108 protein-coding genes, 1 tRNA gene, 1 other RNA gene and 1 pseudogene (2 of these 111 cut by a window edge) are annotated in these 115343 nt (G+C 61.8%); 31 read left to right on the top strand and 80 right to left on the bottom strand.

The genetic code is table 11. From position 1 onward, the window contains the following. The 6 genes from V1283_RS03460 to V1283_RS03435 form a co-directional block, all read right to left on the bottom strand. On the bottom strand, positions 1–422 hold the 5' portion of the coding sequence (locus tag V1283_RS03460) for a methyltransferase, TIGR04325 family (RefSeq protein ID WP_334385043.1). Its footprint begins 385 nt before the window's first position; 422 of the gene's 807 nt are visible here — the first part of the coding sequence; its start codon is at positions 420–422; the stop codon falls past the left edge of the window. A 181-nt stretch (positions 423–603) separates the two neighbouring features. Further along, positions 604–1725, bottom strand: coding sequence for a GNAT family N-acetyltransferase (locus tag V1283_RS03455; protein WP_334385042.1), 1122 nt, complete (start codon positions 1723–1725; stop codon positions 604–606). Next, a complete protein-coding gene (locus V1283_RS03450) occupies positions 1722–2549 on the bottom strand; it encodes a glycosyltransferase family 2 protein (protein WP_334385041.1) in 828 nt (275 codons plus the stop codon). Before V1283_RS03450 ends, V1283_RS03455 begins: the two co-directional genes overlap by 4 nt. Before the next feature lie 632 nt (positions 2550–3181). Continuing rightward, positions 3182–4117, bottom strand: a complete 936-nt coding sequence (locus V1283_RS03445; protein ID WP_334385040.1) for an alpha/beta fold hydrolase — start codon at positions 4115–4117, stop codon at positions 3182–3184. Continuing rightward, entirely contained in the window at positions 4105–4869 is a 765-nt protein-coding gene (locus V1283_RS03440; RefSeq protein ID WP_334385039.1) for a serine aminopeptidase domain-containing protein, read from the bottom strand. The genes V1283_RS03445 and V1283_RS03440 overlap by 13 nt, the downstream gene beginning before the upstream one ends. Before the next feature lie 12 nt (positions 4870–4881). Beyond that, positions 4882–11301 (bottom strand): amino acid adenylation domain-containing protein, encoded by a 6420-nt coding sequence (locus V1283_RS03435; RefSeq protein ID WP_334385038.1) that lies wholly within the window; start codon positions 11299–11301, stop codon positions 4882–4884. Positions 11302–11635: 334 nt separating this feature from the next. Here V1283_RS03435 and V1283_RS03430 point away from each other — a divergent pair, with 334 nt between their 5' ends. Both V1283_RS03430 and V1283_RS03425 read left to right on the top strand, forming a co-directional pair. Continuing rightward, positions 11636–13087, top strand: coding sequence for an oligosaccharide flippase family protein (locus V1283_RS03430; protein ID WP_334385037.1), 1452 nt, complete (start codon positions 11636–11638; stop codon positions 13085–13087). A 348-nt stretch (positions 13088–13435) separates the two neighbouring features. Beyond that, a complete protein-coding gene (locus V1283_RS03425; RefSeq protein WP_334385036.1) occupies positions 13436–14206 on the top strand; it encodes a sterol desaturase family protein in 771 nt (256 codons plus the stop codon). 103 nt (positions 14207–14309) lie between these two features. Here the strand turns inward: V1283_RS03425 and V1283_RS03420 are convergent, their stop codons facing one another. Next, positions 14310–14513, bottom strand: coding sequence for a hypothetical protein (locus V1283_RS03420; protein ID WP_334385035.1), 204 nt, complete (start codon positions 14511–14513; stop codon positions 14310–14312). A 118-nt stretch (positions 14514–14631) separates the two neighbouring features. Here V1283_RS03420 and V1283_RS03415 point away from each other — a divergent pair, with 118 nt between their 5' ends. Together V1283_RS03415 and V1283_RS03410 are read left to right on the top strand one after the other, a co-directional pair. Beyond that, entirely contained in the window at positions 14632–15018 is a 387-nt protein-coding gene (locus tag V1283_RS03415) for a hypothetical protein (protein ID WP_334385034.1), read from the top strand. 296 nt (positions 15019–15314) lie between these two features. Beyond that, entirely contained in the window at positions 15315–15632 is a 318-nt protein-coding gene (locus tag V1283_RS03410) for a hypothetical protein (protein ID WP_334385033.1), read from the top strand. Between the two features lie 1827 nt (positions 15633–17459). Here the strand turns inward: V1283_RS03410 and acdA are convergent. Continuing rightward, positions 17460–18671, bottom strand: coding sequence for a 3-sulfinopropanoyl-CoA desulfinase (gene acdA, locus V1283_RS03405; RefSeq protein WP_334385032.1), 1212 nt, complete (start codon positions 18669–18671; stop codon positions 17460–17462). Positions 18672–18786: 115 nt separating this feature from the next. On the opposite strand from acdA, the gene V1283_RS03400 reads away from it, so the two are divergent. Beyond that, a complete protein-coding gene (locus V1283_RS03400; RefSeq protein WP_334385031.1) occupies positions 18787–19629 on the top strand; it encodes a nitroreductase family protein in 843 nt (280 codons plus the stop codon). A 39-nt stretch (positions 19630–19668) separates the two neighbouring features. Here the strand turns inward: V1283_RS03400 and V1283_RS03395 are convergent, their stop codons facing one another. After that, the gene (locus V1283_RS03395) at positions 19669–20679 is read right to left on the bottom strand and encodes a YeiH family protein (RefSeq protein ID WP_334385030.1); all 1011 of its coding nucleotides are present in this window, start codon (positions 20677–20679) and stop codon (positions 19669–19671) included. Between the two features lie 136 nt (positions 20680–20815). Here V1283_RS03395 and V1283_RS03390 point away from each other — a divergent pair, with 136 nt between their 5' ends. Further along, entirely contained in the window at positions 20816–21724 is a 909-nt protein-coding gene (locus V1283_RS03390) for a LysR family transcriptional regulator (protein WP_334385029.1), read from the top strand. Here the strand turns inward: V1283_RS03390 and V1283_RS03385 are convergent. The 21 genes from V1283_RS03385 to V1283_RS03285 all read right to left on the bottom strand — a co-directional run bounded on the left by V1283_RS03385 (position 21721) and on the right by V1283_RS03285 (position 41691). Next, on the bottom strand, positions 21721–21939 hold the full coding sequence (locus V1283_RS03385) for a hypothetical protein (RefSeq protein ID WP_334385028.1): 219 nt from the start codon (positions 21937–21939) through the stop codon (positions 21721–21723). The genes V1283_RS03390 and V1283_RS03385 overlap by 4 nt on opposite strands. A 221-nt stretch (positions 21940–22160) precedes the next feature. Then, on the bottom strand, positions 22161–23360 hold the full coding sequence (locus tag V1283_RS03380; protein ID WP_334385027.1) for an adenylate/guanylate cyclase domain-containing protein: 1200 nt from the start codon (positions 23358–23360) through the stop codon (positions 22161–22163). Between the two features lie 208 nt (positions 23361–23568). After that, positions 23569–24522 (bottom strand): carbohydrate kinase family protein, encoded by a 954-nt coding sequence (locus V1283_RS03375; protein ID WP_334385026.1) that lies wholly within the window; start codon positions 24520–24522, stop codon positions 23569–23571. A 4-nt stretch (positions 24523–24526) separates the two neighbouring features. Further along, positions 24527–26191: an FGGY-family carbohydrate kinase gene (locus V1283_RS03370; RefSeq protein WP_334392941.1), complete on the bottom strand. Its 1665-nt coding sequence runs from the start codon at positions 26189–26191 to the stop codon at positions 24527–24529. A gap of 28 nt (positions 26192–26219) precedes the next feature. Next, on the bottom strand, positions 26220–26993 hold the full coding sequence (locus V1283_RS03365) for an SDR family NAD(P)-dependent oxidoreductase (protein ID WP_334385025.1): 774 nt from the start codon (positions 26991–26993) through the stop codon (positions 26220–26222). Between the two features lie 47 nt (positions 26994–27040). Continuing rightward, on the bottom strand, positions 27041–28045 hold the full coding sequence (locus V1283_RS03360) for an ABC transporter ATP-binding protein (RefSeq protein WP_334385024.1): 1005 nt from the start codon (positions 28043–28045) through the stop codon (positions 27041–27043). A 16-nt stretch (positions 28046–28061) separates the two neighbouring features. Next, a complete protein-coding gene (locus V1283_RS03355; RefSeq protein WP_334385023.1) occupies positions 28062–28892 on the bottom strand; it encodes a carbohydrate ABC transporter permease in 831 nt (276 codons plus the stop codon). A gap of 3 nt (positions 28893–28895) precedes the next feature. Continuing rightward, positions 28896–29768, bottom strand: a complete 873-nt coding sequence (locus V1283_RS03350; protein ID WP_334385022.1) for a carbohydrate ABC transporter permease — start codon at positions 29766–29768, stop codon at positions 28896–28898. Between the two features lie 83 nt (positions 29769–29851). Continuing rightward, the gene (locus tag V1283_RS03345) at positions 29852–31165 is read right to left on the bottom strand and encodes an ABC transporter substrate-binding protein (protein WP_334385021.1); all 1314 of its coding nucleotides are present in this window, start codon (positions 31163–31165) and stop codon (positions 29852–29854) included. Positions 31166–31361: 196 nt separating this feature from the next. Next, on the bottom strand, positions 31362–32315 hold the full coding sequence (locus V1283_RS03340; protein ID WP_334385020.1) for a sugar-binding transcriptional regulator: 954 nt from the start codon (positions 32313–32315) through the stop codon (positions 31362–31364). Beyond that, positions 32315–32974 carry an HAD family hydrolase gene (locus V1283_RS03335; RefSeq protein WP_442895695.1) on the bottom strand — a complete coding sequence of 220 codons (660 nt, stop codon included), beginning with the start codon at positions 32972–32974 and terminating at the stop codon, positions 32315–32317. The genes V1283_RS03340 and V1283_RS03335 overlap by 1 nt, the downstream gene beginning before the upstream one ends. A 301-nt stretch (positions 32975–33275) precedes the next feature. Then, a tRNA-Lys gene (locus V1283_RS03330) sits at positions 33276–33351 on the bottom strand. Between the two features lie 180 nt (positions 33352–33531). Further along, on the bottom strand, positions 33532–34125 hold the full coding sequence (locus tag V1283_RS03325; protein ID WP_334385019.1) for a Spy/CpxP family protein refolding chaperone: 594 nt from the start codon (positions 34123–34125) through the stop codon (positions 33532–33534). Between the two features lie 131 nt (positions 34126–34256). Then, a complete protein-coding gene (locus V1283_RS03320; protein WP_334385018.1) occupies positions 34257–35582 on the bottom strand; it encodes a TRAP transporter large permease in 1326 nt (441 codons plus the stop codon). Beyond that, positions 35579–36154, bottom strand: a complete 576-nt coding sequence (locus V1283_RS03315) for a TRAP transporter small permease (RefSeq protein WP_334385017.1) — start codon at positions 36152–36154, stop codon at positions 35579–35581. The genes V1283_RS03320 and V1283_RS03315 overlap by 4 nt, the downstream gene beginning before the upstream one ends. A gap of 153 nt (positions 36155–36307) precedes the next feature. Beyond that, the gene (locus V1283_RS03310; RefSeq protein WP_334385016.1) at positions 36308–37309 is read right to left on the bottom strand and encodes a TRAP transporter substrate-binding protein; all 1002 of its coding nucleotides are present in this window, start codon (positions 37307–37309) and stop codon (positions 36308–36310) included. Between the two features lie 992 nt (positions 37310–38301). Then, positions 38302–38766, bottom strand: coding sequence for a chromate resistance protein ChrB domain-containing protein (locus V1283_RS03305; protein ID WP_334385015.1), 465 nt, complete (start codon positions 38764–38766; stop codon positions 38302–38304). 35 nt (positions 38767–38801) lie between these two features. Continuing rightward, complete coding sequence (locus V1283_RS03300; protein ID WP_334385014.1) at positions 38802–39698, bottom strand: YncE family protein; 897 nt, start codon at positions 39696–39698, stop codon at positions 38802–38804. Positions 39699–39705: 7 nt separating this feature from the next. After that, entirely contained in the window at positions 39706–40452 is a 747-nt protein-coding gene (locus V1283_RS03295) for a sulfite exporter TauE/SafE family protein (RefSeq protein ID WP_334385013.1), read from the bottom strand. A 102-nt stretch (positions 40453–40554) separates the two neighbouring features. Further along, positions 40555–41442 (bottom strand): DUF1259 domain-containing protein, encoded by an 888-nt coding sequence (locus V1283_RS03290; RefSeq protein WP_334385012.1) that lies wholly within the window; start codon positions 41440–41442, stop codon positions 40555–40557. After that, the gene (locus tag V1283_RS03285) at positions 41443–41691 is read right to left on the bottom strand and encodes a hypothetical protein (RefSeq protein ID WP_334385011.1); all 249 of its coding nucleotides are present in this window, start codon (positions 41689–41691) and stop codon (positions 41443–41445) included. A 243-nt stretch (positions 41692–41934) separates the two neighbouring features. On the opposite strand from V1283_RS03285, the gene V1283_RS03280 reads away from it, so the two are divergent. Next, complete coding sequence (locus V1283_RS03280; RefSeq protein WP_334385010.1) at positions 41935–42144, top strand: hypothetical protein; 210 nt, start codon at positions 41935–41937, stop codon at positions 42142–42144. A gap of 244 nt (positions 42145–42388) precedes the next feature. Here V1283_RS03280 and V1283_RS03275 read toward each other — a convergent pair whose 3' ends face one another. After that, complete coding sequence (locus V1283_RS03275) at positions 42389–43276, bottom strand: transglutaminase family protein (protein WP_334385009.1); 888 nt, start codon at positions 43274–43276, stop codon at positions 42389–42391. A 140-nt stretch (positions 43277–43416) separates the two neighbouring features. Between V1283_RS03275 and V1283_RS03270 the strand changes: the two genes are divergently transcribed. From V1283_RS03270 to V1283_RS03260, 3 genes are all read left to right on the top strand, one after another. Beyond that, positions 43417–45246, top strand: coding sequence for an SLC13 family permease (locus tag V1283_RS03270; protein ID WP_334385008.1), 1830 nt, complete (start codon positions 43417–43419; stop codon positions 45244–45246). A 42-nt stretch (positions 45247–45288) separates the two neighbouring features. Further along, the gene (locus V1283_RS03265) at positions 45289–45417 is read left to right on the top strand and encodes a hypothetical protein (protein WP_334385007.1); all 129 of its coding nucleotides are present in this window, start codon (positions 45289–45291) and stop codon (positions 45415–45417) included. A gap of 179 nt (positions 45418–45596) precedes the next feature. Continuing rightward, a complete protein-coding gene (locus tag V1283_RS03260) occupies positions 45597–45740 on the top strand; it encodes a hypothetical protein (RefSeq protein ID WP_334385006.1) in 144 nt (47 codons plus the stop codon). A gap of 107 nt (positions 45741–45847) precedes the next feature. Here V1283_RS03260 and V1283_RS03255 read toward each other — a convergent pair whose 3' ends face one another. Then, complete coding sequence (locus V1283_RS03255; protein ID WP_334385005.1) at positions 45848–47407, bottom strand: 2-isopropylmalate synthase; 1560 nt, start codon at positions 47405–47407, stop codon at positions 45848–45850. A gap of 399 nt (positions 47408–47806) precedes the next feature. Beyond that, the gene (locus tag V1283_RS03250; protein WP_334385004.1) at positions 47807–48379 is read right to left on the bottom strand and encodes a bifunctional transcriptional activator/DNA repair enzyme AdaA; all 573 of its coding nucleotides are present in this window, start codon (positions 48377–48379) and stop codon (positions 47807–47809) included. 132 nt (positions 48380–48511) lie between these two features. On the opposite strand from V1283_RS03250, the gene V1283_RS03245 reads away from it, so the two are divergent. Further along, positions 48512–48937: a nuclear transport factor 2 family protein gene (locus V1283_RS03245; protein ID WP_334385003.1), complete on the top strand. Its 426-nt coding sequence runs from the start codon at positions 48512–48514 to the stop codon at positions 48935–48937. Between the two features lie 444 nt (positions 48938–49381). Next, the gene (locus V1283_RS03240) at positions 49382–49573 is read left to right on the top strand and encodes a hypothetical protein (protein ID WP_334385002.1); all 192 of its coding nucleotides are present in this window, start codon (positions 49382–49384) and stop codon (positions 49571–49573) included. A gap of 153 nt (positions 49574–49726) precedes the next feature. Here the strand turns inward: V1283_RS03240 and V1283_RS03235 are convergent, their stop codons facing one another. The 8 genes from V1283_RS03235 to V1283_RS03200 all read right to left on the bottom strand — a co-directional run bounded on the left by V1283_RS03235 (position 49727) and on the right by V1283_RS03200 (position 57504). Continuing rightward, positions 49727–50650 carry a polyphosphate kinase 2 family protein gene (locus tag V1283_RS03235; protein ID WP_334385001.1) on the bottom strand — a complete coding sequence of 308 codons (924 nt, stop codon included), beginning with the start codon at positions 50648–50650 and terminating at the stop codon, positions 49727–49729. A gap of 126 nt (positions 50651–50776) precedes the next feature. Beyond that, complete coding sequence (locus V1283_RS03230; protein ID WP_334385000.1) at positions 50777–51748, bottom strand: branched-chain amino acid ABC transporter permease; 972 nt, start codon at positions 51746–51748, stop codon at positions 50777–50779. Next, on the bottom strand, positions 51745–52626 hold the full coding sequence (locus tag V1283_RS03225; RefSeq protein ID WP_334384999.1) for a branched-chain amino acid ABC transporter permease: 882 nt from the start codon (positions 52624–52626) through the stop codon (positions 51745–51747). The genes V1283_RS03230 and V1283_RS03225 overlap by 4 nt, the downstream gene beginning before the upstream one ends. 174 nt (positions 52627–52800) lie before the next feature. Continuing rightward, positions 52801–53505, bottom strand: coding sequence for an ABC transporter ATP-binding protein (locus tag V1283_RS03220; protein WP_334384998.1), 705 nt, complete (start codon positions 53503–53505; stop codon positions 52801–52803). Positions 53506–53508: 3 nt separating this feature from the next. After that, a complete protein-coding gene (locus tag V1283_RS03215; protein ID WP_334384997.1) occupies positions 53509–54276 on the bottom strand; it encodes an ABC transporter ATP-binding protein in 768 nt (255 codons plus the stop codon). Positions 54277–54307: 31 nt separating this feature from the next. Continuing rightward, positions 54308–55618: an ABC transporter substrate-binding protein gene (locus V1283_RS03210; protein ID WP_334384996.1), complete on the bottom strand. Its 1311-nt coding sequence runs from the start codon at positions 55616–55618 to the stop codon at positions 54308–54310. A gap of 99 nt (positions 55619–55717) precedes the next feature. Further along, positions 55718–56434, bottom strand: coding sequence for an NUDIX hydrolase (locus V1283_RS03205; RefSeq protein WP_334384995.1), 717 nt, complete (start codon positions 56432–56434; stop codon positions 55718–55720). 41 nt (positions 56435–56475) lie between these two features. Next, positions 56476–57504: an ABC transporter substrate-binding protein gene (locus V1283_RS03200; RefSeq protein ID WP_334384994.1), complete on the bottom strand. Its 1029-nt coding sequence runs from the start codon at positions 57502–57504 to the stop codon at positions 56476–56478. A 232-nt stretch (positions 57505–57736) separates the two neighbouring features. Here V1283_RS03200 and V1283_RS03195 point away from each other — a divergent pair, with 232 nt between their 5' ends. Both V1283_RS03195 and V1283_RS03190 read left to right on the top strand, forming a co-directional pair. Continuing rightward, a complete protein-coding gene (locus V1283_RS03195; RefSeq protein WP_334384993.1) occupies positions 57737–58186 on the top strand; it encodes a cupin domain-containing protein in 450 nt (149 codons plus the stop codon). A gap of 197 nt (positions 58187–58383) precedes the next feature. Further along, a complete protein-coding gene (locus V1283_RS03190; RefSeq protein ID WP_334384992.1) occupies positions 58384–58845 on the top strand; it encodes an OsmC family protein in 462 nt (153 codons plus the stop codon). Between the two features lie 156 nt (positions 58846–59001). Here V1283_RS03190 and V1283_RS03185 read toward each other — a convergent pair whose 3' ends face one another. The 4 genes from V1283_RS03185 to V1283_RS03170 all read right to left on the bottom strand — a co-directional run bounded on the left by V1283_RS03185 (position 59002) and on the right by V1283_RS03170 (position 62646). Further along, positions 59002–60264: an MFS transporter gene (locus V1283_RS03185; RefSeq protein WP_334384991.1), complete on the bottom strand. Its 1263-nt coding sequence runs from the start codon at positions 60262–60264 to the stop codon at positions 59002–59004. 133 nt (positions 60265–60397) lie between these two features. After that, the gene (locus V1283_RS03180) at positions 60398–61183 is read right to left on the bottom strand and encodes an ABC transporter permease (RefSeq protein ID WP_334384990.1); all 786 of its coding nucleotides are present in this window, start codon (positions 61181–61183) and stop codon (positions 60398–60400) included. Positions 61184–61210: 27 nt separating this feature from the next. Then, a complete protein-coding gene (locus V1283_RS03175; RefSeq protein WP_334384989.1) occupies positions 61211–61774 on the bottom strand; it encodes a YbhB/YbcL family Raf kinase inhibitor-like protein in 564 nt (187 codons plus the stop codon). A 56-nt stretch (positions 61775–61830) separates the two neighbouring features. Beyond that, positions 61831–62646, bottom strand: a complete 816-nt coding sequence (locus V1283_RS03170; RefSeq protein WP_334384988.1) for an ABC transporter ATP-binding protein — start codon at positions 62644–62646, stop codon at positions 61831–61833. Positions 62647–62769: 123 nt separating this feature from the next. Here V1283_RS03170 and V1283_RS03165 point away from each other — a divergent pair, with 123 nt between their 5' ends. Both V1283_RS03165 and V1283_RS03160 read left to right on the top strand, forming a co-directional pair. Continuing rightward, positions 62770–63555, top strand: coding sequence for an ATP-binding cassette domain-containing protein (locus V1283_RS03165; protein ID WP_334384987.1), 786 nt, complete (start codon positions 62770–62772; stop codon positions 63553–63555). Continuing rightward, the gene (locus V1283_RS03160) at positions 63552–65111 is read left to right on the top strand and encodes an ABC transporter permease/substrate-binding protein (protein WP_334384986.1); all 1560 of its coding nucleotides are present in this window, start codon (positions 63552–63554) and stop codon (positions 65109–65111) included. Before V1283_RS03165 ends, V1283_RS03160 begins: the two co-directional genes overlap by 4 nt. 179 nt (positions 65112–65290) lie before the next feature. On the opposite strand, the gene V1283_RS03155 is transcribed toward V1283_RS03160, so the two are convergent. The 3 genes from V1283_RS03155 to V1283_RS03145 form a co-directional block, all read right to left on the bottom strand. Further along, on the bottom strand, positions 65291–67039 hold the full coding sequence (locus tag V1283_RS03155) for a sulfatase-like hydrolase/transferase (protein WP_334384985.1): 1749 nt from the start codon (positions 67037–67039) through the stop codon (positions 65291–65293). A 112-nt stretch (positions 67040–67151) separates the two neighbouring features. Next, positions 67152–68861: a sulfatase-like hydrolase/transferase gene (locus V1283_RS03150; RefSeq protein WP_334384984.1), complete on the bottom strand. Its 1710-nt coding sequence runs from the start codon at positions 68859–68861 to the stop codon at positions 67152–67154. 268 nt (positions 68862–69129) lie between these two features. After that, positions 69130–69819 (bottom strand): TetR/AcrR family transcriptional regulator, encoded by a 690-nt coding sequence (locus tag V1283_RS03145; protein WP_334384983.1) that lies wholly within the window; start codon positions 69817–69819, stop codon positions 69130–69132. A 201-nt stretch (positions 69820–70020) separates the two neighbouring features. Here V1283_RS03145 and V1283_RS03140 point away from each other — a divergent pair, with 201 nt between their 5' ends. The 3 genes from V1283_RS03140 to V1283_RS03130 all read left to right on the top strand — a co-directional run bounded on the left by V1283_RS03140 (position 70021) and on the right by V1283_RS03130 (position 71957). Continuing rightward, complete coding sequence (locus V1283_RS03140; RefSeq protein WP_334384982.1) at positions 70021–70638, top strand: hypothetical protein; 618 nt, start codon at positions 70021–70023, stop codon at positions 70636–70638. An 87-nt stretch (positions 70639–70725) separates the two neighbouring features. Next, the gene (locus V1283_RS03135; RefSeq protein ID WP_334384981.1) at positions 70726–71466 is read left to right on the top strand and encodes a winged helix-turn-helix transcriptional regulator; all 741 of its coding nucleotides are present in this window, start codon (positions 70726–70728) and stop codon (positions 71464–71466) included. A 50-nt stretch (positions 71467–71516) separates the two neighbouring features. After that, positions 71517–71957: a YybH family protein gene (locus V1283_RS03130; protein ID WP_334384980.1), complete on the top strand. Its 441-nt coding sequence runs from the start codon at positions 71517–71519 to the stop codon at positions 71955–71957. Between the two features lie 167 nt (positions 71958–72124). Here the strand turns inward: V1283_RS03130 and V1283_RS03125 are convergent, their stop codons facing one another. From V1283_RS03125 to V1283_RS03110, 4 genes are all read right to left on the bottom strand, one after another. Then, on the bottom strand, positions 72125–72373 hold the full coding sequence (locus V1283_RS03125) for a hypothetical protein (protein WP_334384979.1): 249 nt from the start codon (positions 72371–72373) through the stop codon (positions 72125–72127). After that, complete coding sequence (locus tag V1283_RS03120; protein WP_334384978.1) at positions 72370–72741, bottom strand: lysozyme inhibitor LprI family protein; 372 nt, start codon at positions 72739–72741, stop codon at positions 72370–72372. The genes V1283_RS03125 and V1283_RS03120 overlap by 4 nt, the downstream gene beginning before the upstream one ends. A 5-nt stretch (positions 72742–72746) precedes the next feature. After that, a complete protein-coding gene (locus V1283_RS03115; RefSeq protein ID WP_334384977.1) occupies positions 72747–73598 on the bottom strand; it encodes an SDR family oxidoreductase in 852 nt (283 codons plus the stop codon). A gap of 107 nt (positions 73599–73705) precedes the next feature. Beyond that, entirely contained in the window at positions 73706–74959 is a 1254-nt protein-coding gene (locus V1283_RS03110) for an ABC transporter substrate-binding protein (RefSeq protein ID WP_334384976.1), read from the bottom strand. A 394-nt stretch (positions 74960–75353) separates the two neighbouring features. On the opposite strand from V1283_RS03110, the gene V1283_RS03105 reads away from it, so the two are divergent. After that, the gene (locus tag V1283_RS03105; RefSeq protein ID WP_334384975.1) at positions 75354–76439 is read left to right on the top strand and encodes a DUF2336 domain-containing protein; all 1086 of its coding nucleotides are present in this window, start codon (positions 75354–75356) and stop codon (positions 76437–76439) included. Between the two features lie 66 nt (positions 76440–76505). Here V1283_RS03105 and V1283_RS03100 read toward each other — a convergent pair whose 3' ends face one another. After that, complete coding sequence (locus V1283_RS03100) at positions 76506–77342, bottom strand: LysR family transcriptional regulator (protein ID WP_334384974.1); 837 nt, start codon at positions 77340–77342, stop codon at positions 76506–76508. Between the two features lie 99 nt (positions 77343–77441). Between V1283_RS03100 and V1283_RS03095 the strand changes: the two genes are divergently transcribed. Continuing rightward, positions 77442–77873: a PaaI family thioesterase gene (locus V1283_RS03095; protein ID WP_334384973.1), complete on the top strand. Its 432-nt coding sequence runs from the start codon at positions 77442–77444 to the stop codon at positions 77871–77873. A 350-nt stretch (positions 77874–78223) separates the two neighbouring features. Here V1283_RS03095 and ilvC read toward each other — a convergent pair whose 3' ends face one another. From ilvC to miaA, 10 genes are all read right to left on the bottom strand, one after another. Next, a complete protein-coding gene (gene ilvC / locus V1283_RS03090; protein WP_108515348.1) occupies positions 78224–79243 on the bottom strand; it encodes a ketol-acid reductoisomerase in 1020 nt (339 codons plus the stop codon). A 146-nt stretch (positions 79244–79389) separates the two neighbouring features. Further along, positions 79390–79992 carry a LysE family translocator gene (locus tag V1283_RS03085; RefSeq protein WP_334384971.1) on the bottom strand — a complete coding sequence of 201 codons (603 nt, stop codon included), beginning with the start codon at positions 79990–79992 and terminating at the stop codon, positions 79390–79392. Positions 79993–79998: 6 nt separating this feature from the next. Continuing rightward, positions 79999–80889: an EamA family transporter gene (locus V1283_RS03080; protein WP_334384970.1), complete on the bottom strand. Its 891-nt coding sequence runs from the start codon at positions 80887–80889 to the stop codon at positions 79999–80001. 6 nt (positions 80890–80895) lie between these two features. Continuing rightward, complete coding sequence (locus V1283_RS03075) at positions 80896–81591, bottom strand: class I SAM-dependent methyltransferase (protein WP_334384969.1); 696 nt, start codon at positions 81589–81591, stop codon at positions 80896–80898. A gap of 3 nt (positions 81592–81594) precedes the next feature. Beyond that, the gene (gene ilvN, locus V1283_RS03070; RefSeq protein ID WP_247835558.1) at positions 81595–82137 is read right to left on the bottom strand and encodes an acetolactate synthase small subunit; all 543 of its coding nucleotides are present in this window, start codon (positions 82135–82137) and stop codon (positions 81595–81597) included. Between the two features lie 25 nt (positions 82138–82162). Continuing rightward, positions 82163–83149: a threonine dehydratase gene (locus tag V1283_RS03065; protein ID WP_334384967.1), complete on the bottom strand. Its 987-nt coding sequence runs from the start codon at positions 83147–83149 to the stop codon at positions 82163–82165. A gap of 150 nt (positions 83150–83299) precedes the next feature. Further along, on the bottom strand, positions 83300–85075 hold the full coding sequence (locus V1283_RS03060; RefSeq protein ID WP_334384966.1) for an acetolactate synthase 3 large subunit: 1776 nt from the start codon (positions 85073–85075) through the stop codon (positions 83300–83302). A 469-nt stretch (positions 85076–85544) separates the two neighbouring features. Further along, entirely contained in the window at positions 85545–85928 is a 384-nt protein-coding gene (locus tag V1283_RS03055) for a helix-turn-helix domain-containing protein (protein WP_334384965.1), read from the bottom strand. Continuing rightward, positions 85928–86215 carry a type II toxin-antitoxin system HigB family toxin gene (locus tag V1283_RS03050; protein WP_334384964.1) on the bottom strand — a complete coding sequence of 96 codons (288 nt, stop codon included), beginning with the start codon at positions 86213–86215 and terminating at the stop codon, positions 85928–85930. Before V1283_RS03050 ends, V1283_RS03055 begins: the two co-directional genes overlap by 1 nt. A 73-nt stretch (positions 86216–86288) precedes the next feature. Then, positions 86289–87218 (bottom strand): tRNA (adenosine(37)-N6)-dimethylallyltransferase MiaA, encoded by a 930-nt coding sequence (miaA, locus tag V1283_RS03045; RefSeq protein WP_334384963.1) that lies wholly within the window; start codon positions 87216–87218, stop codon positions 86289–86291. Between miaA and serB the strand changes: the two genes are divergently transcribed. The 3 genes from serB (at position 87217) to V1283_RS03030 (ending at position 89579) form a co-directional block, all read left to right on the top strand. Continuing rightward, a complete protein-coding gene (gene serB, locus V1283_RS03040) occupies positions 87217–88122 on the top strand; it encodes a phosphoserine phosphatase SerB (protein WP_334384962.1) in 906 nt (301 codons plus the stop codon). The two genes, miaA and serB, sit on opposite strands and share 2 nt — an antisense overlap. A 155-nt stretch (positions 88123–88277) precedes the next feature. Further along, positions 88278–88616 (top strand): hypothetical protein, encoded by a 339-nt coding sequence (locus V1283_RS03035; protein WP_334384961.1) that lies wholly within the window; start codon positions 88278–88280, stop codon positions 88614–88616. A 192-nt stretch (positions 88617–88808) separates the two neighbouring features. After that, a complete protein-coding gene (locus tag V1283_RS03030; protein WP_334384960.1) occupies positions 88809–89579 on the top strand; it encodes a restriction endonuclease in 771 nt (256 codons plus the stop codon). 15 nt (positions 89580–89594) lie between these two features. Here V1283_RS03030 and V1283_RS03025 read toward each other — a convergent pair. The 11 genes and pseudogenes from V1283_RS03025 to V1283_RS02975 all read right to left on the bottom strand — a co-directional run. Next, positions 89595–90905: pseudogene (locus tag V1283_RS03025) on the bottom strand (IS5 family transposase); the annotation flags it as partial. A gap of 525 nt (positions 90906–91430) precedes the next feature. Further along, positions 91431–92936 carry a Do family serine endopeptidase gene (locus V1283_RS03020; protein WP_334384959.1) on the bottom strand — a complete coding sequence of 502 codons (1506 nt, stop codon included), beginning with the start codon at positions 92934–92936 and terminating at the stop codon, positions 91431–91433. Positions 92937–93216: 280 nt separating this feature from the next. Then, on the bottom strand, positions 93217–93417 hold the full coding sequence (locus V1283_RS03015) for a DUF2065 domain-containing protein (RefSeq protein ID WP_108515372.1): 201 nt from the start codon (positions 93415–93417) through the stop codon (positions 93217–93219). A gap of 111 nt (positions 93418–93528) precedes the next feature. After that, complete coding sequence (gene hflC / locus V1283_RS03010; protein WP_334384958.1) at positions 93529–94428, bottom strand: protease modulator HflC; 900 nt, start codon at positions 94426–94428, stop codon at positions 93529–93531. Further along, positions 94425–95561: an FtsH protease activity modulator HflK gene (hflK, locus tag V1283_RS03005; protein ID WP_334384957.1), complete on the bottom strand. Its 1137-nt coding sequence runs from the start codon at positions 95559–95561 to the stop codon at positions 94425–94427. The genes hflC and hflK overlap by 4 nt, the downstream gene beginning before the upstream one ends. 172 nt (positions 95562–95733) lie before the next feature. Next, on the bottom strand, positions 95734–96246 hold the full coding sequence (locus V1283_RS03000; protein ID WP_334384956.1) for a dihydrofolate reductase: 513 nt from the start codon (positions 96244–96246) through the stop codon (positions 95734–95736). Beyond that, positions 96246–96731, bottom strand: coding sequence for a GNAT family N-acetyltransferase (locus V1283_RS02995; protein ID WP_334384955.1), 486 nt, complete (start codon positions 96729–96731; stop codon positions 96246–96248). The genes V1283_RS03000 and V1283_RS02995 overlap by 1 nt, the downstream gene beginning before the upstream one ends. 19 nt (positions 96732–96750) lie before the next feature. Further along, positions 96751–97545, bottom strand: coding sequence for a thymidylate synthase (locus V1283_RS02990; RefSeq protein WP_334384954.1), 795 nt, complete (start codon positions 97543–97545; stop codon positions 96751–96753). 175 nt (positions 97546–97720) lie between these two features. After that, on the bottom strand, positions 97721–98704 hold the full coding sequence (locus V1283_RS02985) for a tripartite tricarboxylate transporter substrate binding protein BugD (RefSeq protein WP_334384953.1): 984 nt from the start codon (positions 98702–98704) through the stop codon (positions 97721–97723). A gap of 112 nt (positions 98705–98816) precedes the next feature. Then, positions 98817–100382, bottom strand: coding sequence for a tripartite tricarboxylate transporter permease (locus V1283_RS02980; protein WP_334384952.1), 1566 nt, complete (start codon positions 100380–100382; stop codon positions 98817–98819). A 7-nt stretch (positions 100383–100389) separates the two neighbouring features. After that, the gene (locus V1283_RS02975) at positions 100390–100890 is read right to left on the bottom strand and encodes a tripartite tricarboxylate transporter TctB family protein (protein WP_334384951.1); all 501 of its coding nucleotides are present in this window, start codon (positions 100888–100890) and stop codon (positions 100390–100392) included. 388 nt (positions 100891–101278) lie between these two features. On the opposite strand from V1283_RS02975, the gene ssrA reads away from it, so the two are divergent. From ssrA to V1283_RS02950, 5 genes are all read left to right on the top strand, one after another. Further along, positions 101279–101639, top strand: a transfer-messenger RNA (tmRNA) gene (gene ssrA / locus V1283_RS02970). Positions 101640–101783: 144 nt separating this feature from the next. Continuing rightward, positions 101784–102302 carry an SspB family protein gene (locus V1283_RS02965; RefSeq protein ID WP_334384950.1) on the top strand — a complete coding sequence of 173 codons (519 nt, stop codon included), beginning with the start codon at positions 101784–101786 and terminating at the stop codon, positions 102300–102302. 73 nt (positions 102303–102375) lie between these two features. Further along, positions 102376–103791: a class II fumarate hydratase gene (gene fumC, locus V1283_RS02960; RefSeq protein WP_334384949.1), complete on the top strand. Its 1416-nt coding sequence runs from the start codon at positions 102376–102378 to the stop codon at positions 103789–103791. 277 nt (positions 103792–104068) lie between these two features. Then, complete coding sequence (locus V1283_RS02955) at positions 104069–104257, top strand: DUF4169 family protein (protein WP_334384948.1); 189 nt, start codon at positions 104069–104071, stop codon at positions 104255–104257. Beyond that, complete coding sequence (locus tag V1283_RS02950; RefSeq protein WP_334384947.1) at positions 104254–104511, top strand: ribbon-helix-helix domain-containing protein; 258 nt, start codon at positions 104254–104256, stop codon at positions 104509–104511. Before V1283_RS02955 ends, V1283_RS02950 begins: the two co-directional genes overlap by 4 nt. Before the next feature lie 55 nt (positions 104512–104566). On the opposite strand, the gene V1283_RS02945 is transcribed toward V1283_RS02950, so the two are convergent. Continuing rightward, positions 104567–105154, bottom strand: coding sequence for a tetratricopeptide repeat protein (locus V1283_RS02945; protein ID WP_334384946.1), 588 nt, complete (start codon positions 105152–105154; stop codon positions 104567–104569). Between the two features lie 330 nt (positions 105155–105484). On the opposite strand from V1283_RS02945, the gene V1283_RS02940 reads away from it, so the two are divergent. Beyond that, positions 105485–107059 carry an ABC-F family ATP-binding cassette domain-containing protein gene (locus tag V1283_RS02940; RefSeq protein ID WP_334384945.1) on the top strand — a complete coding sequence of 525 codons (1575 nt, stop codon included), beginning with the start codon at positions 105485–105487 and terminating at the stop codon, positions 107057–107059. Positions 107060–107146: 87 nt separating this feature from the next. Here the strand turns inward: V1283_RS02940 and V1283_RS02935 are convergent, their stop codons facing one another. From V1283_RS02935 to V1283_RS02925, 3 genes are all read right to left on the bottom strand, one after another. Continuing rightward, positions 107147–107500 carry a hypothetical protein gene (locus tag V1283_RS02935; RefSeq protein WP_334384944.1) on the bottom strand — a complete coding sequence of 118 codons (354 nt, stop codon included), beginning with the start codon at positions 107498–107500 and terminating at the stop codon, positions 107147–107149. Positions 107501–107696: 196 nt separating this feature from the next. Beyond that, a complete protein-coding gene (locus tag V1283_RS02930; RefSeq protein ID WP_334392939.1) occupies positions 107697–108365 on the bottom strand; it encodes an NAD(P)-dependent oxidoreductase in 669 nt (222 codons plus the stop codon). A 102-nt stretch (positions 108366–108467) separates the two neighbouring features. After that, complete coding sequence (locus tag V1283_RS02925; protein WP_334384943.1) at positions 108468–109337, bottom strand: NmrA/HSCARG family protein; 870 nt, start codon at positions 109335–109337, stop codon at positions 108468–108470. Positions 109338–109434: 97 nt separating this feature from the next. Between V1283_RS02925 and V1283_RS02920 the strand changes: the two genes are divergently transcribed. Beyond that, positions 109435–110328, top strand: a complete 894-nt coding sequence (locus tag V1283_RS02920; RefSeq protein ID WP_334384942.1) for a LysR family transcriptional regulator — start codon at positions 109435–109437, stop codon at positions 110326–110328. Positions 110329–110333: 5 nt separating this feature from the next. Here the strand turns inward: V1283_RS02920 and V1283_RS02915 are convergent, their stop codons facing one another. Further along, the gene (locus V1283_RS02915; RefSeq protein WP_334384941.1) at positions 110334–113969 is read right to left on the bottom strand and encodes an AsmA family protein; all 3636 of its coding nucleotides are present in this window, start codon (positions 113967–113969) and stop codon (positions 110334–110336) included. 180 nt (positions 113970–114149) lie between these two features. Then, positions 114150–115343 carry the 3' portion of a cytochrome P450 gene (locus V1283_RS02910; protein WP_334384940.1) on the bottom strand. Its footprint extends 39 nt past the window's final position, so the window shows 1194 of its 1233 coding nt (coding positions 40–1233); its start codon lies beyond the right edge, outside the window; it ends in the stop codon at positions 114150–114152.

Genomic DNA, 115343 nt, shown 5'->3' with positions numbered 1-115343 from the left:
TCCGCCATCTTGCGCCCGGCTCGAACCATGCTGGGAAGGTCATAAACCACCCATTCGATCCCGCTGTCCAAGTCCAAATAATTGCCGAATGCGCGATATTTTGTTCCCATATGGCCGCCCGCGTCCAAAAGGACCTGCGTCTGTGGCGCCAAACGTCTCAACCAGTATAAAATCGCGTAGTCCTCAGGCTTAACCTGACACATGAGATCGAAATCGCGGAGGAGAATAGCGTCGTTGTCGTAACCGACCGCAACGCCCCGGCGAACGGCGGCAGCAGCTTCTTCATAGGTAGCGAATGCACCGCGGAATCGCAGATGGCGCAAATTGAAGAACAGGCGTAGCCGCCACAAAGTTGTCCGTGTCAGCAAGATCAGTCGGCCAAAAAGACCGGGCCGCCATTCGTCGCGAGGATTCGTGTTCACAATCGATTTTCAACCGTTGAAATTGCGCGCTCCACATTGGCGGAGGGTCGCGCATAGCCACCTTCGATTTGTTGGCTGATTTGGATGCCCGCACCGTTACAGGAATGGTAACGTTTGCAATCTGCCGGGGATTGCGCAGGCGGGCTCGGACAGAACGACGTTAGCTGATCAAGCTGCATAATCACTCAGGGATCGCATCGCGGCGGCGCCGACGTATCCAAAGATCGGCGCGGAGGGCAAGCCTTCCTCGGATCGAAGGCGACGACTGCACAATGTCCTGAAAAGAGATCTCAGTCGGCTTCCACCGCAATTTCGAAAGATCCTTTCCGGTCGATAGATTTATGAAAGCAAATCCATGTTCGATTGCCCATTTAATCGTTTCGACCATAAGCGTGGTCATTACACCATACTTCCGCCATTTGGGATCATAACCCGAGAAATAAAGGTATAACTCTCCGCCCAGCGCGAACGCAATGCGGGTCGCGGCTATTTCGCCGTCAATCTCCAGTTGAAAGACGCGGAGCACGCCCCGCGCTGCCAAGCTGCGGGCTACTTCGCGGAGGAAATCGCGATGTTTTTCTTCCGTAAAGTTGTCACGGTGCGACGTCATCTCGGAAGCCCGCGATCGCGCGGCATGAAGTATAAAAAACCGTTCGATCGCATCGCCCAGCTCGGTATCGCGGTCCGTCACCCGAAGCGAAATCTTATGCCCATCCCGATCGATGAATTCGTAACCCTTCCGCAGGCTTTTCCTTGTGTTGTTGGAAAGCTTCGCGTGGAGTTCCTCCCAACTGCCCGGAAGCGACTTAACGTAGTCGGGCAATATGCGTTCTGTTCTGGTATAACCCAGGCTCGCAAGTTTCTTATGCCCTCCTCCATCGAGACGAATCCCGCTCCATTTGAATAGCTCCCAATCACCGTTGCTGGCCGCGAAATAGTCGATCAGAGCAGCGACCACCTCGCCTTGGCGCTCAACCTCGCAAATCACGCCACGAATCTCGGTAAGACTGGGATCGGTCCCAAAGAACTGCAGCTTGCACAACCGCAGTGGACCGAACGCAGGTTGATGCGTCCTCATTAATGGCGCGACAGCAACGAGCCGGCCGCTATCGCGCACCGCATGAACGAAAAATTCGTCGTTCCGCAGGCCCTCCCGGCGAGCCAAATATTTCCACCAAATCTGATTCCAGGTTGGCGAGGTGAAGGGCGTACGCGGGGTAAGCCGGGCGTCGAGCGCTTCCCATTCGGGCACCAACTTTTCGAACGCGTCGGCGTGCGACAATCTTTCAACGATCAATGTCATACGATTTTCAGGAGGGTTCGAGCAAATAATTTGAGGGCATAAAATTCAAAAGCACCCCACTCTCGCTTATATCTTGCGTTGGTGCGAGATTGCGCTTCCTGGAGTTGCCGAAGGTCCAGTTCAGTAAGAACAGGCGCGTGCATAAGAGAGGGACTACCAATGCGATATTGTAGTCCGACTTGATCGAGAAAATAAACGCCAAAGCGACGCATCGCGCGCGAATAAAAATCGACATCCTCCCGGAGACGAAGTTCCGGATCGAAGCCTCCGAGGTGCACCAAGCAGTCACGGCGAAGCATTCCTGCGCCGCAGACCATGATAGCCCACCGAAACATCAGACACGCCACAAACGCCTTTCTTGAGCCAAGCCGCTGGCAAAAGGAGGCAAGCCGAGCGGCCTTGGCAAAGTATTCGGTTTCGTGCTGCAACTGCTCCTTTGAGCAATTGCCGAATGGCGCGATACGGCAGAACACCACCCCAATATCCGGCTGTTTGATAAACACCGCCTTGACGGCCGCATAGTGGCCCTGTGGTACGATGTCGTCGTCGTCTAGAAAGTGGACGAAATTGCCCCTTGCATGGGGCCAGGCAAGGTTACGAACCTTGCTCGGAAAGCCTCCGGAGGGCTGACCTGCCATATACGTAACGCGCGGGTCTTGAAAACTGCTGACGACCGCTTCAGCCGAGCGTTCGGGACTGTCGTCTGCCACGATGACTTCGACCTCCACCCCGGCCTGGGCAAGCACGCTCGAAATCGCGATGCGCAGTTCCGCTGGCCGGCGGAAGGTAGGCATCACGACCGAGAAGTCGACGGGAGTTTGCATTTAAATCCCCAAACCAGACTTAGCTTTTCGCACTGCGAGGCCCCTCCACTGGATTAAACTTCCTTAACCTACCCTACCTGGATACCTTATCGCGGAATCGAAGCCTGACGCGCGATGATGGAAAATCGGCTCTGAAATTCCATTCTCTGCGTGGCGGTTCTGGCGAATCCGCCGCCTCTCCGAACCAACTGTTCTAACGTGACCGGTCGTTCTCAAGACCAAATTAGAAACGAAGCAAAATTTTTCGCCATGCCTAACGCCCGGCTATCCGGCGTAATCGGGACATATCCCACTCCAAAACAATGATAGAAATTTAACAAGCTAACGCGGCCAAGATGACCAGTTACGATAGACATCGCTAGAAGCGCAAGACCTCCCCAGTCAGACGGTCCTCGAACCCGTGACGTAAGCCAGGTGATCGTCTTGCTGCATTCCCGAACATCGGTGGGCCTACCATGCCTTCTGCCCGAGTTGCCCTCGATCCTCCATTCCTCGATGCCGCGCCTCATGTCGTGCCACCTGATCTGCCGCTCCTTCCGGGCAAACCTGGCAGCAGAATTGAGCCATCTCGCCGACCCGTCATGATCGGATGCTACCATTGGTTGGCTTCAGGGGACGTGGCGGGGTGCGGCTCAGGCAATCCAGGCGTTAATGGTATCGCTGACCGTGGGATTGGGCGATGAACTCGCCGAGGTGGCACGATTGAACTTCGTGGCATGGCCCCATCCCACGACGAGATCATTCAGCTCATCTCTGCATCTTGCGGAACTGAACGTGTGATCGGCATCTTCGAAAAATTCAAGCCGTAAGGTGTCATCGAAAGAAACCGCGTCGAACGCATTGATGAATTGTTCGCGGTAGGTTTGTCGAGGCGCATGATGCAGGCCAGTGCAAATCACCAGAAGCTGCACCCGCGCCTGCGCAGTGGCGTGATAGACCTGCTCGAGAGATGCTCGTGCATCGAGCCCTTGAAAAGTCAGGTGCTGCGGTCCGGTTTCTCTGTAGAGACCGCGCGACAAGCGCTCCAACAAAAGCCGCATGAGTTTGCTCTTGCGGAAATTGAACTGTCTCCAGCTCTTGAGGTCCATGCGCCGAGAGATGTAATCGATGAAGTAGCGGGCGGTCGTCGGAATGTACGGATCGATCAAAACAAGACCGGCTACGCGTGGATCCGAATGTCCGTACAGAATGGCATGATCTGCGCCGGAGCATAGACCGATCAAAATGACCCTCGAAACCTTCAGCGTCGTCTCCAGCCAGTCCAGCGCCGAACGAATGTCTGAAAGGTTGGATCGGAGCAACGGCTGTCCCGATGAATGGGGGGCGCTGTCTCCAAGGCCGGAGAAATCAAAGCGCAGGACGGTGTGGCCGGCTCGTGCCAGTTTCCGCGACATTGACACATACATGCGGTGATGGCCGACACGGTGAATCGTCCCGGTATTCAGGATGACGACCGCCGGTTTATCCCCGTCCGACGTTTCGGCGGGCTGAGCCGTGATTCCGACCAGGCACTTGCCTGGACCGAACTGGACTACGCGCTCCGTGAAATCATCTTTTATCGCAGCCACTCGACAATCCGTTCGTACACCTCGATGGGAAGGGTTTCGGTCCGTTCAGTAGCATCTTTCCATGGCGACGCCGTTTTCAAGACCAGGACTTCGCTGGTGCGCCCTTCGGAGTTCAGAAGTTGGCAATCTGAAGGGGGCTTACAGGTGAAAATGGTCAGTCGGCGCGCTTGCAGCCCCAACTTCTCGGAGCAGAGGTCAATAGCTTTCAATCCGGAGACGAAAGCCGGTGAAACAGAAAGTCCTTCCAGTTCCATATCGTCTGCCATGTCGGATTTGAACTCGGACAGTCTGGCCTTTTGCCCGCCTTGTTCTGCCAGTTCTTCCACGTAGTCCAAGCCACGTACAATCGGATCCCAAAGAATAACTCCGTCAATATCCTCGTGCAGACGAGGTGCCGTCTCCGCTACCAGCGTGGCGCCCAGGCGCAGACCGACAAGAACTACGCGCGGCGCAGCGCTCATGTGCTTGAGTTCACGCGCTGCTGACACGATGTCGTGTCTCCAGCCATCGAGATCGGCCTCGCTCGCTTCACCTCCGGAGTCGCCTGCGCCGAAATAATCAAACCTCAATGTATCGAATCCGGTTGCGCATAGCCGTTTGGCGAGCAGGCGCATCGCCCTATGCCCGTTGAAATACTCCTTCCCCCAGGAATTGCAGAGCAAAGCCGCACGCGCCCCCCCACCGCGCCCGGCCGCAGGCTCGTAGATGCCGAAAAGACGTCGCTGTCTTGATCCGAAAAAAAAAGGCACCATCGTGTCAGTTTCTTATACCCGTTCTTGGATCACGACTTCCGCAATCTGTCGAAGATTTTGAAAATATAGCGTTCTCGGATCCAGGCGCCGTCCTGTCCGCTTCCTGACCATCGCCGCCACTTTCACCGCCAGCAGGGAATGACCGCCCAATTCGAAAAAATTATCATCTGCGCTGACGTTTCTCACCTTAAGCAGATCTCGCCAGATATCCGCGATCAGTTCCTCTATGCCGGGGGCAGGCGCAACATATTCTCCGGTCAGTTGGGTTCGATTTGCGAAAGGATCCGGCAGCGCCTTTGCGTTGATCTTTCCGTTCGGCGTCAAGGGGACTTCGTCGATGGCAACGATGAGGGCAGGAACCATGTAATCGGGAAGGTAAAGCCGAAGATGATTTCGGAGTTCACTGACAGTTGCCTCCTCGCCCGTATACACGACGTAGGCGACCAGGCGACTATCCTCCGGACTTAACTCGCGCGCCACAACGACAGCCTGGGCCACAGAGGGGTGTTGTCGCAGGATCGCCTCGATCTCTCCGACTTCGATACGAAAGCCGCGAACCTTCACTTGGCTGTCAATCCGGCCAAGATGATAAAGTAGACCGTTGGCGCCCCATTTCCCGAGGTCGCCAGTCCTATAAAGGCGCCCGCCCCCGTTTGGCGCAAAGCGGTCGCGTAAGAACCGATCCGCCGTCGCCTCTGGCCGGCCGTGATAGCCGCTCGCTACGCCATCGCCTGCAATCACGATTTCGCCGGGAATCCCGATCGGCGACAACTCGCCTTCATGATCGGTAACGTAGATACGCGTATTTTCAATTGGCCGCCCGATCGAGATTGGGGCCTTGCCCGGCTCAATTCGCGCGGCAGCCGACCAGATCGTGGTCTCCGTCGGCCCATACAAGTTCCAGAGTTCAGCAACGCGGGCGAGCACTGCATCGGAGAGGTCGCGAGAAAGCGCTTCACCACCGCACAAGGCGCGGAGATTGGTGTTCCCCTTCCAGCCGCCCTCTATAAGCATCCGCCAGGTCGCCGGAGTCGCCTGAAGGACTGTCGCTCCACTTCCGTCGAGCAGACGCGAGAGCGCAGCCGCGTTAGAGGCTGTTTCCTTGGACACCAGCTCGATGCGCGCACCGACGCTTAACGGCAAATAGAGCTCCAGGCCCGCAATATCGAACGAGATGGTCGTCACCGCGGCCAGCACGTCCTGGCTACTCAGCCCGGGACTTCGCGACATCGACAGCAGGAAATTCGAAAGCGAGCGATGCTGGACCGCGACCCCCTTCGGCTGACCGGTCGATCCCGATGTGTAGATGATGTACGCAATGTCCGACGGAGAGGCTCCTCCATCGATATTGCCCTGGCTCGACGCGTTTGAGGCCGCCACCAGAGCCGCGGAATCGAATACATGAAGACCGGTCGGCGGCGTCAACAGGTCCTTGGAATCCGCATCGGTCACCAGCGCGCAGACGCTGCTGTCTTCCAGCATATACGAAAGCCGCTTGGCCGGAAAAGACGGGTCAAGGGGGACGTAGTAGGCGCCGGCCTTCTGGATCCCGAGCAGCATCGCGACGAGATCAATCGATCGCTTCACGCAAATCGCAACGCCGGTGTTGGGTCGTACGCCCATTTCACGAAGATTTCGCGCAACTGTGTTGGCAGAAGCATTGAGGGCGGCATAGCTGATCGTCTGATCCTCAAACGATATGGCTGGCGCTTCCGGATGCCGAGCCGCCTGTTGTTCGAACATGCTTACGAACAACGGCCGGTCGATGTCGTCCGTCCGGGTAGCATTCCAGTCGTTCAATAGCAATCGACGCTCGTCTAGCGGTAACATCGGCACCGCTGCGATAGTGAGCGTTGGATCGTCGGCTATGCTTTCCAGGATTTGAAGGTATTGAGCCGCAAAGCGCTCAATGGTTGCTCGCTCGAACAGGTCCGTATTGTACTCGAAGGTTACCGTATTGGACAGCTGAGCGTCCACCGACACACTCAATTCGAACTGCGCGCCGCCCCTGTCAATAACCACCGGCTCCCATTTCAGATCATCGAACGAGACGCCATAAAATGGCGCGTTCAACATGTTGAACATGACCTGTGCAAGCGGCGCTCGGCTGTTGTCGCGCGCCTGCTTGATATCCTGAACCAGCTTGTCGAATGGAACATCCTGGTTCGCGTACGCGTCCAGGGCAGTGGCACGGACGCGCTTCAGAAAATCGAGAAAGCCGGGTTTTCCCGACAAATCGATTCGCAGTGCCAGCGTGTTCACAAAGGTGCCGACCATGTTCTCGACATCGCTCTGGGTACGATTTGCGATCGGCGCGCCGATCGCAAAGTCATCCTGTCCCGTCAAACGATACAGTTGCAGAGCGAAAGCCGCCAGCATCGTCATGAAAAGGGTGCATCCCTCGCGGCGGCTCAATTGGTCGAGCCTGGACAGCAGGGACGGCGTGATCGATGTCAGGTGGCTGGCGCCATTCAATCCCCGCACCCGTGGCCGGGGAAAATCCGTTGGAAACTCCAGCGATGGCAATTCCCTGAGCTTCTCGGTCCAGTACGACAGCTGGTTCTCTGTCCGGCTGTCATTGAGATATCGGCGCTGCCATAACGCATAGTCCCGGTAGTGGATCCTGATTGGTTCCAGGCTGACGGGTTGTCCGGCACGCAGCGCATTGTAGGCAGCAGCCAACTCGCGGCCGAAGATTCCTACCGACCATTGATCGCCTGAAATGTGATGCAGGGTTATCTGGAGAAGATGCTCCTCGGCCGCGATTCGGAGAAGCGATACACGCAGAACCGGCCCGCGTCCCAGGTCAATCGGCGTCCGCGCATCGGCTTTGGCTCTCTGCTGCGCCTCCTTCGATGCGCCGTCACCAAATGATCGCAGATCGGTAACGACCAGTTCCTGAGATCGCCAAGCATTAACCTGCTGCTTCACCTCGCCATCCACTTCGGAGAACGTGCTGCGCAGGTTTTCATGTCGTCGACGCAACTCGTTGAGGGCTTCGGAGAATGCGCGTACATCGAGCGGGCCAAGGAGACGTATCGCGCCGCTCAGGTTGTAGGCAGTGTTGTTCGGATCGAGCGACTGGATAAGCCACATTCGCTGTTGCGAGTAGGAAAGTGCCGGTTCACGTTCATCGGGAACAGGCTCGGTCAGCGGCGCAATCGCGGTTCGTTTATTCCCGCCAGGAGCACTGTCGGCGCGCCGGCGCGGATTCTGCAAGATTCGGTCTTCAATGAGCGGGGCAATGGCGATTGGCGGATTCTTGCTGAGAGCGTCGTCCACCCGCCGGCCCAGGCTCTCCAGAGTTCGCGCGTCGAAGATCACATGCAACGGAAGCTCGAGGCCAAAAGTACGGGATATCCGTGAGGCGACCTGCGTCGCAAGCAGCGAATGCCCGCCAAGATCAAAGAAGTCATCAAATCTGCCGAAATGATCCGCTCTCAAGACTTCGCGCCATATCGCGTGCAAGGCCTGTTCGGTGGCGCCTTGCGGCGATGTATCGACCCCAGCGGCACCCGCGCCTCCGGGCCGACCCATGGCGACCAGAGCCCGTCGATCTGGTTTCCCGTCCGCCGTGAGCGGCATGGCAGCGATGGGCACGAACACCGCCGGGACCATCTGATCGAACAGGGTGAGCGACAATTCCCGTCGAATGACCTCGATATCTGCCGGGGCCTGGTTGCCGGATGGAGCAAGCTTTGGGGCGTCTTCAGTAAAGTAGGCTACCAGTTGCGGCCGGGACTCAGGATCCTCGCATACAACTACTGCCGCTTCTCGTATCCCCGGAATGCGAGTTAGCTTCAGCTCGATCTCATTCAATTCAATGCAAGCGCCCCGGATCTTGACCTGAAGGTCATTGCGACCGAGATATTCTACTGCGCCGTCAGAGCGCCATCGGCCGAGATCCCCGGTCTTGTGGAGTTTCGCGTCCGGATCATCCTGGTTGAACGGCGAGGGAATGAACCTTTGCGCGGTGAGTTCCGGTTGCCGCAGGTACCCACGCGCGAGGCCGACACCCCCGATATGGATTTCGCCAACGGCGCCGACGGGCACCGGCTGCATGAGTGGATCGAGGATATAGATTTGGGTGTTGGCGACTGGTCGTCCGATCGGCGCCCGCCCGGCCGAATCGTCGGGAAGGCAGGTCCAGTGGGTGACGTCGATCGCCACTTCCGTCGGTCCACATAGATTGTAGAGCCGCGTCCCTGGCAGTCGCGCAAGGCATCGACTCGCCAGCGCGGGCGACAGCTCTTCGCCGCTACAGAAAATTCGACGCAAGGATTTGCATTCCTCGATACCCTCGAAATCGAGGAATGCCGGAAGCATGGATGGAAAAAAGTGGATCGTGGTGACGCCGATTTCGAGAATTAGCCGCTTTAGGTAGGCTGGGTCGAGTTGCTCCCGCGGTCGAGCAACGGCCAATCTCGCGCCTGCCATCAAGGGCCAAAGGACCTCCCGCACGGACCCATCAAATCCCAAGGGAGTTTTTTGCAGGACGCAGTCGTCACTCGTTAAGCGGTATTCATCCTGCATCCATTGCAGTCGACTCACAATGCCGCGGTGCTCATGCATCGCGCCTTTTGGGACGCCCGTGAAACTCGACGTATAATCGACATAGGCCAGGCAACGAGGTGTTAGCCCTGGCGCTTCGGCGTCGAGATTCGTCCCGGCAAAACGCGCAATAGCGTCTTCCTCGAGATCGAGCACGATAAGCTTGCTCTGCGTGTCGGGAAGCCGCGCTCGCACCCGATCCTCGGTCAGTATGACCAAGGGGTCAACGTCGCCCAGTATCGACGCAACCCGACCTTTCGGAAGCGCCAGATCGATTGGAACGCAGGCTCCTCCCGCCTTCATGATGCCGAGCAGGGCCACAACCATATTGACCGATATCTCAAGACAAACAGCAACCAGCGTCTCGGGCCCCACGCCGTTGGCCCTCAGGCAACGAGCCAGCTTGTTGGCACGGACGTTCAAATCTGCATATGTCAGCGTCGCCTTGTCGAAATGGACGGCAATCGCTTCCGGATTCGCTTTGACCTGTTCCTCGAACAGTTGATGAATTAATTTGTCCGTCGGATAGTCTTTTCCGACGGCATTGAACTCCACCAATATTTTCGTTCGCTCTGCCGTGGATATAATATCGGCACGGCTGCAAATCGTATCCGGTCTTGCGACGCATTGGCTCAGCAGGGCGGAAAACCGCTGTTGATGCTCCTCCAGTTCATTCGGGGTGTATTTGGCGGCATTTGCGACAATGTCGATGCGATGGCCGCAAGACGCGCTACCCCCATAGTAAACAAATTGAATGTCCTCTACGCGCCAGTTGCCCAAGGGCGAGCGTCGAATAGCAAATTCGGAGAACCTGATGCCCTCGTCCAGCGGTATGTAGTTTGCGAATGCACAGTAGATATCGGGATCATTTGGAGCCAACCCGAAATCGCGCCGCAGGTCTTCCGTCCGATAAAGTTGATGACGGAAAGCGTCGCGCAACTTGCGCGCTGTCCGGCGCAACAGACTATCGAAGCTTTCGTTCGGATCGATCGACAATCGTAGCGGAACAATATTGGCTGCCAATCCGGCTGCGCGCCGTGGACGATCTCCAATTCTGGCGGCGACTTGCATCCCCAACACGAGATCCCGGGCTCCCGTCATCCGGCATAGGTACAGCGCTGCTCCCGCTATTATTACGGCAGCGCCGCTTGAGCCGTAGGTACGCCCGAATGACTCCAAATCGATCGCGCGGGGAATCCAGCCCGAAATTTGAACAACACTCGGACTCGGAGCGACGGCCCGCGTTGATAGCGTTACGGCTTCCGGACGGTCCTTGAGAATGTTCGACCAGTAGTCTCGGTCCCGAAAAAAATGTTCGGATTGACGATAGTTTCGTTCCGCCTCGAGAAGATATTCGTGCGAGGGGACACTTTCAGAATCTGCCAGACGACCGCCTGCCAGGTCACTGTAGAGCTCGGCGACCCGACGAAGCACTATCAGCCACCCAAAACCGTCGTTCACGATGTGATGGTTGACAGCATACCAGAAGTAGCAATCGGCGCTGACCCGAAGAAGCGCGAAACGAAACAGAGGTCCTTCAGCCAGATTAAATGCGCGGGTCATATCCACGCGCATCCACGCCGCGGCCGCTGCGCGAGGATCGGCATCCGCACTCAGATCAAGGAACGGCATGACCCAGTCGTCGTCATCGCCGTAATACTGTCGAGGTCCGTCGTCGGTTTCGAGCACGCGGAGATGCAGGGCGTCCGCTTCCTTCACTGCTCGTCGCAAAGCCTGCTCAAAAAACTTTTCGTCAATCGGCCCGCAAATTTCAATGCATTCGCCGATATTAAACGCCGGGTCATGCGGATCAAGCATCTGAGCGAGCCAAATGCTGATTTGGCCCTGGCTCAAAAGCCGAAGCTCGGAATTGTAATGCAAGATCGACTTCCTGCCCGTTCCGTTGCTATTTCTAGCCGCTAAAGCTTGCAGTTGCGGCCTGATTCCGCGATACCATAATCTTCAAATCAATAAAACGCATTAATGCGCCTATTAATAGATTCGAGCACTCTGGCACGGAACCGGGCGCTCGCCAGTGCAGAGAACACCTTGTGTATATAGCCTTTCGAGAGCTCCCAGATGTGTCGATTTGCCGCCACCGCAAGAGCGATTCTGTTAACCATCGGTAGGTCGCGGACAACAGGGGGACAAGCGTTAACTTTCCCTCAACGCTAGTTGTTCCCGTCCGGACGCACTTGCTATTCGGGAGCTTTAAATGGTCGGCGTGAGGAGGGCCTTCGTATGGGCCACGGCCGGACGCTACGTGGTGATGGTAATCAATCTCTTCGTGACTATCGCGATCGCGCGGCTGATTGCGCCGGCCGCTTTTGGCGTCGCGGTTCTGGGCAGTTCGGTCTACGCGATTGCAGAAGCCTTACGTGAGCTTGGCGGGGGCGCCTATCTTATTCAGCAAAACGAACTGAGCCTTGAAAAAATACGGACAAGCATCACAACCAGCCTGCTTGTCTCGATCATAATCGCGCTTCTACTCTACCTCGGCGCGGGTACCCTCGCACGTTTTTACGGCCTCCCGGAAGTAGAGCATTATATACAGGTCGTCGCCCTCGGATATGTCCTGGGGCCGTTCATTTTCCCGATCTTCGCATTGATGAGTCGTGAGATGGCCTTTGGCTCTCACGCACTGGTAACCGTATCGATGTCGTTTGCTGGCGCACTGACAAGCATTGGGCTCGCGGCACTGGATTTCGGCTACATGTCACTTGCATGGGCAAGCGTGGCATCTGCCATTGTAGGAAGCTGCCTCTGCTTTGCCTTTCGCTCGGACCATTCAATCTATCGCTTGTCGTTGAGCGAATGGCGCGGCGTAATCGGCTTCGGCACTTTCGACAGCGCGACGGCGTTGATCGCCGCTTTAGGTGAGTACGCGCCTTATCTGGTTCTCGGAAAAGTGTTGGATCCTGCCAGTGTCGGGATCGCGCAGCGTGCCGTTCTGCTATCTCTTTTTCCTGAACGCGTAATACTCGCTGGCATAGGCGCGGTTGCTCTGCCCGCATTTGCCCGGAGCGTGCGTGAAAACTCGGACACAAAACGCGTTTATCTGATCGCTATAGAATTCATCACTGCCGTGCAGTGGCCGTGCCTAATCCTGTTGGGCGCGCTCGCTACTCCTCTGGTCAGCGGATTACTTGGACGACAATGGCTTGATGTGGCGCCGCTCGTACGGATCTTGTGCCTTGCCGCGGCTTTCTCATTTCCCTGGGCCCTGCAGTACCCTGTTCTCGTGGCAGTCGGCGCGGTCAAGTTCCTGCCTCGCCTGGTTGCGTCGCAGGCCCTACTGAACACTTTGGCAGTCGGCTTTGCGGCGCAATACGGACTGGTCGCCGTCGCATCGAGCCTGGTTGTAACCGTGCCGCTAAACGCATTTGCGGCCGTTCTACTGGTTCGCCGACACCTTGGGTTCCGCTGGTTCGAATTCATCAAGGCGCTCCGCAAGAGTGCTGGCCTCTCATTCCTGAGTGGCCTCGGCCCAATCGCCGTGATTTTGGTTGCGGGCGGGCCGGGCAATTTGTCGATTAAAGGCGCGTTGATCGCTCTGTTTCTTTCGGCAGTCGGGTGGGGCTGCGGCCTATGGCTCATCCGTCATCCGCTTCGTCATGAGCTGGTTCGCGCGGTCAAGGTGTTGCGGAGGACGCTTGGTGTGGCATGACCTGCTCCTCGACCCTCATTCGGCTGCGATTAAACTCGCGGACAATGTTATGCCGGGCGCAGGGTGAATCACGTTCGATCGGCAAAGCCGTTAGGGTTACGCGGCCAGTTCGGCCCATGGTTCGTGGGACGAGATAGTCCATCGCCTCGGCCGGCGCCGAACTGGATAATGGCTCGCCGGGACTGCACGGGCCTGGTCTGGACCTCGAAAGCAAAAACCAATGCCACGCTATTGCTTTCGTTCTCCCTGCGGCATGATACGATAGCCTTTCCTTTCCCGCTGCCCAGGAAGGGTTTTGATGTTTGCTAGATAATTTTTTGATGCCGCTGGATAATTTTCGAGGCGCCGATGTTCGAATTTCTGCAAAGTGCAACCCTTTCTTTCATTCCAAAGAAGGTCGTATTGGTCAGTCTGATCCTGTTTGGGTTCCGACTGGTCTTGCTGACAGCGCTGGAGAAACGGGACCCGGCGCACTTTGTGCCGTACCGGAAGGTTCTGCCAAAAGACATCCTCGCCATGCTAGTTTTCGCTTTTGGCGTGGTGCCGACCGCAGAATTCATTGACCGTTGGATTATGCATCCGCCAACGCTGCCGCACTGGGTGCTGGAGTGGCCGCTGACGATCCGTATCGCGCTCTATCTCGTGTTGGCTGATCTAGGCCATTATTGGGTGCATAGGCTGCTGCACACACGCCATTTGTGGCGGGCGCACAAGTGGCATCACTCTCCAACTTACATGTACTGGCTGGCCGGCGTGCGCGGTTCCGTCGTCCAAATGACGTTGGCCAACTTGCCCTATATCGCAGCCGGAGCGCTTCTCGAATTTTCTCCGTGGTGGATTTTCTGGGCCATCTTACTGAAAAATACCTTCGAAAATGACTTCATGCATCTCAACACCTGGTGGGGCAATCGATGGCTGGAGTGGATAATCGTAACTCCACGGTATCACCATATTCATCACAGCGATAATCCAGAGCACTACAACAATAATCTCGCTGTACTTTTCCCCATCTGGGACCACCTATTCGGCACCTACATTGACCCCGAGAAGGTCGGCAGGAATCTGGTTTTTGGTATTGGCGAATCTGTTCCTGCGGTCCGTCTTGTCATCGGCCTGTGAAGACAAAACGCGGCGAAGATGCCATCGGAAAACCGCTGGAAATTGCGATGCAGAGAAGCATCTGAAGCCGCTATGACGGGCTGGCGAGATCAGGCTGGCTCGATCAGGCCCCGTGCGGGTGCGGTTGAGTATTCAGCGGTGCTGCAATCCTGGCAGCCAAGTTCTCGATCGCCAGCTGCTCTTCCGAAAGCCGCTTTTCGATGAACCGGCGCTCAAAATCCGCAAGACTGGTTTCCAGCAGCCCGCGGTAGCGTTGAACGTTATTGCGATGGGTTCGTAACCGAACCAAATGTTCCCGAATGATCATTTTATACCTAAAATAATATAACGTTGAGGAAGTCTAAAAACGTAGCGTGTCGCCCCTGTGACCGGCTGTCAATGCCGACGGCAAATTCCTCATTTCGCCTCTGGCGCGGCTACATGCGATGACCAAATTCGATTGGCTGAACCGACCGCCGCCGGAGCGCGTCGATAGTTTCCAGCAGATTGTCCCGACGTGCTCTCAGTTCTCTGGCAAGGGCGGGGTATCCCGGGCGGGCAGGATCGCTGACTCCGGCTTCCTGTTCTCTGGCGGCAATATCTGCGTTAAGGAGATCAACGATCCGGGAGAGATCGGCAATCAAGATGGTTACTTGGGTTGCCTCCCGCACGGCGTTGACACTCCCAAGATGGCGCTGGTGTTTCATATTGTGACGTCCAAATGGTCGAGTTTGGCACACCTTGAAAACTTGGCGGCCTATAGACGGTGCATAGCAATACCCACGCCAAGATCCCGAACCGGAGAAACCAACACCGGACTTTCTCCGGCGTGAGCCGGCGGGCTGTCTCGCTCGTGCCGCACTTCAAGGCCGCCCCCACGCCGTTTGCTTCATGGCTTCGGTGCTTCCAACCCGTGGCTCGTAGTCACCGCCGTCTTCTGCCGGGTCGCCCAGCCATCCAACCCCCTCCCCCTGGTCAATCATGGAATCGAGCCAGCCGATAAGGCGTTCTATTTCGCCCCTGGCGGCCTTGCGGGCCCGTCCCAGCGCTTGAAAGAACTCCTCGGGGAAATCAATCCGAGGGTAGATTGGCTAATCCTGGGGCTCCGCACCGCGCGGGAACATAGGGTGTGTCGATTGTCATGACTGCACCGCAAGGTTTCGGGGCCATGCATAGCGGTCGCAATCGGTCGAGCAAGGCGTCCAGTGTGCCGCTAGCTCTCGAAAGCCAAGCCGAGGAAATCGCCTTCACGCCAAATCAGGCGGCATTTTCGGACGGCGCGAAAATTATCGAAGGTCAGGTCGAAGCTGGTCGGCAGCACGGACAAATCGTGCGTTCGAATTCCTGCGCCACGATTCGTCACATCGGTGACATCGCAGGCGCGGACCCCGAGTTGGCCCTTGAAGAAAAGCAGAGCGCCTTTCTCGATGCGCGTCCGGCCAACTAATCGCCGATCGTTATTAGGACCCGGTGCCATCCCGACCCTGCTGGTTGTCTACAAACTCTTTATACCGCCAGCGACGCCCGTCATGTCGGCGCCACACGCGCCCGCGCACCAGGCGGCCGGCAATTGATCGCCTCGGAATGATCACGGTCCAGAGGTGCCAAAATTCCGCCCCTGCAGGCTTTGAGCTCCACGTCTCCGGGTGATTGTTCACGGTCGTCATGCGATGCCAGTCCTGAAAGAGCACGTTTCGCTGTTCGCCTGATCGGACATCAATGCAGGTATTGAAGTCGCCGAGCATGGAGCGGTGGGATATGCCCCGCGTCCGGCGACTGCAGGTTATTGGCTCAGAGGTCCAGAGCAACGAAATTCGCCCGTTAGTATTGATGCCGCGGCTGGAGGTTAAAGCTGGAACCGCTGGTGGCGGCCACCGCGGGATGACGCGGCACCGGTACATGGGATGTCCGCCCCAGCCTATCCCCCCGCCGGCTGGCGCCGTTGTTTGAGAACGATCCCGAAGGCGTCGCCTTCGAGCAGCCGGTCCGTGGGACGAAACCGTTTTCCGGAGCCGACGAAACCACCCTGAAACAAAGGGCTGGGTATCCTCATCTCCAACAAGCAGGGGATGGCCAAAATGCAGTTTTTCTTCGAATTGATTTGGAACCAGTCACGTAGCAGTTACCTCGCCGCAATGGGTCAGCGGGAGGTCGAGCAATGATGGAGGCAACAGCAGGTATTCTCACGCTCATTAGCGTTGTGATCTTCGCCGCTCACGCGCTGGACGCGTATCGCACCCATTAGTCGCAGGCTAGAGATGGCCCGACGCATCAAGGGAGTAGCATCATGCACAGCCGCCCCGAAATCAGGTCCATTAAAGCAGCAGCCGTGAGCAGAGGCACATGGAAACAGCGCGTTTTGGTAGCCTGCTATCTGACCGCAGCCGCCGTCGCGATGCTCGGCTGGCTCTCCGCGTTCAGCTGGGCCGCAGCTGAGGTTGCGAAACTGGTACTTGCTTGATCAGTTCAGATATTGGACGAACTGCACAGACTTGAATGCTGCGCAGCCAATCATCCCCCAGAGAGCAAAGTTTATTTGTAGTGCGTTCGCCATCGCGTCTGTCCTCTTTTGATTTCTGAGACTCAGGAACGCTGCCCACCAGTCAACGATTGGCGAAGAAGATTGGGGCCGATTTAAGGTTGTGCACTGCATCATCACAGTTATCGAAAAACCCGCCAGCGTCAGAAACGCGCTGCACTCTCGAACTGTTGCCGTGACAGCCCAAAGCAACCGCTCACATGAGCGAGTGATAGCCACCGACATATGATAAGGTCGCCTTAGTGGCGACCCCGGCTATCGCGAACTTCGTAACGCTGGGCTGAAAGCAAGGAAATGCCTCGTTTGCGCCCAAAATGTGCCGCACGGCGAGTCTGCACTTTGCAGGCCTTTTGCGGAGCCGTTGAATGCGTATGAAGTTGAATGCGTATGAAGCAGCCAAGAAACCAGCGTAGCCTCCCGCGGGACCAGCTCTTCCAAAAAATGTCGGAAGTGATTTCTCTGCGAGAGAAGGTAGCGCAAGCCGAACTCGTGGCACGCGTCCTTAGCCCGCCTGTCGTCGAGCGCGAGAAAATGGTAGAGCCGCCGCAAAAGGCGATGCGGCGATAAACAAATCGGCTGCAGAGAGGCCGCCTGATGGCGGTCACAGACGATTGACAAAAATCCTCGCCGTTGGCGGGGACTTTTGATTCAGTGGTGCATGCTTCGCATACCCTCGACGTAACAACCGCTCGATAAACGCCAACCTTGATCGGCGGTGTGAACCGCCGCAAGAGCTTACTTCGCCGCGAGGGACGGAGCCTGAACCGCTTCCAAATATCCGTTGCGGGTCTGCGGGATTTTTGTGTCGAGAATCCTGGATGCCACCAGCGTCCTCAGCACCTGTGCCGTGCCGCCGGCAATTGTGAACATGCGGGCATCCCGAACCATCCGTTCGAGCGGATAGTCCCGCGAGTAGCCCCTGGCGCCGAACAGTTGGAGCGCCTGGTTCGTGACCGTATTGGCCGTCTCGGAAGCGATGATCTTCGCCTGCGCCGCGAGAAGAGGATCCGGAAAAGGATCCGCGCTAAGCGCTGCCTGATGAAGCGACAGCCTCGCCGCATTGAGCGCGACCGCCATGTCGGCCAGCATCCACTGCAGGCCCTGGAATTCGGCGATAGGGCGACCGAACTGCTTGCGTTCTTTCACGAAGGCCATGGCCTTCTCAAACGCACCCTGCGCGAGCCCGAGCGCGACTGTACCGGCCCCGACCCGCTGGCTGTTGTATGCGTCGATAAGGTCCGCAAAGCCGCGCCGAAGCCCGCGCGGCGGCAGCACCAGCATATCGTCCTGAACTTCCAGGTTTTCGAAGATGATCTCTGTTTCAGGGATGCCGCGGAGCCCCATTGCGGGTTCGCGTTTGCCGACGGTCAGGCCGGGCGTCCCCTTGAGTGCGAGGAATCCGCCGATCCCCTGCTCCTCACCTCGCTCATCGAATACCCGGGCGAAGATCAGGTGGAGTTTGGAAACCCCGCCGCCCGTGATCCAGTGCTTCTTGCCTCGGATGACATACGTGTTGCCGTGCTTGTCCGCACGCGTCGTCATCTCGGTCGCGGCCGATCCGGCTTCCGGCTCGGTGATGCAGATCGCCGGCTTGTCGCCCGAAAGAACGAGATCAGCTCCCATCCGCTTCTGCTTCTCGGTGCCATACTGCATGACCGCGGAGATGGCGCCCATGTTGGCTTCAACCGTAATGCGTCCCGTCGCCCCGCATACCCGCGCCATTTCCTCGATGATCAGGGCGGCCTCGAAATAACTTCCTCCCCGACCGCCGTAGGATGTCGGAATTGTATAGCCCATGAAGCCCGCGGCCTTCAGAGCAGCCACGTTGTCGAAAGGGTAGGCTTCGGTTCGATCGATCTCCGCCGCCTTCGGCGCGAATTCGGTTTCGGCCAATTCACGCGCAGCGCTGCGGAGCTTGGTTTGCTCGGGCGTTAGTTTCATATCCATTGCAATCATCCTCCGCCGAAAACGGCGCGATCTTTTCGATCATTCGGCTCCGAAGTGCTCCAAAACGCAACCAAATAATTTATGATCCCGACGTTCAAGTCTGGAGACCTTCGAGATGTCCAATTCGAAAACCCCGCTTGTCGATCGCTTCGGTCCCGACGCTGCGGATGTGGAATTCGGCGGCGACGCCCCACCCCTTCTCCGTCAGTTGGCGGCTCGCGGCTCGGTACGAAAATTCCGGTCCGATATCATTCCGGATCGGACCTTGCGGCGGCTATGTGCGCTGGCGCTATGCGCTCCGACCAAAAGCGATCTCCAGCAGCGCGACATCATCATCATCGACTCGCCGTCCCTGAAATCCCAGATCGGAGCGCTCCTCGCCGACGGCCCGTTAGGCCAGAAATGGCTTGCAGGCGTTCCGAACCTTCTCATCTTCTGCGGCAACAATCGACGACAGCGCCGAATCCACGCATTGCGCGACAGGCATTTCGCCAACGATCACCTCGATGCCTTCTTCAACGCCGCGGTCGATGCGGCGATTGCCTTGTCCGCGTTCGTGATCGCGGCCGAAGCCGAAGGCCTTGGCGTCTGTCCGGTTAGCGCGGTCCGCAATCACTCCGACGCGCTGTCACGGCTCCTGAAACTTCCCGACCATGTTTTCCCGGTAGCCGGCCTCGCCGTGGGATATCCTGCAGAGGCGCCGAAACTCAGCATGCGGCTTCCGCTGTCCGTGACCGTGCATCACAACGCATTTCTCGAAGACGGCCTCGATGATGCCATCGAGGCCTATGATCGGCGCCGCGAGGCGGCCCAGCCTTACGCGGCTCAGCGCTATGTCAGGGAGTTCGGATTGGCCGATACCTATGGCTGGTCGGAAGATAAGGCACGGCAATATGCCCGCCCCGAGCGCGCGGATTTTGGCGCCTATGCGAGGCGCATCGGCTTCAGGCTGGACTGATCGGTTCGAACGATCCCGCGCTGCCAACCGGGCGGACCGTCAGTTGAACAGATGAATCAGCCCGATGCTGATCGCGAGCAGGAGCATCAGCGACAGCGTCACGGCCGCCGTCACTTTGCCGCCGACGGTGGCGAGAACGCGCACGTCGACGCCGAGGCCGAGCGCCGCCATCGACACGACCGTGAGGAAGCCGGTGACCGCAGTCAGCGGGCCGGCCACCGTTGCGGGCACGATATCGAGCGAGCGCAGAACGGAAAGCGCGAGAAAGCCGAGGATGAACCAGGGCACGAGCCGGAAGAAGCCGACCGTTGTCTTGCCGCGCACGCCGCCAGGCAGACGCGGGGCGAGCAACGAAAGCCCCACCACGATCGGTCCCAGCATCAATACGCGCATCAATTTCACCAGCGTGCCGATCTGCGTGCTCACGAGCCCCGCCGGCACCGTTGCGGCAAGCACTTGCGGGACGGCGTAGACCGTGAGGCCGGCAAGAATTCCGTATTGCGTCGCGGATAATTGCAATAGCGGAATCAGCAGCGGCAGCCCCAACACCATCATCACGCCGAGTATCGCGGTAAAGGAGATCGAGGACGCGATGTCGTCGCTATCGGCGCCGATGACCGGCGCGACCGCTGCAATCGCCGAATTGCCGCAGATGGAATTGCCGCAGGCGATCAGGATCGCGAGCCGCGTCGACAGGCCGAGCATGCGGCTGATACCGAAGCTCAGAGCCAAAGTCACGACCACAGTCGCGGCAATCGCGCCGAGCAAGGCAGCGCCGGACGCTGCGATCGCGGCAAAGCTGATGGACGCGCCGAGCAGCATCACGGCCACCTCGAGCAGCTGCTTGGCGCTGAAGGCGATGCCGGCCTGCCAGCGCTCGGGCGGATTCCAGAAGCTGCGCACGGCCATGCCGAGCAGGATCGCCAGTACCAGCGCCTCCACATAGGGATGCGCGAACAGGTGCCGTTCCGCGGCTTCGAGCGCTGCCGAGACGCCGGCGACGACGATGCAAAGCAGCACGCCAGGAATGAGCGCTGCAAGACGGGTCATGCTGGTAGCCGGCCCATTTCCTGGGGCGGAAAATTCCTCGTCCTGCGGCACTAATTTCTCCCGGGGAGAAAAATCTATGCGTCAGATGGCGATAGTTAGGTAATATCTTTTCGATCTGGCTCGATAAAGGGAAGCTATGTCCTTGAACCTGCACTTGCTGCGCCTGTTCACGACGGTGGTGAGAACCGGGAGCTTCTCGCGCGCAGCCGACGCCCTTCATATCAGCCAGCCGGCGATCTCGAAGGGGGTGCGGGATTTCGAGCTTCAGGTCGGCTGCCGCCTGCTCGACCGGACGCCGAAGGGCGTGCGGCCGACACGGGAGGGAAAGGCGCTGGTGCGGCACGCGGAAACGCTGTTTGCGGCCGAGCGCGCGGCGGAGGACGAGTTATTGTCGCTGCGCAATCTCGACAGCGGATCGCTGCGCATCGGCGCATCCACCACGATCGCGACCTACATGATATCGGACTATCTCGGGACGTTTCACCGAAACTATCCCGGGATCGATCTGCATCTCGTGATCGCCAATACCAGGGACATCGCCGACCTCATGCTGGCGCATGACATCGAGATCGCACTGGTCGAAGGTCCGGTCGAAGATGATGAGCTCGAGAGCCATGCCTGGCGCACCGACGTGATGAGCCTGATCGTCGATGCGCGGCACCGCTTCGCGGCGACCGAGCGTGGGATCGACGGCGCGGCGCTTTGCGATGAAGTCCTGATTGTGCGCGAGCCCGGTTCCGGATCCCGCGAGGTGGTGGCGCAGGCGCTGGCCGCCAAGGGCATCGAACCCAGGCGCACACTGGAGATCGGCAGCACCGAGGCAATCAAGCAGGCGGTCGCCGCCGGCCTCGGCGTCGCCATCGTCTCCAGCGCCACGATTTCCGATCAGGTCACGCTTGGCCGGCTGAAGGTCGTGCCAATGCGCGACCTGCAGATCGAGCGCACGCTGTGGCAATTGAAGGTACCCGGGCGAATAGAAATCCCTGCAGCGACCGCGTTCGAGCGGATGATCTGGCAGGACAAGCGCGTTGCGGAAGTGGCCTAGAAGATCGCGGCCTTGACGAGCGCCGCAACGCGGCTGAATTCGTCAAAGACGCCCGGATCGAAGAAGACAGCGCGGGCAATCACGATGGCACCAACCAGCGACCAGAACAGGGCTGTGCCCGTCCACAACAGATATTTGGACGCGCGCGAACGCTGCCCTGCTTCCCCTTCGGGCGCCAGGCGCTCGCCAAACGGCTCGTATCTCAAGCGTTCCATTGCGCGGCCAGTTCCTTGATTTGCAAGGCAAATGTCGTCGTTTCCGACCGACGGGGCAATGGAAGCGATTTGCTTTTTCAAACCATGGAATGGAAGCGTATTTCCGTAGAGAGCGATTACGGAACGGCTTTCTTCTTCAGGCCCGCGAAAGCAGGAGCGGCGTGAAATCGCCGATCACTTGCCCCTTGGGAGCGGCTCTTCACCTGTCGACGGATCGGCATTCAGCCGTGATACGCAAACAACTCGATTGGGTCGTTGAAGCCGCGCACCGGATATTCCCCGACGCGTTCGAGATCGAAATCGCTTTCGACGCACTCGGCGAACGCGCGGGAGAGCAGCACCGTTCTCCCCAATTGTTTGGTGAGGGTTTCGAGACGGGAAGCCATGTTGACCGCAGGACCGATGACGGTGAAGTCGAGCCGGGTGCGCGACCCGATATTGCCGTACATGACGTCTCCGACATGGACGCCGATGCCGTAATTCAGCGGCGCACGTCCGGTTTCACCGTTCTTTTCGTTCAGGGTAGCCACGGCCTGACGGGCTTCGGCCACGGCATGCAGCAGATTTGCGCAGGCCGATGGCTGGCTGAGCGGAAAAATGGCGAGCAGACCGTCGCCGATGAATTTCAGTATTTCCCCGCCATGCCGCGCAATCGGCTCCGACATCGCGTCGAAATAGCCGTTCAGAAGATCGATGACGTCATCGCGCGGCCAGTTGTCGGAGATCCGGGTGAAATCACGCAGATCGCAGATCATGATGGCGGCGCGTACCGTCGTCCCGCTTCCGCGCCTGGTGGCGCCGGCCAGAATGAGCTCGCTGGCGTGCGACCCGACATAGGTTTCGAGCAGCGTTCGCGCCAGCCGGTTCTTCATGCGGATTTCGCTGACCAGTGCGAGAGTCGGCAACAGTTTCAACAGGCCTGCGATATGCGCGTCGTCGAAACCTCCCGGCTGGTCGGTTGCAAAGGTCACGATGTGCCGCTTGCCTAGCGTATGGTACACTGGCCACGCCACATAGTCGGTCAGGCCTTTCGCCCGCATCTCGTCATAGACGGCGTGCTTGCGGCCCAGCGAGGGATCGCGTTCGAGATTCTCGCGCACCTCGGTTGCCCCGTCATGGATTTCATTGGCGGGACTATCGATGTATTCGGATCGCTCCCTGACATCGTAGTCTACCCTCGCAAGCTCGGCCTCGCGCATCCCGTCGGACCACATGATCCGGGCGCCAAGCCATTGCGGATGGTAGATCAGAAGATGAAGCGTCGCCCGCTTGACGGGAATGCCCGCGCGCTGAAGCCGGACGCACAGCTCGGCGAAAATATTGTCAATGAAGCGCTCATCGCGCGTCTCGTTTGTCAGCCAGTGCACGACGTCACTGTCAGAATGCGCGGTGACCGGATCGATTTTTGGCGGCGCGTTCATATCTTGCTCCTGGGCAGTGACCTGGACGGTACAGGATATGTCGTGTCCCCGCTCGACGGCGTCAACCTTCGGACGCCTCTGCACCTCTTTTTGGCCGGCACCACTGCCGCCTGAGCGTCCACAGTGAGGGCTTTGATATCGCTGGATTTCCGCGCCAGCAGGAACCACCTCGAATATTACAAGCTTGCGGAGATTGGTCTTTCCAGGATCATCCGGCAAGAAGACGCGACAATGCCTGGCTGACATCAGGTAGGCGTGGTGGATCGGCCCCAGCGCGCCCGCATGTGACGGCCGCGCAAGTCGCCGCAAACGACAACGCCCGGCCAAGCTCCTCGGAATTCAAATGCGCCAGCGTTCCGCGCCTGATCCGTCCGATCGCTCGCAAAGCGAACAACAGGGCGGCCTGAAAGCTGTCGCCTGCCCCGATCGAATCCACCACGTCGACGACGGGCGCCTCGACCTCGACCAGACCCGCCTCCCGGTGCCACGCCCGAGCTCCCTTGATCCCGCGCGTGACGACGACAAGACTCGTTCCAGCCGCAATGAGCGACCTCGCCCTTTCGCCGTGGTCGCTCCGGCCATAGAGAAATTCAAAATCGACATCCGACATCCGCACGATGTCGGCGGCGGCGGCAAATGCATTCATCTGATCGACGTAGCGCGCCTTGTGGCTGACCAGGTTGGGCCGGCAATTCGGATCGAAGGAGATGGTGGTCGAACCGCCCGCGTCTTCGATCATCGCCAGCGCCTGGGTTGCGCCCGTGTCGTTGGCAAGCGTGGTCGAGCCGACATGGATTGCTTCAATCTGATCGAAGGGGATGGAGCCGCGCTGGTAGCTCCAGTTTCGGGACGCCGTTGCCTCGTCATAGAACGCATAGTGCGGCTCACCGCCGACGTGGCGGACAAACGCGAGAGTCGTCTGATGCGCACTGCGCGTCGCATAGCGAAGGTCGACCTGGGAGGCCGACGCGTGGTCGGCAATCATGCGGCCAAAGAGATCGGTCGAGATACCGCCCACAAACCCCGCCGGCGCACCCAGGCGCGCCATGCCGACAGCGATGTTGAGACAGGAACCCCCGACAACCGGCACCGCCGCGTCACGTCCATCCGCGGACTTGACCGGCAGGAAATCGACCAGGGCATCTCCACAACTCAGCAGCATGGCTCTAGTTCTTCGTATCAAGTCCGGCGATCGATGCGATCTCCTGCATCGCATTGCGGCTGTCTCGTTCGAGCTTTCGCATCATTCCGTGAACTCGCCGCTTTGTCCGATGGAAATCGGTCAATCCCGGTGGCGTCAGTTCGCTCAGCCGGCCAATCGCCGACATTGAAGCCATTGCTTCGCCGATTGATCCGCAAGACTTCGCCGCGACCGCGCCCAGCATGGCAGCCCCGAGCAGCACGGGCTCCTGCGTTTCGGGGACCGCAACGGTCAGGCCGGTCGTATCCGCCATGATCTGGCGAACCAGCGGACTTCGTCCCGCGCCACCGCTGATCACCATCATGTCGCTGTCCACGCCGTGCGATCGAAAAGCCTCGACGACGTCGGCAAGACCGTAGGCAAGCCCGCACAGCCCGGCCACGAACAGCCGCTCCATCGAGCCGATATCGACGTCGAGATCCATGCCTGCAACCACCGCGCGGGAATAGGGATCGGCGAAGGGCGACCGGTTGCCGAGAAACTCCGGCAGAACGTGGATATCGCGGGCCAGCAACGCCGCCTCACCCAGGCTCGGCGCGCATGAGACGATGCGCCGTTCGAGAAATTCAAGAACTTCCATGCCGGCCGAATGCGCGGTCGCGACGGCCTCGTTATAGGCGGGATGGGACCTGATGAGGTGATCGATGGCCGCACCGGCGGCGGACTGTCCGCCCTCGTTGAGCCAGAACCCGGGCACCATGCCCGAATAGTAAGGACCCCAGACGCCCGGGACGAAGCAAGCCTTTGGCGTTGTCGCCATGATGCAGGCCGAGGTTCCCATGATGTAGGCAAGACGACGGCACACATCGACTGACTCATCCGACTTCGCGCGCCCGCCGATCGTGCCTACACCGCCGGCGTGCGCGTCAATCAACGACGCGGCAACCGGCGTGCCTTCGAGGAGGCCGAAATCGTGTGCCGCTGATTTCGTCAGGCCGGCACCCAGCGGCGTGCCGGACGCGACGATCTCCGTTCCGATTTTCGCGTATTGGTCGGAGACCAGGTCGCCAAGACCAACGCGCTCGAAATAACCGCGGCTCCAGCGCCGATCGTGGGCGAGATAATTCCATTTGCAGACGACGGTGCATATCGATCGCGTCGTCGATCCGGTGGCGCGAAACGAGAGATAGTCGGCAAGGTCGAAGAAATGACCCGCCGACCGATAGGTCGACGGCAGGTGCCGCTTCAGCCAAAGCAGTTTTGGAACTTCCATTTCCGGCGAGATCGAGCCGCCGACATAGCGGAGCACCTCGTCCTGCGTCTCGTTCACCTCGCGCGCTTCGACCATCGCGCGATGATCCATCCAGACGATGACGTTCCTTCGCCCGTCGCCGGAGCTGCTTACCGTCAGCGGATGGCCACCAGTGTCGAGCACCACGAGCGAGCAAGTCGCGTCAAAACCCAGGCCCTTGACCGCGGAAGGCGGAATGGATGCCTCCCCCATCGCGGCGCGAACCGAAGCGGCGCATGCTGACCAGATCTCGGACGACGACTGTTCGACGACGCCGCCCGCTTCGTGCCATAGCGTGATCGGATGCCGGGCGGTCGCCAGCAAGGTTCCGTTCTCGTCAAATATTCCGGCGCGAGCGCTCGACGTCCCGACGTCGATGCCGATGAAGGCCTGCTGCATTGCAACCCCACTGCAGATCAGCGCCAGTTCACCAGCACGTATAACCTCCGTCAACAAGAACAACGCTCCCGGTCATCAGGCTGGCGGCGTCGGACGCCAGAAACAGGACGACGGACGCGATTTCGTCGACCTCTCCCATCCGGGCCATCGGCGTACCGCCGATCCAGGCATCGTACATCCGCGGGTTGCTTTTGACGAACGCGTTGAGGGGGGTGGTGATATAAGTCGGCGCCACGGCGTTGACGCGGACGCCGCGCGCCCCCCACTCGGCCGCCAGCGATTTGGTCAGATGGTGCACCGCGGCCTTGGAGGCGTTGTAGTAGCACTGCTCCTGCGGTTTGTTGACGATGAAGCCGGACATCGACCCGATGTTCACGATGGAACCGGACTTCGCGTCCAGCATATGCTTGCCGAAGGCGCGGCAGCACCAGAACGTGCCGTTGAGATTGACGTCGATGACGTTGAGCCAATGTTCGTCGGCTACCTTCTCGGCCGGTGTCTCGCTCCGCGCAATGCCGGCATTGTTGACCAGGATATCGACCCGGCCGAAGCGAGATGTCAGCTGATCGGCGACCTCGGAAACGCGCGTTGGGTCCGTCACATCCATGATCGCGATCTCGGCATCCAGGCCCTTCGCTTTCAGGCTCGCGCATCCGGCAGCGGCAAGCTGGGAATCGCGATCCGCGATGACGACCTTCGCTCCCGCCTCCGCTAGGGCTTCCGCGCAGGCCAGTCCGATTCCCTGACCGCCCCCGGTTACCACGGCTGTCTTCTGGTCCAGTTTGAATTTTTCCAGATACATCTTCTTGTTGGTCCTGTTTTCCTATCGCGGCGCAGCGCGCCGTCCGCTCATGTCCTGATCACCGCGCCGTCCTTGTCGAAACGGTGCAGCCGGGTTGGATCGGGCGAAAGCCATACGCGGTCGCCGGCCTTGAGATTGAATTCTCCGATGCAGCGCGCCGTCAGCAGACCAAGCTTGCCGGCGTCGACATAGAGGAAGGTGTCGCTGCCGAGATGCTCGGCGACCGACACGGTACCGGGCCAGCCCTCTCCCTCCTTGCCGATCTTCAGATGCTCGGGCCTGATGCCGAGGGTAGCGACGCCGGCCTCGCCGGCCGCCTCGCCGGACACAAAATTCATCTTCGGCGAGCCGATGAAACCGGCGACGAAAAGATTCGCCGGCCGCTCGTAGAGCTCCAGCGGCGAGCCGTATTGTTCGATATGGCCGGCGTTCAGCACGACGATCTTGTCGGCCATCGTCATGGCCTCGACCTGGTCATGGGTGACATAGATGGCGGTGGTCGCAAGCTGCTTCTGCAATTTGGTGACTTCCAGCCGCATCTGGACGCGGAGCGCCGCGTCGAGATTCGACAAGGGCTCGTCGAACAGAAACGCCTTCGGCTCGCGCACGATCGCGCGCCCGATCGCGACGCGCTGGCGCTGTCCGCCGGAGAGCTCGCGCGGCTTGCGATCGAGATAGGGAGTAAGATTCAGCGTGGCGGCGGCCGCCTCCACCTTGCGGTCGATATCCGGGCGCGGCAGGCCGGCCATCTTCAGGCCGAACGCGATGTTGCCGCGGACGCTCATATGCGGATAGAGCGCATAGGATTGGAACACCATCGACAGGCCCCGCTTGGCCGGCGGCACATCCACCACGTTCTTGCCATCGATCAGGATTTGCCCGCCGGTGACATCCTCCAGTCCGGCGATCAGGCGCAAGAGCGTCGTCTTCCCGCAGCCGGACGGCCCGACGAACACCACGAAGGAGCCGTCCTCGATATCCAGATTGGCATCCTTGATGATGTTGACCGGCCCGAACGACTTCCGGACTCCCTGCAGCGTGATCTGGCCCATGATCTCTGTTCCCTTGCTATTTGACCGCGCCGAAGGTCAGTCCGCGGACAAGCTGACGCTGCGTGAACCATCCGAGGATGATGATCGGCGCAATGGCGAGCGTCGAGGCGGCCGACAGCTTTGCCCAGAACAGGCCCTCGGGACTCGAATAGGATGCGATGAACGTTGTGAGCGGTGCTGCCTCCAGCGTCGAAAGATTCAGCGTCCAGAACGCCTCGTTCCACGCCAGGATGAAATTAAGCAGCAGCGTCGAGGCGAGGCCTGGGACAGCCATCGGCGTCAGAACATAGACGAGTTCGCGCCCGATGGTCGCCCCATCCATCCGCGCCGCTTCGAGAATGTCTTTCGGGATTTCCTTGAAGTAAGTGAAGAGCATCCAGATCACGATCGGCAGATTGCCGAGACAAAGAATCATCACCAGACCGGCGCGAGTATCGAGCAGCCCAAAATCGCGGAAGATCAGATAGATCGGAACCAGCACACCGACCGACGGCATCATCTTGGTCGAGAGCATCCAGAGCAGGACGTCCTTGGTGCGCTTGGTCGGCGCGAACGCCATCGACCACGCCGCGGGTATTGCGATGATCATCGCAATCAACGTCGAGCCACCGGCAATGATGATCGAATTGAGCGCATGATGCACGTAGTCACTGCGCTCCTGCACCGTGGTGTAGTTCTCGGTGGTCCAGTGAAACAGCAGGAATTTTGGCGGCATCGAGAACGCCTCGAGCTCGGTCTTGAAGCTCGTCAACACCATCCACAGGATCGGCAGGAAAATCAGAAACCCGAACAACCACGCCGCCGCCGTGGACACCCATACGCGTCTCGCCGTCACCTTGCGTGCCATCGCTTACGCCTCCAGATTCCGCCCGACGATCCGCACCAGGAAGAAGGCCACGATATTGGCGATCACGACCGCGACCAGTCCACCAGCCGAGGCGTTGCCGACGTCGTACTGGACCAGCGCCTGTTGGTAGATCAGGAATGCGATATTGGTGGTCGCCAGGCCGGGGCCGCCGCCGGTCGTGACAAATATCTCGGCGAACACGGTCAGCAGGAAGATCGTTTCGATCAGGATGACCACGGTGATCGGCCGCGCGAGATGCGGCAAGGTGAGATAGATGAAGGTCGAAACCGCGCTCGCGCCGTCCATCTCGGCGGCTTCCTTCTGCTCTTCGTCCTGCGACTGCAGCGCCGTCAGCAAGATGAGGGTCGCAAACGGCAGCCATTGCCAGGCCACGATCAGGATCACCGCCAACAAAGGCACATCGTTGAACCAGTCGATCGGCGTTGCGCCCACGAGCGTCGCGATCCAGGCGAACAGTCCGGAGACCGGATGCATCAAGAGGTTCTTCCAGACCAGCGCGCTCACGGTCGGCATCACGAAGAACGGCGCGATCACCATCAAGCGGACGACGCTGCGCCCGACCACCTGCTGATCGAGCAGCAGCGCCAGCGGCGTGCCAAGCAGGATGGTGATGGCGAGCACTGATCCGACCAGCACCAGCGTGTTCCGCAGTGCGGTCAGAAAAGCGGGGTCGGTGAGAAAATATCGAAAGTTCTCCAGCCCCACAAAACTCCAGGTTTCCGCGTCGAGCAGGCTGTAGTGCAGCGTCGAAAAATAGATCGTCATTGCCAGCGGGACGATCATCCAGATGAACAGCAATGCGACGGCCGGCGTCAGCAGAGCCCTACCGAGGACCTGGGTTTGCTCCGTCGCCATCGCCGCCTCCTGCTATCTCTTGAAGGGAGATGTGGCTGCCGTCCGTGCTTCGGCCGGTCGGCAGCCAAGATTGGCGCAGTGCGCTATTTGATATAGCCGGCGCGCTTCATTTCGCGTTCGGTGGCGCTTTGCGCGGCCGCGAGTGCTGCGTCCACCGTCGATGAACCAGCCAACGCTGCCGAGAACTGCTGACCGACGCTGGTGCCGATGCCCTGGAACTCCGGAATCGCCGCGTACTGCACGCCGACATACGGCACCGGCTGCACGGTCGGCTTGTTCGGATCGGCGGCGTCGATCGACGCAAGCGTCAGCTTGGCAAACGGCGCAACCTTCAGATATTCCGGATTCTGGTAGAGCGAGGTTCGGGTGCCGGGTGGCACGTTAGCCCATCCCTCCTTCGAGGCGACGAGCTTGGTGTAGTCCTTGCTCGTGGCCCAGGCGATGAATTTTTCGGCGGCGGCGGTCTTCTTCGAGCCGGCAGGGATGGCGAGATTCCACGCCCACAGCCAGTTGGCGTTCTTGCCAAGCCCCGCATTCGGCGCCAGCGCGAAGCCGACCTTGTCGGCCACCCTGGAATCCTTGGGATTGGTGACCATGGAGGCGGCCACCGTGGCATCGATCCACATTGCGCACTTGCCGGAGTTGAACAGCGCGAGGTTTTCATTGAATCCGTTCGAGCTGGCACCCGGAGGACCTGCGGCCTTCATCAGGTCGACATAGGTCGACAGTGTCTTCTTCCATTCCGGCTTGTCGAATTGCGGCTGCCACTTCTCATCGAACCAGCGCGCACCGAACGAGTTTGACATCGCGGTCAGGAACGCCATGTTTTCGCCCCAGCCCGCCTTGCCCCTCAGGCAGATGCCGTAGACGCCGTCAGATTTGTCGGTGAGCTTCTTGGCCGCTTCGATCACGAAATCCCAGGTCGGTTTTTCCGGCATCGTCAAGCCGGCCTTCTGGAACAGGTCGGTGCGGTACATGACCATCGAACTCTCACCGTAGAACGGCGCGGCGTACAGCTTGCCCGATGCCGAGACGGCGTCACGGATCTTGGGCAGCAGGTCCGCGGTGTCGTAGTCGGGTCCGAGATTGTCGAGCGGAATGAGCCAGTTTTTCTTGGCCCATATCGGCACCTCGTAGGTGCCGATGGTGAGCACGTCGAACTGCCCACCCTTGGTCGCGATGTCGGTTGTAACGCGCTGGCGCAGGACGTTCTCTTCGAGAGTCACCCATTTCACGGTGATGTCGGGATTCTTGGCGGTGAACTCGTTGGTCAGCGCCTGCATCCGGATCATGTCGCTGTTATTCACGGTGGCGATGGTCAGGGTCGTCTGTGCGATGGAAGGGGCTGAGCCCAACAGGGTAGCCGCGCCCAGCAGGGCGCTGAGGACGTGCTTCACGGTAACCTCCCTTATTGACGTTGAGCATATGCCCACGTCTTGCAATTATGTTCACACCGACTCCAGAGGTTGTCAAGGATTGGAATTGCGCTTGTGCACCGATGCGCAGACGGGAGGGCACGGTTCGATGGCCCGCATGCCTGGATTGGCTGGCGGGAACCCCGCGCGTGACGAGGCAGCGAGCCTGGTCAATTAGCTACGACTTGAGGATGGCGCCCGCGGTCGCCTCGTCGGTGATCAGCCCGTTCAGCAGCCGCCCCTTGAGCGCCGCCCTGATGGCCGAAACCTTGGCACGACCGACCGCCGCTCCGATGGTCAGGGCCTCGGCAGGTACCTGCGGTGGAATGCTGGTGAGGCGAAGGTTTGTTCCGCCTTTGATGAGGTGCCCCTCCTCGTCAAATGCCCAGCCGATCAGTTCGCCAACGGCGCCCAACCGCATCATCTCGAGCAGCTCTTCGCGCGAGACGAAACCGTCAATGTGGACTTGCGCCTGCCGGTCCATCTGCCCGACCCCGACAAGCCGCAGGTCGGCCTTGGCGGCGACCGCTCTCACCCTGGCGATCGGATCTATCTTGAGCATCTGGTCGCGCTCGCGCTCGGACGACATCAGAAACGGCAGCGGCATCGGATAGTGGCGCGCCCTGGTCCGGTCGGCGAGACGACCGACGGTGTCGAAGAAGCTGGCAGAGCCGTCGGCCGAAATGTTTCCGACCAGCGACACGATCTGGTGGTTCGGACAGTCGATCGGAGACACGCGCTCGACGGCAGCCCGCACCGCTCTCCCGGTGCCCAGCGCCACGATCGTCGGCTTCTCGGTACGCAACGTCGTTTCGAGGATGTTCGCAGCCCGCTCGGCAATCCCGGCGGCCGAGAGCGGCGCGGCGGGGTCGGTTGGCACCACTTCGCAGTAGACGAGGTGAAACAAGTCCTTCAGCCGCGCCGCCAGCTCCATACAGGCCGTTATCGGGTGCTCCAGCCGGAAGGTAATCAGGCGCTCGGCGAGACAGAGTGAAACCAGGCGCTGGGCCGATGCACGCGATACCTTCAGCATCCTGGCGATTTCGTCCTGGGTGTGACCGGCAATGAAATAAAGCCAGCCTGCCCGCGCGGCTTCGTCGAGACGCGACTTCTCGTTGTCGGATGCCGCCATCAGTCTCCTTGCCGGTCCGTTCGCCAGAAATCCGCCATTCGTCCGAACACCCGATCAGCCCCCGCCTCGCGCAGAATGGCCTTGCCATCACGCGATTGATAGTGGCTGCCTCCGACAAATCCCCAAACCATCATGCCGGCCGCCTTGCCCGCCTTGACGCCGCTAACGCTGTCCTCGATCACGAGGGTGCGACGTGGATCCACCTGCATCCTTTCGGCTGCGTAGAGAAAGAGGTCGGGTGCCGGCTTGCCGCGTTCCACCATTTGCGAGGTATAGAGACGCGCGTCGAAATGCGGCGCGAGGCCGGTCAAGGAGAGCGAGTAGGACACCCGGTCGATATCACTGGACGAGGCGACGCAATGCGGGATCTGCATGTCTTGCAGTACCGCGTTCACCCCTTCGATTGGGCGAAGCGACGAGAGAAACGCAGCTCGAACCCCTGCTCTCAGCTCGGCCGCAAATTGCTCAGGGATCGAGCGTCCCAACGCCTCGTAATGCTGGAAGACCGCTGTCACGCTTCGTCCAAGGAACAGGTCAAGCGCCTGATCGATGTCGAGCTTGATGCCGTATCCCGCAAGCGCATGCGAGAGGCAGCGGCAACTCAGCACCTCACTATCGACCAACACGCCGTCGCAATCGAAAATGATGAGATCGGGCACTATCATCGGAGATTTTTCCGATCCGATAAGAGCATATACCCAGATAGTGGGCAATAACCCGAATTTTCGGCCTAAATGGAGCCTCTCGCGCCGAAGCATGCAGGTGCCATGCTCCTTCGGCGACAATGACCCTGCCGGCGAGCTGCGAATAGCCGACGTCGCGATCAACCTGCTGGTCGAGTTCGTGAACCGGGAGCGCATCGGGCGATCAGCCCGATGAACGACGCGATGTCGCACGCCGTGCGACAAAGCCCCGTGTCGCACGTCCACAGGTCGGTTTCGCCAAGTTTCTTGAAAGGCTTGGTGGGCGCACCAGGGCTCGAACCTGGGACCCGCTGATTAAGAGTCAGCTGCTCTACCAACTGAGCTATGCGCCCGGATGCTTAAGGTCCGGAAAAGCCTTCGCGAGAGGGCGTCGTTTAGCAAAGCGACCTTCGGATGTCCAGCAAGCCGGGACGACTTTTCCCGGGGCTTTGGCAGATCGCCGGAACGGCAAAAAGCCGCTGGATTTCAGCGGCTTCTGCCGATGTTCGGATCAGGCCCCTGGCAGGGGCGCGTCAGAGCCGTTCGGGGCCGCTCCGGTCCGGGCCGCCATCCCGGTCATAGCGGTCGCGGTCGTAGCCGCGCTCGCGGCCGTAGTCGCGATCCATGTCCGTTTCGCGCTCGAACCGGTGATGGCGCCAGCCCTCCCTGCCCCCGAACCGGTCCATGCGGGTCAGAACGGCGAGCCGACGCTTCTGGCCGTCATCGAGTGTCTTGTAGAGCGGATCGGCGGCATCCGCGATCTTCTTCATGGACCCGGCCGTCGCCGCCATATTCTCGGCCCGGTCGCGCAGCCGCGCCACCGGATCGTCCGGCTTCTGCTGGCTGGAATCGTCCTTCGGCGGGTTCATCCGCGCGTTGGCGCGATCGATTCTGAGCTTGGCGAACTCCTTGATCGCGGCCTCGACCGGCGGCCACAGCTTTTCCTGGTCCGCCGTCAATTTGAGGCCGGCATGCACGGCCGCGATCCGGGCGTCGGCATAGGCCGCCCTGTCCTCCGGGTTCATCCGCGAAAAGCCGGGCCCCCCCCAATGGCGGTGCTGGGCGTAGACGGCGGTCGAACCGGCGATGGCAAGAACCGCAACCGCTGCGATAGCGAAATTCCTCATGCGAACCTCCTGTGCAAGGTTGGCTGAAGATGGGCTCGCCTCAGCCGGCCTTCAACTTAAAGGTTGGCAAGGGAGGCCTCCCTTACCAAGATGTAATGTGCCGCCGTTTGATCCCCCGTAAATGCGAACGGCTACAGCATGCCGAGCGCGCGCGGCAGCCACAGCGAGATTTCCGGCACATAGGTGACGACACCGAGGAAGATCAGCATGGTCAAAAGCCACGGCCACACCGCGATCGTCAGCTCCGTGATGCCCATCTTGGCGATGCCGGACGCCACGTAGAGGTTCAGCCCGACCGGCGGATGGCACATGCCGACTTCCATGTTGACGACCATCAGGATGCCGAGATGCACCGGATGGATGCCGAGCTTGACCGCCACCGGAAACAGGATCGGCGCCATGATCAGCACGATCGAGGACGCCTCCATCACGTTGCCCGCGATCAGCAGCAGCACATTGACGATCAGGAGGAAGATGATCCAGTCGACGCCGACCGAGGTGATCCACGCCGCGATCTGCTGGGGAATGTTTTCATTCGCCATCAGGAACGAGAACAGCACCGCGTTGGTGATGATGTAGAGGATCATCGCGCTCATATTGGCCGAGCCGAGCAGCACCCGCGGCACATCCCTTAGCGACATGTCGCGATAGACGAATACGGCGATGACGAAGGCATAGACCGCGCTGATGGCGGCGGCTTCCGTCGGCGTGAACAGGCCGGCATAGATGCCGCCCAGCACGATCAGGATCAGCAGCAATCCCCACACGCATTTGCGGAACGCGGTGAAGCGTTCGGACCAGCTCGCCTTCGGCAGCCGCGGATAATCAAACTTGTATGCGCGATAGAAGGTCGTCAGGCCCAACAGCGTCGCCAGCATCAGGCCCGGGATGACGCCCGCCATGAACATCTGGCCGACGGACGCCGACGACACCCGATGCCCGGCCGGATCGAGCGCGATGCTGCCGCCGGTCGCCACGCAGTAGATCACCATCACGATCGAAGGCGGGATCAGGATACCGAGCGCGCCCGAGGTGGTGATAACGCCGGCGCCGAAGCGTTTTGGAAAACCCTGCTTGACCATGGCGGGCATCATGATCGAGCCGATCGCGATCACGGTCGCCGGCGACGAACCCGACACCGCGGCGAACAGCGCGCAGGCCATCACGCCCGCGAGCCCCAGCCCGCCATACCAATGGCCCACCATAGAAGTCGCGAAATTGATCATGCGGCGCGCGACGCCGCCATGGGTCAGAAAATTTCCGGCGAGAATGAAGAACGGGATCGCCATGATCTCGAAATTGTCGATGCCGGTGAAAAGCTTCAGCGCCACCGACTCGGTCGGCACGTTGGTCATGGTGAAGATGAAGGTCAAAACCGTCATGCCGAGCGCGATCGAGATCGGCATGCCGGTCAGCATCAACGCGATCAGCAGCGAGAAGATGATCAGGCTGCTCATCGGGTGACCTCCGCAGCGCCGACACCGGGCTCCTCGACCTCGACGCCCTCGACATGGGCGTGGTCGTGGTGCGGCAGTTCGCCGGTGCGCCAATAATGATAGGCGACCTGCAGGAAGCGGAAGCACATCAAATACGAACCGAGGGGAATGCAGAGATAGACGAACCAGCTCGGGATCTCGAGATCGGGCGAAACCTGGTCGGTATACATCAGCCCGATCACGAATTTCGCGCCCATGGTGCCGATCACGGCGGTGAAGAAGGCGCCGCAGAACAGCCCGAACAGCACGACCGCATTCCGCCACGGCGATTTGAGCTGGTTGACCACCACGTCGACGCCGACATGGATGCCGGTGCGCACGCCGTAGGCGGCGCCGAACTTGGCCACCCACACGAACATGTAGATGCACAGTTCCTGCGCCCAGGACAGGTTGATCGGAAACAGGATCGGATACAGGAAGGGAATGCCGACGAGATAACGGTGCATGACCGCCAGAAAGATGATCGTCGTCGCCAACGCCATCAGCGTCGCGATCAGTATCTCCTCAAGTCGATCGAGGATGCGTAGAAACATCAATTTCCCCCTGAAAGGCCGGCGCTGTTGTTGCAGCCTGACCTCGAGCCATTCCCGCCGCGTCCATTGCGGACGCTGCTCCCCGGTACAGATAGTATAGTCCAGACAGTAAAGGGCTTCCGTGCCGAAACACGGAAGCCCTTCAACGCTATTCTAGTTGGTCGCGCCCCTCGTCTCCTTGAGGAATTCGTCGATCAGGGGCTGACCGACGCGCTTGGCGACATCCTGGTAAACGGGTTCGAGCGCCTTGCGCATCGCCGCGTCCTGCTGCGGCGTCAGCGACACGATCTCGCTCTTGCCGGTCTTCTTGATCTCGGCCAGCGCGTCCTCGTTTTCCTTCGCCGACTGGCCGTTGCCATACTCGGTCGCTTCCTTCATGGCTTTTTCGCATTGGGCGCGGACATCCGCCGGCAGGCCATCCCAGAACTTCTTGTTGGTGACAACGACGTAACCGATGTAACCGTGGTTGGTTTCGGTGATGTACTTCTGCACCTCATGCATTTTCTGGGTGTAGATGTTGGACCAGGTGTTTTCCTGGCCGTCGACCACGCCGGTCTGCAGCGCCTGATAGACTTCGGAGAACGCCATCACCTGCGGAATCGCGCCGAGCGAACGGAACTGGGCTTCCAGCACCTTGGAGGACTGGATGCGGAACTTGAGGCCCTTGTAGTCCGCCGGTGCGACGAGCTTCTTGTTGGCGCTCATCTGCTTGAAGCCGTTGTCCCAATAGGCGAGGCCGGTCATGCCCTTGGAGTCCAGAAGCTTGAGCAGCTTCGCGCCGAGGGGACCGTCGGTGACTTTGCGCAGCGTCTTCAGGTCGGGGAGGATGTAAGGCAGATCGAACACCTCAAATTCCTTGACCCCGATCGGGCCGAATTTCGAGTTCGACGGCGCCAGCATCTGCACCGCACCGAGCTGCAAAGCTTCCAGCTCCTCCTTGTCCTTGTAGAGCTGCGAGTTCGGATAGACTTCGACCTTGACCTTGCCGGCGGTGTATTTCTCGGCGAGTTCCTTGAACTTCTCGGCCGCCAGCCCCTTTGGCGTATTGGTCGCCACCACGTGGCTGAACTTGATCACAATCGGCGATTGGGCCGCGGCCGGACCGACCAGAGTCACGGCCGCGATCGATGCCGCCGCCAGTATCAATTTACGCATGTTTCCTCCCGCGTATTTTTTTTCGAAGCGCCCGCTCCGAAGCTTGTATGCCAGTCGCACCAATACAGAGAAGCGGTTCGAATTGCCATTGCCCGTTAGCAGGGGCCACGTTGATGGTTTTGCTGCATTGCAAAAATGCGACATTCTGTCCGCTCGGGTTTCCAAGCCTGTTTCGTGGGCAATCCTGGTCGCCTCGCTGGTGACCTCGTCCCTTCGCGGCTTCCTCAGGGTGCGGGCAAGGAGCGACGCCGGCTCTCCTCGTCATTGCTAGCGCAGCGAAGCAGTCCAGCTTGTTGCTCGTAGCCCGGATGAGCGAAGCGATATCCGGGGCGGTGTTAGAGTGGTCCCCGGATGTCGCTGCGCTCATCCGGGCTACGGCTCCTGCGCACGCAATGACGGCTGAACGAGCTTTCGCATTCTCGCGGCGCAGATCGCCCGAGGTTTGCATCTTCGTTTGGCCCTCTTAGAAATAGAGGGCGCAGGGAAGACCGGGTGCTTGCTGCACCCGCGGTCTCGCGTGCGATTTGCGCAAACAAAAGTGCACACGAGCATACAGGGCAGCGGGAGCATTCCGGCCTTCCCTGCGCAATGGCTTTACGGCTTACTTCGCGCTCTCCCCGGTGAACGGCTTTCTTGCCACCGTCGCCACGGGATAAACTTTCGCTTTTCCCGGACTTAGCGCCAGCACCGCGGCGCCCGAACCACACGACTTCGCCGTACGCATCCGGCGCGTACGTCTATCGCGCCATTTGCGTCCATCGCATCTCACCGCACGTTCGTGACGATCGCGAGCGTCCCTCATCTGCCGTGAGACGGGCGGAGTTATGGGACTGATTTGGGTGAGAACGAAAGCGGAATATTTTTGATTCCTGGACTTGACACGATTTCGGAAAATCAGAATTGATTTGCCCGTCGGGTTGTTTTGTCGCAGTTGCTCGCCGAGATAGCGCTTGTGTGCGCAGCAAATCAGTTCGCGGGCTGTCAAGCGAGCATCAACTCATGAAGTCACCGTGCGGCTTGCCGCGCTTTACCATCTCGCGGCAGTACGCATAGAGCGCGTCATACACAATCCACTCCGCCGCGTTTTGTTCGTGGTCGTCCTTGAAGCCGAGATGCCGAAACCCTTCTGCGACAGCTTCGAGGCCAGGACCCTCCGGTTGATTGTACAGCGTGTTGTCGGTGTCGGCGCCGTTGACGATCCGCCCAAGCAACACCAGCGCGGGATCGCCGGTCAGCTTGTACTTTTTCAGGATAGCCTCGAACGAGCATTCCTTGCCGTGATGGCCTAGCTCAACGTCTTTGACGTCGTAAGGAATGGCGTCGAGCCGCTTCGCCTCTGCCATCACCTTCTCGCCCGGCACAAACACGAACTCGGCGTCGTTATCGACGAACTTCTTGATGAGCCAAGGACATGCGACGCGATCGACCTTAACTTTTTCGCGGGTGATCCATTTCATCTTGATTCTCCTTGAGGTGCCTGTGTTGGCGAACATCAGGTGTCCGAGAGGACAAGCACTCCGCCATGTGCTGCTGAAATGACGTAAAGCTGGTCCGGCGCCACCAGCGCCGTGGTATGCGCGCCCGCGCCTGTCACGGTTCGCGTGCTATTTCCGTTGCGCGGATCAATGGAATCGACAAGTCCGGGCTCCCCGATGGCGACATGAACCAGACCGGTTGCCGGATTGAAAAACGTGACATCGGGCGGGCCTCCGATTGGCCAGACGTTGGTGATTTCGCCCGAGGTGCTACTCATCTCGACCAGGGTCGAATCATCGCAGGCGACATAAAGACGTTCTCTGGAATGATCGATGTCGAGACCATGAGCGCCCGATGACGGGACTTTCCATTGCGTAACCGCGCCAAGGTCGGGCAGTCGTGCCACCAGCACCATGGAAGGATCGCGGATACAGAGGAACACCCGTTCGGCGGCTGCATCGGTAACGCACCAGCGTGGCCGTCCCGGCAGATCGATCGACACATGCTTGGGACCGTTCAGTTCGAAGAGCTGAAGCGTCGGAGTTTCCCCATCGCCGCCGATGCATGCTGCAATCCCGAGGCCAGATTGCGCGACGATCACAGCACCATTCGGTCGGCCGCCGGTCCTGTACGTGGCGCGCGTTTCCAAGGTGTTGGCATCAAGCAAGGCAACGCTGGCGCTGCCGCGGTTGGTGACCAGAATCTGCCCATTGTCAGCGACGGCGCCTGCCACGCCCGGAAACCCTGGCAGGGTCGCAAGGTGCGTGCCGGCATCGTGGTCGATCACCTCGACACGATCGCGGGCGGTGTGGGCAATGAACACGCGCCGGCTTCTTGCATCGAAGGCGGCGTGGTCGAACTCGCTACCCACGGCGTCTGGTATGGCGATGGTTCCGATTGTTTTCAGGGGCATGACGACCTCACGAACCACGAACGAACACAGCAGGCACAATCAGCGACAGGCCCGCAAACAGAAGAAGCACCAGCACCGCTTTGCGGAATGTCTCGTCATCAATGGTTCCGTAGAGCTTGAACCCGCTCCACAAGCCGGCGAGCATTAATGGAAAGCCCAGCGCATACAGTTTGAAGGTTTCCGGCGTGATGGCGCCGGTAATGCCCATTGAAATGGAGATAACCACAAAGGCGGCGAACAACACCGGTTGGAACACGGCTCGTTGCAAATCCTTCGTCCAACCGCGCCATTGGCAGGAGATCGTCGACACGACCCCGCCAAGTCCGGTCAGTCCGCCAACGAGCCCGTTGACGATGCCAATGCCGATGTCGGCGCCGACTCCAATTTTCATCGGCTTGATCGCTGGCCGCGCCAAGCCATAAACCGTATAGAGCACGAGCAACACGCCCACGCCGAACCGCAGATAGACCGGATTGAGACGGCTCAGCAGGATCACTCCGATCGGGATGCCGATCGTCGTGCCCAGCGAGAGCGGCCAGATCTTTTGCCAGTCCAGCGCCTGACGCAGTTTCAGGATGCCGTAACCCTGCGTGAGCAGACCGTAGCCGGCGATCAGTGCCGCGGTTTGTATCGGCGTGATGATGTGCAGCCACACGCCCGATACGACGAGGCCCATTGCGAACCCGGAAAAGCCGCTGACGAAACCGCCGGTAAAGGCCGCGATAAGAAAAAGAGTGAGAATCCATTCATCCATAGGTTCGCTCCCCCAAAGCGAGGTAGCGAGCACTTGGATGGACATCCATCTGATGGGGAGGCCGCGGTCCCCAATTGGCAGCTTGATCGAGTTCCTCTCGTCCTAGCTTTTTGTGCTCGCAGTTTTGTCGAGCGCAGCGCGAAGTCCTCGGGCAAGTTTCAGCGCGTCGTCATTAGCCCAGAAGTGAAGGAAGAACAGCCGCGGTTGTTCGTCCAGCATGTGGCTGTGGACGGCGGTTACGTCGATGCCGTTCGCTCGCAATGCTCGGATCACCGGATTCACCTCGTCGCCGGAGAGAACGAAATCCCCGGTGATGGCAGCCTTGCCGCCACCAGTGGGCTGAAAACCGATCGCTATCGCCACGCCCATCGGCCCAACCGGGCTGATCTGCATGCCATCTTCCGTGACCGGATCGCGGCGCGGCACGGCGAATTGGTAGACGCCGCCGTTGGCTTGCCCTTTTACGCCTATGATCTGATCAAGCTGTGCGGTATCGAGCTCGACGGCTGGCGGAGGCGCCGCGGCCGGTGTCGCGGGCGGGGTCTTGCTCGCCGCCAGGGCATCCCGAATAACGGTAGCCATCTTTGCGGGATCACCATGGCCTCCGACATGCATGTAGAACGTGGCGGGACTGGCGCGCAGCAGGTGATTGTGGACGGCCGTGATCTCAAGCCCGCCTTCGATCATCTTGAGCATGACCGGATTGATTTCGGTCTCGAGTAGCACGAGGTCGCCCATGATCATGGCCTCGCCGTGCATCGGCTTGAACGCCACCCATCCGCCGAGCGCCAGAGCCGGCTTGATGGTGACGCCGTCAAGAGTCACGGTCAGATCGGTCCGGGGGAAACCGTAGCGATGCACATCGCCCGTAACCGCAGGCTTTCTTCCAAACGTGTCATCGACCTTCTTCCAGTCGATTTCCTGCGCGGTCGCGGTCGTCGTGAACGAGGCCGCAAGGATCGAAGCCACAAGCCAAAGTTTGATACCCATTTAGCTATCCTCCGGGTTTGAGGTGGTGGGAGACTGCGCAACAAGATCTGGGAGCAGAATTTCGTCGAAGCCCATCGCCCGTAACGCAATGGCGAAGCCTTCGCTGACTTCCCCCGCACTGCAGAAATAAACGACTGACGAGCCTTGAACGACTGAAGAGCCTTGGCTGACAGAATCGATCAGCGCCGCGTCAGCGTCGGTTTTTCCACAAGGAGCACTTTGCGAAATTGGAGGTTTTCGATCGTCCATGCGCAATCTCCTCGACACGTCGAGTGTTGCGCAGAGCTTGGACGGAACCCGTCTAATGGGGAGTCTGCATTTCCCCGCAAAGGCAAACTAGTTCGAAAGGGCCGGGCTTGCAAGGTGTTTGCGAGGCCGGCCGTCCATCGGAACCGCGGCTCAACTATCTTGGAACGCCGGAGCCTGCACGAGGTTAGATAGTTTGCGCAGCATCGCGGCTGCGCTGACGGGGCGTTGCATTGGAGGCGGCGCATGAAGGTTATTGTCGACGAAGCCGGCGAAATCATCGCCAAAGCAACGGATGACCATACCCTACTCGGCGGCCACCATCGCCTCTCGCTGGCGGCCAGCCTCGGTAAGAGATTTTTTTGGCGAGATACCGGCGAACCCGTGAAGCTTGATCTCTTCTTCAAGCATCATGGAAGTCCGCATCATGGAAGTTCTCTTCGGCATACAGCCTGAGCCGCTCGCCGAGCGTATCGTTGTTTCGGGTACATCGCGCCGGTCGCCATCGCGGTCGCGCTGCTGGCGTGATCGTTGACCGGAAGCGACGCGAGAGCGGACCAAATGTGCTCAAAGCGAGTTCTTCGGATTTTGAACCCACTAGCGGACGTTCGGTCTCATGGCTTGGCGCCAGGCAGACCTTCGAGGCCCGTTACAGAAGGGTGGGCAAAGCGCAGGCGTGCCCACCATCAAGACGCGTGATCTAAAGTATCGGTACAGCGTGGACCGTTACATCCACATGCAGTCCGGTCGGATCATCCGCATTGCCGACGAAGCCGCCTGATATCGGGATCGCCTGTTCCGCCTCCCTGGTCACACCCACGCGGATCAGGTTGGCGCCGGCAATCAAACCATTGGTCGGATCGTATTCGACCCAGCCCGCACCGGGCAGATAGACGCTGCACCAGGCGTGGGTGCTGCCGCCGCCCACGGTCGTGCCCGAGGAATCGTCGTACAAATAGCCGGTGACAAAACGCGTGGCGAGGCCGAAGCTGCGCAGCGCTTCCATCATAAGCACCGCAAAGTCGCGGCAGGTGCCGGAGCCCAACGCCAGTGTCCGGGCGGCCGTCTGCGTGCCCTCCTCGTAGCGGGCGCGATAATCGAACTCCTGCTTGATGGCGTGTGTCATCGCTTCCAGTACCCCTAGCGTCTGCTTGCCTTCCACTTCCGACACGACACGGCGGGCCCAGACGTCGACCTTTCGCTCGGGGTCCGGCATCTGGCGTTCGGCGAGGCGCGCCAGGTCGGGAATCTCATGAGCTGCGTAGGAACACGGAAACTGCTCGGCAGTTGCGTCGAGGCTGTAGACCGGCAGCGGCTGACCCTCGGGGTGATGTGTCATATCAAGCGTCGATACGATGCTGAGCCGTTCGGTCCTGAGCGCTTCCGGCCATTCGAGGTAGCAGATGGAATTGTTGAAGACGTCATGCTTCCAGTAGATCGCATTCGGCTCCGGTTCGACCTTCAGCATCGCGCTGTGCAGGCGAAGGTCGTGGCTCTCGTCCGGCCGCACCATCAGCTTATGGCGCAGCAGGCCTACCGGGTTGCGGTAGGTGTATTCGGTGGTGTGCACGATACCGATCTTCGCCATACGAGCCTCCTCCGATTGGATTGACTCCACGAGACCGAGCGGGCTCGATTTACCGGGCGCCGCACACCCGCTACGGTGGACGACGGTAGCCATCTTACAGATCAGTGGCCAGGTGTCGCCACCGATGGAAAGAGGTCTTGATGACCCTCGATCTCGCCCTCATCCTGCTGATGCTCGCGGCCGCAATCGTGATGTTCGTCATCAACCGGCCCCGCATGGACGCAGTCGCGCTCCTCGTGATGGTTTCGATGCCCTTCACCGGCATCATCACCATGAACGAAGCGCTGGCGGGGTTTGCCGATCCATCGATCATACTGATCGCCGCGCTGTTCGTCATCGGCGAAGGCCTGGTGAGGACCGGCGTCGCACGACGGCTCGGCGATTGGCTCGACGCCAAGGCCGGCACCAGCGAGGGCCGTTTGCTCGTTCTGCTGATGGCGGCCGTAGGCGGCCTGGGCTCCTTGATGAGCTCAACGGCCGTTGTCGCCATTTTCATCCCGGTGGTGCTGCGCATCTCGCAAAATCGCGGCATGGCGCCAAGCCGGCTCATGATGCCCCTGAGTTTTGCCGCGCTGATCAGCGGGATGCTGACACTGGTGGCAACGGCACCCAATCTGGTCGTAAACGCCGAACTGATCCGGCAGGGTGCGCAGGGATTCAATTTTTTCAGCTTTACCCCTTTCGGGCTGCCGCTGCTCGCACTCGGCATCGTTTATATGCTTTTCGCGCGCGGCCTGCTCTCCAGCAAGAAGCCGCCCGCCGTGGCGGACCGCCGCCCCAGGCTTGCGCGGTGGATCGAGCAATACGGCCTCGCTGATCGCGAAAAGCGCGGCCGCATAAACGCCGGCTCGTCGCTCGTCGGAAAGCGCCTCGACGAACTGTCGTTCCGCGCCGCGGGCGTAAACCTTCTCGCCATCGAACGTGGGACGGGATTTGCGGCCAAGGCGCTCCGTCCAGCCGCACAGACCGAGCTGCGGGCCGGCGATGTATTGCTCGCCGATGTCGACATCTCGAACGACGGCGCCAGCAAGCTGTGGCAGTCGCTCAATCTCGAGCCGCGGCCGCTCAGCGAGATCGGAAATTACTTTACCGACGTCTCTCAGGAGATCGGCGCTGCGGAGGTCATCCTGCCGGCTGAATCCACCCTGATCGGCCAGACCGTGCTCGAAGCCCGGATTCGCTCCGAATACGGCCTCACCGTCATCGGGTTGCGGCACGGCAACAAAGTAGTGATGCCCAACCTGCTGGAGGAAAGGCTGAAGATCGGAGATACCCTCCTGCTGGTCGGCTTCTGGTCCGACATTCGGGATCTTCAGTCCCACACTGAGGACGTGGTCGTCCTGAACATGCCGGTCGAACTGGAGGAAGTTCTTCCCGCGGCACCGCGGGCGCCGCACGCACTGGCCGTGCTCGGGCTGGTGGTCGTGCTGATGGTCAGCGGGTTGATACCGAACGTCCAGGCCGCGTTGATCGGCTGCCTGCTGATGGGGCTTCTGGGCTGCGTCGATTTCAACAGCGCCTATCGCTCCATCAACTGGAAGACCCTCGTCCTGATCGTTGGCATGCTGCCGTTCTCGCTGGCCCTGCAGCGGACGGGAGGCGTCGACCTCGCTGCCGACGCGGTCGTCGGCCTGGTTGGAACCGCCGCACCGCGGTTCGTATTGGCGACCTTGTTCGTCATCACCGCGACGCTGGGCTTGTTCATCTCCAATACGGCCACGGCCGTACTGATGGCGCCCGTGGCACTGGCCATCGCCAAGGACCTCGGCGCCTCGCCCTATCCGTTCGCAATGATCGTAGCCCTGGCCGCATCCGCGGCTTTCATGACGCCGATCTCCTCGCCGGTAAACACGCTGGTCGTGGGACCCGGACAGTATAGTTTCGGCGATTTCGTGAAGGTGGGTGTGCCGTTCACCGTTATTGCTGCAATCGTGTGCGTGCTGCTCGTTCCGATTGCTCTTCCGTTTTGAGCTGGCAGCAGGTCCACATTTGCTTTTGGCGCGGATCAAGCAATGTCTCACGCGGAGAGGATCGACAAGATCGATCGCAAGCCGATCGCGACCGTGGAGGCGACGCTGTCGGCAACCGCAGAGACCCTCTCGAGGCGCATGGGGGGCGGCGCGCCGCGCCGCAGCAATTAACGATTCGGTAATCTCGGTTTCGTGCAGGGGCCGCGACGAAATATTTCACCCGACGGATGAAGCCATTTTTGGGTTTCCTCGAAAACGTCCTGAAATCGACATCCGGCAACCTGACAGGCTCGTGATTTCCCTGCGTCTCGCCAGACCAGCGGCGGGACCATCGCAGAACTGGAGATGCCATGCTTGCCGAAAAGTACATGCTGCTTTTGGAAACGATCCGGAGCCTGACCGAGCGCGGCCCGGCCTACGCCGATGGCAGCCCGAGGGTCATCAGCACCTCGCCGCACGTTCCCGTCCAATTGCCCGGCGCGAGCCGGAAGTAGAGGCGGAGTAGCTTCAACCTACGCCGTCATTCCGGGGCGATGCGAAGCATCGAACCCGGAATCTGGAGATTCCGGGTTCGCTTCGCGCCCCGGAATGACGGCAAGCCTCAGCTCGCCGCCTGTGCCGGCATATCGCGCTGGTGCTTCATGACGATCTTGTTGAGCGCGCCGAGATAGGCTTTGGCGGATGCCACCAGCGTATCCGGATCGGCCCCCTTCGCCGTCATCGAGCGGCCTTCATGGGCGAGCCGCACCGACACTTCGGCTTGCGCGTCGGTACCCTCGGTCACGGCGTGGACCTGATACAGCTCCAGCTTGGCCTCGTGCGGCACCAGCGCCTTGATGCAGTTGAAGACCGCATCGACCGGACCGTTGCCTTCGGCTTCCTCGATTCTGGTCTGGCCTTCGACGTCGAGCTTCATGGTGGCGCGCTGCGGCCCATGGGTGCCGGCGATGACCGTCAGCGAAACCAGCTTGATTCGGTCATGCGAAGCCGCGATCTCCTGATCGACCAGCGCCTCGATGTCCTCGTCATAGATATCCTTCTTGCGATCGGCCAGCGCCTTCATGCGCACGAAGGCGTCTTCCAGCTGGTTGGCGCCGAGCTTGTAGCCCATCTCCTCCAGCTTGTGCACGAAGGCGTGGCGGCCGGAATGCTTGCCGAGCACCAGCGATGACTTCTTCAGGCCGATCATCTCGGGGCGCATGATCTCGTAGGTCGAAGCGTCCTTCAGCACGCCGTCCTGATGGATGCCGCTTTCATGCGCGAACGCGTTGCGGCCGACGATCGCCTTGTTGTACTGCACCGGGAACGAGGTCGCCGCCGATACCAGCTTTGAGGCCCGCGTCAGCATGGTGGTGTCGATCTTGTTCCACCACGGAAACACGTCGTTCCTCACATTGATCGCCATCACGACTTCTTCCAGCGCGGCATTGCCTGCCCGCTCGCCGATGCCGTTGACGGTGCATTCGATCTGCCGCGCGCCGCCGGCGATGCCGGCCAGCGAATTCGCCACCGCCATGCCGAGGTCGTTATGGCAGTGCACGGAGAACACTGCCTTGTCGGAATTCGGCACCCGCTCGATCAGGGTGCGCATGAACTTGGTGTATTCCTCCGGCACGGTGTAGCCGACGGTATCAGGGATGTTGACCGTGGTGGCGCCCGCCTTGATGACGGCCTCGACGATACGGCAGAGGAAATCCATCTCGCTGCGGGTGCCGTCCTCGGCCGACCATTCGACGTCGTCGACCTGGTTGCGCGCGCGGGTGACGTTGGCGATCGAGAGCTCCACCACCTGCTCCGGCGTCATGTTCAGCTTGACGCGCATGTGCAGCGGCGAGGTCGCGATCACGGTGTGGACGCGGCCGCGCTTTGCGAACTTCACCGCTTCGGCGCAGCGGTCGATGTCCTTCGGATGCGCGCGCGACAGGCCGGCGATGACGGCGTTCTTGGAGCGGCGGGCGATCTCGCTGACCGCCTGGAAGTCGCCTTCCGAGGTGATCGGAAAACCGGCCTCGATGACGTCGACGCCCATGTCGTCGAGCATTTCGGCGATCTCGAGCTTTTCCTCGAACGTCATGGTCGCGCCCGGGCACTGCTCGCCGTCACGCAGGGTGGTGTCGAATACGATGACGCGGTCCTTCTCGGACTTGTTGGCGGTGGTCATTTCTGAAGTTCCTTTTGGGTCGTGCGCCGGTTCAATGGGCGCTGAAGGGTCTGGTGATCTCGTGCGAACCCCTGAGTGCCCAGGCGCAAACGCCCAGACGGCCCTCAGGGGCCGATAAGAAGCAGAAGCCCGCCAAGAAGGAGGGTGGGCGCGGTCGCAGCCGGAATCGCGGGGGCAGTCATGGAGGCAGCCTTGGCCGCTCCACCCCGAACTCCGTACTTTTCGCTGCGAATCAGCATTGCCAGACCCTTTGGACGGCCAAATCCTCAGCCAAAACCATTGACGGTTCGTTGCCGGGACGGCGTTCCGGGCCTGTTCTAGACGAGAAATATGGCCGGCCGCAATGCCAAAAGATGGTCAGGAGAGATGACCTAATTGGACTGCCCCGGATGGCCTCCCTCACCTCCTCCGCCCGCGCGACGTCGCACGCAGGCTCGATGGTGAGCGGCCGTAGAGATCGGAGAACGCCGCGTTGAAGCGGCGGACGCTGCCGAAGCCCGCGCGGAAGGCGATCTCGGTCATCGTGTCGTCGGTAGTGTCGAGCAGCCGCTTGGCGCGCTGGACGCGGCGGGTGGTTGCGACCTGTTGCGGGCTTGCGCCGACATGGCGCTCGAACAGACGGGCGAGATGGCGCGAGGTGATCCCGAGTTTCTCCGCCAATGCGGCGACCGATCCGCGCTCCAGCACGCCGCCGTCGATCAGTTTCAGCGCGCGCGCAACCGTCGAGCGCGTGCCGTTCCAGGCCGGGCAGAACGGAGCGGTCTCCGGGCGGCAGCGCAGGCACGGCCGATATCCCGCAGCCTCGGCGGCGGCTGCCGTCGGGTAATAGGTGACGTTACGCGTCAACGGGTGCTTCACCGGGCAGACCGGGCGGCAATAGATCCGCGTGGTTCGAACCGCCGTGAAGAAGCGACCGTCGTACCGGGCGTCACGCCGCAGCCGTGCGGAGTTGCAAACGTCAAAGCTCAGCATGGTCGGATTCTAGCGCATCGTGTGGTCGAGGAAAGTGGCCGCTGGTGATGAGGTCCGATTCCGACCAGCGCGAACGGCGCAGCTGGCCTAGATGAGGAACGATTGATTTCACTCCTCACCGAAGGCCAAACCATGGATCATCCGACAGCCAAGGACGTCGTCCTCAACGCCTGGAAGACATTTTCGACACGCGACGCCGGCCAGATCGCATCCCTCTTCACGCCGGACGCCGAGTGGATCGCGCCGGCCCGCAACGCCACGGCGGTCGCGCTTGCGCATACCGATCACATGATCGGCCCCGACCAGATCGCGCGCTTCATCGCCACCGAGATGCACCGCCTGTTCTCCGCGATCGACATCTCGTTCCGCGCCGTCCATGCCGACGGCGACACCGTGATCATCGAGGAGCGGATGCGGGCGACACTTCCGGAAGGCCGGCCGTATGACAACGACTATTGTTTCGTCTTTGTCGTCGCAGGCGGCCGCGTCAAGCAGGTTCGCGAGTACATGGACACGCGAAAAGGCTGGCAGATGGTTTTCGGGGAAGCCGCAGAGTGAGCGGCGTGAGCGCGGACATAAAGAACCGAAGGCAAATCATGGCCACCAAGATCTACGGGACGGGACGACGTGCCTCATCTTCCCGAGCTGACGCTGTCACGCCCGTTTCAATTGTGTAGGGTTGCAAAGCGCAGCGTGCCCAGCATTTCGCCCGGGTATCCGGCATGGTGGTCGTTCGTGAGTCATGGTGAAGCATGGCGGGCAAAAATGCCGCAGTGACGGCCAATAATTATTTCTCGGGCCGAAAAGCCGGATTTGGTTGACCACTGTGGCCGGCCGACTCGCTATGATTCGCGTGTCGCGGGGATCGGGGAACGTGATCCCTAGGACAGCTTTTATTTCTCGCGGTCGCAGCAGGGGCGACGATCGTGAAAGCCGATGAGGGGGCCAGGATGTCCGCTGCGGGCCGTGCCTGCAGCGGCAGCTTGGGCCAAGGGGGGCATCATGCCATCGATCAGTTTCACAGCCATCGACATCCGGAAGCTTGCATTGAACCGGCGCACGGCCAGGCCAACCACCTGGCATCTGCGGCGGGTCATCATGCCGAGACGCAGCATTACCGGCCGGCTGGTGCGCGGACAGGTCTGGCGGCGCCACGACGGCCGTCGCTGGTTGTACAAAAAATTCGTCGCATAGCGGGCGCAGTCGGCGGTGACGACCTCGCCGGGACGAATGGTCGAGCAAGTAGCGGGCCTTGTAGCCCGGATGAGCGAAGCGACATCCGGGGCCGGTGCCAGATGGACGTGACGCTCCCGCATGTCGCTCCGCTCATGCGGGCTACGCACCGGGTCACTTCGCCTTGCCGCCCTTCCCCTCCGCCAGCAATGCCTCGCGGACCTGCTTGAACTCGCTGCGGTCGGCCTTTTCGACATCGGGGAAATGCAGGTCGAGTCTGTCCAGCGCGCTGACGATGGCCGAGCCGATCACCACGCGGGCGAACCATTTGTGGTCGGCCGGCACGATGTGCCATGGCGCATGCTTCGTCGAGGTGTGGCGGATCAGATCCTGGTAGGCGGCCTGATATTTGTCCCACAGCCTGCGCTCGCCGATATCGGCCATTGAGAATTTCCAGTTCTTGGCGGGCTCTTCCAGCCGCTCAAGGAAGCGTTCGCGCTGCTCTTCCTTCGAGACGTTGAGAAAGAATTTCAGGATCACGGTGCCGTTGCGCGCGAGGTAGCGCTCCATGGCGGAGATGTCCTCGAAGCGATCCTTCCAGATGTCCTTGGTGACCAACTGCTGCGGGATCTTCTGTTTGGCGAGGATTTCCGGGTGCACCCGCACTACCAGGCATTCCTCGTAATAGGACCGGTTGAAGATACCGATCCGGCCGCGCTCCGGCAGCGCGATCATGCTGCGCCAGAGGAAATCGTGGTCGAGCTCTTTCGTCGACGGCTGCTTGAACGAGGTGACCTCGCAGCCCTGCGGGTTGACGCCCTCGAACACGCTCTTGATCGCGGAATCCTTGCCGGCGGCATCCATGCCCTGAAAAATCAGCAGCAGCGACCAGCGGTCCTGCGCGTAGAGTTTTTCCTGGAAATCGTTCAGCCGCTCGCGGTTGGCCTCGATGATTTTGGTCGCACCCTCCTTGTCGAGGCCGCCCTTCTCATTGGTCTTGTGCGACTTCAGGTGAAACTCGCCCGACCCGTCGTAACGGAACGGGGCGACATAGGGTTTCAGCTCGTTCGCCAGCGGTTGCGAGGATTTCTTGCTCATCTATCTCCTCCTCGTCATGCCCGGGCTTGACCCGGGCATCCACGTACTTGACCCATATCCGCAAGAAGAACGTGGATGGTCGGGACAAGCCCGGCCATGACGGAGAGAGTGTGCATCTGGGTTCCTTCACGCCTTCTTCGGTTGCGTCTTCAATCTGTCGAGGACGCTACCAAGAATGCCCTTGGGAAGGAATATGATGAAGACGACCAGCAGCACGCCGTAAACGAGATTGTCCCAGCCCACCGCCTTGGTGCCGAAGCCGATGCGCAGCACTTCCGCGAGCATGATGGTGATGATGGCGCCGACGGTGGGGCCGAGCGAGACGTAGAGGCCGCCGACGATGACGGCAAACACCATCTGCAGCGACACTGCGATGCCGCTCACCGTGTCGGGCGAGATGAACATCTGGTACTGGCAGTACAGCGCGCCGGCGAGCGCGGTCATCAGCGCCGAGATCAGCGTGATCTTGAGCTTTTCGGCTGTCACGTTGACGCCGGCAGCGGCGGCGGCGTCCTCGTCCTCCGAGATCGCCTCCATGGCGTAGCGGCTCATGCTGCGGTCGACCCAGCGCCAGACCAGGAGGCCGAGCACCCAGACGCCGAGCGCGATCAGGTACCAGGTCGTCTTGTCGTCGAACTGCAGCGCCATCAGGCCAGAGCCGCTGCGGGCGCGGTTCGGCGTGTAGCCGAGCGAGCCGCCGGTGTAGTCGCGCGTCGCGGTGATGACCTGAAGCACGATGCCCGACAGCGCCAGCGTCACCAGCACAAAATAATGCCCGGTGATGCGGAAGCGAAAACAGGGATAGGCGACGATAAGCGCCAGTACGCCTGCCGCCACCATGCTGATGGGAATGCCGATCCACGGCGACACGTCGAGATGGTTCCACAACAGCGCGGTGACATAGGCGCCGACGCCCATGAAGCCGCCATGGCCGAGCGAGACCAGCCCGAAGCGGCCCATGATCGACCACGCGGTGTAGGCGAACGACCAGATCAGGATCAGCACCAGGATGTGCAGGTGATAGGGCTCGCGATAGACGAAGGGCAGCGCGATCAGCGCGGCGAGGCCAACGCCCCAGGCGGCATGACGGGGATTCACGAGCGCCTCGCAAAAAGGCCCGCGGGCCGGATGAACATCATGACGATGAAGAAGGCGAACGCCAGCACGTAACCCCATTCAAGATCGGAAAACAGGCCGCCCAGCGAAATGATCTGGGCGAACACGAATGCCGCGATGAAGCCGCCAACGAAATTGCCCAAGCCCCCGAGCACGCAGATCAGAAAGGTGATCGGCCCGAAAGACAGCCCGACGAAGGGATGCACGTCATATTGCAGCACCAGGAGACAGGCGGCGAGGCCGGCGAGCGCGCCGCCGAGCGCCGAGGTGATGAGATAGATGCGCTTGGTATCGACCCCCATCAGCGACATGATCTGGCGGTCCTGCGCGACGGCGCGGATCGCCGTGCCGGTATAGGTGCGCTTCATGAAGAAGTAGATAGCCAGCATGCCGACCAAAGCCGCGACGAAGGCGAGCAGCCGCGCATAGCTGAAATGCATCTCGCCGATCGCCAGCACTGGCAGGCGGATGCCGAGATTGCGGAAATCGATACCGAAGGCGACGGTGGCAAAACTCTGCAGGATGAACAGCACGCCGCCGGTGGCGAGCAACTGGTTGATCGGCGGCGCGGTGAGCAGCGGCGCGATGACGATGTAATGCAGCGCCGCTCCAAGAGCCGCGACCAGCAGGATCGCAAACGGCGCCGCGACCCAGTACGGCAGGCCGAACACCTGGACCATGTAATACATGCCGTACATGCCGATCATGACCAGTTCGGCGTAGCAGATCCAGGTGACGTCGATGACGCCGAAGATCAGATTGAGCCCGAGCGCCAGCAGCGCCAGCACGCCGCCGAGCAGGATGCCGTTGACCACGGCTTCCAGCAGATAGATGTCGAAGATGTCGAGGAATGCCTGCATCGCCTACCCCAATCCGTGATGACTTTTGGCTAAGTCAGCCGTCATCCTGAGGTGCGCGCTCTTGCGCGCCTCGAAGGATGAGCACGGCCCGTGGCCCATCCTTCGAGGCTCGCTGCGCTCGCTCCTCAGGATGACGGTTGGCTCCGCGGATACGCGATCTGGTCTCATCATGCCCTACACGCCCAAATAAGCCTGCTTGATCGTATCGGTCTTCATCATCTCTTCCGACGTGCCGGAGGCGCGGATGGTGCCGGCTTCGAGCAGATAGGCGCGATCGACCACCTTCAGCACCTGCTGCACATTCTGTTCGACGATCAGAACCGTCAGCCCGCTGGCGCGGATACGCTTCACCAGTTCGAACACCTGCTGCACCACGACCGGGGCGAGACCCGCCGACGGTTCGTCGAGCAGGAGCAATTTCGGGTCCGACATCAGCGCGCGGCCGATCGCACACATCTGCTGCTCGCCGCCCGACATGGTGCCGGCCATCTGGCTGCGCCGTTCCTTCATGCGCGGAAAAAGATCGAACACGACTTCGAGCCGCTCGGCATATTTGGGGCGCGCGCCGGGCATATAGGCGCCCATCTTCAGATTGTCGTCGACGGTGAGGCGCGGAAACAGCCGGCGGTTCTCCGGCACATGGGCGATGCCGAGATCGACGATGCGATGCGCCGGCGTCGCCAGCACGTCGTGGCCTTCCATCGAGATCGCGCCCCTGGTGGGACGGATCAGGCCGGAGATTACGCGCATCAGCGTGGTCTTGCCGGCGCCGTTGGGACCGATCACGCCGACCGCCTCGCCCGCCCTGACGTCAAGGTTGATGCCGAACAATGCCTGGAAGGTGCCGTAACCCGCGTCGACCGACTTCAATTCGAGCATGCGTCAGACCCCCGCCTTGCGGCGCGCTTCCGCCGCCGCGACCTGGCTCGAATCCGCATCCGTGCCGAGATAGACCTCGATCACCCTGGGATCGCCGGCCACCGCGCTCGGCAAGCCCTCCGAAATCTTCTCGCCGTGATCGAGCACCATCACGCGGTCGACCACCCGCATCAACACGCCCATGATGTGCTCGACCCAGATGATGGTGATGCCGAGTTCGTCGCGGATCTTGCGAAGCATGTCGGCGGCCTGGTCCATCTCGTGCTCGTCGAGCCCGCCGAGGCTTTCATCGGCGAGCAGGAGTTTGGGCCCCGTGGCGAGCGCCTTGGCGAGTTCGAGCTTCTTCAACCCGGCGGCGCCGAGGCCATCGACGCTGGCGTGCCGATCCGTGGGCAAGCCGACCATACGAAGCGCGCGCTCGGCCGCCTCATCCGCCTTGGCGCGGCTGTGGCGGCCCTGGCCGTAATAGCCGGCCAGCGCCACGTTCTCGAAAATGCTGAGCCGGTGAAACGGCCGCGGGATCTGGAAGGTGCGGCCGATGCCGCTGTTGATGATGCGGTGCGGAGCCACGCCCGCGATCTCCGCGCCGTCGAACAGGATCGATCCCGCCGTCGGCACCAGCGTGCCCGACAGCATGTTGAAGATCGTGCTCTTGCCGGAGCCGTTCGGGCCGATCAGGCCGAGAATCTCGCCCTGCTCGACCCGGAACGACACGTTGTTGACAGCGGTGAAGCCGCCAAAACGCTTCACCAACCCTTCTACCGTCAGCACGCCAGAACCTCCGCTTACTCGTTTGCTGGCTTTACTGGTTGCTGAACGTGGTTCCCTTCGGCAGCGGCAGCACGGCCTCGCGCTGCGCCTGGCTCTTCGGCCACACCACATACGACTTGTCGTCGACATACTGGATGACCACCGGGAACGAGCGCTCATTCTGGCCGGCCATCTGCGTGCCCTCGCCGTGGAACTTGACGCCGAAGCCCAGCATGGTGCCGCCTTCGGGAATGTCGACTTCGAGCGCCGCCCTGCGCAGCGCATCGGGATCGACGCCTCCGTATTTCTTGATGGCGCGCGGCAATACTTCCGTCAGGAAGACGTAGGTGTTCGACGCCGCCATGCCGACATGCGCTGAACGGATCGCAACGCCAGGCTTGGCCTTGTCGAACTCCTCGCCGACCATCTTGATCACGGGCGGCAGCTTCGGATCCATGCTCTTTTGGTTCGCGAGCCAGATCGAAATCGGATCGGTGTTGAAGACGTAATTGACGTCGGCGCCGAGACCTTCCTTCAGCTTCTCGTACACCCCATAGCCCGCGCCGTGGCCGACGAGTGCCGCGAACTTCAGGCCCTGCTCACGCGCCTGACGTCCGAACAGGGTGATGTCGGGGTTATAGCCGGTGTGGAAGATAACGTCGGGCCGCGCGCGCTTCAGTTTTGTCACCAGCGCGGAGAGATCGGGCGCGGTGGCTGAATAGCCTTCCTTCATCACGACGTTGAAGCCGGCCTTCTTGGCGCCGGCCTCGTTGCCCTTGGAGACGTCGACGCCATAGGCGCCGTCCTCGTGGATGATGGCGACGCGCAGGTCCTTCGGCTCCTTGCCGAACTTTTCCTTGGAGTTCTGTGCGATGAAATCCATCGTCATCAGGCCGAACTGATCGCCTGAAGCCTGCGGGCGGAACACGTATTTGAAGTTCTTGTCGGCAAGCACGGCGGAAGAAATGCAGGTGGTAATCCACATGAAGTTCTTGAGCTGCTCGACGCGCGCGGCCACCGGCACGCATTGCGCCGACGAGAAGAAGCCGAGCAGCATGTTGACCTTTTCCTGCTCGATCAGCCGGACGGCCTCGTTGATCGCGACGTCAGGCTTGCTCTGGGCGTCGGCGTAGACAGCTTCGACCTTGTAACCCTCGACGCCGGTTTTGGCGTACTGGTCGAGCATGATCTTGGCGCCGATATATTGCAGTTCCGAACCACCGCCCGCGAGCGGGCCGGTGAGGTCGTAGATCACGCCGATCTTGATTTTCTTTTCCTGAGCCTCGGCGGCAACCGCCATCCCCAGTACCGCCATGGCGGCAGACAGCCCAATGAGCAGGCGTGCAGCTTTTCGCCCCGGCATGGAATCCTCCCTTGGATATTTTTTGTGCACTGCGTCTTTTATTATTTGTTGGCGCCTATCACATTGGTAGCGCGACCAGATGTCAAGCGCATTGCTTGGTCAGGGCTGGGAAGCGAGCTGTGCCTCGATGAATGCCGTGACAAAACGCGGCATTGCCGCATTGAGATCGCGCGCGTCGCGCACGAGGTGGATGGCGGACAATTCCGGCTGACGCTGCGCGGCGAGATTGCGCTCGATCCGGTCGCGCACGACGTCGCCCGGCAGATCGACCCGCAGCATGCGGATCATCGCAACCGCATGTTCGGTGCAGACGCAGTGCCAATGCGGCTCGCTCTCGTATTCGCCGGGCGTCAGCCCGGTCTCTTCCTCGAGTTCGCGCGTGACGCTGCCGGATATGTCGACCGTGCCGTCCCTGATGTCGTCGAGGTCGGGGGTGCCGGACGGAAAATAGATGCGTCCGGCGGTCGACGTGTGCTGGCCCATCTCGCCAAGCACGAAAGCGCCGTCGGCGCAGCGGAGCGCGCCCATGCCGAAACCGTTGAACACGCTTGGATCAGGAAAACCCCAGTCGCGCCAGGCCAGAAAACTTGCGAAATCGGTTTCGAAATAGCTGGCGCTGAAGCGGTCTCCGGCAAACACCGGGTTGCGCCCGAGCAGGACCCGGCCGTTCCACAGCGCGGGCTTTTCGCGCTGCTTGTCGGCGAAATGCGCATCGATCTCCGCGCGGCGCGCCTCGGCAAATGGCCACGCCCACGCTTCGACAACGAAGTCGAGCGCGCTGACGCGATAAATGACCGGCGGTTTCGTGTCACTCATCGGCTGACTTCGCTTGCTTTCACGCCGATCCCGCCCAGACCTTACTTCGTGCTCGCGCCGGTCGTCTTCTTGACCTGCTCGACATATTTGTTGGTCCAGGTCTTGGTCACGTCGATATTGGCTTTCGCGACCTCCGGCGAACCCTCGCTGAACACGGCGAGCACCGCGTCGGCGCCCTTGGGGTCCATCATGCCGGTCAGCGAATACATCGGGATCGTGTTCTTCAGCGCGGCGAGATAAAGCTCCTTGTTCTTGCCGACGATTTCGTCGGGCATCTTCGCCATGATCTCTTCTGGCGAATGCGAATGAATCCAGGTGAGCGTGTTGACGATCGCATTAGTCAGCGCCTGCACTTCCTTGTCATGCGACTTGATCCACGCCGTGGTGGTGTAGAGCGCGCCGCCCGGATACTCGCCGCCGAACAGCGCGAGCGTGTCCTTCTGCGTGCGGGTGTCGGCCAGGATCTTCAAATCCGGGTAGCTGCCCTGCAGGACGGTGACGGAGGGATCGAGCATCACGGCTGCGTCGATCTGCCCCTGCTGCATCGCCGCCACAGCAGTCGCCCCCAGACCGACGCCGATCACCGCGGCGCTGGTCGGATCGAGGCCGTTCTTCTTCAACAGATATTTCAGGAAGAAATCGGTCGAGGAGCCCGGCGCGCTGACGCCGACCTTCTTGCCGGCCAGATCCTTGATCGACTTGATCTCATTGGTGTGCGCGGGCGACACCACCAGCACCAGGCCGGGATAGCGGTCATAGACCACGAAAGACTGCAGCTCCTGCTTCTTGGCGGCCAGATTGACGCAATGATCGAAATAACCCGAGACCACGTCGGCGCTGCCGCCGAGCACGGCTTTGAGCGCGTCCGAACCGCCCTTGAGATCGACCAGTTCGACTGATAGCCCCGCCTTTTCGTATTCACCGAGTTGCTTGGCCAGCACGGTGGGCAGATAGCACAGGCAGGAGCCACCGCCGACGGCTATGGTGACCTTGCTTTGCGCTGCGGCAAAACCCGTCGACAGCGCCAGCGCCAGCAGTGCTCCAGCCAGCCGGGCAAACAGATTTCTCATGATTTTCCTCCAGGAATTTGGCCGGCACGATAGTGCAGCGCGGCGCGCTTGAGAAGGCGACTTTGGTGCCAAAGCGCGGCTTGCAACGCTGGCGTTCCGACCATGCAGGCCGCAGTTTATTCCGCGATGGACACCCGATCTTTTCGCGAGTTGCGCGGCATCGCGCGCTGGTCAGGCGGATTTCCGCGGCATAGCATCCCCGCCACAAGAAACGCTTTAGGGAGGATTTTCCATGAATCGCCTAGTTGCCGCGCTGTCGTTGACTGCCGCCTTTGCCGCCGGTTGCGGCGTCACGCATTTCCTGCGTCCTGCGTTGGCTGCAGAAAACATCACCGCGCAGATCATCCACACCGGAGAGCTGGAAGGCGACACGCTCTCGCCGGCCAACGCCGGCGGCATGCGCAACAAGACGTTCGTCTCGGTGGATGGCGCCACCATCTCGATCCAGGACGGCAGCCCACCAAAGCATCTGCACGCCAACGCGAACGAGATTCAGTACATCCTCGAAGGCACGGGAACGATCTGGCTCGGCGATAAGGAAGTGACGGTAAAGCCCGGCGATCTCGTCGTGATCCCCAAGGGCACCCCGCATGGTGGCACCAAGCCCGTCGGCCGGACCATCAAGGCGATCGCGATCAAGACGCCGCCGCAGGCGCCGGATGATACGAAGCTGCTGAATTGACGGTTGGCCGTTTCCACCGTCATTGCGAGCCAACGGGTCGGGCGAATGCCCGCCCGACGACGGGCCCCGCGAAGCAATCCATGTCGCCACGCGCGGATACATGGATTGCTTCGTCGCTACGCTCTCTTGCGCAAACGCTTCGCGTTTGTCGCAGGCAATGACGGGAGAGCTCCAACGAGGTCATCCTGGAGGATCACGTGGAAACAAGGAAAACATACAAGACCTTTCAGTACAGAAACAACCTGGTCTGGGACACCGCTCGCCGCGGCCGATCTTCCGCACCCGGCAAGCCCAACATCGAGATCGGCAGTCCTCCCGAATTCAAGGGAGAGGCGGGCGTCTGGGCGCCCGAAGAAATGCTGGTCGCCGCGCTGAATGCCTGCATGATGCTGACGTTTGTATCGTTCGCCCAAAGCAAGCGGCTGGCGTTTGTGGCCTATGAAAGCACCGCAGAAGGCTTGCTGGAAAATGTCGACGGCAAATACCGGATTGTTGAAGTCAGTGTTCGGCCGACGCTGGTCTTGAGAACGGACGCCGACATCGCGACTGCCCGAACGATCATGGCCGAGGTGAAGGAAAACTGCTTCATCTCCAACTCGATCACCGCGGACGTGAAATTGGCTCCGCAATTTCGAATGGCGTCCGATGTCGTCAGTTAGTGTGGCCTTCGGCAGCCGGCCGCCAATCGTTCTCCGCCGTCATTGCGAGCGAAGCGAAGCAATCCGTTCTTTCTTTCCGCAGAGAAATGGATTGCTTCGTCGCTGCGCTCCCTTGCGCAAACGCTTTGCGTTTGTCGCAGGCAATGACGGCGGGGCTTACCCGCTGCCCTCCGGCGTCGCCTGCCAGATCAGAAATCCCGGGCGGGCCACGATCGCCGCGGCGACAAGCTCCAGCACGATGCAAACCAGCAGGGCGGCGTCATAGTCGCTGCTCCACCCCCTGATGATGCCGATCAATCCGGGACCCAGCGCGCCGACGGTGCCACTGATCGCAGTCGACAGGCCCATGACGACGACAAAGCTGGCGGCGCTGAATTCGCGATGAATGATCAGCGGCGGCAGGGTAATGAGATTGCCGACCGAAAAACCGAAGACGGCGCAAGCGGCCAGGATGATCGGCACGGTATCGGTCTGGCGGATGACCAGGAGCGCCGCCGCCTGGCTGACGATCGAGACGGCGGCGACGAGCCGCGGATCGAACCGATCGACGACCATGCCGAGACCGAAGCGTCCCGCGATCGACATGAAGGTCATGATGGAAACCGCGAGCCCCGCGCTGCTGCGGCCGACCTTCGGTTCAAGCAGCGCGATCTGGTGCACGATGAAGCTGATCTGGGCGACCAAAGCGAGCGCAAAGGGAAGCGAGATTGTCCAGAACGCCAGGCTGCGTATCAGTTTTGCGCGCGATATGTCGGCCGTTGCGAGCGGCGGTTGAGATTGCGATGGATCGCCAGTCTCCCCGGCCCCGGCCGGCGATCGCGGGCCGATCCAGGCGAGCGCGACGGGCACGAGAACGACAACCGTGACCGCTGCCGCAGTCAGCATCGCGGCTGCAAAGCCTGTTCGCTCGACGAGAAGCACGAGCAAGGGCGTGGCGACGACCCCGCCGAAACTCGCACCGGTGTAGGCCAGACTGATGGCGAGCCCGCGACGGCGCACGAACCACAGACTTACGACGGTCGCGATCACGACGGTGCCCATACCGATCCACCCCAACGACATCAGGATGAAGGCGGCATAGAGCTGCCAAACCGTGGTCGCCGACGCGAGCATCGCCATGGACGCAGCAAGCGCTGCAATTCCGAGCAGGACGAGCCGCTTCGCGCCCAAACGGTCCACGAACTCGCTGGTGAAGGTCGCAAGGATGTTGCTGAGCAGGAAAGAAAGCGTGCTGGCCCCCGAGATCAGCGCGGGCGGCCAGCCATTCAGGCGCTGCAGTTCGACCAGGTAGATACCCTGGCCGTAAAGAGCAAAGCCGAACAGAAACAGCGCCATGAGGAAACAGGCAAGCACGGCGCGCCAGCCTGCATAGCGCAGCCGCGTCTCATCAGGGGAGCTTGTGTCCTGCGCGGGGATCATCTGCCTTCGGGCTGTTGCACGGCGCGAAGCCGCTTCCGGCACGGCCCGGCTTCACCATGCGCGTTCAGATCGCCGAAGGCGAATAACAATTAAGCCGGCGGCTGTAACAAAGACAGCCAGCCTGATGCGCCGATCAATCCCGCCCGGCGGCCACCGGCCGCCATACCAAGAGCCTGCGCTCGACCACCGTCACGCCCATGTCGATCAGGATGACGAAGGCGGACAGCACGAACATGCCGGCGAACACGGCGGCGACGTCGAACACGCCCTCGGCCTGCTGGATCAGATAGCCGAGGCCCGCCGCCGATCCCAGATATTCGCCGACAACCGCGCCGACCACGGCAAAGCCGACCGCCGTGTGCAGCGAAGAAAACATCCACGACAGCGCCGACGGCCAGTAGACGTGGCGCGTCAACTGCCGCTCGTTCATGCCGAGCATGCGGCCGTTATCGAGTACCGTGGTCGAGACTTCCTTGACGCCCTGATAGACGTTGAAGAACACGATGAAGAACACCAGCGTGACGCCGAGCGCGACCTTGGACCAGATGCCGAGCCCCAGCCACAGCGCGAAGATCGGCGCCAGCACCACGCGCGGCAGCGCGTTGATCATCTTGACGTAGGGGTCGAACACCGCGGCAACGAGGGGCTTGCGCGCAAACCAGAACCCGACCAGGACGCCGCCGACCGAGCCGATCACGAAAGCAAGGATCGATTCCCACAGCGTGATGAAAAGGTGCTTCCAGATCACGCCTGTCGTGAACCACTTCACAACCTGGCTGCCGACATCGATCGGGTTGGCGAAGAAGAACGGCGGCAACAATATCCGGCCGAACAACGGGACAGTGGTAAGGACGTGCCACATCGCCAGCGCAACGACGGCGACCAACAATTGCAGTGAGAGGAGCCCGATCCTAGACACGTTCACGCTCCTCTCATTTCTGCGCCGTCACTGCTTGGAGAAGATGCCGACCAGGCTGGTCGCACCCTTGGCGTGGCCGTCCAGCGCCTTGATGAGTTCGTCGCGCGTCATACCCTCTTTCAAGGCGGTCGGCTCGAGATCGGTCGCCATCAGGGTGAAAAGATAGTGATGCGGCGGACCGGGGGGCGTACAGGGCCCGAAATAGTTCGCCAGCTTCATCAGGCTCTGGCCGCCGACATATTTGTCGCTCGGCTTGGAAACTTCGCCCTCGGCGAAACCGGTGACGGAGGCCGGAATGCCATAGGCTACCCAATGCGAGACCCCGCCGGGCGGCCGGCCATCGATATCGAACATCAGGATGGCATAGCTCTTGGTGCCTTCCGGCGGGTTAGCCCAGGAGAGCGCCGGGGAAATGTTCTCGCCCACGCAATTCGGATTGGATTTGTTGTTGCCGGCGAATTTCGTCGCCAGCCGTTCGCCGTCCTTGAAGCCGGTCGAGGACAGCGTAAACACCCCTTGCGCATGGGCGGCCTGGACGCCCCCGAAGGCGAACAGCGCAAGCGCGCCCGCGAGAATTGAAGTCCTTATCATGACGTCTCCCCTATGATCTTGTTGCGTGACCATTCTAACCGCGACAGCGCCGCAAGCTACCCTGCGGCCGATAGCGCGTAGCCCTTCAACACCTCGTCCTTCAAAACACTCCATATCTCACGATGAAGTGAGTGGAAATCCTTCTCCATGCGGACCTCCGAAATGTCGCGCGGGCGTGGCAGCTTCACCCGCCAGTCGCCGATGATGCGCGCCGAGGGACCTGCCGACATGATGACGACGCGGTCGGCGAGCGCGATCGCCTCTTCAAGATCGTGGGTGACGAACAGCACCGCCTTGCGGTCGGCAGTCCATAGTTCCAGCAGCAGGTTGCCCATGATCTGCCGGGTCTGCGCATCGAGCGGGCCGAACGGCTCGTCCATCAAAAGGATTTTTGGATCGCGGATCAGCACTTGCGCCAACCCCACCCGTTTGCGCTGTCCGCCGGACAGCATGTGCGGGTAACGGTTGGCGAAGGCGCCGAGCCCCACGGAAGTGAGCCAGCCCTGCGCCCGCTGCAGCGCCTGCTCGCGCGGCGCGCCCTTGATGTCGAGGCCGATGGCGACGTTATCGATCGCGGTCTTCCAGGGAAACAGCGCGTCGGCCTGAAACAGATAGCCGGCATCCCGGTTCAGGCCGGTCAGCGGCTGGCCGAAAATCCTCACAGAACCAGCTGCGGGCTTCAGGAGCCCGGCGGCGACATTGAGCAGCGTCGATTTTCCGCATCCGGTGGGGCCGACGATGGCGACGAACTCGCCGTCGGCGACGGACAGGCTGGCCTGTTCCACCGCCGTATAGACGCGATCCCCGGCCACGCGAAAGGCCACCGTCGCGTCGTCGAGTACGACCGCGGCCGGCTGTGCGGTATCCGCCATGTTTCTCCCCAAAAGTTTGGAGTGATGCCTTAGCGGTTACCAAGGATAAGTTCAACGCGGCATCCCGACGTGGTAGTTGATCTTTTACCTTCCCCTCCAGGGGCGGGTAAGATTTGAGATCGCATGGCCGCTCCCCTGATCGCCTATACCAATGTCGGCAAGACCTTTGACGCCGGCCGCGTGGTGGCCGTCGACGACGTCTCGCTTGACGTCGCCGAGGGGGAGTTTTTGGCCATCGTCGGCGGCTCCGGCTCGGGCAAGACCACGCTGCTGCGGCTTGCCAACCGGCTGATCGAAGCGGACTCCGGCTCGATCACGGTCGAAGGCGAGGAGGTGCGCAACGTCGATCCGATCCTGCTGCGGCGGCGGATCGGCTATGTGTTCCAGAGCGGCGGGCTGTTTCCGCATCTGACCGTCGCCGACAATATCGGCATCACGCCGAAGCTATTGGGCACAGCGCCCGCCGAGATTTCCGCGCGAGTGGACGAACTGCTCGACCTGGTGCGGCTCGACCGCGCGCAATACCGCGACCGCCTGCCGCACGAACTTTCGGGCGGCCAGCGCCAGCGCGTCGGTGTGGCGCGCGCGCTTGCCGCACGGCCGCGCATCGTGCTGATGGACGAGCCGTTCGGCGCGCTCGATCCTTTCACCCGCGACGCGCTCGGCGACGATTTTCGCGAGCTGCATCGCACGCTCGGCCTGACCACGGTCATGATCACCCATGACATGACGGAGGCGATCCTGCTCGCCGACCGGATCGCGGTGATGGGGGGCGGTCGGCTGCTGGCGCAGGGCACGCCATCAAAACTTTCCGAAAGCGGCGACGCTTATGTCGGCGAACTGCTGCGCACGCCGCGGCGGCAGGCCGAACGGCTCGGCGCCCTGCTGCCGCGGGACGGCGCCGCATGAGCCTCTTCACCGATCCGCGCTGGGCGGAAGCGCTGAGCCACCTGCCCGACTATCTCGGCAATCATGTCCGCGTCAGCGTCACCGCGCTGGCGCTGGGACTTCTGGTCAGCCTGCCCCTCGCGATTGCGGTACGCAATCGTCGAGTAGCGCGTGGCGCGCTGCTCGGGCTTGCCAGCATCGTGCAGACCGTGCCGGGACTGGCGCTGCTGGCGCTGTTCTATCCGCTGCTGCTGGCGCTCGCGGCGCTGTCGCTGTCGTGGTTCGGCTTTGGCTTCTCCGCGTTCGGATTTTTGCCCGCGGTGCTGGCGCTCGCGCTCTATTCGATGCTGCCGGTGCTGCGCAATACCATCACCGGCCTGCAGGGCGTGGAGCCTGCGATCCTCGAAGCGGCGCAGGGCGTCGGCATGACGCCGCGGCAATCGCTGTTCACAGTGGAATTGCCGCTCGCGCTGCCTGTCATGATGGCGGGCATCCGCACCGCCGCAGTCTGGGTGATCGGCACCGCGACGCTGTCGACGCCGATCGGCCAGACCAGTCTCGGCAATTACATTTTTGCAGGACTGCAGACCCAGAACTGGGTGTTCGTGCTGTTCGGCTGCCTTGCCGCAGCGGTGCTGGCGCTGCTGGTCGATCAGCTGCTGGCGCTGATCGAAAGCGGCCTGCGCAACCGCAGCCGCCTGCGCGCAACGCTTGGCGGCGTCGGCATCGCGGCGCTGGTCGCGGCCACGCTGGTGCCGACCATGATGCGCGCGCAGACGAGTTACATCGTCGGCGCCAAGACCTTCACCGAACAATATGTGTTGTCGGCATTGATCGCACAGCGGCTGAAAGCCGCCGGCCTCTCCGCCTCTTCGCGCGAAGGCCTCGGCTCCAACGTGATCTTCGAGGCGCTGGCGAGCAACGATATCGACGTCTATGTCGACTATTCCGGCACGCTGTGGCTGAATCAGTTCCACCGCAACGACATCAGGCCGCGACAGGAGTTGCTGGCCGAGCTGAAGACAATGCTGGCGAAGCAGAACATCACGCTGTTGGGCGAACTCGGCTTCGAGAACGCCTATGCGCTGGTGATGCCGCGCAAACGCGCCGAGCAGCTCGGCATCCGCACCATCGCCGACCTCGCCTCGCGCGCGGCGAGCATGTCGATTGCCGGCGACTACGAATTCTTCTCGCGGCCCGAATGGACCGCGCTGCGCAAGACCTACGGCCTGTCGTTCCGCGCGCAGCGGCAGATGCAGCCGGACTTCATGTATGCCGCCGTCGCCTCCGGCGAAGTCGACGTCATTGCGGGCTACACCAGCGACGGGCTGATCGCAAAATACGACCTGGTGACGCTGGGTGACGTCAGGCGTGCGATCCCGCCTTACGACGCGATGGTGCTGCTGGCGCCGAAGCGCGCCAATGATGAGGCGCTGCGCAAGACGCTTGCCCCGCTGCTCGGCAAGATCGACATCGCCACGATGCGCGAAGCCAATCTCCGCGCCGCCGGCAACGACGCCACAAGCTCGCCAGATGCGGTGGCGCAGTGGCTGTGGGAGAAAATGGGGAAGAAGTAGGAGGCTGTCGTTTGTCGCGGCCCTATCCCCGTCATTGCGAGCGCAGCGAAGCAATCCATCTCACGGCGAGCGGAGACATGGATTGCTTCGTCGCTTCGCTCCCTTGCGCAAACGCTTCGCGTTTGTCGCAGGCAATGACGTGGATAGGCCGCGGCAGTCCGGCTACACCTGAGAAATAGTCAAAGCCCCTTGATCATCCCGGCGTCGATCAGCAGGCGATTGAACCTTCGCGCTTCCGCGCCTTTCCTGCAGGCGTAGAATGTGCCCTTGCAGCGGAGCATGATGCTCTTCTGTTCTGCAAACGACGTATCCAGCGGAATACCGGCGGCTTCCTGGAGCACGATCGGGATATACGCAGCATCGAGAGTTTCAAGCGCCGATGACAGGTCGGGCCGGTAATTGATGGCGTCAACCGCATAGTAGGTGGAGAAGTACCGCGGATCTGATGTCATCAACCGCTTCCCCAGCGACGCCTGATCGATCCCGGGCTCGAGCAGCTTTTGCGAGATGGCCGGCTGATGATCACCGAAACGCAGCACCAGAAACGACTGATCCGGATAGTCGCGCTTCAGCCGCTCGGTAAACTCGCGATAGTCAATTGCCGTCATGGTCTGACGGCGAATGTATTCGTCGGTCTCCGCTGTATTTCCCAGTGGGGTCCAGTTCGGCGTCAGTTCGGGCCGGTAGACGTTCCACCAGGGAAAATGATTGGCCGTGAGGTAGACGAGCATGAAAACCGGCGACTGCTGCGGCAGTTTGCGCTCAAACACCTTCAATGCCTGGTCGAAATAGAACTTGTCCGGCTGCATGTCCTCATGCACGCCCATCTCGGCCATGTCGATGAACTGGTCAACGCCGGTGCCCTTCTGGAAGGCGCGCGCGCTGAGGAAGTCGCCATAGGTCGGATAGAGCGAGACGGTCTTGTAGCCGCAGCGCTGCAGGGCTCGCGGCAGTCCGCGCGTCACGCGGCCGGCGGCGATCCGCGTGACGTAGAATTTCAGATCGCCGAACGAGCGGGCCGACAGGCCGGTCAGCACGTTGAACTCGGTGTACCAGGTCGGGCCGCCGGTCGACTCCGCGATCATGGTCCGCTGCTTGCCGTCGCTCGACTTGAAATAATCGGTGTAGCCGGCCGGCACCTTGATGCCGGGTGCCGAGGTAATGTCGAAGCTCGACTCATCGAGCAGCATGATGATGTGCGGCCGCTTGGCCGTGGCGTCGCAGGTCTCGCCTGACGGCAGCGCGGGCAGACCGGCAGCGCGGGCATCCCGCGCGAGGCTGAGCGGGCCGTTCGCCGGCGGATCGGCCTCGATCCATCCCGTCGAAGCCAGCCGCGACACCGCCACCACACCCGAGCGGGCCAGATTGGAGATATGATTGACGCCCTGGAACGGCTCCCATGCCAGCTCGGGCGATGCGACCGACATCACCGCGATCAGCGCGGCGCTCGCCGCCACGCCCGTCAGTGCAATGCGGCGGCGCACGCGGAACGGATCGAAACGCCAGACCAACCACAACAGCGGAACCGCAACCAGCCCCGCCACCATCAACTGCATCTGCAATCGCGGAAACACCGAGAGCAGAAACGAAAACGTATCGCGGTCGATGATCAGGAAGTCGAGGAACGTCAGCGTCAGCTGCAGAATCCCGAACTTGAAGTGCGACAGCGCGATCAGGATCACGGTGACGGCCAGCGACAGCGCTGCGCAGACGGCGGGCCGCTGCAGCGCGACCAGCAGGAAACAGTTCACGAAGACCCACGCCAGCACGGACAGCGTGATCGCAAACGGCCCGTATTCGGTGGTCAGGAGAACCACGAGCCCCGCCAGATGCACGGCAACGATCAGGCCGGCCAGCGCAAAGAACCGGACGCCGCGCGATTCCGCGCGGATGCTTTCGCTTACTCCGGATTCTGCAACCGCAGACATGTCGGCGTCCTCTCGATCATGATGCGATCATAAGGATCGCATCATGATCTCAACTCTTTGTTTTGGGCATGATCTCTTCGGAAAACCGGTTTCCACTTTTCCGGATCATGCCCTAAAGCCCCTTGATGAAACCTGCCTCGATCAATAACCGGTTGAACCTGCGCGCCTCGGCGCCGTCCTTGCAAGCGTAGAATACCCCCTTGCAACGGAGCATGATGTTCTTCTGTTCCTCGAAAGATGGGTCGAGCGGAATGCCGGCGGCTTCCTGGATCACCAGCGGCAGATAGGGCGCGTCGATCCTGTCCATGACGGCGGGGCTCTTCACCGGCTCGAAATTGATGGCGTCGATCGCGTAATAGGTAGTGAAGTAGCGCGGGTCGTAGGTGTCGAACTTGCGCACGACCTTGGCTTCGTCCAGGCCAGGATCGAGCAGGTTCGAGGAGAACTCCGGCTGATGGTCGCCGTAGCGAACGATCAGGAACGGCTGCGCCGGGAACTTCTTCTTCAGGCTGGCGATGAAGCCCGCATAGTCGCCGGCGCTCATGGTCTGGCGGCGCAGATATTCGTCGACCACCGGCGCATTGCCGGGCTTGCGCCAGGACGGCAGCAGGTCGGGGCGGAATTTGGTTTCCCAGGGGAAATGGTTGGCCGCGAGATAGACGAAGGTGAACAGCGGCGTATTGGCCGGCTGTTCGGCGATCAGATTGACGGCCTTGTCGTAGAAGAAGCTGTCCGGCTCGATGCCCTTGGCGCCGAGCGCGCGTGCGTCGTAGAAGTGCTGGATACCCGTGGAGGTCTGGAAGCCGCGCGCGCCCATGAAGGCGCCATAGGCCGGATAGAGCGAGAGGGTGTTGTAACCGCAGCGGCGCAGCGCCAGCGGCAATCCGCGCTCGACCCGCCCCGACGCGATGCGGGTGACGAAATAGGAGAAGCGGCCGAACGAGCGCGACGACAGGCCGGCCAGCACGTTGTACTCGGCCATCCAGCTGGCGCCGCCGCTGCTTTCGGCCATGAACTTGCGCTCGCGGCCGTCAAAGGACTTGAAGTGGCTGCCATAGCCCGGCGGCACCTTGACGCCGTCGGCCTGACGGATGTCGAAGCTCGACTCGTCATGGATCATGATGATGTGCGGGCGGCGGCCAGCGACATGGCAGGAATCCTCCAGCGGCATCTTCAGCCGCTCGGCGGTCACCGCTTCCGATTCCATGAAGCCGTAATTGGCGAAGTCGGCAACCGCCGTCACGCCCGAACGGGCGAATTTGGAGAGGTAGCCGTCGTCGTAATAGCCGCGCCAGGCTTCGTCCGGCCAGGCGATGGCCTGCCCGGTCAGCGCGGCAAGACATGCCAGGAGGCCGGCGGCCGCCGGCAGGCGGCGGATGCGGAACGGATCGAGCCACCACAGCGCGTACATCAGCGGGAGGATGACCAGCGCTGCGCCGACCACGTTCCAGCGCAAGTTCGGAAAGATCGTGAACAGGTAGGCCGCGGTGTCGCGATCGATCACCATCAGGTCGACGAAGTTCGCGGTCATCTGGACGACGTCGTGCTTGAGCCGCGACAGCAGCACCAACAGCACGACCAGCGTCAGCGACAGCGCGCCCGACAGCGCCGGGCGCCGCAGCAGCGCGATAAAGGAGAAGTTCAGGATGCCCCACGCCAGCGCAAAACCCATGCGGCCGCCGAAATCGGCTTCGGTCTCCAGCATGATCGCCAGCGCGGCCATGTGCGGTGCAGCAACGGCCGAAAGCCGCCAGAAGCCGATGGCGGCAAGGCCGGCGACAAGGGTGGTGGCGGAGGGCCCTGGATTTGGCGCGGGCGCCATGGGAGGCAACGCAACATGACCCGGCGCAATACAAAGCCTTGGCTGGCGACGGACCAGGAGACGCGCGACCAGCCGGAACCTGTGTCGCGTCATAAAAACGTAGTGTAATCGTCATGAACGCGCAATGAATTTGCCGCTGCGCGACGCGGCTTGGTAAATTTCACGCAGTCATTCCGGGGCGTGCGAAGCACGAACTACGGTGCGCGATTGCGCACCGGAGAATCTCGAGATTCCGGGTTCGCTTCGCGCCCCGGAATGACGGCATGAGTTAGGGCCGCTTGGCGATTCCCTCGATGAAGAGGTCGAGGATCGCCTCGGCGGTCTGCTCCGCCTCGGGGCCTGCGACGCCCCAGCGCGGAAAATGGCCGTCGATATTCATCCGGGCAAAGCCATAGACCAGCGCCCGGCCGGCGATCTGGACCCGCTTGAGATCCGCCGATCGGAGCTGGCCTGCCGCAAAGGCTTCCGCAAGTGTCCGCTCGGTCAGCTCGATCAGTTCGGCATTGTCGCTGCTAATGGCGACCGCCCGGCCGTGATCGAAGAACCGGCGGCTGGAAATGATCTCGAAATGGGTCGGGTTGCGCATCGCCCAGCGCAGGTAGGCGAGCCCGAGGCAGCGAAAGCGGCCGAGCGGATCGCCGGCCGGCGCCTCGGCCAGCGCCGCCTCGATCGCGGCCCGGAAGCGCCGCTGCGCCTCCCCGGCCACCGCCTGCATCAGGGCGTCGCGGCTCGGAAAATGCCGGAACGGCGCCCCCGGCGACACGCCGGCGCGGCGGGCGGCCTCCCGGACGCTGACCGCCTCCGCCCCGCCCTCGCCGACCAATTGCAGCGCGGCGTCGATCAGGACGCGCCGGAGATCGCCATGGTGATACGGCTTTGGCGCGGGCGCGCGGGAGACACGCCGACGCGGTTTGGCGGCGGGGGTTTTGGCAGCGGTTGATTTGGCCGAGGGGCGCATGCCCTCTCCTACCATCACCGCCTTGTGAATGTAAGCACCGATTACACGGATTGACCTGATTCGCAGCGCATATGTAACTGGCGATTACATTATGCATCCGCGTCATTGCGAGCGAAGCGAAGCAATCCAGCTTTCTTGGCGCGGCGATATGGATTGCTTCGCTTCGCTCGCAATGACGGCACAAGCGATAGGGAGCGAAACATGCTGACGCGTCAAAACTGGTTCGATGGCTGGCGGCTGTTCACCCTGCTCGCGCTGACCCTGCTTTCGCTCAGCATCTGGATCGCCGGCATGCGGGGTTTTGAGGTCGACGGCGCGCGGATGGTGATCCGCTTCACCGCGCGGACCTCGCTGGTGCTGTTCTGCCTCGCCTTCTCGGCCACAGCATTGGCGCTGATGTGGCCGAACACGTGGAGCCGATGGCTGCGCCGCAACCGCCGCTATCTCGGCGTCAGCTTCGCGGCCTCGCACGCCATCCACGCGGTTGCGATTGCCTGCTTCGCTGTGATGGATCCGGCGGGCTATGCCGCGGCGACCTCGATCGCGTCCTACATCTTCGGCGGCATCGGTTACGCCTTCATCATCGCGATGACCGCCACCTCGTTCGACCGCACCGCGGCCGCGATCGGCGCACGCGCCTGGCGCCGGCTACATCTGGCCGGCGGCTATTACCTGCTGTTCCAGTTCATGGTGTCGTTCGGCAAGCGGATTCCCGACATGCCGCTCTACGCGCTGTTCCTGATCCCGCTATTGACCGTATTCGCGCTGCGGATGATCGCGATGGCGCCGCGGGCACAAAGGACCGTGCGGACGGGGTGAGCTAGTGAGAGCCTCGATACCGACGTGCCTGCGATTAGTTCAGAAACTGGACTACCTTGCTGACCCTCGTGATGCTAAAATTCTCGCATGAAAGGCTATGGATCATTTTGCCCCGTAGCCAAGGCTGCGGAAATTCTCACGGAGCGGTGGACTCCGCTCGTGCTCCGCGAGCTGTTGCTAGGTTCCTACCACTTCAACCAGCTTCGCCGCGGCATCCCACAGATGTCCCCGACCCTCCTCTCCAAGCGCCTGCAAACGCTAGAAGAAGCAGGGCTAATCTCACGCCAATCAGGCGATAATGGGCATTGGGAGTACCATCCAACCCAGGCGGCCAGGGAAGCCTGGCCAGTTATCGATGCAATGGGCTATTGGGGCCACAAATGGGCGCGCAGCCAGCTCACACCCAACGAACTCCACGCAGGCCGGCTCATGTGGAATATGCGCCGTTCGTTCGATCTGAAGCACATTCCATGCGACTTTGTGCTGTACATCGAGATTGCGGACGCCCGGCAAAGGCGCTGGTGGCTTGTTGTGAAGAAGGAGGAAGCCGATCTCTGCTGGAATGATCCCGGCTTCGAGGTCGATATCAGCCTCTATGCGAGCCTGCTGACGCTTGTGCAGATTTTCATAGGCGACCAGCCGCTGCTACGGGCGTGTGAGCTCGGCAAGATCGAGATCGACGGTCCTAACCATCTTGTGAAGAGCATGCCGGCTTGGTTCCCACGCAGCAAATATGCCATGAGGCGCCTGAGGGCCGCAGATCAAAGCCTTAGCCAGCTGAGAACACTCTCGTCAGTCCACTTTTTGGACTACCGCTTCCCCCAGTAGTAGCTGCGAATGTGCTCACGCGCAAAGCATCTCAGCTAAAGGAGGCAAAGATGACTCGCATTTCACTCGTTTCATTCGCCCTTATTCTGATCGTCAGCCATGCCAGTCAAGCATCGGCGGATCCGCTCGCAGATAAGGTGACGTCGATGAACGCCCAATGGGATGCCGCCATTAACAACGCAGAATTCGATGCCCTATTACCATTGTATACCGCTGACGGCAGATTGATGCCGCCTGGCGCGCAGCCCGTCACTGGCCCTTTGGCAATCCGCGATTTCTTTGCTGGGCGGGGAAGAAGCGTCAGAAATCACAAGGTTGAGCTGGTGGATGTGCTACCCATCGGAAACTACGCCTATACTACGTCCCATTTCACGGCCACGTTAATGGTGAATGAGAAGGCGGCGCCAATTTCCGGCAGCACTGTGAGACTCCTTGAACGCCAACCCGACGGACAGTGGAAGATAAAGTCTCATATCTTTGTTAGAGAATAAATTCGCGGCTGCCACAGCCATCCAGTCAGACACCCACAAACCTGACACGGGTCGCAGGTGATAGATGGTCATGCGCCTATTGGCCCAAAGCGCCATTTCGCTGCCGCGCAACAACCACGCCGCTCTAGGAGCAAAGCGGACCTGACCTAAATTTATGAGTACGCGCTCTAGTCATCCCCGAGCAGATGGTATTTCCGGCCAAGCCGGCGGTGCACCGAAATGACGGCCCGGTCGACATCGCTGATCAGGCTGTCGCCGAGGATGACGTTGGGGATTTCCCAGTTCCGCCCTTCGACGATGTTGGGAAGCCCGCGCACGGCGGGTACCGACGCCGTTTCGCATCCCGGCTGGCTACGAAGCGCCTCGTTGGCGATCACAGTCAATTCCGCACTCGTCTTGCCGGTCGTCGCTGTCACTGGTGGCCGACGCCTTCGAGTTCTTTGGTGGCGCGCGCTTCCGTCATGCTGCGCATGCATTCGCCGGCGTCGAGCCGCGCGATGGTGCCCTCGCCCAGGCCGTAATAGAGGCAATTGGCGTCACGGTACTGGACCCACAGCCGCTGCGTCGCGCGCAACTGATCGCGCTGAGCGGGCACTGCATCCTGCAGCGCCTTCTGATAGGCGACATTCAGCCGCTTGTCCCATTGCGCGGTCTTTTCCTTCAGGCATTCGACCATCTGGTATGTGCTGCCATCGCAGGATTGTTCGGGATCGCCCTGGTCGCCGGCATGGGCGATTGAGACCAGCGCGAGCATCGCAATGGCACCAGGCATCATTCGTACCATCATGTTCATCCCTGCGGCATCAGCCCGAGGCGCTTGGCGATGATCCTGTCGAGGGTGCGCTTGGGCAACACCGCCGCCATGAACTGCCGCATCGGATCCGGCGCGATCACGTAGCGCACCTTGGGGTTCGGCAGCGTCAGTGCCCCGAACACCTTCTCGGCAATTGTCTCGGCCGGCAATCCGGTCGCGCCAAGGCTCAGCATGAAGGCGCGGACCTTTTCCAGCGCCGGGAAATACGGCGAGTTCTTGTAGACGGAGATATCGACCTCCTCGGCCTTGCTCCAGATCGGGGTCTTCACCGCCCCCGGCGCCACCACGATGACGTCGATCCCGAACAGCATCAGTTCGCGGCGCAAACTCTCCGACAATCCCTCGATCGCGTGTTTCGACGCAGCATAGGCTGAGGTGAGCGGGTTGCCGTTCTTGCCGGCGACCGAGGAGATCATCACGATCCGCCCCTTCGGTCCATTCAGGGTCGGATCGGATCCGAGCAGCGGCCCGAAAGCCTGGGTCGCGATAACAGGGCCGATGAAGTTGACGTCCATCTGGCGGCGGAATTCGTCGGCGGCGAGTTCGAGCACGGGGCCCGCGACCGCGATGCCGGCATTGTTGACGAGGCCGGCAAGCGTTTCGCCATTGAGGGCATTACGCACCTCGCGCGCGGCGGCCAGCACCGCCGCCTCATCGGTGACGTCAAAGATCAGCGGCGTGAAGTTCGCGCCGAACTCATCCTTGAGGCGGTCGGCGTCGGCCTGCTTGCGCACGCTGCCGAACACGCGGAAACCGCGGTCGAGCAGCAGCTTCGAACTGGCCCAGCCGATGCCGGTCGACGCGCCGGTGATGACGACAGATCTCATGTTGGGTACCGCCCCTTTTGGTGATGCGGGGTTGATGTAATGCAGATGGCGAGAAGCGCAATACGGCAGCCCGCTCACCCTCTCCCTCACGAGAGAGGGTGATTACCCTACTCGGCGTGGCCGTCGATGATCGGACCGAACAATTCCCATTTCTCACCGGTGAATTTCATCATCTGGACCTGCTCGATCGGATAGAAATCCGTCGGCGAGGTTTTGATGCGGATTCCCGGGATATAGGTGTTGATCTCGAAATCCATGTTCGCGACCACCTTCATGACATTCGCGCGCGTGAGATTGTCACCGCAACGCTTGAGCACCTCGACCAGCGCGGTCGAGGTGTTGTAGGCCGTGAGCGGCCCGCTCTCGGAGCGGTCGGCTTCCGGATAATACTTCGTCATGAAGGCGCGGTATTTCTGCATCCCCGGATGGGAATCCCACTGCGGATCGGTGACGTCCATCTGGTAGCCGGCGCTGAGGATGCCCTTTGAATTGTCGAGACCGGCGGGACGCAAAACCGCACCGACGGAAGCCGACACATTGGTCATGATGTGGATTGGATGCCAGCCGAGTTCGGCGAGTTTCTTGATCGCCTGCGCCGCGAATTTCGGCGTGCCGATATTGACGAAGATTTCGGGATTGGCAGTCTTGATCGCCACCACCTGCGAATCCACCGTCGGCATACTGATCTCGTAGGGAACGCTGGCGACCACCATGCTGTCGTATTTGTCGCGCAGCACGTCCTTCAAGCCCAGCACGTAATCCTTGCCGAAATCGTCATTCTGGTAGAGCACGCCGATCCTGGCGTTGGGATGATGCTGCAGGATATAGGTCGCATAGATGCGCGCTTCGGCCCGGTAATTCGGCTGCCAGCCGATGGTCCAGGGGAAATGTTCGGGATCGCCCCAGCGCGAGGCTCCGGTAGCGACGAAGAGTTGCGGCACCTTCATCGTGTTCATGTATTTCTGGATCGCCGCGTTCGACGCGGTGCCGAGCGGCGCGAAGATCAGAAACACCTCATCGCTCTCGACCAACCTGCGCGCCTGCTCCACCGTCTTCGGCGGGCTGTAGGCGTCGTCATAGCTGATGAAATTGATCTTGCGACCGTTAACGCCGCCATTGTCGTTGATCATCCGCATATAGGCGCTCATCGTCTTGCCGATGATGCCATAAGCCGACGCCGGCCCCGAATACGGCATGATGTTGCCGATCTTGATCTCGGTGTCGGTGACGCCCTTGTCGTATTTCTTCTGCGCGACCGCGGACACGGTGGCCGCCGCAATGATCAGGCCGGAAAGTCCAACAGCCTTGAGGACAGTTTTAATGAAGTTCGTCGTGAAAAAATCCTTAAGCAATCGCTTCATGGGTTTCCTCCTCGGTGCGGGCCAGGCTTGACGGCTTCTTGTTGGACAGTTTCCTCTTCGAGATTTTTCTGAAACGGTTTGGATACGATAGCAGCCGGACGGAAACACCGAAAGCGGCGGCCAGTTCATGAACTGCAGCAGATAAAGGCTATTTCGTGCAGGGAACCGCCACGTACAGCGCAGCACGCTTGGTAAAGCAATTCGAAAAGCCAACCGCGCAATGCGAGACGAGCTCCCCGCCGGCACGTCGCACGATGATCACTGCTGATGATTGCCTGTTCCAAGTGCAGCCAATCTGTATTTCTACCCGATCCGGTCTTTAACGCAGGTGTAAGGCTCGGCCCGCCATTGTCGGCGCGAACCCATTCAACATCCAACAAAAAGACTGCCCACCATGGTGCAACAGCCGGCTCACTCGATCATCGCCGAACTCGAAGACGCCGTCAGAGGTGGTTCATCCGCCAAGCGGGTGGAAACCCTGCGGCAGGTCACCGATCTCTTCCTCCATGACGGAGAACGCCTGAACGACGACCAGGTCAAGGTCTTCGACGACGTGCTCTGCCTCCTGATCGCGCGCGTCGAGACGCGGGCGAAGGCCGAACTTTCCAAGCGGCTGGCGCCGCTCGACTACGCCCCGTTCGAGGTCATCCAGCATCTCGCCTGGGACGACGAGATCGATGTCGCCGGCGGCGTGCTGGCCAATTCCAGCCGGCTCGGGACCGAGGTGCTGGTCGAGATCGCCAGCAAAAAGGGACAGGATCACCTGCTCGCCATTTCCGGCCGGCCCAACCTGCCCGCCGCAGTGACCGACGTCATCGTCGATCGCGGCGGGGACAAGGTGATCCGAAAGCTCGCCAACAACGCTGGCGCCAAGTTTTCCGACCAGGGCTTTTCCACTATCGTTGCCCGCGCCGGCGCGGACGACGAACTGGTCGAAATCCTCGGCCTTCGCGCCGATTTCCCGGCAAAGTTCATGGCCGACCTGTTGCGCCGCGCCAAGGAAGCGGTTCGCGCCCGGCTTTTGGCCATCGCGCCGCCGGCGGTCCAGGAAGAGATCAAACGGGTCTTGAACGAGATCACCCGCGAAACATCGCCCCCGGGGCGGAGCTTCGGCGTCGCCGAGGAGTTCGTGAAGCTGATGAAAGGGTTGAACGAGCTGGATGATGCAGCCGTTTATAATTTCGCCGAATCGAAAAAGTTCGACGAGGTCACGGTTGCAGTCGCGGTTCTCAATGAGATGCCAATCGAAATGGTGGCCCGGCTGATGGAAGGCCCCCGCGCCGACCTCCTCCTCATTCCCTGCCGGTCGGCCCGCCTGAACTGGCCGACAGTCGAGTCGATCCTGCGCAACCGGCCGGTAATGCCTTCGGTCAACCAGCAGACGCTGGAGATCGCGGAGCGCGATTACCGGAAACTGTCGATGGAGACAGCCCAGCGTACCGTGCGCTTCTGGCAGTTGCACAACAGGATCGAGAAGTAACCGATCACCCGGACGAATTGAGTCTTGCATGCGCCGTGATCGCGGCGCGCGCAAGGTCCGGACCGCTCACAGCCCATCCAGCGCGCGATCCAGCCAACCATCACCGCCGCCCTTGACCCATTCAAAACCGAGCCGCCGGGGCAGCTCGACTCCCTCAGGGCGAAGCATTCGCACCTCGGGGTGTTCGAAGCTGTCCGGCATCAGGCAGAACCCGAGGCCTGCCGCCACCATCGCCAGCGCACGCGCATCGCTGTCGGTCTGTGCGACGACCCTGGGCCGTACCTTCCAGGCATCGAGAATCCGCGATGCCGACTGCAATTGCTCGCAGTGCACGCGCACGATCAGGGGCTGGCCCGCCAGGATCTCCGGGGAGACCGGCCCGCGGGGAAACGCGCGGGCGGAAACGGCCAGCGCCTGCCGGTCTGCCGCCAGCTCCGATTGCCGATGGCCGCGTGCCGCCGATCCCAACGCCGTCAACACGACATCGTAGCGGCCGTTGGCAAGCCGCTGCTGGAGCTTGGCAAAAGGTGCATCCTCGCTCCGCCAAAACCGCCCCGGCTCGATCGCCCGCAACCGATCAATGCATTGCGCCACGAAGGGCGGCGGAATCGTCGGCAGAATTCCAAGCCGCAGCGGCCTGCCCGGCGGCTTGCCGCCGGACGTCGCCTTGAGCTGTTCGGCTTGGCGCAGGATCGACCGCGAGGTCTCCAGCACCTCTTCGCCCCTCGGCGTGAGCCGCACGCCGCGCGCATGACGCTCCAGCAATGCGAACCCCAGCTCGGCTTCGAAGGCGGCTATCGCAGCCGACAGCGTCGGCTGCGTGACGAACGCCCGGCGCGCGCCGGCACTGAAGCCGCCCGCTTCGGCGACGGCCACGAAATACCTGATCTGCTTGAAGTCCATCCATAGAAGATATCTATGGCTTGATATCGGAGCAATTGCGATTGCCTAAGCCTCTTTGCGGTCCGAGCATGACGCCGGTCAAACAGCCGGGAGGGAGCCATGGCGCACGACGCGATCCGCGAACTGGTCGAACGGGTCACCTATGCCCCCGGCTATACCAAAGCCGTCGGCACCAGGGTCGAGAGCGCGGAACCCGGCTATATCGTGATGTCGCTCGCCAAAACCGACGATCTCTTGCAGGTGAACGGCTTCTTTCATGGCGGCGTCATCGCCGGGCTGGCGGACCATGCCGCCGGCGGGGCGGTCACCACCGCCATGCCGCCCGGCCGGTTCGCGGTGACCGCCAACCTGCAGGTCAGCTTCCTCGCCCCGGCGAAAGGCACCTTGCTGATCGCGCGCGCCCGCGCGCTTCAGGTTGGAGGCACGATCGGTGTGGCACGTGTTGACGTGGTGTCGATAGCCGACGGGGCGGAGACCGCGTGCGCGTTGGCGATCGTGACGCTTCGCGGCGTCGACTTCCCGGCCAAATAAAAGCCGCGCAACAACTGCCGAGCTCGTTTTGCGGACGAGAATGCAGATTAAGCAACCGAGCTTTGACTCGGTAAACGCTGACTTTTCCGTCGCTAATGTATTGTTGAATTTGCTTCGCACCGAGCACGTGCATGAAGCGTCAGTTCTTCGTTTCGGCTCGGGCTGCGCACTCGGCGCGGCGCGTTGAAAGAATATGGATGAGCCAATAATTCTTCGAAGAAACGGCGAGACCGCGTTCGCGATCTCGCCGGATAATGTCGACCAACGTTTAAGATTTGGTGTGCGGTTACCGCTGACTTCGTAGGGTGGTCACGCTGCGCTTTGACCACCCTACGAAGATCGAGCCAGCCTCAGTTCTTGGTCTTGTCGACCAGCGCACCCTTCTTGATCCACGGCATCATGTCGCGCAGCTTGGCGCCGACTTCTTCGATCGGGTGCTCGGCGAGCTTGGCGCGGGTCGCCTTGAACGAGGTCTGGTTGACCTTGTTCTCCAGCATCCAGTCGCGGGCGAACTTGCCGCCCTGGATGTCGGCGAGGACGCGCTTCATCTCGGCCTTGGTCTCAGCGGTCACGATGCGCGGGCCGGTGACATATTCGCCATATTCGGCGGTGTTGGAGATCGAGTAGTTCATGTTGGCGATGCCGCCTTCATAGATCAGGTCGACGATCAGCTTCACCTCGTGCAGGCACTCGAAATAGGCCATCTCGGGGGCGTAGCCGGCTTCGACCAGCGTCTCGTAGCCACCCTTGATCAGTTCGACCAGGCCGCCGCACAGCACGACCTGCTCGCCGAACAGGTCGGTCTCGCACTCTTCCTTGAAGGTGGTCTCGATGATGCCGGCGCGGCCGCCGCCGATCGCCGAGGCGTAGCTGAGGCCGAGGTCATGGGCATTGCCCGAAATGTCCTTGGCGATCGCGATCAGGCAAGGCACGCCGCCGCCGCGCTGGTATTCGGAGCGCACGGTGTGGCCGGGGCCCTTCGGCGCGATCATCAGCACGTCGAGGTCGGCGCGCGGGTCGAGCAGGTTGAAATGCACGTTGAGGCCGTGGGCGAAGACCAGCGCCGCGCCCTTCTTCATGTTGTCGTGCAGGTGCTCACGATAGATGTCGCCCTGCAGTTCGTCCGGGGTCAGCATCATGACGAGGTCGGCCCATTTGGCGGCTTCGGCGACTTCCATCACCTTGAAGCCGGCGGCTTCCGCCTTCTTGGCCGAGGCCGAGCCCTTGCGGAGCGCAATGGCGACTTCCTTGACGCCGGAGTCCTTCAGGTTCAGCGCATGGGCGTGGCCTTGGCTGCCATAGCCGACGATGACGACCTTCTTGCCCTTGATCAGGTTCAGGTCGGCGTCGCGATCGTAATAAACACGCATGGGTCGTTTCCTTAATCGATGGCCAAATCGGCCGGTTAATCAGGCATTTGGGTGGATGGGAGCGCCGGTCGCCCGCGAATTTCCGGCGTTGTCTAGAGCATTTTCCGCGTCAAAGGAAACCCGTTTATGCATGGCGCGGTGCGGCATCATGCGTCCATGAAGACCGGGTAGAGCGAGGCCAGCAGCAGCACCGCCATGACGATGTTGAAGGCCCGCACCGCCCGCCGGGAGGTCAGGACCGGCCGCAGCGCAGTGCCGAACAGGGCCCAGGCCGTGCAGGACAGGATCCCCAAAAGCAGGCTCAAGCCGACCTGAATCGCGATGTTCCAGGGATAGGCGGCAATCGCCGCATAGGCGGTGATGGTGCCGATCACCATGACCCAGCCCTTGGCGTTGACCCATTGGAACATGGCCGCGCCCCAGAACGTCATCGGCCTGCGGCTGTTGTCCTGCTCCGCCGAGGGCGGCTCGGACATCGCGATATGCGCGGCCAGATAGACCAGGTAGGCCACGCCGGCATATTTCAGGATGGTCTGCAAAATCGGATAGGCGATGAAGATGGTCCCAAGCCCCAGCCCGACGGCGCCGACCATGAAGGCGAAGCCAACCGTGATGCCCATGATGTGCGGGATGGTCAGGCGGAAGCCGTAGGTCAGCCCCGACGACAGCAGCATGATGTTGTTCGGCCCCGGCGTGAAGAACATCACGGTGGCGAACATGACGAAGGCGATCAAAAGCGATTGCGACATGGGGCCTCACGCGATCTTTGGCAGAACTTGTTTTTCTGAAGCCTGGGTACGTTTCGACAGCAGCATGACGGCGATACCGCCGACCACCGTGATCATGCCAGCGAGCCGAAGCGGTCCAAAGGCTTCGCCGAACACCACGCTCGAGGCAGCGGAACCGACGAACGGCACCAGCAGCGCGAACGGCACCACCTGCGCCGCCGGGTAATCCCGCAGCAGCCTCCCCCACAGCCAGTAGGCGATGCTGGTGGAGACGCAGCCGAGACCGATCATGCAAAGCAGGCCGGTCAGCGACATATGGGTCAGCGCATGCCAGGTCGGCTGCGGACCGTTGCTGACCAGCGTCAGCGCCAGCAACGGCACCGCAGCGACCAGGCACAGCCACGCGAACAAGTCGAACATCGGCACATCCGGCGCGCGCCGGAGCAGAAGATTGCCGGCCGCGAAGCTGAGCGGAGAAATCATCAGGATGGCGAAGGCGCCGACGCTGAAATCATAACCGACGGTGCCGCAGATCATCAGCAGGCCAACCGTGGCGACGCCGATGCCGACGGTCTGCCACGCACCCGGCCGTTCGTGGAACAGCAGCGCGGCGAAGCCGATGGTGAACAGCGCCTGGCTCTGCACGATCACACTGGAGAGGCCGACGGGAACGCCATGCGCAATGGCAAAGGCCTGGGCGAGAAACTGCCCGAGGAACAGCGTGAAGCTGATCGAGGCCAGCACTGTCCATGAAACCTTCGGCCGCGCCACGAACAGGCACGGCAAGGCGGCGATCGAAAAGCGCAGCGTCGTCATCAGTTCCGGCGAAAATTCGTTCAGCGCAATGCGGCTCGCCACGAAGGCAAGGCCCCAGATCACCGCTACCAGCACGGCGATGCAGACATCGGCCGGTTTCATTTTTTTCTAGCTCTGTTGGTCCGGCTTTGGTTTGCGCAGGAGGTAGGTGCCGTGGAGAGGGGCGTGATAGTCGACCGATTGCAGCGTGAAGCCGACATCGGTCAGCATGCGCTCGATCACCCAGCCGAAGGTCGAGTACTCGTCGCGCATATGGGTGACCACGCCTTCGCGCTGGAAATCGTGGTTCTTGATGGTGAAATCAGCCCATTGCTCGACATCGCGCTCCGTGCCGTCGGGCATGCTGACGAACACGATGTCGCGCAGGTAGAAATTGGCGCCGGGCTTCAGCGCCGCGTAGATTCTTGCGAGCGCCACAGCTTTCCAGAAATCCGGCAGATGATGCAGCGTGAATTCGCTGACGATCAGGTCATAGGAATCCGGCTGGTAGGCGAAGCTCAGCATGCCAGCCGGCTGGGTGCGGATCGCCACCTTGCGGTCGCGGGCCTGGATATTGGCGAGCGCCAGCATCGCCGGCGAGATATCGATCGCGTCGACTTCGGCGCCCATCAGCGCCGCCTCGCAGGCCAGTACGCCGTTGCCACAGCCGATATCGGCCAGCCGCCAGCCCTTCTGCACGCCAAGCATGGTCAGCGCCGCGCGGGCGCGAAGGTCGCTGTCGTCATGCCGGTCGTAGATCGAGGCGACCGCGGAATCGAGGCCGAGCTGCCGCCTTTGATTATAATACCAGTCCCGCGCCAGCATGTTTCACATCCCCTCAGGCCCACGCCCGATCGCGGCAACGCCGGTGCGCGACACTTCGACAAGGCCGAGCGGGCGCATCAGATCGATGAATTGACTGATTTTGGAAGAATTGCCTGTGATCTCGAACACAAAACTCTCTGTCGTGGCGTCGATCACGCGGGCGCGGAACGCATCCGCCAGCCGCAGCGCCTCGACCCGGCTGTCACCGCGGCCACACACCTTCACCATGGCGAGTTCCCGCTCGATCGAGCGGCCGGTGATCGTCATGTCGACGACGCGGTACACCGGAACCATGCGGTCGAGCTGATGCTTGATCTGCTCGATCACCATCGGCGTGCCCGTGGTAACGATGGTGATGCGCGAGAGATGTTTCTGGCTCTCGGTTTCCGACACTGTGAGACTCTCGATGTTGTAGCCGCGGCCGGAGAACAGGCCGATCACGCGCGCGAGCACGCCCGGCTCGTTCTGCACCAGCACCGAGAGCGTGTGCGTCTCATTGGGATCGTGGCGCTCTTCCAGGAAGTAGGCGGATGCGGGCTGGTTCATTGTCGTCCCCTCAAATGTCCTCTCGTCACGCCATCGCCCGTTGGGCGGTAGCAGTGATGTCCGTCCCGATCCATTTTCGGAACAGATCGAAATCGATATTGCCGCCGCTCAGGATCAGGCCGACGCGCTTGCCGGTGAGTTTTGCCTTCTCCTGTAGCGCGGCGGCGAGCGCAGCCGCGCCGGCGCCTTCGGCGAGATTGTGCGTGTCGGTCCAGTAGGCGCACACCGCCGCGGCGACTTCGTCGTCCGTGACCTGCACGATGCGCGAGGCGCCGTTGCGAATGATCGCGAGCGCCTCGGGAACGGGAACGCGGGTGGCCATGCCGTCGGCCAGCGTGTTGCTGGTCTCTGTCGTCACGACCGTGCCCGCCGCAAACGAAAGTGCGTAGGATGGCGCTTCGGTCGACTGCACGCCGACGATTTCGGTTCTGCGCCCAAGCAGATCGCGCGCCATGATGCAGCCGCAGATGCCGGAGCCCTGCCCGATCGGCACATAGAGCACGTCGAGATCAGGTGCGGCGCGCAGCAATTCGAGCGCATAGGTCGCAACGCCAAGCACGAGATCGGGATGGAACGACGGCACCATATGAAGGCCGGCAAACTGGGCGTGGCGCTGGGCTTCTTCGGCTGCCGCCTGAAAGTCCTCGCCATGCTCGACCAGTTCAGCGCCGAACGCGCGCATGGCGCGGTTCTTCTCCACCGAATTGCCCTGCGGCACATAAATCACGGCCGGAACGCCGTGGCGGCCGGCCGCGAAGGCGAGGCTCTGCCCGTGATTGCCGCGCGTGGCGGAAATGATCCCGGGCGTGTTCGGCCGCTCCCGCTTCAGCCGGTCGAGATAGACCAGCCCGCCGCGCACCTTGAAGGCGCCGATCGGCGTGTGGTTCTCATGCTTGACCACAACGCTCGCCCCGAGCCGCTCGCTTAGCAGCGGCCAGGCATGCGCCGGCGTCGGCGGCACTGCCTGTCCCACGATCTGATGCGCGCGTTCGAGCTCCCTGAGGTCAAACATTTTGACTTCTCGATCCTCTCACATGCTCGTCATCCCCGCGAAGGCGGGGATCCAGTATTCCAGAGACGTCCGAGCACGACCGAGGCGCCGCGGCGTACTGGATCGCCCGGTCAAGCCGGGCGATGACAGCGGAATATGTGGCTGGCGTCCTCACACCAGCGCCTTGCCGCCGGCAAACGCCGCGGCGGTGGCTTCGTCGGTGGCCTCCACCGGCAGCAGCATTTCGTTGTGCGCCTTGCCGGACGGAATCATCGGGAAGCAATTTTCCAGCGCGGCGACGCGGCAATCGAACAGCACCGGGCGCTTGACCTTGATCATCTCCTTGAGCGCGCCGTCGAGATCACCGGGCTTGATCGCCTGCAGGCCGACGCAGCCGAAGGCGTCCGCCAGCTTGACGAAATCCGGCAGCGCTTCGGAATAGGAATGCGACAGCCGGTTGCCATGCAGGAGCTGCTGCCACTGCCGCACCATGCCCATGTACTGGTTGTTCAGGATGAAGATCTTGATCGGCAGCTCATACTGAACCGCAGTCGACATCTCCTGCATTGTCATCTGCACCGAGGCATCGCCCGCGATATCGATCACGAGGCTGTCGGGATGCGCGACCTGCACGCCGAGCGCGGCCGGCAGGCCGTAGCCCATGGTGCCGAGACCGCCCGACGTCATCCAGCGGTGCGGCTCCTCGAACCCGAAGAACTGCGCCGCCCACATCTGGTGCTGACCGACTTCGGTCGTGATGTAGGTGTCATGGCCGCGCGTCACCTCGAACAGCTTCTGGATGGCATGCTGCGGCAGGATGACGTCGTTGCTCTTCTTGTAGGCGAGCGAATTGCGCGCGCGCCAGGTGGCAATCTCCTGCCACCAAGCCTTGATGTCGGGCTTCTTCGCCTCCGCCTTGAACACCTGCAGCAGGTCGCCCAGCACATTGCCGGCGTCGCCGATGATCGGCACATCGACATGAATGTTCTTGTTGATCGAGGACGGATCGATGTCGATGTGGATCTTCTTCGAGCCCGGCGAGAACGCATCGACGCGCCCGGTGATGCGGTCGTCGAAGCGCGCACCGACACACAACATGACGTCGCAACCATGCATCGTCATGTTGGCCTCGTAGGTGCCGTGCATGCCGAGCATGCCGAGCCAGTTCTTGCCCGTCGCCGGATAGGCCCCGAGGCCCATCAGGGTCGAGGTGATCGGGAATCCCGTGACCTCGACCAGCTCGCGCAACAGCTTTGACGCCTCCGGCCCGGCATTGATGACGCCGCCGCCGGAATAGATCACCGGCCGCTTCGCGGAAGCCAACAGCGCCACGGCTTTTCGGATCTGCGCGGCATCGCCCTTCACCCGCGGCGTGTAGGAAACGTGCACGTCGTCCTTGCGCGGCGGATGATAGGTGCCGACCGCGAACTGCACGTCTTTGGGCACGTCGACCAGCACGGGTCCGGGACGGCCCGTGGTCGCGACATAGAACGCCTCGTGCAGCACTTTTGCGAGATCATTGACGTCGCGCACCAGCCAGTTGTGCTTGGTGCAGGGACGGGTGATGCCGACCGTGTCGCATTCCTGGAACGCATCATTGCCGATCAAGTGCGTCGGCACCTGCCCGGTGATGCAGACTAGCGGAATCGAATCCATCAGCGCGTCCGTCAGCGGCGTCACCATGTTGGTGGCGCCGGGACCCGACGTCACCAGCACCACGCCCGGCTTGCCGGTCGAGCGCGCATAGCCTTCGGCGGCATGGCCGGCGCCCTGCTCGTGGCGCACCAGGATGTGCTCGACCTCGCTCTGCTGGAAAATTTCGTCATAGATCGGAAGCACCGCGCCGCCGGGATAGCCGAACAGGTGCTCGACGCCATGATCGATGAGCGCACGCACGATCATCGCGGCGCCGGTCATCTGGTTCGGATCGTGGCTGTTGTCGGTCATGGTCTGCTCCGGATGCGCTGTTTGGCGCGACTTTCTTCGGTTTCGAGTTTCAGAGCGAGATGACGTTTCTTCGAAGCGTCATCTCGCTCTATCTTCTTGTTTGAGCATGATCTTTTCGGAAAACCGGTTCCCACTTTTCCGGATCATGCTCTGGGAATAAAAAAAGGGCCCGAGAGGCCCCATGCACACCGCCTGAATTTGGGATGGCCTCAGCCACCCCCGGCGGTGCGCCTGGGTACGACTACGATAAGGAGTTTGGTAATAATATTACGCATTTTGCGGCTCTGACTTCCCAAAGGTTGCGCGGTTATACCGCCCGGCCCCCGGAAGTCAAGGGAAGGACGCCGTTCGCGCGATTTTGGCAGTGTAACGGTGTTCCGGCGGTTCGGCGAGGGGGAATTTGATACGTGCAGCCATGCGGGGGAGGCTGCGTGCCGTCCCTGAGAGCGAACCACTGGCGCACCCGAAACTAAGCGTAGGTCGGGGCCAAATCATACCGAGCTGCCAAGGCCTCGATTGGAAGATTCCATTCCTGGCTAATGGCGCGGATCATATCCAGTGTTAAGGGGCGGACGCGATTCAATATTTCGGATGCGCGATTTCGGCCAATCAAGCCCGCCAATTCCGCTTGCGACCTGCCCATGGATTCGATCGCAAAATGCAGAACGTCGACGGGATCGCCATGCTTCGTTGCGAAGTGCTTGTCTTCGTACGCCTTGATGAGGGTAGATAGAACCTCGAAACGATCGCCATCGGCAGTGCCGGGCTCGGGTTCGGATTCGAAATAACGGGATACTTCGCTGATCGCCCAGTCGTAATCCCGTTCATTGTGGAGAGGCTTTACATCCATCATCACACCGCCGCATCTATGCCGTCATACTCTTCATGCGTACCGACAAACTTGATGAGGGCGGTTTTGAACTTGTAGGAAAAATGGACGACAAGGCGATACTTGTTCCCGCCGATATCGAAGATGGCCCTGTTGTCTCCGACAAAGTCCACATTATTTCCGAACGCTCTCTTCAGGTCTGCCGGCCCACTCCACTCGCCTTTGGAAACGATTTGATACCAGGTGCCGAGCGGTATCTCGGCCTGAGGGTATCGCTTCCAAAAGACCTGAAGTGCCTTGTTCATAGCCATAGCATGTTCCCGCCATGGGATCAATCAAGATTCCCGCCATGGGAACAGATTAGAACAATTCGCGCCTTTAGCCTCATGGAACGCTACCCTCCACCCACCCCCTCGTCGCTTGCGGCTTCACCCACTCGAACTCGGGCAGTTGGTGCCGGAACCAGGTGAATTGCCGCTTGGCGTAATGGCGGGTATCGGCGCGGCCGATTTCGGCGGCCTCTTCACGCGTGATCTCGCCGCGGAGGTAGCGGATCAAGGCGGGCACGCCATGGGCCTTCATCGCCGGCAGCAGGGAATCGAGTTTTCGCGCGGCCAGCGCCGCGACCTCCTCCAGCGCACCTGAATCCAGCATCGCGTCGAACCGCGCATCGATCCGCGCGTAAAGCTGGTCGCGTTCAGGCGCGAGAAACAACGCGGTGAATTCGCTCCGAGGCAGCAGCGGCGGCAGGCCTTCGCGATGCCAGTCCGGCAACGCGCGGCCGGTGGCCTTCACGACCTCCAGCGCACGGGCGATGCGCGTGCGGTCGCGCGGCTTCAGGCGTTCGGCTGACACGGGATCGCACCGCATCAATTCGGCATGCAAGGCTTCGACACCGTCGCTTTCCAGCCGCGCGCGAACGGCATCGCGCACCTCGGCCGGGATCGGCGGCACCGCAGAAAGGCCGCGCGTCAATGCCTTGAAGTACAGGCCGGACCCGCCGATGAAGATCGGCAGACGCTTTTCCGCGCGCGCCTCCGCCAGCACGCTGGCAGCGTCCGACACCCAGGCGCCGGCCGAGAAATTGACCGATGCATCCACATGCCCATAGAGCCGGTGCGGAACCAACGCCTCCTCCGCCACCGTCGGCCGCGCCGTGATGATGCGGAGATCGCGATAGACCTGCATGGAATCGGTATTGATGACGACCCCGCCGGTCTTTTGCGCCAACTCGAGCGCCAGGGCCGACTTGCCGCTGGCGGTCGGCCCTGCGATAAGCACGGTCTTGCTCAAATCTAGCTGATACGCCTGCATGTCCCTCGTCGCCACCTTGATCTGCAACCCGGCCAATCCCGCGCTCGACACCACCATCGTCGACGGTGCGCTGGCCGTTCTCCCCTCGCCCGGATCAGCGCAATGGCTGTTCGACGAGGTCGCAGTCGACATTCCCTTCGACTATCAGGTCAAGAGCCCGGATGACATCAAGGCGATCGAAACCCGCCTGCAAGCGGCGCGCGGCGATTTCCCGATCGACATTGTCGTGCAGCCTGTCGCTTTCAGGCGCAAGAAGCTTTTTCTGGCCGACATGGACTCCACCATGATCGGCCAGGAGTGCATCGACGAGCTGGCCGATTTTGCCGGGCTGAAGGCGCATGTTGCTGGAATCACCGAACGGGCCATGCGCGGCGAAATCGAATTCGAGCCGGCGCTGCGCGAGCGCGTCGCGCTCTTGAAGGATCTGCCGGTCAGCGTGGTCGACGAGGTGCTGGCCAAACGCATCACGCCGACGCCGGGAGGCCGCGAGCTGGTCATGACCATGCGCGCCAACGGTGCTTACACCTGCCTTATCTCGGGCGGCTTCACGCTGTTCACCAATGCGGTCGCCGCGATGATCGGCTTCCAGGAGAACCGCGCCAACCAGCTCAGGGTCGAGAACGGCAAGCTGACCGGCGAAGTCGTCGAGCCGATCGTCGGCCGCGCCGCCAAGCTTTCCACCCTGATCGAGCTCACGGAAAGTTTCGACCTCGACGACATCGATACGCTGGTGACCGGTGACGGCGCCAACGACCTCGGCATGATCCAGGCTGCGGGGCTCGGCGTCGCCTATCACGCCAAGCCGGCGGTCGCGGCGGCTGCCGCGGCGCGGATCGACCATGGCGACCTCACCGCGCTGCTGTACGCGCAGGGGTATCGGCGCGAGGAGTTTGTGGGAGGATAGCGGCGGCGCGAGCCCGCATTTTTGTCATCCCCCGGCGGTTCACCCAGCTTAAGCTGGGGTAAAATGGCAGCTCGGGAGATGAACAATGAAGCTTTCGCGATTGATGGTCGTCCTCACCGCCGTCAATCTGGCGATCCTGCTGTTTGCAGCGGTGCGTGCTGCCGAAGATCGATGAGACAGCGCCGGTGTTGCGGGGACGCGCGCTGCAGATCGTCGACGAACAGGGATACGTGCGCGCCTCCATCAGCGTGCTGCCGGCGCAGACCCAGCCGAACGGCGAGACATATCCCGAAACGGTGCTGTTGCGGTTGATCACCGAACGCGGGCGCCCGTCGGTCAAGATCAGTGCGTCCGAAGAGACCGCGGGCGCGACCTTCGCCGGCCCTTCGGACACGACGAGCACCTACACGATCTTGCAGGCGAAGCGGACCGCGAGTTCGCTGAAGCTGAGGGACGAAGACGGCGGCGAGACGCTCATCAGGCCGGCCAGGTGATGGCCGGCGGCCGCTGCCATCGCACGGATCGATGACGCGAACGTACCGCATTGCCGTACGTGCGGGGCTATCGGCGCGAGGAATTCGCGGGCTAATTGAAACGGGTTCGTTGCTCACGCCAGCAACGTGACCCTATTGCGACGATGAGCAACCTTAAGTAGCTTGCGCGAATGAGCATCTCAAGAGGTCGCAATGAGCCAACCTAAGACGGTTGATCGTGGCGTTTCATTTATCAAATTCGTACTCGGACTTCTAAGGGCTCACCCCGACGGCATGCGCCCACGCGACATCTACGCAGAGATCGAATCAAAGCAGCCCCTGGATGATTTCGACAAGGAGACGATGAAGGGCTCTGGGCTGCCCCGGTGGCGAGCCACCCTGCATTTCCATTCTGTTGCGGCGACGAAGGCTGGATTGCTGGTCAAGTCGGACGGACGATGGCGGGTGACCGACGAAGGCCAGAGGTTCGTGACCCTGACGGATTACGAACTCAAGCGGCTGATGCGGTCCCGCTACCGCGAATGGCGTTGGAGCCACCAGAAGGGCAAGCCGGACGCCGGAATTGCAAACGCCGTCGACGAAACGGCGCCACTCGACACTTCGGTTTTGTTCGAGGATGCCAAGGAGAAGGCTCGCGAAGAAATCGACACCTATCTCGACACCCTCTCGGGCTACGAATTTCAGAACCTGGTGGCGGCGCTGCTTGAAGGGATGGGATACGCCACAAGCACCGTTTCAAAACCGGGCTCGGATGGCGGGACGGATATCCTTGCCTATACCGATCCGCTGGGCGCGCAGACGCCGCATATCCGGGTTCAGGTGAAGCATCGGGACCAGACCGCTTCGCGTGAAGACGTCGCGGCACTTCGCGGCATCATCCGCGGCGACCGGGAAATCGGACTGTTTGTTTCTTCCGGCGGCTTCGTCGGCCGTGAAGAATCCTGGATTTTCAGGCTGGATTGACCCGGGGAAGGTGGCGATGATTTGCCACAACAAGAGCCTGAGCCAGCAGATCAGGCGGCGGAAGTTATAGCCGACGGCGGCGAGGACGGCGTTGATGGCGTCGCCTTCACGATGCCAGAGGTAGTTGCGGCCCATGCGGTGCTCGGATTTGAGGTGGCCGATGACCGGCTCGACGGCGGAACGCCGTCGCAGCTGGCGCTTGATCTGTGGCGTCACCCGCCGCTTCTGTCCTGAGATGAACACCCTGAACTTGTAATCGGGCGGAGCGTTGTGGCCGCGATAGCCCTTGTCGAGGAGCGCGCGCTCGATGGTGTTGCCGATCAGCGCCTCCATCTCGGGGATGACGGTTGCAAGTGTGTGGCCGTCATAGGGGTTGCCGGGCAGCGCCTTCACATGGCTCACGAACTGCCCGCCCTTGGCGTGCGCCAGCGTAGTGGCGACCGAGACCTTGACGCCGAACTCGTAAGGCCGGTGCGCCTTGCCCTTGCCGATGCATTCCACCTCCGGCGCGTGCAGCGAGTAGAGCTTCGGGCCACGCTGGCGCTGCTTCTGCTCGAGCACTTGTCGCGCCCGCGCCAGCATGCGCTCCAACACGACCCCCCCGAGCAAGTCGGCGTTGCCGCCGAGTTTGCGGCCTATGTCGCGGATGATGCGGCCGAGATAGATTTTGAGCTTCTTCAAGGCTCTGTTGGCGCGCTTGAACTGCTTGGCGTGGGCATAACGCTGGTGCTTGATCAGCGCGAACTTGCCCACCCTGGCATAGGACTGGCGCAGCTTGACACCATATCGCTTCGCCAGCCGGACCAGGATCTCGCGGGCGCGGTTCAGCAGCCTGGCATCGGTCGGGAACATCACGTTCTTGGGCTGCACCGTCGTATCAATGATGACCCGATTAAGATCGGCCGGTTTGATCGCCTCGGTCTTGCTGGCCACCGCAAGGCTCTCCTGCAGCAAGGCCTGCAACTTCTCCTCGCCCATCCGCTGTCGCCAGCGCGTCAGCGAAGAGCGATCGAACACCAACCGGTGCTGGAAGAACTCCTCGCCGCAGAAGAACTGGTAATAGGGGTTCTCCACCCAGCGCTCGCACAACACCTCATCAGAGAGGTCGTAGGTGTGCTTGAGGATCGCGAGTCCCGCCATCAGGCGGGTCGGCAATGGCGGCCGGCCCGGCTTGTCCTCATAGACCGCCCCGAACCGCTGCTCCAGGAACGACCAGTCGATCGTCTGTGCCAGCTTCACCAGCGGGTGGCCCATGTCGATGATCGCGTCCAGCCGCGAGCGCAGAAGATCGGCTTGTCCCGTCTCTCGTCGTTCCCTTGGTCGCATCGCTCCCTCCGATGCGATGACGGAATCACGGCTCGCGATTCGACGGAATCCTCAAAAATGAAATTGCAAGCTTTTGGGCAGTCAAAGCCCCAAAGCTTGCAATCTCAAAGCCAATCTCGCCCGGAAAATCGATTCTTGATCAACCGCTTGGATGGTTCTTCACGGACGACGGCTTCTCAAGGGAGGCGCGTCGCGAAGCCGGCCATGGCGCCGTTCACATCGAGCTGGTCGACCTCGACCGTTTTCTCGAACTCTGGCTGCAGCACTACAGCAAGATACCTGAAGTCAAACGATCCAAGCTTCGCCTTGAACCCATCCACTTTCTGGCGGTGGTCTCGCTCACGTGAGGCATTCGACTCTACGTCGTCCCTGCGAACGCAGGGACCCATACGCCGCGGCGGATGTTGTCTTGGAAGCTCGACGGCTTTCTCTCAACAACGTAGATTTGTGGTTATGGGTCCCTGCGTTCGCAGGGACGACAGCATCATTCGGAGCAGCTAGCAAAGTCACGTCGACGTTAGCGCCCTACTGCACGCTCAGCGCCACGAACCGCAACTCGCCCTCGCCGTTCGAGACCAGCAGCAGCACCGACTTCTTGCCGTCCTTCTTGAGCTGATCGACGCGCTTCTTGATGTCGGCCGCGTTGGCGACGGCTTCCTGCGCCACCTCGACGATGACGTCGCCGGCGGAGAGCCGCTTTTCGGCGGCGTCGGAGTTGCCATCGACACCGGTGACGATCACGCCCTTGACGCTGTCCTTGATCTTGTACTTGGTGCGCAGGTCCTTGCTCAGCGCGGCAAGATCGAGGCCAAGCGCCTTTTGCGTCACCGGCTTCTCGGCAGGATCTTCCTTGGTCTTGGCGGCGGCCTGCTGCACCTTTTCGGTATCCTCGAGGCGGCCGAGCGTGACCTTGCGGTTTTCCTCCTTGCCCTTGCGGATGACTACCACGTCGACTTCCTTGCCGACCGCGGTGTCGGCGACGACGCGGGAGAGATCCTTCGGGTCCTTGACGTCCTTGCCGTCGAACTTGACGACGACGTCGCCGGGCTCGATGCCGGCGGGCTTGGCCGGGCCCTTGTCGTCGACGCCGGCGACCAGTGCGCCGCGCGCCGGCTTGATGTTGAGGCTTTCAGCGATCTCGTCGGTGACCTGCTGAATGCGGACGCCGAGCCAGCCGCGGCGCAGTTCGCCGAACTGCCGGAGCTGATCGACCACGCCCGCCACCGTCTTCGAGGGCACCGCGAAGCCGAGGCCGATCGAACCGCCGGTCGGCGAAATGATCAGCGTGTTGACGCCGACAACCTCGCCTTCGAGGTTGAACAGCGGTCCGCCGGAATTGCCGCGGTTGATGGAGGCGTCGGTCTGGATGTAGTTGTCGTACGGTCCCTGGCTGATGTCGCGGTTGCGCGCCGAGACGATGCCGGCCGTGACCGAGCCGCCGAGGCTGAACGGGTTGCCGATCGCGATCACCCATTCGCCGAGCCGCAGCTTGTCGGAATCACCGAACTTCACCGCGACCAGCGGCTTCACCGGCTTGAACTTCAACACCGCGATGTCGGTCTTCTTGTCGACGCCGACCAGTTCGGCCTTGATCTTGGTGCCGTCGTTCATGATCACGTTGATCTCGTCGGCATCGGCGACGACGTGATTGTTGGTGACGACGACGCCCTCGGCATCGATGATGAAGCCGGAGCCGAGCGAATTGGTTTTGCGCGGCGGCTGCATCTCGCTCCGCTCGCCGCCCTTAGGGCTTCCGCCGCGGCGGTTCTTGAAGAAGTCGTCGAAGAACTCCTCGAACGGCGAGCCCGGCGGCAATTGCGGCATCGCTTCCTTGCCGCCGCCCTTGGCCTCCACGCTCTGCGAGGTCGAGATATTGACGACGGAATCGATCACCTTCTCGGCGATGTCGGCGATGCCGTCCGGCCCGCGCGCGCTGGCCGGCACCGTGGCCAGCAAGCTGGCGGCACTGAGCGAGATCGCAATCCCCATCAGGCGCAGGCGGCGGCTCAAGGCGGGTTTAGCACCGGTCATGTCGGCTTGTCTCCAAATGGTCGAATTCGCCTCCACAGTGCGCCCGAACGGGTCCGAGGCGCAAGCATCCGCGCCGGATATTCCGGCGAAAAACCGGCCCCCGGCGGCTCACGATTGCGTTGACGCCACAGCTAGTTGCGGCCGTTTATTGCCGTAATTCCGGCGCGCGAAGCGAACTACCGTGTGCACTTGCCCACGGGAGAATCTTTGGATTCCCCAGTCTACACGTGCACACCTGAGGTCCGGTCCTTCGGACCATCGCGGAAATGACGGTGAATACCTACCGCCGCACGAACCAGATCAGGACCAGACCTACGACCGCCGAAACGATGCCGACGATCCGCAGGACATTGTCGGGTGTTGCCAGCGCGCTCTTCATCGCCCGGCGCATCCAGGCCGGGCTGGCGGCGAACATCAGGCCTTCGAGCACAAAGAGGATGCCCACACCGATGAGGAAGTCGGTGAACGCTATGGACCTCATCGGATAACACCCCCCCGCTATCAATCGCTTTTTGCTTTTATGCCGGCGAAGCGGGTCCCAATGTGCAATTGCACATTGTGCTTCGCCGTAACGCGTGTATCCGGCCGGAGTTTACGGCTTCGGCGCTGCGGCCGCCGGCGCATGGCCGGACGGATTGGCGAAGAAGCGGAAGAACTCGGAGTCCGGCCGCAGCAGGAAGCGGGTGTCGCTGGAACGAAGCCCGGTCTCGTAGGCCGACATCGAACGGTAGAAGGCGAAGAACTCCGGATCCCTGCCATAGGCCTCGGCGAACAGCCGGTTGCGTTCGGCGTCGCCGACGCCGCGGGTCTGCTCGGCGGTCGAATTGGCATCGGCGATGATGACGGTCGCTTCGCGATCGGCCTTGGAGCGGATCTCCTGTGCCTTCTGGCCGCCCTGGGCGCGGAACTCCTGAGCCTCGCGCTCACGTTCGGTCTGCATGCGCTTGTAGACCGCCAGGCTGTTCTGCTCCGGCAGGTCGGCGCGGCGGATACGCACGTCGACCACCTGAATGCCGTACTGATCGGCCTCCCGGTCGAGCTGCTCGCGGATGCGCGTCATCAGGTTCTCGCGTTCGTCGCGCACCACATTGATGAAGGTGACCTCGCCCAGCACGCGGCGCAGCGACGCGTTCAATAGCGTGGTGAGCTGGATGTTGGCGGCCTGGATCGAGCCGATGCTCTGATAGAAGCGCAGCGGGTTCTTGATCCGGTAGCGGGCGAAGGCGTCGACGACGAGCCGCTTCTGGTCGGAAGCGATGACTTCCTGCGACGGATTTTCCAGATCGAGGATCCGCTTGTCGATGCTGATGACGGTGTCGATGAACGGCGCCTTGAAGTTCAGGCCCGGTTCCGACACGACGTCAACCGGCCGGCCGAGCCGGACCACGAGCGCCTGTTCGGTCTGCGACACCGTGAAGATCGAACTGTAGAACACGATCGCCACGACAAACAGCGCGACCAGGGTGACAATACCTGCAACCGGAGACCTCATCGGGTGCCTCCCTGCTGCTGACCAGTCGTCGGCGGCGGCCGGCGCGGCGTCAATTCGCTGAGCGGCAGATACGGCACGATGCTCTGTGCGGAGTTGCCGCCGTCATAGACCAGTTTCTCGGACCCGCCGAGAATCTTTTCCATCGTCTCGAGATAAATTCGCTGCCGCGTCACGTCGGGCGCCTTCTTGTATTCGTCGTAAACCTTCTGGAAGCGCGCGCTCTGGCCCTTGGCCTCGGCGACCGCCTGTTCCTTGTAGCCTTCGGCCACCTGCAGGATCTGCGCGGCGCGCCCGCGTGCGTCGGGAACGACGCGGTTGGCATAGGTCTGCGCCTCGTTCTGCAGCCGCTCGAAATCGGCGCGCGCGGCCTGCACGTCGCGGAACGCGTCGATGACCTGCGTGGGCGGGTCGACCTTCTGCATCTGCACCTGCGTGATCTGAACGCCGGAGCCGTAATTATCCAGCGTCTTCTGCATCAACTCCTGGACGGCCTGCTCGGTCGTATTGCGGGCGCCGGTGAGGATCGGCTGGATCATGGAACGCCCGATCACCTCGCGCATCGCGCTTTCGGCCACCGCCTTCACGGTGCCTTCGGGATTCTGGATGTTGAACAGGAAATTGCCGACGCCGTTCGGCTTGATCCGCCACAGCACGGTGAAGTCGACGTCGACGATGTTTTCGTCGCCGGTCAGCATCAGGCTTTCTTCCGGCACGTCCCGCATGGTGCGGCCGCGCCGCGCCGGATCGTCGATCAGCGTCATGCCAATCGAGATGGTGGAAACGCGCAGCGCCTTCGGCAGCAGCACGCTTTCGATCGGATAGGGCAGATGATAGTTCAGGCCGGGGTCAACGGTGCGCACGTGCTTGCCGAAGCGCAGCACGACGCCGAGTTCTTCCGACTGCACGCGGAAGAATCCGGACAATCCCCAGATCGCCAGCGCGCCCACCAGCACCAGCGCGATGCCCATGCCGCTGAAATGGCCGCCCGGCAGAAGCTGCTGCAGCTTGTCCTGGCCGCGCCGCAGAAGGTCCTCCAGATCGGGGGGCCTTGGCCCGACCGATTGCGGACCGCCGCCCCATGGTCCCTTGGGACCCTGGCCCCATGGGCCTCCGCCTTGATTCTTCCACGGCATATAAACTCTCCTCTGCGGGGGGCCCGGGTCCGCCTGTGGGGCAGGATGCCTTAAGCCTCGCATATCCGCCCGGCTTTATAGGGGACCGCTAGGCCCCTTACAACGCAAGCTTACCGCTCGAAGCAGCTATGCCTGACGCCATAATTGTCAATGCAAACATTGGTTAGCGAGGTTAATGCTGCTTACGCCGGCGAAATGTCACATAGGAGAAATCGGCGCTGTCGTCGGGGCCAGCCGGATTCCGCACCCGCGCCACCTCCTCCCAAGCCATCACATCGATTGCGGCGAAATGCGTATCGCCCTCGGGCCGGGCATGTACTTCCGTGATTTCCAGGCGGTCGGCCACGGCCATCCACTGTGCATAGACCTTCGCGCCGCCAAGCACGGCAATCTCAGTGGCGAAACGCCGCAGTGCGTCACCATGCGCGATCGCACGGGCATCTTCGAACGACGTCGTGACGACGGCGCCGTTGGCTCGGTAGCTCGGATCACGCGTGACGACGATGTTGGTCCGGCCCGGAAGCGGCCGGCGCAGCGATTCGAAGGTCTTGCGTCCCATCACCACGGGCTTGTTCAAGGTAATCGCCTTCAAGCGCTGCTGATCGGATTTCAGGCGCCAGGGAATTGTATTGTCGTGCCCGATGACGCCATTCTCGGCGACCGCCACGATGAGAACGATTTCCATTACCGCCCTCCTTTCGCGAGTGCCGTCAGCGCCGGACCGCCGACACGGCAAACCGTCCACTCGTCCATCAGTTCGGCGCCGAGCGATTTATAGAACTCGATCGACGGCGTGTTCCAGTCGAGCACCGACCATTGCAAGCGCGACCAGCCGTTCGTCACGCATTCTTTTGCAAGATGCACCAGGAGCGCCTTGCCGATGCCCTTGCCGCGCAACGCGGGACGGACAAACAGATCTTCCAGATAGATCCCGGAGCGGCCGCTGAAGGTCGAGAAATTGAGAAACCAGACCGCGAAGCCGACCGGCTCGCCGTCCCACTCGGCGATCTCGCAGAACAATCGCGGATTGGCGCCGAACAGCGCCGCACCGATGTCGATCTCCGTCACCTCCATTTCGTGCAACAGCTTTTCGTATTCGGCGAGTTCGCGAACAAAGGACAGGACAAGTCCTGCTTCGCCGGACCGCGCACGGCGGATCAGAAGGGACATCAGATGCTCACACCGCTACTCATACAGCAACTGCGGCCTTGATGTGCGGGTGCGGATCGTAGCCTTCGAGCGCAAAATCCTCGTAACGGAACGCGAAGATATCCTTCACATCAGGATTGATCTTCATGACTGGCAACGGTCGCGTCGGCCGCGTCAGTTGCAGCCGCGCCTGTTCGAGATGGTTGGAGTACAGATGTGCGTCGCCGAGCGAGTGCACGAAATCGCCGGGCTTCAATCCGGTCACCTGCGCGACCATCATGGTCAGCAACGCATAGGACGCGATGTTGAAGGGCACGCCGAGGAACACATCGGCGGAACGCTGATAGAGCTGGCAAGAGAGCTTGCCGTTGGCGACGTAGAACTGAAACAGGCAGTGACAGGGCGGCAGCGCCATCTTGTCGACGTCGGCCGGATTCCACGCGCTCACGATCAGCCGCCGCGAATCCGGGTTGCGCTTGATCATGTCGACGACGTTGGAGATCTGATCAATGCTGCGCCCGTCCGGCGCCGGCCACGAGCGCCACTGCGATCCGTAGACCGGGCCCAGATCGCCGTTGGCGTCGGCCCATTCATCCCAGATCGAAACGCCGTTATCCTTGAGATATTTGATGTTGGTGTCGCCGGCGAGAAACCACAGCAATTCGTGCACGATCGCCTTCAGCGGCAACCGCTTGGTGGTCAGCATCGGAAACCCGGCCGACAGGTTGAACCGCATCTGGTGACCGAAGATCGACAGCGTGCCGGTGCCGGTACGGTCGTGCTTTTCCGCGCCGTCGGAGAGGATACGTTCGAGCAGGTCGTGATACTGGTTCATCGCTGGTGCTTCAGGCCTTTTATCAGAACGGCGAATTTAGCGGCCGGGACATCCGATCGACACGCCGATTCGGCTTCACACACCGATTATACCCGGAAAAATGATGATTCCGGCCGCAAACGACAAGGAGCGGAACCTGCGTCCCACCCCTCGTCCATCGCCTTGATTATGTGGGTTAATTCACCGGCTTGAGCACCGGCGTCCACTTCGCGATTTCGTTCTTCACCAGGGTTCCCAATGCGGCCGGCGTACGATCGGCCGGAGCCGGGATGACGCTGCCGAGATCGAGCAGGCGCTTGCGCACGCCCTCGTCATCGAGCGCCTTGACGACCGCGGCGTTCAATTTGGCGACGACATCCGCAGGCGTTCCCTTCGGCGCGAAGATCGCGTTCCACGCCTGGGCCTGGAAGGCCGGCAGGCCGGCCTCGGCGGTGGTGGGAACATTTGGCAAAGACGGGTTGCGCTCGGGCGTCGCCACGGCATAGGCCTTGATGGTGCCGCCGTTGATCTGCGGCACGGCGTTGACGATCTGGTCGCACATGTAGTCGACCTGCCCGGCCACCAGCGCGTTCATCGCAGGTCCCGTGCCGTTGAAGGGGACGCCGATCGGCTTGACGCCGAGGACCGAGTTCAGCAGCTCGCATGATACGTTCGAGACCGAGCCGACGCCGGCATGCGCCGCGTTGACCTTGGTCTCGTTCGCTTTGACGTAGGCGATGAATTCCCTGAGGTCCTTTGGCGGCAGGTCCTTGCGCGCCAGGATCAGGATCGGCGTGCCGGCGAGCAGCCCGACCGGCTCGAAATCCTTCTCCGGGTGATAGGCGAGCTTGGGATAAAGCGGCACCGAGGCCGCATGCGTGCCCATATGCCCGGTGATCAGCGTATAGCCGTCATTGGCGGCGCGCGCCGCGCGCGCAGTGGCGGTGGTGCCGCCGGCGCCGACCACGTTCTCGATGATGATGGTTTGACCGAGCGTCTGCGCCATGTGGCCGGTGACGATGCGAGCGATGACATCGGTCGGACCGCCTGCCGCGAACGGCACGATCATGGTGATGCTGCGCGTCGGATAGGTCTGAGCCTGCGCCGGCGCAGATAGCAATGCCAGCCCGGCAAGCGCAGCCAGACAACCGCCCGCAAGCGAGCGTCCATGCCAGTTCATGTTGAAAATCCTTGAGCCCGTAAACAAATGCCGGCTCTCCCAAGCCGGCATTTGCTCTTTAGCATTTCGCCCGGGGCCGAACAGACCCCGGCCTGCGGCCCACCGCCGCAGGCTAGTTCTCGGACTCGACGAAAACCTCGTCGCGCTTCTTGCGCAGCGTTGGCAGGACGGCCAGCACGAGCAGGGTAGCGGCGGTTGCCATCAGCACCGCCGACAACGGCCGGGTCAGGAACACTGACCAGTCACCGCGTGAGATCAGAAGTGCCCGCCGCAGGTTCTCTTCCATCAACGGCCCGAGCACCATGCCGAGCAGCAGCGGCGCCGGCTCGAAATCGTGCTTGACCAGCCAGTAGCCGACCAGCCCGAACGCACCGGCGAGGACGACATCGACCGGGGCGTTGTTCACCGAGTAGATGCCGATGGAACAGAAGATCACGATGGCCGGGAACATCAGGCGATACGGCACCCGCAAGAGCCGCACCCAGATGCCGACCAGCGGCAGGTTGATGACGAGCAGCATCAAATTGCCGACCCACATCGAGGCGATCATGCCCCAGACGAGCTCCGGCTGCTTCTGCATCACCTGAGGACCGGGCACGATGCCGTGAATGGTCATCGCGCCGACCATCAGCGCCATCACCGCGTTCGGCGGAATGCCGAGCGTCAGCAGCGGGATGAACGAGGTCTGCGCCGCGGCATTGTTGGCGCTTTCAGGCGCCGCAACGCCCTGGATCGCGCCGCGGCCGAACTTCTGCGGTGTTTTCGAAACCTTCTTTTCGAGCGTGTAGGCCGCGAACGATGCGATCACGGCGCCGCCGCCCGGCAGAATGCCGAGGATCGATCCAAGCACGGTGCCGCGCAGGATCGCCGGCGTGGAATCGATCATGTCCTTCTTGGTCGGCATCAGGCCCGTGACCTTTTGCTGAACCAGTTCGCGATCGCTTTCGCCGCCGACATCGAGATTGCGGATGATCTCCGCAAAACCGAACAGCCCCATCGCCACCGTGGCGAAGCCGAGACCGTCGGCCAGTTCGGGAATGTTGAAGGCCATGCGCGACGCGCCGGTTTCGATGTCGGATCCCACCATCGAAAGCAGCAAACCCAGTACGATCATCGCGATTGCCTTCAGCACCGAACCCTTCGCAAGCACGACCGCGAAGATCAGGCCGAGCACCATCAGCGAGAAATATTCGGCAGGTCCAAAGGCCAGCGCGAGCTTGGTGAGCGGCGCGCCCAGCACGGCGATCAGAACGGTCGAGACGCAGCCGGCGAAGAACGAGCCGATCGCAGCGATCGCCAGCGCCGGACCGGCGCGGCCCTGTTTGGCCATCTGGAAGCCGTCAAGCGCGGTGACCACAGACCCGGCCTCACCGGGAATGTTGACCAGGATCGACGTGGTGGAGCCGCCATACTGCGCACCATAATAGATGCCGGCCAGCATGATCAGCGCCCCCACCGGCGGCAGACCAAAGGTGATCGGAAGCAGCATGGCCACGGTGGCGATGGTGCCGATGCCCGGCAGCACGCCGACCAGCGTGCCGACCAGCGCGCCGATCAGGCACAGCAGAATGTTGACGGGGATCGGAATCGAAGCCCCGCCAAGAAAGGCAGGCGTCCACTGTACGAGCTGGAAAACGACGCCGAAGCCGAGCCCAAGATTTGAAAAGAGATCTCCCATCGGGCCCTCAACGGATCATGAAAGTCGGCAGGAGCTGCAAAGGCAGACCGAGCGCGTAAGGAAACAAAAGAGCGCAAAACGCCGTCAGGCAGGCCCCGACGATCAGCGTTTCTATCCACCGCGTCTCCGCCGTTCCGCAAGCCGAGACTAGAAAGCTTGTCATGGCCGCGAAGATCATTCCCATCGGCCGGATCGTGATGGCAAACGACAGAATCGCCAGCGACACGAACAGCGGACCTCGCCAGTGGTATTTTGCAAGATGCGCGCCTTCGCTCAGAACGCCGACGAGGGTGACGGCGGCGCCGAGGCCCAGCAGCAGAAATCCGAACATCCGCGGCGCGGTGCCGGCGCCGAACGAGAATCCGCGCATGCCCTGCAGGTCGCTCGACGCCCAAAGGGCGAACAAGGCGATAGCCATCAGGGCTATTCCCCCGATGAAGTCCTGCGGGCCGCGAACCCACTTTGGCATGACAGATTTTACCGGCGCTTGGCCCGGCGTAGCGTCCATGGATACTCCTCCCCCAAAGCGGGCTTCGCCCGTTGATTGGATAACAGGTATGCTTGTCCCGGAAACTGCGTAGCGAGTTTCCTCAGACAACGCCAGCAAAACCCAAAACGCCTCCGAGCCGAATGGCAAATGAAATCGTAAAATTCAATCAGGCCTATCAAGAGGGCTGCAGATCGCAACCTTTGCGATTGCGTACCGCAGCACCCCGGAGCGCTTGGCGACCAGCAGCGCGATCCGCGCGGCCGACTGCCGAAAATTCGTGCGGCGCCGGGACGTAGCCCGCGCCCGTCGCATTTCGGGAATGCTCGAATCCGTGGCGAAACCGCAACTGAGCGACACCAAACCGAAAGTCCGGCGGACCGCGTTCCCTTCCTGTTCAGTGCGTTCGGCCCTATTTTTCTCCAAACTTGCACCTTATATTGGGGGTGCCGGTTCGCCGGCTATGGAAATAAATGACCGTCGCAATAAACCATTCGGACCCGGGGGCAGTACCCGGCGCCTCCACCCAAGCCCACCCCTTCCCGGGGATGGGTTTCGGCGGGGGCGAACCAGGATCGACGAGGGCGTAAAGGGCGAGTTTTTTCTCGGTATGGTTCCGCCGTTATCGGGCTATGCAATAGTTGCAAACGACAACTATGCTCCGGTTGCTCAGGCTGCGTAACGCAGTTTGAAAGACCAAGTCTAAAGTCCTAGTGGGTTAAGCTCCGCTAGGCGGGGTTCGGAGGCACCTGGCAACAGAAGCCTCCACTTTATTCTTTCCATTTCCGCCCGATGACGCCGTTCTGCCGCAAATTCGCTCCGTCACGCCTGCTGACCTGCGGCTCCCGCCGGAGTAGCATGGGGCAAAGGGGCGAGTCGGGGGACCGGCAGCCATTCAACGTAACAGGACGACCATGGCGACCGATCACATCCGTTATGACGTGCTGGCGCGCGACGCGTTGCGCGGGGTGCTGCGCCGCGTGCTGACCGACGCCGCCGAACACGGCCTTCCGGGCGAGCACCATTTCTTCATCACCTTCCTGTCCACCGCCGACGGCGTGAAGCTGTCGCCGCGGCTCTTGGCGCAATATCCGGAAGAGATGACGATCATCCTGCAGCATCAGTTCTGGGACCTGGTGGTGACAGAGGATCGTTTCGAGGTCGGCCTGTCGTTCGGCGGCATCCCCGAGCGACTGGTGGTGCCGTTCGCGGCGATCAAGAGCTTCCTCGATCCTTCGGTGCAGTTCGGACTGCAATTCGAGCCGTCAGAGGCGACGGCCGAGGCACCAGCAGCGAAGCTGCCGACAGTTCCGGCGCCGTCCGCCGCCCTGCCCGTTGCCGCGCCGGAGCCCGCCGCGGAAAGCAAGGACGAGCCGGCGAAGGGTGGCGAAGGCGCGGAAGTGGTTCGGCTGGATCGTTTCCGCAAGAAATAATCTGCGCGCGAGAAAATTCGCTAAGCTGTAGTGTGCACGTTACGCCATTTTCACGGCGCAACGGACATTACGCATGGCTCGATCAGAAACATCCGGAAACAAATCCACCCGCAGCGAGACCGACAGCTTCGGTCCGATCGACGTTCCCGCCGATCGCTATTGGGGCGCGCAAACCGAACGCTCGCGACAGAATTTCAAAATCGGCCAGGATCGCATGCCGATGGCGATCGTCCATGCCCTCGGTATCGTCAAGCTCGCCTCTGCTCAAACCAATCGTGAGCTCGGATTGCTCGATGCGCGGCGCGCCGGCGCCATCACCCGCGCCGCACGCGAGGTAATCGAAGGCAAGCTCGACGACCACTTTCCTCTCGTCGTCTGGCAGACCGGCTCCGGCACCCAGAGCAACATGAACCTCAACGAGGTGATCGCCAACCGGGCCAACGAGTTGCTAGGCGGCAAACTCGGCGCCAAGGAGCCGGTTCACCCCAACGACCACGTCAATATGAGCCAGTCGTCGAACGATTCATTTCCGACCGCGATGCATATCGCCGCGGCAGATCGCATCATCGCCGACCTGATTCCGGCGCTCACTGAGCTGCATCGCGAATTGCGCAGGAAGGAAAAGGCCTTCGCAAAAATCGTCAAGATCGGACGAACCCACACCCAGGATGCGACGCCGCTAACGCTCGGACAGGAATTCTCCGGTTATGCCGCCCAGGTCGAAAGCGGCATCGCGCGGCTGCGCGTCGCGGTGAAAGATCTGTTCCCGCTGGCGCAGGGCGGAACTGCTGTCGGCACCGGCCTCAACTCGAAACCGGGATTTGCAAAGCTGTTTGCCAGCCACGTCGCGAAAATCACAAAGCTGCCCTTCACCAGCGCGCCGAACAAATTCGAGGCGCTGGCTTCCAACGACGCCTATGTCATGGTGCATGGCGCGATCAATTCGGTGGCGACCGGCCTGTTCAAGATCGCCAACGACATTCGCCTGTTGGGCTCGGGCCCGCGTTCCGGTCTCGGCGAATTGATCCTGCCGGAAAACGAACCGGGCTCATCGATCATGCCCGGCAAGGTCAATCCGACCCAGTGCGAAGCGATGACCATGGTCTGCTGTCAGGTGTTCGGCAACCAGACAACTGTCACCGTCGCCGGGAGTCAGGGACATTTCGAATTGAATGTTTACAAGCCCGTACTGGCATATTGTATGATACATTCCATTCAACTGCTGTCGGACGCGGCGCGTTCGTTCACCGAACATTGCGTGGTGGGCATACGCGCCGACGAAAAGCGAATCCGCGATTTGATGGAGCGCTCGCTGATGCTGGTCACCGCGCTGGCACCGAAGATCGGATACGACAACGCGGCGAAGGTCGCCAAATCGGCGCACGCGCGCGGAACAACATTGAAGGAAGAGGCTGTACGCCTCGGATTTGTCGACGCCGCCGAATTCGAACGCCTGGTGCAGCCGGACAAAATGACACACCCGGGCTGATCGCCGCCGCGACGCCCCCGGGAAACTACGGGAGAGAGATATAAATTATGGATCATTGCTGAAGAATGAGGTTGATCATCTATCGCGGTTACGTCGACGCATGGTAGGAGCAAAGCATTATTCGGTTTTCGCAGAGCGAAATATATTTTTTGGTGCTATCAGTAAGCGCTACACGGGGATTCTGAATGACGATCCAATTTGCTTGCGCACGATGTGAAGACGTTTTTCCAGCCAATGAATTATCATGCCTTCGAGTCGCCGGATAATGGAGGCGAACATGGCTGACGTGATCAACCTGAAGCGATTTAAGAAGCGTAGCGAGAAGGAACAATCGGCAAGGCAGGCCGACGCCAACCGTGCACGGTTTGGCCGGACCAAAGCCGAACGTACTCTCGATGAACGTCGCAAGGATCGCGCCGGCGATCTTTTGGACCAGCACAAGCTCGATGACGGAGACGCGTCATGAAGTCACCAGTCGTCAAGCGCTCGATCGTGGTCGCCGGCCACAAGACCAGCGTCAGCCTCGAAGAGGCTTTCTGGAACGGCATGAAGGAAATCTCGGGGCTGCGGAACATGACCTTGTCCGAGCTGGTCGGCGAGATCGACAGCAACCGCCAGCAGGGCAATCTGTCCTCAGCGATCCGTCTTTTCGTGCTCGATTATTTCCGCACCCGCGCCATACCGGCTGCCGCGGCGGACGCGCCGCGGCCGCAGGCTTAGGCTTCGGTCAGGGCGAGCGCGCCGCAAGCGCGCCCGCTTTGCTCCATCGCAACGCTCAATAAACGAGTCCGGTGCCCGGCGGCTTTTCGAGCGCCGCAGCCAACGACCGATATTCGTCGCAGCCCGTGCCGCAAATCGCTGCGATCCGGCTCAGATGATACGATGCCTGGTCGCGATTGCCCTGCTCGATCTGCCACAGCCCGTAATACTGCCACGTCAACACATGGTTCGGGTCCGCCTTCAATGCGCGCTCGTACCAGATCTGCGACAGCTTGTAGTCGCCGAGCTTGCGATAGGAATAGCCGATCAGGTTGGCGACGCCGGCGTTGTCGTCGTGGCCGAGCGCCTTGAGCTGCTCGATGGCGGCAGCATAATCGTTGCGCTCATAGATCGTCGCGTGCGCGGCGCGATATCCCTGCCGGAAGACGGCATCGTCGGCGCTCGACTGTTTGGTGGGCTTCTTCTTGGATTTGGCGCTCGACCTCGGAGCGGATCTGTTGCCCGGCGGCGGTGGCGATGGCGGGTTGGCCGAAGGTGGATCGCCGCCGCCTCCCGCGGCAAAAGCGGGAACGGACGGCGGCGAAGCGATCAGCGCCACCGAGAACATTGCCAGCGTTGCGAGCTTGATTGCCGATTTTAACATGCGAACCTCCGGTTTTCCTGCGTGAGTGAATCCACGGTCCAGCCGCAGGTACAGACCCCGCCGGGCGTCAAGTATTCCCGCCAGAGCACGCCGAAGTGTTGCGCGTTGCGGCAGGCTGGACGAATGACGGGCAAATGCGTATCTAATTGATGGTCGTTGCAGTTCCCCGCAGAATGCGGCGGGCGGAACCCGACGAAGACCGGCGAAAGAGACCGGCTGAAGACGAAGACTGACGGAAAAGACCCGTCACAGAGAAAGCCTGGAGAGAAAAATGGACATCGCAAAGCTGACCGCGCCTCGCGACATCAGTCCATTTTCGGAAGCCCCTCCATGCCTGCCTTTCTCGTTCTGGATTCCATCTCCCTCGCCACGCCTGACGGACGCCCGCTTTTCGATCGATTGACGCTCGCGATCGGGCGCGAGCGCACCGGCCTTGTCGGCCGCAACGGCTGCGGCAAATCCACATTGCTTCGCCTGATCGCAGGCGAGATCGAAGCAGCAGGCGGATCGCTGCAACGCATCGGCTCGATCGGCATGCTCGCGCAACTGAGCGATGAACGGCTGATGGTCGACGAGGCGCTCGGCGTCGCCGGCGATCTTGCCCGGCTGCGCCGGCTCGAACGCGGCGAAGGATCGCTTGAAGACGCCGCGGACGCGGATTGGACGCTGGAAGCGCGGATCGAGGCGGCGCTGGCCGAAGCCGGACTGCCGTCGCTATCGCTGCATCGCCCGATCATCTCCCTGAGCGGTGGCGAGCGAACGCGCCTCGCGCTGGCGCGTCTCCTGATCGAGGCGCCCGATGTGCTGCTGCTCGACGAGCCCACCAACAATCTCGACGCCGAGGGCCGGCAGGCCGTGGCGCAGTTGCTCGAACGCTGGCAGGGCGGCGTCCTCGTCGCCAGCCACGACCGCGCGCTGCTGGAACGCGTCGACCGCATCGTCGAGCTGACGCCGATCGGCATCAGCATATTCGGCGGCGCGTGGTCGGCCTTTGCCGAAGCGCGCGAGGCCGCCCGCGCCCGCGCCGCTGATGACCTCGACCGCGCCTCGGATGCCTTACGCAACACCGAGCGCGCTCTGCAGAAGGCGCGGGAAAAGAAGGCGCGCCGCGACAAGGCCGGCCGGGCTTGGCGCGCCAAGGGCATCGAGGACAAGATGTTCATGGACCGCGAGAAGGAGCGCGCCGAGAACAGCGCCGCGCGCGAAAGCCAGCTCGCCGGCCGCCTGCTCGGGGAGCGCACCGAGGCGCTGGAAATGGCCAGGGCGCAAGTCGAGATCCTGACGCCGCTTTCGATCGACCTGCCGCGCACTCATCTGCCCGGCGGGCGAGAACTTATCGCGTTGAAGGACGTGGTGATGGCCTTCGGAGAACGCCATCTGCTCGGACCACTGTCATTCGAGGTTCGCGGACCCGAGCGGATCGCCATCCGCGGCGCCAACGGTAGTGGCAAGACCACCCTGTTCCGCCTGCTCACCGGCGAGCTGAAACCTGCGGGCGGCGAGGTCGGCCGCCGCACCGACCGCATTGCCGTACTCGATCAGCACATCGGCCTGCTCGATCCCGGGCTGAGCATTCTCGACAATCTGCGCCGCCTCAATCCGGAGCTCTCGGCCAACGAAGCGCACGCTGCGCTCGCGCGGTTTGCGTTCCGTAACCGGGCCGCGCTGCAGATGGCGGCCACGCTCTCAGGCGGCGAACGGCTGCGCGCGGGCCTCGCCTGCGTCTTCGCACGCCCGCAGCCGCCGTTCCTCCTGCTGCTGGACGAGCCGACCAACCATCTCGATCTCGCCTCGATCGAGGAACTGGAAAATGCGCTGAAGGGATTCGACGGCGCGCTGATCGCGGTCAGCCACGACGAGGCATTTTTGCGGACGATCGGGATCGAAAGGGAGATCGTGCTTTAGGCCAGCGCGGGTGCACATACGACGCAGAAATAGTGCATTCACGCGGCAGGCGAACTCGCCACCTCCTGTTTGACGCACGCGCAGCAATCAGACGGGGGGCTTGGAGTGCGTCCCGCCTGTCACCGGCTCAGCCATGCGCAGGAATTCGTCGAACGCGACGGCGCCTTCCGCGACAGCGTAACAAGCTCGACTGTCGATGAAGAGTTGCGCGTCATGGTCAAAGATATCCACGATGAAAAGCGGCTGCTTCACGGCGCCGGTCGGCGGAGCAGCGTGCATACGAATTTCATAGTCCCCGATCCACGCCAGAGAAATCGCTGCCGCGTCGCCTTCAGGGCGGGACAGCAGGCTGACATAAGCCCGGGAAACTCTCAGCGTTGTCAGGTTGTATTCCAACGCACGGCCCACGGAAAACCTCGCGCTTTGATTGGTCGGCCGCATGATTGACAACTCCGCCATTACGAGACGCTGGCGGGGAAATTAATGTTTCGAAAGACGGGGCCGGGTTTCGAGCGCACCAGGCACTGGCTTTGGACCCCAGAACACAAAATATCGAAAACAACCCCATGCAAAGTAGAATTGGCCGCGGCTCGCAGCGCCCTGCCGCACGCTCGCATGGAACGGCGATCGGAACGCTTCACCATGTGACCAACGGAGAGCGATGCAGCCATGCGTCGGTGTGCAATTGGTCCAGAACAAACCTCCCAACGTTTTCTCGCGATATGGTTCCACCATGGAAGCCGGACATATCCGTGAGCGCCCGGATCGAATCGCGGCCAGGCTTGTCGTTCAACATGGACGGGCGAACGAGAACCCAGTCGAGGCCGCTTTCTCTGACGATCGCTTCCTGCCGGTTCTTGTCGGCGTACACGTTGCGCAGGAGGAGCGGGAAAATCAGGTTGTCGAACAGGAAGCCGCCATGCCCGGCACTGTCGCCGGCGCCAATCCCGGTGATGCAAATCAAGCGGGAGACTTGCTCTGCCTTCATCGCGCTCACGAGTGCGCGCGTTGCGGCCGACAGAAATGTCACCTCGCGGAGCGGGCTGGCCGGTGTGCCGAGCGCACTGATGACGGCGTCCCGGCCTTCGAGCGCTTGACGCAAGACGATCTCGTCGCGCGCGTCTCCGACGATGAGTTTCGCTCCCTCAAGACCGCTCGCTTTTTCGACGGACCGCGTCAGCACGGTGACGTCGTACTTTCGCGCTATCGCCTGGCTGACGATCAGCCGGCCGGTGCCGCCGGTCGCCCCAAGAACCAATATCTTCGGTTGAGCCGTCCGGAAGGTATCGGTTACGGAATTATGCATGATAGTTGCCTCGGAAAGCGGGACGCCCCGAGAGACAGTCCCGTCGGTTGTGTTTCGATGATGATTGGAGCCTGCCATCGCGGCTGTGCGTGGCCTGTGTCGTCAGGTCGAGGCGACGATCTCGGAAGCAAAGTCGCGATAGGAGCGCAGAGGACGGCCCAGAAGCGCTGTCAGGCGCGCAGCGTCGCCGGGCTCGGAGATCATTCCCTCCGTGATGAAACGCTCGCTCATCAGCCGCATGTCGAACGCCATCCAGTTCGGCATGAACTGCCGCAGGTTCTTCTCGAAGCCGGCGGTGTCGTCGCCGGGATAAGCGATCGGGCGGCCGAGCACCTCCGACCAGATGCCGGCGACATCCGCGCCGGTCAGCAGATCTGGACCCACAAGATTGATCCGGTCGAGCGGCAGCGGCGTGGCGGACTGCTCGCGGCGGATGAGCTCGATGGCTGCGATCTCGCCAATGTCGCGCGCGTCGATCATGGCGAGCCCTTTGCTGCCGATCGGCATCGGGTACGCGCCATATCCGATCACCACGTCCTTGATCGTGAGATCGTTGTTCATGAAGTAGGCCGGGCGCAAGATGGTGGCGTTAAAACCCATCTTCTCGATCATCCGTTCGACAGCGAACTTGCCGGCGAAGTGCGGCACGTTCACGTAGAGATCGCTGTGGATCACCGACAAATAGACGATGCGCTCGACGCCGGCCTGCCGGGCGAGGTTGAGTGCTATCAGCGCCTGCGTGAATTCATCCGGTGCGACGGCGTTGAGCAGGAACAGGGTGGAGACACCTGAGAACGCACTGCGCAGCGCGTCGACGTCGAGCAGGTCGCCCTGCGCGACCGCGACGCCGGCCGGGAAGCTGGCCTTGGCAGGATCGCGGACGAGAGCGCGCACATCGGCGCCGCGCTTGACGAGCTGTTCGATCACTTGGCGGCCGACTGTGCCGGTTGCGCCCGTAACGAGGATGGTCATGGGGGTCACTCCGGGTTTGAGACAACCCCGAAGTTAACGATCCACATTTGGACCGATAGACGCTATATTTGAACAGATCGTCTCACTGGTGGAACATATGGATTTGATCGCCCTCGCTGACTTCAACCTGGTTGCCCGGCACGGAGGTTTCGGACGGGCCGCGCGCGCCGCTGGACGCCCGAAGGCGACCCTGTCCCGCCGGGTTGCGGAACTGGAGAGCAGCCTCGACCTGCGCTTGTTCGAGCGTGGCGCGCGCGCGTTGAAGCTCACACAGGAAGGGCGGGCACTCTACGAGAGAACCGGGGCATTGCTGACCGAGCTCGACGAAGCCGCGGCGGCAATCGCTTCGGGTGGGGACAAGCCGCGGGGTAGATTGAGAATTAGCGCGCCTTTGCTCTTCTCGCAGACCGCGATGGGAAATCTCGCCGCCAAATTCGCATTGAAATATCCGGAGGTCAGGCTTGAGATCACGACCGAGGACCGAGCCGTCGATATGATCGAGGAAGGTTACGACGTGGTGATCCGGGTCAATCCGGATCCGGACGAAAGCCTGGTCGGACGAATCTTCCTGCGCGACCGGCTCGTCGTCGTGGCGAGCCCGGACCTGAAGCGACCGACGGTTGGTTCGCGTATTCCCGCTGTCGTGCGCGGGACGGCCGACCAGGCTGTCGTTTGGGAGGTAACCTCGCCAACCGGAAGATCGCGCATCGCGATCGATCCGGTCCTTCGCCTGTCTTCGCTCATCATGGTGCGCGATGCGGTGCGAGCAGGGGTCGGCGCCGGACGTCTCCCGGTGTCGCTGGTGAGTCACGACCTGGCCGCCGGCACGCTGGTGCATTGGGGTGACGTAGACGGACCAGACATCAACCTATGGACGCTCTACCCGTCGCGGCGGCTGTTGAGCGCCCGCGTATCCGCGTTCCTCGACTATCTAAAGGAAGCTTTTCCGAAGGGTACGCCTGACGAGTTGGCGTCCTACATCGGGGGATGACAATCCTAATTCGAGCGCGGCGGCGGATTGGCGACCTGCGGCGTCAGCGCCAGCGGCGGACGCGGTTTCGGCTTGGCGGCGGAGCCCGGCGCGGGCCGCACGTCGATCGGCGGCGGCAGCGGCGCAACCTGCGGCGCGCCAGCAACGGGTGCGGGCGGCGCATTGACGACGGGTGGACGCGGCGCCGTCGCCTTCTTCGCCGGAGGTCGCCGGTCGCGGCCGCCCTTTGGGGCCACTGGCGCGCTCGGCACCGCCTCCTGGATCGGCGCTTGTCCATCCGCGGGCAGCACGATCGGCGGCGGCGCCGGCGGCGGCGGCTCGCCACGCTCGATGGCATCGAGCCTTCGGGTTTCGTGATCGATCGCGCGCACCGCCAGCCACGAAGACAATGGGGCGACGTCGACGCTGCGGCTGAGCGCGTCGGGCGTGCCCACGGCAAGCAGTTGAATTTCCGGACGCCCGGTCGTCATCGTGAGGGAAAGCGCGGCGCGGATATCGGCCTGATCGGCGGCGATATCGTATCCGCCGGAGACGGTGGCCCGCACGCCGTTGCCGTCCAGCGTCGTGGCCCCCACGCGAAGCCGGCCGTCCCTGATGGTAAACGGGATCTGCGCGGAAGGCACCGCAAGCGCGCCGGCCGGCAACGCAGATTCGACGATCTGCTTCAGTCGGACATCGTCCTTGGCCTGCCCGCTGTCATTGGCGCGGACCGCCACTTCGAAAGCGCGCGGATCGAGGCCCGAAATCCTCGCTGCCTCCAGAGTCAATGTGCCGCTGCCGGACAGCGCGCCCGCCAGCGCCGAGGCGCTGCGGCCCTGACTCGTCAGCGTCATCTGCATCGACGCACGGCCTGCGGGCATCGCGAGATTGCGATAGCGCAACGCCGTGCCGTCGACGCCGGAGAACTGGACACTTGCGTTCAAGGCAATGCCGTTCGCGCCTTGTTTGGCATCCATACTGGCGGTGACTTCGCCGCCGCCGATCTTGCCTTTGATGGAGTCGAAGCTCAGCGACTGGCCATCGCTCTTGATTACGCCGCTCACCGGCTGCAATTCGCTTCCACCCGGCAGCAGCCCGCGCAGTGCCTGAAACGCGATTCTGCCGCGCCAGCCCTTTGCGAGCCCCGTGCCGAGCGGCTCGGCGGCATCGTGTCCGGCGGCGCCGAGCGCGAGCGCAAAGGCCGGCGCCAGCGCAATCTGCTCAGCGCCGATTTCGCCCTCGATCTCCTTCTCCTCGCCGAGCGTCACCGCCAGGCTGCCGCGCAGGCGCGAGCCGCCGACGCTGCTGTCAAGGTCGTCGAAGGTCAGCTTGCTGCCGGTGAGCTGCACGCGCGAAGACAGGCCGATGTTCTGCGCCAGCGTATCCGCCGGCTTGAGATCGAGCAGCGGCCCGAAATCGGCGCGGCTGACTTTCAGAGAGAGATCGGCCTTGGCCTCCTGGGCCCATGGTTCGGCGGAGCCTTCCGCTTCGGCCGCGAGCCCCGTCCCCGAGATCTTTGCCTTGAGCCGCAACGGCCCGCCCCACGCGCCTGTCGCGCTGCCTTCGAATTGCGCCGGGCCGTCGCCCGCCGCAACGACCCGATCGAGGCCGAGCAAGACAAGCAGAGCGCGGCCCTGCTCGGACGACAATTTCGACTCGATCCCGACCTCGCTGCTCCGGAGCGCGGCGAGATCGATGCCCTGGATGGCCGCGACGGTCGGCCTCGCGGTGATCGTGGTGACGCCCTTGAGCAGCAGCGAGTCGAGGTCGGCCGTGGCGCGCGCGTGGACGCGATCGGACTGTCCGGCACTCCTGGTGAGGTCGAGCGCCAGCTTCAGCCGCGCTGCGCCCGGGCTGGTCCCCATCGCATTGAGCCGCGCGGCCAGCGCCGGTGAAAAGGGAACGATCAGGTTGGTCAACTGGCCGAGCGAGGCGGCGCTCGAATTGAGCGCGAACCATCCGGTCGCGTTGACGCGGTCGAAATTGCCCGCGCCGTCCAGCGTCACGCTTTCAAGCTGGCCGATCTTCAACTGCTCGATCGATATTTTTGTTGGCGAATAGGCCAGTCTGGCGAGCAGCGGACTGAGCTCCTGCCCGGCGGAGATAGCGCGGCCGACGTCGAGCGAAAGCTTTCCCTCCTCCGGCCACTCGCCTTGCGGTCCCGCCAGCGACCGCGCGACGGCCGTGGCGGCATCGAGATCGAGACGCTCCGCCTTCAGTTCCGCCTCGACCCGAGAGCTGTGAATCGCCTGCCGGTGCGACACCAGCACCCGCCCCTCCAACGTGCCGCCTTCGATGTCGGCCCTCATGGCGTCGATGGCAAAGCCCTCGGGCGCGACGGTCACATCGCCGCGCAGCCGAAGCGGCTTCTGGCTGCGATAGGCGGTGTCGCCGCGGCCCTGCAGCCAGGTCAACAATGCCTCGGGATCGGACGATTCGACGCTGAGCGCGACCTTGAAACGGTCCGGCGGAACGTTCTTCGCGCCGGCCTCGCTGAGAGAAACCCTGGTTGCGCCGGGCGCGCGAAACTCCAGTCGCCGCAGGCTCCAGGATTTGTCGTCGCCACGCACCTCGGCAGAAATATCCTGCAACGGGCGTCCGCCCAGCATGACCTGCTCGGATGTCAGCTCGATCTGCGCCGGAATCGGTAGATGCGGAACGAGCGTGGCGAGCGCCTGCAACGCCGGCAGCGCGCGAACCGGCTCAGCGGCATTGTCCTTGGTGAAGAACCTGTCGGCATCGAGCTGGCGCGCCGACAGCGCCGCGCGCAACAGCGGCGCCGCACCAAAACGGATGTCGCCGCTGCCTGAAAGTTTCAGCGCGCGCTCCTCGGGGCCAAAGCTCGCCTCGATTTGTTCGAGCCGCGCCGCCACGTAATCGGTTTTGACCTTCGCCGCAATTCGCCACGGTGGATCATTGCCCTTACCCTTCTGGCCGGGAGGCGCGACGAGCGTCATCGCGCCTTCGAAGCGCGGCGCGCGGGCATCGAAATTCAAGACGCCGTCGAGATCGATCGCGAGCGCGCGCTGGCCCGGGTCGATATTGAGATGCACGCGGGTGCCGTTGCCGTCGGGGCCCTGCCCCGACGAGACGCGAAACGGATAGCGTATGCCCGACAGCATGAAATTGCCGTCACCGCGGATCGAGCCCGCCAGCGAACGCACGTCGCCGCTGAAGGCGATGTCGTTCAGTTCGAGCGTAGAGCGGCTGGCCGCGTCATGCAGGGCGATGCGGCCGGTGAGATTGAGCCGGTCGATCGCCAGCGAGCCCAGATTGACCATCCCGGTCGATGCCGGCCAATCGATACGCCCCTTGGCGTCGAGCCCGAGGTCGAGCGACAGGCCGTTGATCGTCAATTGGGTGGCGCGCACCTCGCCGCGCATCAGCGAGCCCAGGCTGAATTCCACGTCGAGCTTGTCGGCGCGAACCTTGCCGAGATCGTTGGCGCCGCCGACCACGACCGAGTGCAGCTGCAGCGACGGCGCCGGCAACAGCCGCGCGTCGAGCTTGCCGCCGACGCGGACCGGTGTGCCGATGATTCGCGTCGCCTCGGCCTCGAATTGCGGCCGGAACTGGTTCCAGTCGATGAAATACGGCCCGACAAGCGCGGCAATCAACGCAATGATGAAGGCAATTGCCAAGCCGAGCAGCGTCGTCTGCACGGTGTCTCCCCTTGAACCGCCCCGGCGTGCAGGCCGCGCTACGCCGAACCCGGCCCCGGAGCAAGCCCGGAATATAGAGAGAAGTGTGGCGGAGTCACAGCGGCATACTGACAGGCACCAACCGGCTCCGGCTGGAGCCCTTATAACCGGAGCCAGGGACTCAAAACCACCGCCAGGGCGTTACCAGCTCGCCGGCAGGCGCTTCAGACCACGCAAGACGAAGGTCGGCCGCCATTCCGGATTGACAGCGTCATCCAGCCGCAGGTCCGGGATCCGCCGAAGCAGGGTCGAAATCGCGACTTCGGCCTCGATCCGCGCCAACTGGGCGCCGAGGCAGAAATGGATGCCGCCGCCAAAGGACAGCGGCCTGACATTGGGCCTGGCGATATCGAGGCGTTCCGGGTGGTCGGGATAGACCGCGGGGTCGTGATTGGCCGAGCCGAGCAGGCACAGCACGCTCTCGCCCTTCGGGATGCGTTTTCCGCCGAGATCGTCGATGTCTTCCAGCGCCACCCGGCCGGTCAGCTGCACCGATGAATCGTAGCGCAGGAATTCCTCGATGGCGTTGGTGATGAGCTCGGGCCTGGCCTTGAGCAGCGCCAGCTGGTCGGGATTGCGATACAGCGCCAGCAGGCCGTTGCCGATCAGGTTGACGGTAGTCTCGTGGCCCGCGCCGAACAACAGAATGATATTGGCGGTCAGCTCCTCATTGGTGAGCTTGCTGCCGTCTTCCTCAGCATGCACCAATTGCGTCGTCAGGTCATCGCCCGGGTTCTTGCGCCGCAGCTCGAACAACTGCTGGAAATACATCGCCGCCATCGCATTGCCGGCGTTGCCCTGCTTGATCTCTTCCGGCGACAGCGGCACCGGATCGAGTATCCGGCCGCCGTCGCGCGAACCGGCGTAAAACGCCTCGCGATGCTCCTCAGGGATTCCGAGCATGTCGCAGATGATGGTGACCGGCAGGCGGAACGCGAAATCCTCGATCAGGTCCATCTTGCCCTGCGGGATGATGCGGTCGAGCGTCTCGTCGACGATCTGCTGGATGCGCGGACGCATGTCCTCGACCCGGCGCGCGGTGAAGGCCTTCACCACCAGCCCGCGCAGGCGGGTGTGGTCCGGCGGATCCTGCTGCAGCATCCAGTGGCTCATGCTGCGGAACACCGGCTCGTCCATGATCTTCGGGCCGTAGCGGCGGATCGTTCGCTCGACATAGTCCTTGCCGAACCGCTTGTCGCGCACCACGAGGCTGACCTCGGCGTGGCGGCTGGCGACATATACGCCGAGCGGCGTCAGGTGCACCGGATCGGTGCTGCGCATCCGCTCGTAATGGGGATAGGGGTTGCGGATGAATTCCGGGTCCAGCGGGTTGAA

It is taken from the genome of Bradyrhizobium sp. AZCC 2262 (genome assembly GCF_036924535.1).
Classification (GTDB): Bacteria; Pseudomonadota; Alphaproteobacteria; order Rhizobiales; family Xanthobacteraceae; genus Bradyrhizobium.
The sequence above is the reverse complement of the archived record's forward strand: the minus strand, read 5'-3'. Positions and strand labels throughout refer to the sequence as shown.

Bases quoted from the DNA above. Each gene is read 5' to 3' on its own strand.
- V1283_RS03170 (WP_334384988.1), bottom strand. From the start codon at position 62,646: ATGGCGGATACCGCACAGCCGGCCGCGGTCGTACTCGACGACGCGACG.
- V1283_RS03395 (WP_334385030.1), bottom strand. From the start codon at position 20,679: ATGACCCGTCTTGCAGCGCTCATTCCTGGCGTGCTGCTTTGCATCGTC.
- V1283_RS03135 (WP_334384981.1), top strand. From the start codon at position 70,726: ATGAAAGGCTATGGATCATTTTGCCCCGTAGCCAAGGCTGCGGAAATT.
- V1283_RS03275 (WP_334385009.1), bottom strand. From the start codon at position 43,276: ATGGCGAAGATCGGTATCGTGCACACCACCGAATACACCTACCGCAAC.
- fumC (WP_334384949.1), top strand. From the start codon at position 102,376: ATGGCTCGATCAGAAACATCCGGAAACAAATCCACCCGCAGCGAGACC.
- V1283_RS03220 (WP_334384998.1), bottom strand. From the start codon at position 53,505: ATGCTCGAATTGAAGTCGGTCGACGCGGGTTACGGCACCTTCCAGGCA.
- V1283_RS02930 (WP_334392939.1), bottom strand. From the start codon at position 108,365: ATGCATAATTCCGTAACCGATACCTTCCGGACGGCTCAACCGAAGATA.
- V1283_RS03120 (WP_334384978.1), bottom strand. From the start codon at position 72,741: ATGGTACGAATGATGCCTGGTGCCATTGCGATGCTCGCGCTGGTCTCA.
- V1283_RS03240 (WP_334385002.1), top strand. From the start codon at position 49,382: ATGCCATCGATCAGTTTCACAGCCATCGACATCCGGAAGCTTGCATTG.
- V1283_RS03110 (WP_334384976.1), bottom strand. From the start codon at position 74,959: ATGAAGCGATTGCTTAAGGATTTTTTCACGACGAACTTCATTAAAACT.
- V1283_RS03060 (WP_334384966.1), bottom strand. From the start codon at position 85,075: ATGACCGACAACAGCCACGATCCGAACCAGATGACCGGCGCCGCGATG.
- V1283_RS03150 (WP_334384984.1), bottom strand. From the start codon at position 68,861: ATGGCGCCCGCGCCAAATCCAGGGCCCTCCGCCACCACCCTTGTCGCC.
- V1283_RS03265 (WP_334385007.1), top strand. From the start codon at position 45,289: ATGTCTCACGCGGAGAGGATCGACAAGATCGATCGCAAGCCGATCGCG.
- V1283_RS03200 (WP_334384994.1), bottom strand. From the start codon at position 57,504: ATGAGAAATCTGTTTGCCCGGCTGGCTGGAGCACTGCTGGCGCTGGCG.
- V1283_RS03260 (WP_334385006.1), top strand. From the start codon at position 45,597: ATGCTTGCCGAAAAGTACATGCTGCTTTTGGAAACGATCCGGAGCCTG.
- V1283_RS03385 (WP_334385028.1), bottom strand. From the start codon at position 21,939: ATGGAACGCTTGAGATACGAGCCGTTTGGCGAGCGCCTGGCGCCCGAA.
- V1283_RS03080 (WP_334384970.1), bottom strand. From the start codon at position 80,889: ATGAAACCGGCCGATGTCTGCATCGCCGTGCTGGTAGCGGTGATCTGG.
- V1283_RS03185 (WP_334384991.1), bottom strand. From the start codon at position 60,264: ATGATCCCCGCGCAGGACACAAGCTCCCCTGATGAGACGCGGCTGCGC.
- V1283_RS03315 (WP_334385017.1), bottom strand. From the start codon at position 36,154: ATGTTTCTACGCATCCTCGATCGACTTGAGGAGATACTGATCGCGACG.
- V1283_RS03430 (WP_334385037.1), top strand. From the start codon at position 11,636: ATGGTCGGCGTGAGGAGGGCCTTCGTATGGGCCACGGCCGGACGCTAC.
- V1283_RS03145 (WP_334384983.1), bottom strand. From the start codon at position 69,819: ATGCGCCCCTCGGCCAAATCAACCGCTGCCAAAACCCCCGCCGCCAAA.
- V1283_RS03225 (WP_334384999.1), bottom strand. From the start codon at position 52,626: ATGCAGGCATTCCTCGACATCTTCGACATCTATCTGCTGGAAGCCGTG.
- V1283_RS03285 (WP_334385011.1), bottom strand. From the start codon at position 41,691: ATGGACGATCGAAAACCTCCAATTTCGCAAAGTGCTCCTTGTGGAAAA.
- V1283_RS03375 (WP_334385026.1), bottom strand. From the start codon at position 24,522: ATGCTGCTGAGTTGTGGAGATGCCCTGGTCGATTTCCTGCCGGTCAAG.
- V1283_RS02925 (WP_334384943.1), bottom strand. From the start codon at position 109,337: ATGACCATCCTCGTTACGGGCGCAACCGGCACAGTCGGCCGCCAAGTG.
- V1283_RS03300 (WP_334385014.1), bottom strand. From the start codon at position 39,698: ATGCCCCTGAAAACAATCGGAACCATCGCCATACCAGACGCCGTGGGT.
- V1283_RS03140 (WP_334384982.1), top strand. From the start codon at position 70,021: ATGCTGACGCGTCAAAACTGGTTCGATGGCTGGCGGCTGTTCACCCTG.
- V1283_RS03205 (WP_334384995.1), bottom strand. From the start codon at position 56,434: ATGAGTGACACGAAACCGCCGGTCATTTATCGCGTCAGCGCGCTCGAC.
- V1283_RS03390 (WP_334385029.1), top strand. From the start codon at position 20,816: ATGTCCTTGAACCTGCACTTGCTGCGCCTGTTCACGACGGTGGTGAGA.
- V1283_RS03130 (WP_334384980.1), top strand. From the start codon at position 71,517: ATGACTCGCATTTCACTCGTTTCATTCGCCCTTATTCTGATCGTCAGC.
- V1283_RS03050 (WP_334384964.1), bottom strand. From the start codon at position 86,215: ATGGCTATGAACAAGGCACTTCAGGTCTTTTGGAAGCGATACCCTCAG.
- ilvC (WP_108515348.1), bottom strand. From the start codon at position 79,243: ATGCGTGTTTATTACGATCGCGACGCCGACCTGAACCTGATCAAGGGC.
- V1283_RS03440 (WP_334385039.1), bottom strand. From the start codon at position 4,869: ATGGTGCCTTTTTTTTTCGGATCAAGACAGCGACGTCTTTTCGGCATC.
- V1283_RS03370 (WP_334392941.1), bottom strand. From the start codon at position 26,191: ATGCAGCAGGCCTTCATCGGCATCGACGTCGGGACGTCGAGCGCTCGC.
- V1283_RS03065 (WP_334384967.1), bottom strand. From the start codon at position 83,149: ATGTTTGACCTCAGGGAGCTCGAACGCGCGCATCAGATCGTGGGACAG.
- V1283_RS02950 (WP_334384947.1), top strand. From the start codon at position 104,254: ATGAAGTCACCAGTCGTCAAGCGCTCGATCGTGGTCGCCGGCCACAAG.
- V1283_RS03355 (WP_334385023.1), bottom strand. From the start codon at position 28,892: ATGGCACGCAAGGTGACGGCGAGACGCGTATGGGTGTCCACGGCGGCG.
- acdA (WP_334385032.1), bottom strand. From the start codon at position 18,671: ATGGATATGAAACTAACGCCCGAGCAAACCAAGCTCCGCAGCGCTGCG.
- V1283_RS03350 (WP_334385022.1), bottom strand. From the start codon at position 29,768: ATGGCGACGGAGCAAACCCAGGTCCTCGGTAGGGCTCTGCTGACGCCG.
- hflK (WP_334384957.1), bottom strand. From the start codon at position 95,561: ATGCCGTGGAAGAATCAAGGCGGAGGCCCATGGGGCCAGGGTCCCAAG.
- V1283_RS03280 (WP_334385010.1), top strand. From the start codon at position 41,935: ATGAAGGTTATTGTCGACGAAGCCGGCGAAATCATCGCCAAAGCAACG.
- serB (WP_334384962.1), top strand. From the start codon at position 87,217: ATGTCCCTCGTCGCCACCTTGATCTGCAACCCGGCCAATCCCGCGCTC.
- V1283_RS03295 (WP_334385013.1), bottom strand. From the start codon at position 40,452: ATGGATGAATGGATTCTCACTCTTTTTCTTATCGCGGCCTTTACCGGC.
- V1283_RS03305 (WP_334385015.1), bottom strand. From the start codon at position 38,766: ATGAAATGGATCACCCGCGAAAAAGTTAAGGTCGATCGCGTCGCATGT.
- V1283_RS03030 (WP_334384960.1), top strand. From the start codon at position 88,809: ATGAGCCAACCTAAGACGGTTGATCGTGGCGTTTCATTTATCAAATTC.
- V1283_RS03210 (WP_334384996.1), bottom strand. From the start codon at position 55,618: ATGCCGGGGCGAAAAGCTGCACGCCTGCTCATTGGGCTGTCTGCCGCC.
- V1283_RS03380 (WP_334385027.1), bottom strand. From the start codon at position 23,360: ATGAACGCGCCGCCAAAAATCGATCCGGTCACCGCGCATTCTGACAGT.
- hflC (WP_334384958.1), bottom strand. From the start codon at position 94,428: ATGAGGTCTCCGGTTGCAGGTATTGTCACCCTGGTCGCGCTGTTTGTC.
- V1283_RS03270 (WP_334385008.1), top strand. From the start codon at position 43,417: ATGACCCTCGATCTCGCCCTCATCCTGCTGATGCTCGCGGCCGCAATC.
- V1283_RS03400 (WP_334385031.1), top strand. From the start codon at position 18,787: ATGTCCAATTCGAAAACCCCGCTTGTCGATCGCTTCGGTCCCGACGCT.
- V1283_RS03255 (WP_334385005.1), bottom strand. From the start codon at position 47,407: ATGACCACCGCCAACAAGTCCGAGAAGGACCGCGTCATCGTATTCGAC.
- V1283_RS03015 (WP_108515372.1), bottom strand. From the start codon at position 93,417: ATGAGGTCCATAGCGTTCACCGACTTCCTCATCGGTGTGGGCATCCTC.
- V1283_RS03085 (WP_334384971.1), bottom strand. From the start codon at position 79,992: ATGTCGCAATCGCTTTTGATCGCCTTCGTCATGTTCGCCACCGTGATG.
- V1283_RS03165 (WP_334384987.1), top strand. From the start codon at position 62,770: ATGGCCGCTCCCCTGATCGCCTATACCAATGTCGGCAAGACCTTTGAC.
- V1283_RS03105 (WP_334384975.1), top strand. From the start codon at position 75,354: ATGGTGCAACAGCCGGCTCACTCGATCATCGCCGAACTCGAAGACGCC.
- V1283_RS03425 (WP_334385036.1), top strand. From the start codon at position 13,436: ATGTTCGAATTTCTGCAAAGTGCAACCCTTTCTTTCATTCCAAAGAAG.
- V1283_RS02935 (WP_334384944.1), bottom strand. From the start codon at position 107,500: ATGCGGCCGACCAATCAAAGCGCGAGGTTTTCCGTGGGCCGTGCGTTG.
- miaA (WP_334384963.1), bottom strand. From the start codon at position 87,218: ATGCAGGCGTATCAGCTAGATTTGAGCAAGACCGTGCTTATCGCAGGG.
- ilvN (WP_247835558.1), bottom strand. From the start codon at position 82,137: ATGAACCAGCCCGCATCCGCCTACTTCCTGGAAGAGCGCCACGATCCC.
- V1283_RS03450 (WP_334385041.1), bottom strand. From the start codon at position 2,549: ATGCAAACTCCCGTCGACTTCTCGGTCGTGATGCCTACCTTCCGCCGG.
- V1283_RS02990 (WP_334384954.1), bottom strand. From the start codon at position 97,545: ATGAACCAGTATCACGACCTGCTCGAACGTATCCTCTCCGACGGCGCG.
- V1283_RS03420 (WP_334385035.1), bottom strand. From the start codon at position 14,513: ATGATCATTCGGGAACATTTGGTTCGGTTACGAACCCATCGCAATAAC.
- V1283_RS03320 (WP_334385018.1), bottom strand. From the start codon at position 35,582: ATGAGCAGCCTGATCATCTTCTCGCTGCTGATCGCGTTGATGCTGACC.
- V1283_RS03365 (WP_334385025.1), bottom strand. From the start codon at position 26,993: ATGTATCTGGAAAAATTCAAACTGGACCAGAAGACAGCCGTGGTAACC.
- V1283_RS03000 (WP_334384956.1), bottom strand. From the start codon at position 96,246: ATGGAAATCGTTCTCATCGTGGCGGTCGCCGAGAATGGCGTCATCGGG.
- V1283_RS02965 (WP_334384950.1), top strand. From the start codon at position 101,784: ATGGCGACCGATCACATCCGTTATGACGTGCTGGCGCGCGACGCGTTG.
- V1283_RS03075 (WP_334384969.1), bottom strand. From the start codon at position 81,591: ATGCTGGCGCGGGACTGGTATTATAATCAAAGGCGGCAGCTCGGCCTC.
- V1283_RS03455 (WP_334385042.1), bottom strand. From the start codon at position 1,725: ATGACATTGATCGTTGAAAGATTGTCGCACGCCGACGCGTTCGAAAAG.
- V1283_RS03235 (WP_334385001.1), bottom strand. From the start codon at position 50,650: ATGAGCAAGAAATCCTCGCAACCGCTGGCGAACGAGCTGAAACCCTAT.
- V1283_RS02920 (WP_334384942.1), top strand. From the start codon at position 109,435: ATGGATTTGATCGCCCTCGCTGACTTCAACCTGGTTGCCCGGCACGGA.
- V1283_RS03055 (WP_334384965.1), bottom strand. From the start codon at position 85,928: ATGATGGATGTAAAGCCTCTCCACAATGAACGGGATTACGACTGGGCG.
- V1283_RS03290 (WP_334385012.1), bottom strand. From the start codon at position 41,442: ATGGGTATCAAACTTTGGCTTGTGGCTTCGATCCTTGCGGCCTCGTTC.
- V1283_RS03340 (WP_334385020.1), bottom strand. From the start codon at position 32,315: ATGGCGGCATCCGACAACGAGAAGTCGCGTCTCGACGAAGCCGCGCGG.
- V1283_RS03095 (WP_334384973.1), top strand. From the start codon at position 77,442: ATGGCGCACGACGCGATCCGCGAACTGGTCGAACGGGTCACCTATGCC.
- V1283_RS03100 (WP_334384974.1), bottom strand. From the start codon at position 77,342: ATGGACTTCAAGCAGATCAGGTATTTCGTGGCCGTCGCCGAAGCGGGC.
- V1283_RS03195 (WP_334384993.1), top strand. From the start codon at position 57,737: ATGAATCGCCTAGTTGCCGCGCTGTCGTTGACTGCCGCCTTTGCCGCC.
- V1283_RS03250 (WP_334385004.1), bottom strand. From the start codon at position 48,379: ATGCTGAGCTTTGACGTTTGCAACTCCGCACGGCTGCGGCGTGACGCC.
- V1283_RS03160 (WP_334384986.1), top strand. From the start codon at position 63,552: ATGAGCCTCTTCACCGATCCGCGCTGGGCGGAAGCGCTGAGCCACCTG.
- V1283_RS03115 (WP_334384977.1), bottom strand. From the start codon at position 73,598: ATGAGATCTGTCGTCATCACCGGCGCGTCGACCGGCATCGGCTGGGCC.
- V1283_RS03020 (WP_334384959.1), bottom strand. From the start codon at position 92,936: ATGACCGGTGCTAAACCCGCCTTGAGCCGCCGCCTGCGCCTGATGGGG.
- V1283_RS02975 (WP_334384951.1), bottom strand. From the start codon at position 100,890: ATGGACGCTACGCCGGGCCAAGCGCCGGTAAAATCTGTCATGCCAAAG.
- V1283_RS02940 (WP_334384945.1), top strand. From the start codon at position 105,485: ATGCCTGCCTTTCTCGTTCTGGATTCCATCTCCCTCGCCACGCCTGAC.
- V1283_RS03325 (WP_334385019.1), bottom strand. From the start codon at position 34,125: ATGAGGAATTTCGCTATCGCAGCGGTTGCGGTTCTTGCCATCGCCGGT.
- V1283_RS03175 (WP_334384989.1), bottom strand. From the start codon at position 61,774: ATGATAAGGACTTCAATTCTCGCGGGCGCGCTTGCGCTGTTCGCCTTC.
- V1283_RS02955 (WP_334384948.1), top strand. From the start codon at position 104,069: ATGGCTGACGTGATCAACCTGAAGCGATTTAAGAAGCGTAGCGAGAAG.
- V1283_RS02995 (WP_334384955.1), bottom strand. From the start codon at position 96,731: ATGTCCCTTCTGATCCGCCGTGCGCGGTCCGGCGAAGCAGGACTTGTC.
- V1283_RS02980 (WP_334384952.1), bottom strand. From the start codon at position 100,382: ATGGGAGATCTCTTTTCAAATCTTGGGCTCGGCTTCGGCGTCGTTTTC.
- V1283_RS03360 (WP_334385024.1), bottom strand. From the start codon at position 28,045: ATGGGCCAGATCACGCTGCAGGGAGTCCGGAAGTCGTTCGGGCCGGTC.
- V1283_RS03245 (WP_334385003.1), top strand. From the start codon at position 48,512: ATGGATCATCCGACAGCCAAGGACGTCGTCCTCAACGCCTGGAAGACA.
- V1283_RS02985 (WP_334384953.1), bottom strand. From the start codon at position 98,704: ATGAACTGGCATGGACGCTCGCTTGCGGGCGGTTGTCTGGCTGCGCTT.
- V1283_RS03155 (WP_334384985.1), bottom strand. From the start codon at position 67,039: ATGTCTGCGGTTGCAGAATCCGGAGTAAGCGAAAGCATCCGCGCGGAA.
- V1283_RS03310 (WP_334385016.1), bottom strand. From the start codon at position 37,309: ATGCGTAAATTGATACTGGCGGCGGCATCGATCGCGGCCGTGACTCTG.
- V1283_RS03415 (WP_334385034.1), top strand. From the start codon at position 14,632: ATGACCAAATTCGATTGGCTGAACCGACCGCCGCCGGAGCGCGTCGAT.
- V1283_RS02945 (WP_334384946.1), bottom strand. From the start codon at position 105,154: ATGTTAAAATCGGCAATCAAGCTCGCAACGCTGGCAATGTTCTCGGTG.